Source organism: Streptomyces sp. NPDC001549 (assembly GCF_042894025.1).
GTDB classification, from domain to species: domain Bacteria; phylum Actinomycetota; class Actinomycetes; order Streptomycetales; family Streptomycetaceae; genus Streptomyces; species Streptomyces kutzneri.
Genome location: NZ_JBIAVJ010000015.1, coordinates 56,741 through 170,009, shown reverse-complemented (window position 1 = coordinate 170,009; position 113,269 = coordinate 56,741). Strand labels below are relative to the sequence as shown.

The window sequence follows — 113,269 nt, the reverse complement described above, 5'->3', positions numbered from 1 at the left end:
GGCAGTCCGCCTTTGATGCGGCGGCCTGAGAACCACGTGATCAGGAAACTGACCCATCTCTGCAGGAGGCAGATTTTGACGCTGGTCCAGATGCAGCCCCGCTCCGCGCATGCCGACCTCGTGCCCCGGACGGTGGACGACGCCATGGAGGCGGCCGGTCCGCAGGTCTGTGACGACATGACCGTCGAGGTGGCCCTGGCCGTCACGGCCAGTTCCCGCACGGACCATCTGCTCGTCTGCGACGAGGACGGCCTCTGCACCGGGCTGATCACGCGGGAGCGGCTCAGCGCCATCCGCGACAGCGCCGCGTACACCGACCGGCTCCGTCTGCGCGATGTCCTCGGCGACCGTGGGCCGTTCACCTCGCCCATGACCACGATGGCCGAAGCCGAGCACGCGATGCACTACCGCAGGCTCGCCGCCCTGCCCGTCGTCGATGAACAAGGCAGCGCTCTGGGCGTCCTCGCCCTCGCCCGCTGAACCACCTCACCGTGGCCGGACCCTTCCCCTCTTCACCCTGTGAGGCATCATGCGCTGTGTCATCGCCCGCTTCCCGTTCGACCTGACCAAGACGGGCGTCCTGGAGTCCATGAAGGGCATCAAGCCCGAGCAGGTCATCGGCGAGTCAGTGATCATCGGCCGCCGCACCTACCCCGTCAAGCAGGTCGGCCAGGTCCTCACCCGCCAAGACCGCCGCGACTTCAGCGCCGGCGAAGTCCTCCGCGCCATGACCCAGCTCGGCTTCACCTGCCGCGGAAGCCTCCCCCGAACCGCCGTGGCCACACGCGTACTCAGCCCCCTCCAGCGGGCCTCCGCGATGCTCGGCACCCCCGTCACCGCCTGACCGGTGGGCCCGGCGCATGCCGCCACCCGAACAGCGAAGAGGGCCCGACCGGCACGCGCCGGTCGGGCCCTTCGCATACCCACAGGGAAGCGCATTTGGGTGGGCCGCACTCCGGGCGGCCTGGCATCAGCGCCCTGATCGCCGCCCGCAACCGCGTACAGGCCGCCCAAGCCGACATCGCACTCGCCGCCGTCCCCGCCCACACGCTGCACGTCCTGCGGATCATCGGCCTGGACCAGACCCTCCGCCTCCTGCCCGGCACCGAGTCCTGACCGCCATGACTCCGCGCGGAGAGGCCCTGGATCGGCTACCCGACCGCAGGCTCGCGCCTATCCGCCGGTCCGACGGGGCAGGAGGGCGCGTACGGTCTTCCCGCCTTCAGGCGTGGGCGTGACGACGGTGGCGTGGGCCAGGTCGTTGACCATGTGCCAGCCGAACCCCCCGGTGCCGTCCACGAGGTCGGGGGTACGCATGCGCGGCGGGAGGGGACTGGAGTCCTCGACGGCGACCTCGATGGTGTCGGGGTGCACGGCCAGCCGGAGCGTGTAGGAGCCGCCGCCGTGACGCAGGGCGTTGGTGACGAGCTCGGAGACGACCAGGATCACGGTGTCGGCGTGCTCCGGCTCGATGGCCTGCTGCCCGAGGGTTTCGAGGAAGGACCGGGCGGCCTGGCGCGCCTCGGCGACGGCGGACAGAGAAGCAAGGGCTGTGCACTCGGCGCTCATCGTGGTCATCGCGCGCTCCGGGTCTGTTGTCGGTGTCCGGCCTTGCTTGCCCGGTCGTTGTTCCCTGACCCACGACTGTTCAACCTGACGGGACCCAATTACCTCAGCGACATGCACTCAAAAATCTATCTCGGCTGGAGTAGACATTGGGCTGTGGCGTAGTTATGGTTTCTCTCGTAACCCAGAGAGACAGTAGGGCCGGGCAGAGACGAACTGCCGGCAGTAGTACACGCAGAACCCGTAGTTGCAGTACGCAGGACGGTGCGGTGATGGAGTTCCGAAGCCAGGGCTGGTGCAGGACGGCGACGGGACTGAAGACCGGACCGGGTGGCCTGCAGTGATCAGGGGCCACCACAGGCAGTACCCAGCAGTGAAGTGAGTGAGCGGTACCTCGGTGAAGGCGTCGGCTGCGGGCGCGCGCACCGGGAAGTTCGGCAGTGGGGTTCTAAGCCAGAGCAGACGCAGGATGGGCGACGGGGCTGGCTGCCGAAACGTGGCGCTAGGTCAGGCCACGAGCAGTACCAGCGGTTCGCAGTACCAGCAGTAAGAGAAAGACCAGCAGTACGCAGTCCCCCGCTTTGCAAGTAGTTGACACCGAGGGATGAACGGAGGAGTTGAAGCGCCATCAGGATCGCCCGGACGTAAGTCTGAGTCCGGGTACCGCAGGACATCGATAGTGAGGTGGTCTCCGGTCAAGCAACCGCGATCCCCGTACTCCCGGCAGCATCTCGGCCGGGTCGGCGGAAACAGAAGGCCGGCGCAGTAACAGGGCCGGCAGATGGTGTGGCAGTTCCTTCGGGGCCCTGGTGTCGTACGCGCCAGGGCCCCTCCCCTCGTTCCGCCCCCTTCCTCCACCTGTTTCGCAGTGAGGTGCGATGACAGCAGACGACTCGTTCAGCCGTCTCGACGACGACGGCTACCCCGCCTACACGATGGGCCGGGCCGCAGAGATGCTCGGTACCACCCAGGCCTTCCTCCGCGCCATTGGAGAGGCCCACCTGATCACCCCGCTGCGTTCCGAGGGCGGCCACCGCCGCTACTCCCGCTCCCAGCTGCGTATTGCCGCCCGCGCCCGGGAACTCGTCGACCAGGGCACTCCGATTGAGGCGGCCTGTCGGATCGTGATGCTCGAGATCCGACTTGAGGAAGCTCAGCGCGTCAACGCCGAGCACCACTCCCCAGCGTCCGAAGGACGCCCGCGCACGGCGGCCTGAGGTGGACGTGCCCGCCGGTCGCGGTGGGCACTCCCGCCCGCGTGTGTCGGAGGTAGGACGCACCGTGCTCCCTATGGTGACGGGCCGTTGGGGGCGTGTAGCGTCTGCGTCAGCTGTCGTGGTTCGGAAGTCCCCTTTGCCCACGCCTTGGTGTGGGCGTTTTGCTGTGCAGTGCCGCAGGAACCAGGACGATCACCTCCGCCTTCCGCATGGAGCGGGAGGCGTTCATCGACTGGAAGGCATGAGACATGGCTACGGGAACTGTGAAGTGGTTCAACGCTGAAAAGGGCTTCGGCTTCATCGCCCAGGAGGGTGGCGGCCCGGACGTCTTCGCCCACTACTCCGCGATCAACTCCTCGGGCTTCCGCGAGCTCCAGGAGGGCCAGGTCGTCACGTTCGACATCACCCAGGGCCAGAAGGGCCCCCAGGCCGAGAACATCAACCCGGCCTAACCCTCCCCACCCCGCCCGCGCGGCCACCGCGATCGGCGCTCACCGCTGTCCATACAGCTCGCAGGCGCCCGAACAGCGGACGTCTGCGATGTCGGCGGGATCCGAGGAGTACTGGATCAGGGCCGCGCAGCGTTTGCTGCGCGGCCCTGATCCGCGTCTGGAGCGGGACCGACTCACGGGGAGGCAGACCGGCGACTGTCATCTCGGTGGAGGGCGGCGTGCGCTGTGTCCAAGGCCGCGCCCGGATGGTCCGCGCCTTGTACGCACGACTGGACCGGCTGGTCGGGCCCGTGGCCGGCAGGCCGTAGGGCCCGGGTCAGGGCCATGACGGTGAGCCCCGTGATTGCGTCAGGACGGTTCGGTCAGGACGTGATCGGCGTGGGCAAGCTCGGAGACGTGAGCGGCCGCCCCTTCCAGGGGCAGGAGAGGCCGCAAGGGGCAGGAGGCCGGGGTGCGGTCGTGATCGACTTCCCAGGTGGGGAAGGGTGCCGAGTGAGCACAGGTGGTGGACACGGCGTAGAGGGTGCCGGAACAGCCCTGGCACACCAGCGAGCCGTGGATCACGCGAGTACCTCCGTTCGAACCGACGCAGCTGCGCCGTCAGCAGGGTGGGGGTCCCCTGCCAGGTGCAGCTGCCGCAACGTGCTTTCCGTCTGGCGCCAGAAGTGCTCGGCAGAGACCAGACGCTGCCACAGCGGGTCAGGACAGCAGGGGACGGTGGCGCCTCGGGCCGCCCACTCCTCGGCCAGCCGCGCGTACAGGGGTGTGCTCTCGTCCGGGACCTCTCCACCGGCCTGCCCACCGGCGTGCGCCGGACTACGGGAAGGCCACCGGCGCAGCTGTTCCGGAAGACGGGCAGCGGCTCTGCGCTTACCGCTGCCGGCCTGAGCACTGCGGTCGAGGTATACCCAATGATCATCCGTCACGTTCGTCAAAACGATTCTTCCACCCCGTTGGACACCGTTTCCGGTTGGCGGCAACGGGCCCTCCTCCGCTCCCCTGGAGCGGCCGGGATCGGCAACCGCTCGCCGCACTGGCGTGGCGAACTCGGCGGCGCGTCCGGTGTCCAGGTCCAGCTCGGCAGCCTCAGGAAGCGGCCATGTTCGAGCCCGATTACCTCCTGACCAGCCAAGAGCAAATCTATATCGACTGGAGTAGACATTGGGCGATGGCGTGGCTATGGTTTCTCTCGTAGCCCAGCGAGACAGCAGGGCCTGGCAGAGACGAACTGCCGACAGTAGTACACGCAGTACCCGTAGTTGCAGTGCGCAGGACGGTGCGGTGGTGGAGTTCCGAAGCCATAGCTGGTGCAGGACGGCGACGGGACTGACGACCGGACCGGGTGGCCCGCAGTGATCAGGGGCCACCACGAGCAGTACCGCAGTTAACGCAGTGGCAGTACCTGTAAGTGCAGTTCTCGTAGGTGCAGTACCCAGCAGGTAAGTCAGTGAGCAGCACCTCGGTGAAGGCGTCGAATGTGGGCGCGCGCACCGAGAAGTTCGGCAGTGGGGTTCCAAGCCAGAGCAGACGCAGGACGGGCGACGGGGCTGGCTGCCGAAACGTGGCGCTAGGCCAGGCCACGAGCATCACAAGCAGTTAGCAGTACCGGCAGTACAGCAGTAAGCATCACCAGCAGTACGCAGTCCCCCGCTTGGTAAGTAGTTGATCACCGAGGGAAGAACGGAGGAGCTTAGCGCCATCAGGATCGCCCGGGCCGGCAGGTTGAAGCCCGGGTACCGCAGGACATCGTTAGTGAGGTGGTCTCCGGTCAAGCAACCGCGATCCCCGCACCCCGATCACGCATGAGTCGGGTCTGCGGACACAGAAGGCCGGCGCAGTATCAGGGCCGGCAGATGGTGTAGTAGTTCCTTCGGGGCCCTGGTGCCATAGGCACCAGGGCCCCTCCACGCGTTCCAGAAAGAGGTTCAATGACAGCAGACGACTCGTTCGGCCGTCTCGACGACGACGACTACCCCGCCTACACAATGGGCCGGGCCGCAGCGATGCTCGGCACCACCCAAGGTTTCCTCCGCGCCCTGGGCGAGGCCCGCCTCATCACCCCGCTGCGCTCGGACGGCGGACACCGCCGCTACTCCCGCTACCAGCTGCGCATCGCCGCCCGCGCCCGCGAACTCGTCGACCACGGAACCCCGATCGACTCCGCCTGCCGCATCATCATCCTCGAAGACCAACTCGAAGAAGCCCAACGCATCAACGCCGAATACCGCCGCGCCAGCGAATCCTCCGCTCCGCCAGCCTCGACCTAAGGTGATCGTGCCCGTTGGCATCGGCGGGCTCACGATCTTCTCGGCCCGCGGCTTGGACTCTGGACGGAGTGCTATTCGGGCGCCGAGGCTTCTGCGAGGTCCGCCCCGGCGTCAGCGCTGCGCGTGGCCTGGTGCGTACCGTGCCAGTCCAGGCACATGACCATCGCGTCGTCTTGGAGACGTCCGTCATGAGCGCGCAGAACCTCTGCGACCAGGCCGCGGGGGGCTTCACGTGGGTGGAGATCGCCTGTGCTCACGATCAAGGAGAACAGGTCGACATCCACGGCACGGCGCTCGAGCATGCCGTCGGTGAGCATCACGAGCCGGTCACCCGGCTGCAGGTCCAGCCGCTGCACCCGATAAGCGGTACGTGGCTGGATCCCAAAGGGTAGATCCACTTGGGGAACCAATTCCTCACCCTTTCCCTGCCTTAGTCGCAGCGGCCAGGGGTGCCCCGCGTTGACGAACTCGGTGGTCCCGTCGAGCAGGCTGACCCGCAGCAGCTGCCCGGTGCCGAAGCCCCGCCTGCCGTTGTCCACGATCGCTTGATTGGCCTCGACAGCCTGTTCTTCGAGATCGGCCCCGGCACGTCGCGCCCTGCGCAGGGCGCCCACGGCCAGGGTGGCGAGAAGCGCGGCTTCCACGTCGTGGCCCATGGCATCGGTGACGGAGAGCTGCATGGTGTCGCGGTCGACGACGTAGTCGAAAGTGTCACCACCGACGTGCGTCGCCGGTTCCAGTGGGCCGGCGACCGTGAACTGGGCCGCCTCACATGCCAGTGAGGCGGGGAGGAGCCGGTGCTGGATCTCGGCCGCCAGGTTCAGGGGACGGGTACGGCGGCCCCATTGGTAGACGTCGGTGAAGGACCGATTGGCGATGACGATGTAAGCCAGGGCGTGCGCAGTCGCAGCGATCTGCCTCATCCCGCCGTCGTCGGGACGGTCCGGCAGGAACAGTTCGACCAGACCGATGGCGTCGCCGCGGTTGGTGACGGGCGCCACCACCCTGACCAGACCGTCGCCCTCCAGCTGGACGGCAGGCCGTTGTGTGCGCAATACGTCCGCGTAGAGGGTGCCCGGCAGAGCGACGCGCTCAGAGGGCTCACTGGACTCGACGTCGTCGGCTGCCCCGAGCCGCACCACAGACGACCCGGTGAAGTCCACGATCAGGAACGTGACCGCAGCAGCGTTCAGGCGGCCCCTGAGCATCCGGGCCACGACATCCAGTGACTCCACAGAGGAGGCGGCTTCCGCTGCCGCGAGCGCCGCTACCGCCCGTGCTGCCGAGCTGGTTCACCCGACAAGCGGGCAGCGGCCCGTACTCGGGAAATGTCGCCGCCATCGCTGCCTGCGCTGGGAGCCACTGTCCGGCCACCGGCGTAGCGCGCACGCCCGGAGTGCTCTGCGGACTCGGTTGCGCGGCAAGCACGGGGGCATGCGGTCGGGCAGATGCGAACCGGTGGTGCACCGAGCCACCACGTCTGGTCGCCAAGTACGAGGAGACGGCCTGTGAGCGGAGTGTGGATGTATGCGCGGGACAGCGGTTACACGTCCGGGCAGTCACTGGTGGGGTTCACCGTGGAGGCCGCTGACGGTGCCATCGGGCACGTGGACCGCCAGCAGGACCAGTCCGGCATGCAGCACCTGGTGGTCGACACCGGCGTGTGGGTGTTCGGCAAGAGCGTCCTGGTCCCGGCCGGCGCCGTCACCCGCATCGATGCCGAAGCGCAGGCGGTGAGGGTCTCGGCCACGCAGGAAGAGATCAAGGCCGCGCCCCGGTTCACCACCGACAGCGAACCAGCCGAGCACGACTACCTGTCCGCGGTCGGCGACTACTACGTCTCCCTCCGCCGCCCGCTCGCGCCCGGACCCGATGCCGGTCGGTAACCCACCGGCCCCACGCAACTGGGCGGTCATGCATCGACCCGTCTTCGTGCTCAGTAGGCGGCGAGGGAGACGGCGATGTAGTGCGCGGTGAAGGCTGCCACGGTCAGGGCGTGGAACACCTCGTGGTATCCGAACCAGCGGGGTGAGGGGTCGGGGCGCTGGAGGGCGTACACGACGGCGCCCGCGCTGTAGAGCAGCCCGCCGGTCACGACCAAGGTGAGTACGGCCGCGCCGCCGCTGTGCAGGAAGTCGGGCAGGTAGCGCACCGGTGCCCAGCCCAGGGCCAGGTAGCAGGGCGTGTACAGCCAGCGGGGCGCTCCGATCCACAGGACGCGAAAGGCGATGCCGGCCAGAGCGCCCGTCCACACGATCCACAGGAGGACGGACCGCTGGTCAGGGGCGAGAAGGAGCACGGCCAGCGGGGTGCAGGTGCCGGCGATGATCAGGAAGATGTTGGCGTGGTCGAGGCGGCGCAGGACGGCCTCGCCGAGCGGTCCCCAGGTGCCGAGGTGGTAGACGGCGCTCGTCCCGAACAGCAGCCAGGCGGTGACCGCGTACACGGCGCAGGCCACGGTGGCATGCGGTGTTCCTGCCAGGCAGATGAGGACAATGCCTGCGGCCAGGGACGCGGGGACCATGCCGGCATGGAGCCAGCCTCGTAGCTTCGGCTTGATCGGCTCCGCCAGATCGGCCGCTCGCTCGAACAGGTCGGCAACCGGCTGGGAGGCCTCGCTTCCTCCATCCGTCGGTGTGGAGAGAACACTGCCGGCTTCGGCGTCGTCCCGGGACACTGCTTCCCCTCCTGACTCGGACTGCTGGGCATCACTGGCAACCATGAGTTCATGCTAGGAGCTGACCCGGAGCAGCATCACGTGAGGTGTGCCGAAGTCCGACGGCGCGGCCGGGTCATCCGGCTCGTCGCGTCGGTCCTGGCAGTCTTCCGCCAACTGGGTCCGTGGCACTCGTGTAATTCGGCGGGCCAGGGGAACGATCTGGGCTTCCGAACGGGCCTCTCCGCTCTCCTACGTTCAAGGACCGCCGATGCTTCCCGAGTTCCGCTCCCACGCGTCCGCCCCCCTTTCCCATCAGCTGGAACAGCGGCTGGGGCTGGATCCACGTCTCGAAGCCGGCCGCATCGACGTGGAGCGCGTCGGGGACATCGCCGTCGTCGCATCGGCACACTCCGACGGATACGTGGCCACCGCTCACCTCCTCGGTCTACTGGCCGCGCTCCCCGCCCCCACCGCGTCCGGAGAGCACTTCTGGTCGGAACTGTGGAGGTCCTCGGGCTCCCTCTACCTGCTGCCCGCCAACATCAAGACATTCGTGCTGAGTTCGCTGGCCGGAGAAGGCACCGGTCTGGCCGGGCAGATCCTCTCGGCTGTCGACGAGATGACCCCGCCCCAGCGCGTCGCAGCCGGAGAGGTCATCGGCCAGGCAGTCGCCGAGTCCGACCACCTCCCCGACCTCAAAACGCAGGTCATCGGCGAGCTGTGGCTCCGCGACCTCGAACTCACCGCCTGGCGCGTCCTCCACGCGGACCACAAATCAGCCGATCCGTCCAGGCGGGAGGCGTTCTTCGACGCATGGACGAGTGTCTGATCCGCAAGGTCACCCGTGCCGTTCGACCCCGACCGCACCTGAAGGACCGGTGAGGGGAGGGATCCTGACTCCTCCCTCCCCTCACCCCTCAACCGTCAGGCGCCCCTTGTCGCCCGCCGCACCGCTCCCTTGTCGCGGGCAGCGCGCACCCGGGCGTCAATACCGCCGGCGACCTCCTGCTGACGTTCATCGTCGGAGTGCTGGTAGATCATCGCGGCCTTCTCCGAGGACTGCCCGGCACGGACCATCGTGTCCTTGAGGGTCGCGCCGGACTGGGTGGAGAGGGTGTGTCCGGTGTGGCGCAGGTCGTAGAAGCGGAAGACCGCCGAACGCGACAGCTTCCGCGCGGCGCCCAGGCATCCACGGTCGTGATCACGATCAAGAAGTCAGATATGGGAGCAACGTACCCACCTGATGGGACGTTGGTCTGGACACCCGAAGGTCCCGTTGAACGGTGGCGCCAGGCCGCGCAGTCCCGCAGATCATGGGACTGACCGCGCAGCGGTCATTCAGAGGATGTCTGGACCCGGCCCGCCCAGAGTGAGCTTGGCAGTAAGGCCCGTTGATCATTACTGCACGGCGAACGCGTTCGCCCGGGCCCGGCCATGGCGGCGTGTGTCGGCGGTCAACGGCGCGGGCCCTACCGGGTCGCTGCTGGGGTCATCAGGTGTGCAGACGGCTGTTGGGGCCGTCCTGGTCGCCGGCACTCTCGTCGTTGAACCAGTAGTCACCGGCGGCCAGGTACCGGAACGAATGCGTGCTCTTGCTCGGCAGCTGGACCGTGACCGCCCGCTTCCCGTCTTTGCGGGGCCGCAGGGTGTGGGTACCAGGCTGCCAGTCGTTGAAGTCGCCCACCACGCTGACCGGGCCGGGCGGGGTGTCGGCGGGCAGGACGAAGGTGACTTCCGTGCGGTCCTTGCGCAGCGTGTGCTCCAGTCGCGCTTCCGCTGCGGGCTGCTCAGTTCCCTCTTCCTACGCCGCGTAGCCCTCCCTGCCGCCGCAATCACGGCCCCAGCCAGCGGCGATCCACCGTCAGAAGCTGCCTCCGCTGGGGGGAATCTGGGGGGAATGAGGCCTCGTTGGGGGGCGGCTGGGGGGAATCGGCTGTATATACGGGCAGCAGGGTGAAAGACTCAGAAAGGTCGATCGCTGCAGGTCAGACCGCCTACGTAGGGAATTTCCGCAGGTCAGCGGCATGCGGGTGACAACTTCAAGAAGATTTCCTCATGGGCTGCCATTTTGTTTGCACCCACACTCGTCGGAACCATCTACGGCATGAACTTCGAGTCCATGCCCGAGTTGGGGTGGACCTTCGGATACCCCCTCGCGATCTGCCTCATGGGGATGGTTTGCATCAGTTTGTACGTGATTTTCAAGCGCCGGGACTGGCTCTAAGCCTCTCGCATCACGCTCAGCCATCCTTCGCACTTCGCTTTCGCATCACTCACAGATCGACCCAGAAGCGGCCGTGGGGGGTCTCTGGGGGGAATAGATGCGGGTGATCTCCTCACCTTGCCTGAGCGAGGCCCCTGACCAGGCCTTTTGTGGCATCGACAGGCTCTGGGGGGAATCTGGGGAGAATCGACTGACAGCCTGCGCGTCGCGTCCGCCGCAACGGGCCCGTCCGAGTTCGCATGGCTCCGGCCGGGGAACTGCTGGCGGCCGAGGACGGCCTGGACCAGACCGAGGCGACGGCAGGACTGAAAACGTTGCCGGTCGCATGCGGCGGCCGTCGATACGGGATCTCCGATGCGGCCGGGAGACGGCGACAAGGCCCTCAGGCACGTACTCGGCAGCGGGCCGCGCAGGGGCCCGCACCTCGCCGCCACGAGCGGGCTTCAGTCGCCTGACGGTTCGACGCATTCCCTCAGCGCTAAGGCCGGCGGGGCCGAGATGAGGGTGGAGGCGATGCCGGTGAAGGCGAGGAACGGCCGGCCCACGTAGGACGACCGCCGTCGGCCGGCACTGCGAGGCCGGCTACAATCTCGTCGGCCGCCCCCGGTCGTCGCGGTCCGTGAGGGCACCGCCCGGCTCCTCGTACGGCGCGAGACGCTGGAGGACTTCCGCTGCCGGGACATCGGCGACTTCGATCACCATCGCCGCGATGACCGCCCGGACTCCGACGCCAAGCAACCACAAGGTATCCAGGACCGCGCCGGAGGCCCCCGTCCATCGAGGCGATTTCGGACTGCAAGTCCCGCCGTCGCAGACGCCGTGCGGGAGTTCTTCGTGAGCTGGCAGGACCAGCTTCCCTTCGCGCGGAAGTATGCGGTGACCTGCGGCGACTGGTGCGCAGCAGTCGCCATCGCGGGCAGTGCAATGGCGCCTGTGGGGGGGATCGGCGGGAGCCAGCCCTCGTTGGCTCCCGCCGATCACCCGTCCGAATGACTGATTGTCACGCTTCGTGTCCGGACTGATACGGTGCGAATGTGTACGCGTGATCAGCAGTCGGCTTCGCGGCATCGTTTGCGGTCATGGTTTTCGACACAGCGAAGCCTGATCGGTCCCCTCAGCCGCGATGTGACCGGCAAGCGAACAGTGGTTCCGGCGTTCACGAGGACGGGCGTCTTGCCGCACGCCCGTCTCGTCCGTGTGCCCACCTGGAGGATTTGCATGTCGCTTTTAACATCCCACGGCACCGTACGAGCGGATGCACATGCGCCGTGGGACTGTTCGGCGGTTGATGGGTTGCTTGCACGGTTCCTCGCCGACAAGGAGCAGGCATCGGGCGGTCCTGAAATCGCGATGTTCGTGGAACTGCTGGAAGGGTTCCTGTCGGGCGGCAAGCGGCTGCGCCCGCTGCTGTGCTATTACGGCTGGCAAGCCGCAGGTGGGCACGGCGGCACCAACGCCGTGACTCATCTGGGCGCCGCATTGGAGCTGTTCCACGCCGGCGTTTTGATCCATGACGACGTCATGGATGACAGCGACGTCCGGCGGGGCCGCCCGACGGTGCACCGCAGGCTCGCCGGAAGCCATGCCCGGCATGCCTCGCCTGACCGTTTCGGCGTGAACGTGGCGATCCTGCTGGGTGATCTCGCGCTGTGTTGGTCCTACGACCTGCTCCAGGTCGCCGAGCTGGCCACCCCTCAGGCAGGAACGCTCAGGGCCCTGCTGGACGCCATGCGCATGCAAGCCATGACCGGCCAGTACCTCGACATCCTCGCGACGGGAAGCTCCGCCATCGCAGTCGAGGAGGCACTGGCCATCTGCCGTGCCAAGACCGCCCGTTACACCGTGGAGTATCCCTTGCTGGCCGGTGCGCAGCTGGCAGGCGCCGATCAGGGCATGCTGGCCGCGTGCAGCGCCTACGGCGTTCCGCTCGGTGAAGCCTTCCAGCTCCGCGATGACCTGCTCGGGGTCTTCGGCGAACCGGGAACCACCGGCAAATCCGATCTCGACGATCTGCGTGACGGCAAGCACACCGTGTTGCTGGCCATTGCCAGGCAACGTGCCGACTCGGTCCAGGCCGGCGCTCTGCGCGCCCTGATCGGGAACCCCGGTCTCGACCGTACCGGTGCCCAGGACGTCCGCGACATTCTCGTCGCCACGGGAGCACGCGACGCCGTCGAAGACATGATCGACCAACGCCGGCTGCGTGCCCTGGCTGTTCTCGACAGCTTTCCTTTCCCGGCTGCCGCGGCCGCATCCCTGAGGCATCTGGCCGACATGGCCACCCGCCGCGACCACTGAACAGGCCCTCACCCCGAACAAGGAACTGTCATGGCAAGTCGGCATGTCCCCTCAGTCCTCGCCCCCGCTGCTACGCCGGGTGATGACTCCCTCTTCGATGTCGGCCTGCAGCTGGTGGAGCGGCACGACGGAGGAAGGAAGCCGCAGCAATTCGAGATGCAGGGGTTGCGGTGGGATCTCATTCCCCAGGTGTTCGCTCCGATCCACACCGACTCCACCCGGCTGTTCACCCAATGGCTGCCGTTCCCCGTAGGGGGAAGCTTTCTGGAAGTAGGCTGCGGAGCCGGCGTGACCGCGGTGATGGCGGCGCTGGCGGGGTGCTCGCGGGTCACCGCGGTGGACATCAACCCCGAGGCGGTGCGCAACACCGAGCTCAACGCCGCCCGCCACGGTGTGACCGACCGGATGAACGTGCTGCACAGCGATCTGTACGACGCCCTAGCGCCCGGTGAACAGTTCGACGTGGTGTTCTGGAACTCCAACGTCATCTGCGCCCCCGAGGAGTTCGTCTACACACGCCCCATGCAGCACGCGATCTTCGATCGTGGCTACGCCACGCACCACAGGTACCTGCGCGAGGGCCTGGCACGACTGACCGATTCGGGTCGCCTGTTCCTGGGGTTCAACAGCCTCGGTGACCCCGGCCGGCTGAACTCACTGGCCGCCCGGTGCGGTGTGCGGCTCACGGAGCGGGAACGGACGACCCGCCGGGCTGGTGACGTCCCAGTGACGTTCCAACTGCTTGAGGCCGTCGGCGTCCGCGATGAGCGGAGGAGCGCGTGACCGCCACGCAAACGCCGGTCGCCGCCTCGATCAGGCCCCGGCCCAAAATGATCAGCTACCTCAGGCTCGCCAAGGCCCGGGTGTACCACTACGTCTATGGCTGGGCCCTGGGGCTGCTGCTCCTGCGATCGGACGGTTTCCTGAGCGGCGGCACGCTGCTCGCCATGGCTTTCATGCTTGTCGGCACGCTGGCCATCCAGTGGAGCGCGTCAGCCGCCGACGACGTGAGCGGGTTCTTGAACGGCAGTGACGCCCGTAACTACGCGGGACGGCCACTGGTGACGAGGGTGAGGAAACCACTGCTCACCGGTGCTCTGACCTCGCCGGAGGCGATCGGGTTCGCCGTCGTGACGTGGATTGGCGGAATGCTCACGATCTCGCTTGCCGCCGGCGTTCTGGACTGGCGGGTTCCCTTACCGGCCATGGTGGTCGCCTTCGGTGTGCCCGCCCTCGCTGTCCAGTACTCCTGCGGCATCAAGCTGAGCTACCGGCCCTTGGGCCTCGAGTCGACGATCTTCTTCACTGGTGTCTGCACCGTACTCGTGCCCTACTGGTTCGCCGCCGGAACCGTCAGCCGTGAGACGCTCCTCATGAGTGCGTTGTTCGGACTGTGGTTGCTCCTGGTGGTGTCGTACGGGAACGCCTCCGACCGGGCAGGAGACGCTGCCGTCTCCCGGAAAACCCTTGCCGTCGTCCTGCCACCCCTGGCGTTCGCCGCCGTACTTCATGTGCTGGTCGCGGTCAATGCCGTACTGCTTGTTCTGCTCTTCACCACGACACGGCTGAACGCGGGATTCATCGTGCTCAGTGCTCCAGCGGTAGCACTCCAACTCGCCCAGCTGTACTACGGGGTGTACCGCCACGAGTTGCGCAAGGCCCGGTTCCTCGTGCTGATCTCCATCGACCTCGGGTTCCTCGGCCTCGCCACCGCGCTCCTGACGGGGCGCCCCTCATGAACCAAAGCGTCGGCGACCGGGCTGTCGTGCTCGGAGGAAGCATCGCCGGAACGTTCTCGGCCAGGGTCCTCTCAGAGTTCTACCGTGAAGTCATCGTCGTTGACCGCGACCGGGTGGTCAGCGTGAACCGGCCCCGGCGCGGCGCTCCCCATGCCGGGCATGCCCACGGACTGCACGCCCGCGGCTGCCTCATCCTGGAGGAACTCTTTCCCAACCTGCTTCGGGACATGCTGCACGCAAAACTTCCAGTGGGGGATCTGGGCGAGCAGCGCTGGTACTTCAACGCCCGGCCGTTCCGGTCCACGCGGACCGGCTTGCCGTCCGTGACCGCCCAGCGGCCAGTGTTGGAGGAGTACTTCCGCGACAAAGTCGCCGCGCTGCCCAACGTCACTTTCCTGGAGCGGACTGACGTTCTCGGCTTTCTCTCCACACCGGACGGCAGACAGGTGACCGGGGTCCGGCTGCGTTCGACGGCAGCGGATGCCGGAAGCGCATTCAATCTCGACGCGGATCTGCTCGTCGATGCCACCGGCCGCGGATCGCGCACGCCGGTATGGCTGGAGGAGCTGGGGTACGAGCGACCGGTCGAGCAGCGGATGACGATCGGCCTGGCCTACACCACACGGCTCTACCGACGCCGCCCGGACATGCTCGACGGTACGCAGTTCATCAACTGCATCGCATCACGCGAGTTCCCGCGAGGGGCGTTCTTCGGTCAGGTCGACCGCAAAACCTGCATCGTGTCGCTGACCGGCATCCTCGGCGACCATCCACCGACCGATCCCGGCGGATTTCTCGCATTCGCCAGGTCCCTGCCCGTCGCTGACGTCTACGAGCAGATTCGGCACGCCGAGCCGCTGAGCGACCCGGTCTGCTTCCGCTTCCCGGCGAGCGTGCGCCGACACTACGAACGGCTGCCTCGCCTTCCCGAGCGGCTACTCGTGCTCGGCGACGCAGTGTGCAGCCTCAACCCCAACTACAGCCAGGGCATGACCGTCGCGGCCATGCAAGTGATGGCCCTGCACCGGCACCTGTCACGCGGCACGCCGAGCACCATCGCGTTCATGCGCGACGTCGGGCGGATCGTAGACCAGCCGTGGTTTATCTCGACGACCAGCGACCTCAAGTACAACGGAATGGCAGGGCGTCGTGGGCTCACCGCGCGGATGGGGAACGCGTACGTGACGCGGTTGCATCATGCGGCGGCGAAGGATCCCGCCGTCACGAATGCCTTGATGCGAGTCGCAGGGCTGATCGACCGGCCGACCGCGCTCATGCGCCCACGCGTTCTCCTCGGGGCACTGCGACCTCAGAGACCGGGGACAGGGCCCGTCGAGTGACCGGACCGCCCACCGCTGCGATGCCAACCGACCTGGCCGGACCAGCGCGCGGCCAGCACCTCCACGGTCCGGGGATGACCGGCCGCTTCCTTACGGCGTTCGCCACCTCGGCCGGCTCCCCCTTGGCCGCCCAGCCACCAGGTCACCGGCCGCGTCGCGACGGCTCATGCTCCGCGGTACCCGCCTGCCTGTGCTGCGCTGGCCCGGCCGGACCAGCCAGAGCAGAACAGGCAGAACAAGGCACGTACCGGGCCGACAACGTGATCGTTGGACAGGGCCTGCGACACACCAGGGAAGGCGCGGATGAAACCGTCGAGACGACGAGCCTGGCTGACCGTGGTCCTGGCGATGCTGGCCGCGGTGTGCGCCGGTGTCCTGGCGCCGACTGCGATGGCATCGCTGACCACCGGCGGCTCGGTGGCCACCGGGATCGAAGCAGTGCACGCCCAGCGGCGGGCCGAACGGCTGGGTGTTCCCTCTCCAGACCTGTTCCTCGCCCTGTCCCCCACCGGAGCGCACCCGGCGCAGCCGCCTTTGGCAGACGGCGTCGTGGCAGTGGCCGCAGCCCTGGCCGGCGACCGCGAAGTGGCCGGCGTATGGACCCCCACCGCGCGCGACAACACGTGGTTGCGCTCCCGGGATGGCAAGACCATGCTGGTCGCCGCCCGTTTGAAGAAGATGGACGGGCAGCCCCCGCCTGATGTCTCCCGCCTGATCAAAGCCGCCCGCACGGCGGCCGGCGGCCTGCGGGTGGAAGCCAGCGGTCCAGCTGCCGCCAACGAGGAAATCGACGAAACAAGCGCACGCGACCTCATGCGGGCAGAGCTGATCACAGCTCCCGTACTGTTCCTGCTGCTGGTCTTCGCCTACGGCTCCCTGGTAGCCGCCCTCCTGCCGGTCCTGGTGGCCGTGCTGGCAGTCGGCTGCACCATCCCTGTGCTGGGACTGCTCGCCCAGGTCACCGAAGTCTCCTGGGCAGCGGTCAACGCCGCCTCGGCAATCGGCGCGGGACTCGCAGTCGACTACAGCCTCTTCCTCCTGGCCCGGCTCCGCGAGCAGCGTGCACAAGGCGACAGTGCACAGCGAGCGCTGTCCGCCGCGCTGCACTCCACCAGGCGGTCCATCGTCTTCTCCGCCGCCGCGATCACCGCCTGCCTGGCGGCCGCACTGGTGGTGCCCGTACCGGTACTGCGCGCCCTGTCCATGGCGGGCATGATCGTCGCGATCCTGTCCGCCGCCGTTGCCCTGCTAGTGCTACCTGCTCTCCTGCGTCTGCTCGGCCCGCACACCTACGCTTTCGACCCCTTGTCCCGGTGGCGACGCACCCACCACGAGAACGGCAGCAACTTCTGGCGGTCCACCGCCCGCACGGTCACCACACGTCCCCTGCTCACCACCGCTCTCGCGGCCGTCCTGCTGGGAGTGATCACCCTGCCGCTTGGCCACGCCCGGCTCGGCCTGGCGGACGAGCGCACTTTGCCGCCCTCCGCCCCGGCGGCGGCCGCCGCCCAGCACGTGAGGGACGCCTTCGCCGCCCCACCCGAACGGCTGCTGACCTTGGTCGTCACCGGCCCCGAGACCGCCCGAGGCCTGCCCGCCTACACGCAACGGCTGGCCCGCGTCCCCCACATCATCGGCGTCCGCATCGTGCGCCCCGCCCAGCCCGCGAACGGACCCAGCCACAGCGGGCGCCCCTCTCCCGCCGCCGTGCTCCTGCTCGCCTCCGCCGCAGACCCCGGCACCGAGCAGGCGGCAGCAGTCGTACGGGCCGTACGCGCCACAACCGCACCCGGGGCCGTCCTGGTGGGCGGCCGGGCCGCAGAGGCCACCGACACCATCACGGCCATCCGCAACACCTTGCCCCTGTGCTTCCTCCTCCTGGCCTGCGCCCTCCTGACCCTCCTCGCTGCCTACACCCGCACGATCATCGCTCCGATCAAAGCCGTCCTGGTCGCCGTGGCCAGCCTGGGAGCCAGCCTCGGCATCCTGGTAGTCCTCTTCCAAGACGGCCACGGCCGCACCCTGGTCGGCAACTTCACCGTGACAGGAACCCTCGACACCCCCATGCTCCTGTTCACCCTCTTCGTCACCCTCGCCCTGTCCATCGACTACGAGATCTTCCTCCTCGGCCGCATCCGCGAGGAATACGACCGCACCGGCAGCAACCGCACCGCCATCATCGACGGCATCGCCCGCACCGGTCGCCTCGTCAGCAGTGCCGCCGCAGCCCTCGCCCTGTCCGCCGCAGCCATGGGCACCTCAGACGTCAGCCTCCTCAAATTCACCGGCCTCGGCATCGCCATCGGCGCCCTGGTCGACGCCGTTCTCGTACGCGGCATCCTCGTCCCTGCCGTCATGGCAGCACTCGGCCCCGCCAACTGGTGGACACCCGCACCATGGCGAAAACCCGTCACCGCCTCCTGAACGGCGCTGATCAGCCGGACCGGACGGGGCGAACCCAGCACGTCGGCGTTGTGGTCCCACGAGAGGTCGCGCAGCCACCGCTGGGAGATGCAGGTCAGGTCGATGTAGCTGAAGCGGTGGGGGAAGCGCACCCCAAAGTGCTCGGTCTCGATGTAGCTGGCATCCCCTGGAAGTGAGACCGGCTCATCTCGCGCGCCTCCGCCTCCTGCCACTGCTCGGTGTGCACTGAGCACATCGCGTAGCGCCCCAGCGGGGCCGCGCGCAGTCGAAGTCCGTGCAGCTCCACGGGTAGACCACACACCGTGCGCAGAGAGGCGTCGAACACCGGGTCGTGGAGGTCGACGTGGCCGTAGACCTCGTCGACCATCGCCGCCGAGCCCAGCCGCCCGCGTCCCGGGCGATCAGGTAGCCACAGCGACGCTCACAACTGAGGCACGTTGATCCGTTCTCCTGTGAATCCGGAGACAGCGGCACTATGTTCATGCTCTCGACGGTGAGGGGGAGTGCATGGGCCCTGACGACGTGATGATCGATGCCCTGGCCGACAAGATTCTTGACGGAAGGGTCGGAGGCGCCATCCGGGCACTCCCCGTCGACGGCTGAAGTGGTGGGAACTCTGGCAGCGTACGACGCCGGCCCCGAGCAACAGCAGACTCGCTGAGCTCCTCCAGGCCCGCCTTGCCACCTGCTCCCGCCCCGCCGCCACTCCCCTGAGTAGCCTGTCGTGAGCGACATTGGACAGCCCCTGACCTGCGGCGCCCCTCTTGGCGAGACGGTGTCCGCTGGGGGGAATCTGGGGGGAATGAGGCCTCATTGGGGGGCGGCTGGGGGGAATCGACTGCATATACAGGCAGCAGCATGAAAGGCTCGGAAAGGTCGATCGCTGCAGGTCAGACCGCCTACGTAGGCAATTTCCGCAGGTCAGTGGCGTGAGGGTGACTACTTCAAGAAGATCTCCTCCTGGGCCGCCATCCTGTTCGCACCCACACTCGTGGGAACCATCTACGGCATGAACTTCGAAGACATGCCGGAGCTCAAGTGGGCCGGCGGCTACCCCTTCGCGATCGTCCTGATGGCGGTGGTCTGCACGAGCCTCTACGTCATCTTCAAGAAGCGCGACTGGCTGTAGCAGGCGGTGCCGAACTTCAGATCAGCTTCGCAACAGCGAACGCTGTAGAGCCGCTACCCCAGGGCCCTAAGGGCTTGCAGAGAATTAACCTGGGTGTTTCAGCTCTTGACAGACCAGGTCATGCAGGGCGTTCGATCACAGGTTGATTCTCTGCAAGCCCTAAGGTCTGTCCCGTAACTGATCTTCGAGGGACTTCGAGTCGTTGCTGCCTGTCAGTCGCCAGCGCGATCAAAGGTGGCTCCCCCGCGCGGGGGAGCGTGATCGTTCGCCAGGACGACGCCCTGTCGTAGAGGTTCAGCAACGGTGGAGTTGTGACGATCAAGCATTCTTTGGACGATACAGTCCGTCCGCCCCTGAGCTGGGCGCTCCGCCTCCATCTGGGCAGGTGGCCCGGGTTCACCGTTGCGGCATGGGGGTTCCTGTTCGCGGTACCCAGCTTCGTCTGGGCGTTGGGAGGCACCTTCGGTGTGCAGGCGACGGTGGCTCCGCCGCTGGTGAAGCTTGCTCATGACCGGGTGACGTGGTTCCTGGCAGTCTTGTGGGTGACCGGTTTCCTGAAGCTCTTCGGAGTGCTGGTCGGTATCGGTTTGACGCGCCGTCGCGGCAAGTGGACCGGTCGATTGATGGTGCTCTGTGGCGGCGGCGCGACAGTGCTGCTCGTCTGGCATGGATGTCAGTTCGTGATCCACGGAGTGCTGGTTGAGGCTGGGGCGCGCGCTGTGGCGCCTGATCTGGTCGGGTTGACCCGCTGGTACCTCTACCTGTGGGGGCCGTGGTTCATTGCCGGTGGCCTGGCCTTTGCCGCCGCCGCCACGCGCTACGTCCGCCGCCACGATGGCCGGCGTCGGGTGAGGCTTTACGGCTCTGCGGGGGCGCTGGGCGCGTTGCTCCTGTCTTTGGCCTCGGTAGTCACCGGGATTGGTTGACGGCTACCACGCAGTTGCCGGTCACGGGTGAAATGATCATGTGATGGCTGGTGTGATCACGGCGTCGGAACCGTCCTGGATAGCCCCGTTCACCGGGCTGAACCCGCGCGCCTTCGGGAAGCTGGTGACAGTTCTGCGGCGCAAGGGTGCGGACGCGGTCCGCAAGGGCCGGCCGTGGAGCCTTCCGCTGGAGGACCGGGCCCTGCTGGTCGCGGCCTACTGGCGCACGAACCTGACGATGCGGCAGCTCGCCCCGCTGTTCGGAGTCTCCAAGTCGGCGGCGGACCGCATCATCGACCACTTGGGGCGGATGCTCGCGCTCCAGCCCCGCAAGCGGTTCGCCAAGGACACCGTGCTGATCGTGGACGGCACCCTGGTGCCTACCCGGGATCACAGCATCGCCACGCGGTCGAAGAACTACCGGTACTCCACCAACCACCAGGTCGTCATCGACGCCGACACCCGCCTGGTCGTCGTGGTCGGCCGGCCCCTCGCCGGAAACCGCAACGACTGCAAGGCGTGGGAGGAATCCGGCGCCAAAGCCGCCGTCGGCAAGACACTCACGATCGCCGACGGCGGCTACCCGGGCACCGGACTCGTCATCCCGCACCGCCGCAAGCGCGGCCAGAGCGAACTACCGACCTGGAAAGAGGAACACAACAAGTCCCACAAACAGGTACGCGCCCGCGTCGAGCACGTCTTCGCCCGCATGAAGACCTGGAAAATCCTCCGTGACTGCCGCCTGAAAGGTGACGGCGTCCACCACGCCGTGCTCGGCATCGCCCGGATGCACAACCTCGCCCTCGCCGGATAGGTCAGAGGCCGCAGGGCAGCCGCTATACCCAGGGGGATCGAAGATCATTTACGGGACAACCCTTAGGGCTTGCAGAGAATTAACCTGGGTGTTTCAGCTCTTGACAGACCAGGTCATGCAGGGTGTTCGATCACAGGTTGATTCTCTGCAAGCCCTTAGCGAGGAAGTGCTCGGCGATCGCAAGATGGGTAAACCTGAAGGAGAGTTCCTCGTCCGACCATTCTGCGCGGGATCCCTATCCCGGGCCGCAGGTCCCACTCGCAGGCAGACTGCCGCTACCCGAGGGTGCGGAGCATGGTGGTGTACACGGGGGCGTCGGGGAACGGCTGCTGGTCGCCAATGTGGTGGTATCCCCAACTCTCGTAGAGAACCTTCACCTTCGGGTGTCCGGGCTCGACGAGCAGAGTGACGCGTTCCTCCGCCCGGCCGGCCAGCAGTTCCTCGTGGATGCGGTATGCCAGGCCGGTACCCCTCCAGGGAGCACGGACCATGATCTCGAAGAGGGCGAGGGTGCGGGTGCCGTCCTCGGTGGTGTCCGCCTCGGGGAGGGGCTGGAGCATGTGGGCCCACCAGCCGGTGTTCTGGGGTAGGGCGGCCGCGTAGGCGTAGCCGGCGGCCTCGCCACCGTCGTAGGCGACCACGGCCTCCCAGGAAGGGCGGGAGGAATGCCCATTGAGACGGCCCTCGAAGCGGCCGACGGAGAAAAACGGGTCCTCGCCGATCTCCTTCTCGTACACCTCGGCGTACACACCGACCAAGGTGGGGCGGATGGTGGGCAGCTGGTCGGCGCCGTAGCGGTGGAGGGTGATCTCCGAGGCGGGCATGGTGCTCCTTGTCACGTTCGCCCCGCGCCGTCGACCACGCGGAACCCCCGGGCGCTCAACGCAGCCTTGGAGACGGCGCGCAGGGTCGGCAGGTCCTCAGCCGGCATCGAGAATCCGTGGCTGCCGGCATGCTCGACGAATTCCGCCGGAAGTTCGAGGTTGTACCGCTCAACGTAAGCGGCGAGGTCCACTCGCCAGACGAAACGGCCGTCCGACAGCAGCGACGATCCGCCGGGCACGCGGAAAGCGCCCCCGATGACATCAATCGTCAACTCCATGATGTCGAAGATCGGATGTCCGGAGTCGAGGTACCGCTTCATCTCCGCCTTCGGATAGGGCGCCTGATCACGCACCTTGTCCCCGATGGGTTCACGGAACACGGCATCGTTCTCCGGGTCCATCTCCCGGTAGAAACCGATCATTTCCATTCGGGTCATCCTCCTTCCAGCACGGGGAGGAATACCCTGCAGTAGCCGCCCTTGTCGATCTGTGGCGTTTGCCCCGGCCCCCGGTCTTTCGACGCCGGCGCGGGGGTCCGTCGGCGCGCGCGCGGTGGTTCCGATCACGTCGGCGATGCGCTGGGCGATCCAGGGATCGTCCGAACCCGAGTGGCACACCATGAGCCTGAGAGGTCCACCATTGTAGTGGGGATGTTCGTCACGGCGTCCACCAGCTGGCCCGCGTCGGTCGGGCCGTGGGTCACCGGATCGCCCGCGGGAATCCGGTTGTCCTCCATGCAGTCCATGGCGCGGTGGCAGGGCGACAGCCCCAACGGGTCGGTCAGCCGGTGCCGATTGCCGACGTACGCGACGGGGTTGGGCGCCGGGGTGACGCCCAGCGGGTCGGGGGAGGCGTAGCGTCCCGACTCCGGGTCGTAGGAGCGGAACCGGTTGTAGTGCAGCCCCATCTCGGGGTCGAAGTACTGTCCGGGGAAACGGAGCGGCGTCCATCGGCGGGCCCCTGCTGTGGCCGGCCGCCGAACCCTGGCCGATGTGCGCCGAACCGGACTGGCTGTAGCCGGCGAGCGGGAATCACTGATCAAGTTCACCACGGCAGACATCACCGAGAGTGCCGGGCAACACCGGGCGGCGGACGCGGCGATCAGCTGGATGACCCCGCCCGGCTACGTCCGCCGCACCCTGCTGCCCGCCATGGCGAAGGGCGCGGCTGGCTGAATACGATCGGGCGGGGGTGGACGAAGTTGTCGTCGACGTCGCGGGAGTGTATTCCGAGCATGGCCGACCGGACGCCGTGCGGGACCTCCAGGAGATCCTCGCGGCCTGCCGGGAGGCGACGAACTGACCCATGAACGGGTGCGAGAGGCCGGGGCACGCCCGCGCGCCGCCCTGCCGCACGCGGGGAGGAGAGGCAAGACGGTGCCCGACGACATCGCCCGATGGCTGAACGAGCACGCCAACCCCTTGAGCACCCTGACCCCCGGCGCGCCCGTGGAGGACCTGAAGGCCCTGGGCGAGGCCCTGCGGGGGACTCGGATCGTCGGTCTGGGGGAATCCACCCACGGCACGGGCGAGTTCTTCCGGCTGAAGCACCGTATCGTGGAGTTCCTGGTCCGTGAGGAGGGGTTCACCACCCTCGCCATGGAGACCAGCCAGTCCGCCGCCCGCGCGCTCGACGCGTACGTGCGGTACGGCACGGGCGCCCCCGAACGGCTCGTCGCCCGGCTGGGCTTCTGGACCTGGCGCACCCGCGAGATGGTCGACCTCGTCGAGTGGCTGCGTGCCCACAACCGCGACCTGCCCGAAGAGCGCCGGACCCGCTTCGTGGGAACGGACCCCCAGCTCTGCACGGACTCGGTCGAGGCCGTCGCCGCCTTTCTGCGCCGGACGGCGCCCGATCAGGCCGGGCGGGTGAGCGCCTTGGACGTACTGGCCCGGGCCCGCCCGGGCTCGCTTCCGGACCCGGACAAGGCCCTGATGCGGCGCGCCGAGGAGATCGCCCGCCTCGTCGCGGACCACGTCGAGCGGTCGGGTCCCGGCGACGACGCCGACGGGGCTCTGGAACACGCGCGGATCCTGGTCCGCGCCGCCGACCTGGTGACCCGGCCCTTCGGGGCCTCGGCCGGCGAGGAGGGCGTGTACGCCGCGCGTGACCGCTACATGGCCGAGGCCGTCGCACGGCTCGTGGACGACGACCCCGAGGCGCGCGTCATGGTCTGGGCGCACAACGGGCACATCGCGAAGGGCACGTACGGGGAACAGGTGCCGGCCCTCGGTAGCAGACTCCGCGAACGGTACGGCGACGCCTACTACGCGCTGGCCCTCCTCTTCGGCAGGGGCTCCTTCCTGGCCCGCCGCGGCAACGATCTTCAGAACCCGCCGGCGCGCCACCGCATCGGCACCGGCTTCCGCTCCCTGGAGGCCTGGCTCGCGGACGCCGTACCCGGCGACTACTACGCGGACCTTCGCACCGCGGTTTCGCACGCCGGCGCCGCGCCCTGGTTCCACGCCCCGCACACACAGCGCAGCTTCGGCGCCAACGTCCAGCGGTTCTTCTACCGCTTGAACACGGCCCCGCTCGTCCCGGCCGAGGATTACGACGGCATCGCGTTCGTAGCACGCTCGACCTGCTCCCACCTGCTGCCCCCGACGGAGGGCTGAGGCTCTTTCACGGCCACAGGTCGAGCGCGGCGTTCAGAGTGAGCTGCCACATCGGTTCGGCGCCTGTGCCGAATGCCGCGGCGAGCCCGTACCCCACGGACGCGTCATAAGGGTCCCGGGCACGCTCGGACCCGCTCGCCGCCCCCCATTCGGCCGACACGCGCCCGTCGCCGCTCGACGTGAAGACGCCGAGCAGCCGCTCGTCCCGCAGCAGCCGACTGGTGCCGAGAGAGTCCGGAACCAGCAGATAGCGGCATTCCCGCGCCCCGGAGACGACCTCGACCCGGTACGAGCGCCGGGTCAGGAATCCCTTGGAGGGCCGCAGGGTCTCCTCTGCGCCGTCGACGAGCAGAGTGAGGTGCTCGGGGTCGCGCGTCCCGATCGGCACATGGCTCTCCGGCAAGGTGTGCGGGGCCCGCCGGATCTCGACCGGCGGCAGACCGTCCCCGCTCACGCCCAGCGTCCCGGCCTCGTGGTCGAGTTCGATCCGGACCGCGCCGAAGAGCGGATCGTCGGCGGGCACGTACGCGTACGTATTCATCGGGACCCTTGCCTCCTGCTCACCGTGGTGATCGTCTTCCCCCAGTCTCGGCCGGACGCGGAGGGCCGGTTCCCTTTCCGGCCAGAGGCGGGGCGGTGGGCGGGGGCGGGGGCAGGGGCAGGGGCGGCGCCACGGCCGGGGCGTCCGGGGGAAACGAGCGAGTACATCCACGGCCTGCACCGTGATGCCGGATCCGGGCGCTGTTCAACCCGTTCCCGCGAGACCCGCGGCCATGTGGCATTCGGCCCGTTCCCGTTCGACCGTCACCACTACGATGACGCCTTGCGGGCCCTGAGCACGGTGATGGCTCCGACGTCGACGGGACACGCGCGCATGAGCGTTACCGCGCGCTGCCTGCTGAGCTGAAGGACGGGGAAGCGGTTCGTGGAAAGGTTCGAAACAGCGAGTCTGGCGCTCATGCCTGGCCAGAAGGTTCAGGCCCGGGTCCTCAGCCATCACCCATGGGGTGTGCTCGTCGAGATCGCCGGTTACGAGAACGCCGGCCTGTCGGCCTCTATCGACATGATCCAGCAGTTCTCCCGGACCACGAGCAGCCATGACGAACTCCTCGCGCTCTTTCCACCCATCGGTTCGCAGATCGATGCGGTGATCGAGCAGATCCACCGCTGGCATCCGCCGGTGTCAGTGCGGCTCAGCATTCGGCCTGCCGACCTGGAGTCACTGGCCTGGGGCTGCGACTTCTGTGGTGAACAGATCACGATGAGCCCAGGTGGAGACGCGCTCGTCCTGGACTCGCGGAGCAACGACGGCCCAGGAAGCCACACCGTCATCTGCCACCGGCACTGCCTGGCCGAGCGGATCCACCCGGAGAACTCCGGAGAGCGTGCGCGAGCTTTGAAGATCGGGAAGATGTGCTGAAAGTCGTACGGTCCGGGCCCATCTGCCTGCCTACTTCTGGCTACTTGAGATCCGCGATGTCCGCGACGCGCGCACACCACCATGCGAGGCCGTCGACCTCATCGGCCCGCCGACGCGAGTCCGGATGCTCCAGGGCATCGAGCGCCTTGCTCCACCCGAACCACACGAGGGTGGCGAGCAACGCGAGACGCAGTGCGACCGGATCGAACCGGCGGCCGGCGACCCTGGAGTATTCGGCGAGCAGCCAGTCCCGGTCCACCGCGGAGTCGCGCAGCCCGCTCGGCAGGAACCTCACGATGTCAAGGACCGGCGGGCCGATGAACGCCTGACCCCAGTCGATGAGAACAAGCCTGTCACCTTGCCGCGCCATATTCACCGCAGCTACGTCGCCATGGCAGAACGTCGACGGCCGGCTCTCCAGCGCACGGGCGAGCGGTCCCGGGTGTTCGACGAGTTCGGTCACCGCATCCGCGACCGCGGCAGGGCACAGTGTCCGGAAGGCCGCCCACCCGCGTTCGACATCGGTCAGGAGGACGGCGGCCGGGTCGACCGTGCGTATGCGGCTCGGCGCGAAGGTGTTGACGACGTTCTCCAGGGGCGTGACCGGCACGCTCGGCCGCAGTTGCGCCGCATGCAAGTCGTTCACCCGCTCCACGAACCATCTCGCGTCCGCAGCGGTGAACGTGTAGCCCCACCCGAGGATCGACGCGCCGAGATCGTCCATCACGATCGTCGAGCCGCCGTCATCGTCGAGCCAGCCGCCGATGACCGCTGTCGCGATGCCGGCTGGCAGACCGGACAGCACCCCCGACTCCCACAGAACGTACTCCAGGCTGGCCGGGTGTCCCAGTAAGCTCTGGAAGAGGTCGGTTCTCGGTGTGGAGTGCTTGACGACAACCGGCCGCCCGTCCGTGAGCGTGCCACGCAGGAGGGATGCGCCCGACATCCCGACGTGGCCGTCGAGAGAGCGAAGCGCGGCCAAGTCACCTGGCCTGAGGCGCGAGTTGGGCAAGGAGTCTGACTCCTGACTCGTCGGAGTGGGTCATCAACCGAACGGGAGCATGCCCATGCGAGACGACGTAGTGTTAGTGACCGGCGGAACAGGCGTCGTCGGCGTCGGCGTGGTCCGCCGACTCGTCAGGTCGGGGCACCGGGTCATGCTCGGGTACTGGTCCAACGGCGCATTCGTGCAACGGCTGTGCGACGAACTCGGCCCGGACCTGTCCACGGTCCGCGTGGATCTCGGCCGGCCGGACGCGGCAGACCGGCTCTTCGCCGAATTGGACTCCCGTGGGGTCGGCGTCCGCTCACTGGTCCATTCCGCCGCACTCGTCGACCACACCCTGCCCGAGGATCTGACAGCGGAGCGCTTCGCTCGGGTGATGGCCGTGAACGTGACCTCGGGCTTCCTGCTCGTCCGTGGGCTCGCCGCACGTGAGGAGTTTCGCTCTGCCGTGCTCCTGTCCTCGGTCGCTGCCGAGTTCACCGGGATGGGGTCCGCGGCGTACGAGGCGTCCAAAGGCGCTGTCGACAGCCTCACCCGGGCACTCGCCGCGCAGTACGCACCGCGGGTACGGGTCAACGCGGTGGCTCCGGGTGTGGTGCGCAGCCACCGCACCGAGTCCGATCCGGAGTTCTCCTCGACAGCGCTCTCGGCGCGCGTGCCGGGCGGCAGGCTCGCCGAACCCGACGACGTCGCGGCGGCGGCCGAGTTCCTGATCGGCGACCAGGCCGGGTACATGACCGGCCAGGTGCTCCGCGTCGACGGCGGCCTGTCGCTCAAGCTGCTGTAGCAGGTCACCGCCGGACCATCCGAATCCGGACGGGTCCGGCCGGCCGGAGATTCAGGGTCGCCTCCAGTGCGGGGCGCGGCCCGACCGGCTCCAGCCGGAATCGCGTCACCACCCGCGCGATCACCAGCGCCATCTGCAGTATGGAGTACTCCTGCGCGACACAGGTGCGGCGCCCGAGACCGAACGGGAGCCACGACGTCGCGCTGCGGGGCGTCGCCGTTCGCAGGAAGCGCTCCGGGGAGAAGGTGTCGGCCTCGGCCCAGGCATCGGGATTCCGATGGATCTGATGAATCTGCAGCAGGACGAGACCGCCCGCCGGAATCCCGACCTCGCCGATCATGTCCGGCTGTGATGCCCGGCGCTGGACCCAGTAGGTCGGCGGGCACAGCCGTAAGGACTCCTTGACGACCGCCCGTAGATAACTCTGCCCGGCCAGCCGTCGGGCGGATCCGCCGTCCAGGTGGCTCAACTCGGCGACCAGCCGCCGCTGGACGTCCGACCGCTCGGACAGCAACCGCAGTGCCCAGGCCAGCGACATCGCAAGTGGCTGGGACCCGAGCAGCATCGCGGCGGCCTCGTCGCGGACGAGTTCGGCACAGTCTCCGCCGTAGTGCGAGCGCAACAGGTCCACGACGTCGCCGCGGGCGGTGGGCACGTTCCGTGAGGCCAGTGCCGTGATCACGTCGTCGATCGCGGCGACGGCTGTGCGCTGGCCGCGCCGTCCTGGGAACGGCACCGCGCGCGGCCACCTCGCGGCGACGACTCCGGGCCACATGTAAGAGGTGATCCGGTCCAGGGCGACGATCAGCGTCTCGGCAGAGCCGGGTTCCGTGCCGAACAGCTGGTGGGTCAGTGAGCGCAGTACCACCTCTTTGACCAACGGCAGCACGTCGGCCTCGCCAACAGGGTCGAGCGGGGCCAAGAGCGTGGCGTCGGTGATCCGGTCCAGCTCCGTCACCGCAGCGTCGAGGTCGCTGTGTGCGAACAGCGGACGCAGAACACGCCGCCTGCAATTCCACGCCTCGTCCTGGACGTCCATCGTCGACAGCGCGCTGCCGGTGAGGGTGAGAACGGACCGGCGGAATCCGGTTGCGCCGCCCTTGTCCGGGTACCGTTCCGCCGCGTCGACAAGGACGTGGCGGGCTCCGTCCGGATGGCACACCACAGTGATCGGTTCGCCGTGCAGGATGATGCGGAAGACGTTCCCGTGGCGGAGCCGCAGGTCGGTCCAGACCTCGGGATCGCGGCGGGCCAAGGCGGCAAGCGCGCCGAGCACGGGGACGCCGCGGAACGTTGCCGTGTCAGTCACGGGTCCAGCTCACGGAGCCGAAGTAGTCCTCCTGGCCGCCGGCCCGGACGGTGTCCAGCGTGAAGCAGTGAAATCCGCCGCCGAACAGTCGCCGGTGGCGGTGCCGGACCGGGATCACGGTGAACCCGGCCCGCTCCAGAACGGTGATGAGCTCAGGGAACAGCGAATTGGCCACGACCGTGTTCTCGTCGAGGGAGAGCACGTTCATGTCGATGTAGGGGCTGGCCACCAGCAGGTCGTCGTCGGCGTAACTTGAATCGACGCGGTCCGAGGGCTCCGGCGCGTACAGGTGATCCCAGTCGCGCAACGGCTTGGGCAATGACTTGGCCACCCCGGGGTTGCGCAGCAGCAGCAAGCCGGGGCGTAGCGGTAACACCAGGCTGTCGATGTGGTTGTCCGCGAACCGGTGCAGCGTATGTATCCGGAACCGGTCGCCGAGATGGCGGCCCAGCCAGGTCGCTGCAAGCCGGTGATTGGCGTTCGCGACATTGACGATGATGTCGCGCCCCAGCCGCACGCACTGCGCGGCGTCGATCATCATCTCGAAGCCGCAATCGAACTCGGAGTCGGTGATGTGGGAAACGTCCTGCATCGCCGGGGTGTTCTTGCCGGACACGTACGACGTGTCGAACGACCGGTCGGTCATGATCGGCCGCGGCATCGTCGCCCACCGCGAGCCTGCGGCGAAATAGTCGTAGAACAGCCGCTTCAGCAGGTCGTTCTCACACAGGCGGGCCCGTACCTGTGGCGCCGTCTCGAGGATCTCGTCGCCGAGGACGATCGCCTGGTCGCGGACGTTGAGCGCGGGAATCATCGACGCCTGCCAGGCGGGGGTGCGGAATTCGACGGGCTCGCGTAGTGCGACCGGACGGTGGACCACCACCCCGGCCGCCGTGAGTGCTGCCGCGAATCCTTCGAGGTCCTCGTTCAGTTCCTCGACGTAGCGCCGGTTCAGGGCGCGCCGGGAGGGCGCCGCGTCGGCTGTGGCGGTGCCGTACGCGGGGTAGTAGAACGACGAGTGCACGACGTCGTGGAAGAAGAGCTTGAACGACAGATCGACATCGTGCGCTTCGTAGGCCAGACCTGACCCCACGATGACTTCACGCAACGGCGACCACTCGTCGAAGCTGTTGGCGCGCTGCACTGGCTGATTCACGCTTGGTTCCTCTGCGGGCTCAGATACTGCTGCGACGAGTTCGATGAACAATCACTGCAACATGCGCGCGCGGCTGCCCAGCGGATCCGGGCCGAGATGAGCCCGGCGGCAGCACCGACCGGGCCACGGACGGCCCGCTCAGCGCGTCTCGACCTGCCCGTCGGCGTGGCGGCGGACGAACTTCTCCTCTTGGATGCGGAATTGCCCGCGGCCATCGCGATACTCCCGCCCCTCACCGGGAAGCGCAACCACGCCGTCGATCGCGCGTCGTTGTCGCAGTCGATCTCGGCCTCGGTCCTCGCGTCACGGGCAGCGACCGCCCAGTGGCAGCAATGCGTGACGTTCCAGGCCCGCGAGCCTGGCTGGCCGAGGGCGGATCCGCCGAGGAAGCACGGGTCCCCGGTGGTGCGCCAGAAGTGCAGCTGGGTCAGGCCGGCGCCGGCAGCACCGTGGCAGACATCGGGGTTGGGCCACTCCACGGATCTCCTCGTGGGCCGATCCCTGATGCGGGGTCAGGGTCCGACCAGGGCCCGGCCAGGGGGATCCCCGACGAGCCGGGCCGGCCTGGCCGGACAGACTCACCTGGACTTGATCATCACGTTCCCAGTGGAGTTTCCCCTATGCGCCGTTCCTCGGCCCTGTCACTGACCGCCGCCCTCGCGTTCGGAATCATCGCCCCCGCGCAGGCCGCCACCGCTGCCTCCGCGCACGCCGGCACCGCCACGGACCTCGACCGTGCCGCCCTGCGCAAGGCGATTTCCGTGGACCCGGCCGACGGTGCCGCCGGTGTCGTGGCCGACGTGCACAAGAACGGACAGAGGTGGCGCGGTACGTCCGGGGACATCAACACCGGCAAGCCCATCAGCCCCGATGCGCACTTCCGCATCGGCAGCATCAGCAAACCGATGGAGGCGGTGATTCTCCTCCAGCTGTCCGCCGAGGGCCGCGTAGACCTGGACCAGAGCATCCAGCACTACCTGCCCGGGCTGCTGCCGGAGAACCGGTTCGCGGAGCCGGTCAGCGTCCGGCAGCTGCTCAACCACACCAGTGGGCTGCCCCAGGACTTCGAGGGCGCCCCGGCCACCTCCGCGGACGAGGCGATCGAGCGCCGCCTCGAGTACCTCACCTTCGACGAGGTCATCGAGCAGACGCTCCGCCCCGCGGGCAGGCCGGCCCCAGGTCCGCGCTTTCACCCGGGTACCCGGCAGGAGTACAACTCCTTCGGCTACCGCGTCGCAGGCAAGCTCATCGAAGAGATCACCAAGCACCCGTATCAGTACGAGGTGACCGCCCGCATCCTGAAGCCGCTGAAGATGCGGGAGACCAGGGCCGCCGTGCCGGGCCGCAGTACCTCCGTGCCTGCGCCCTACCTGCCGGGCTACATGTCCAGGAGCACCGGCGAGCCGGTCGATGTCAACGTGCAGGGCGGGCTGCCCGCCAGCATGACCTCGACCACGGGTGACCTGGACCGCTTCATCTCCGGCCTCTTCGACGGTCGGCTGCTGCGCCCGGAGCAGGCCGCGGAGCTGTTCGCCGTACCGAAGGGCACCGACGGCAAGCCGCTGCCGTACGCCAACGGCTCCAACTGCAACACCGGTCCCGCCAGGGGCACGGCCTGCTTCAGCGTCGGCCTGATGTCCGTGCCGCTGCCCGACGGCTCGGTCCTGTGGGGCAAGACGGGCTCCGATCCGGGATACCGGAGCGGCGTCTTCGCCTCCCCGGACCTCAACCGGCGCGCGGTGTACGCGATCGGCATGTCGTCGTCCCCCGGCAATGGTGCCGAGGCCGTCGCCCAGCGCCTGGCCCTCGCGGCCTTCGGCAAGTAGAGGCACTGCATCGACCGCGTGAACACCGGCACTACCAGATGTGTCCCGCCACCCCATCGTGCCCAGGGTCGGTGCCGATGGCACCGGCCGAGCGAAGCGAACGCCCGAGGTCTCCCGTGAGGATGCGGGGGTGGCGCCGCCACCACCGCAGGTCGGGGCCGGGCAGCCTGTGGAGCCGGCCGAGTGCCTGGCCTTCGTCGTCGATGGTCGCGGCCTTGTACCGCTCGTCCAGGGCTTCGATCCGAGGGGTCCAGAGCTGGATGAGGTGTTCGTCCAGCAGGAGCCACGCCTCGTGCAGCCAGTTCCGGCAGGAGAGGTCGTTGGTGTACGCGTAGATGTCGTCGCCGTAGCCGCGCTCGATGGCGCTCACCAGGGCGGCCCACGCATGCACCGTGTCGGCAAGCGTGAACGCGGTCCGCCAGCCGCGCTGGTGCAACAGTTCTCCCACCTCGGTTTCAGTAGCCACGGGCGTGAGGCTCTCATGCCGAAACCGTCCGGGCGACCGAGATATGTCCCAGCCAGGAGGAGATCGCCGAACTCCCCGCAAGCCGCCCGTATCACTGCGTAACCTCGATGCCATGGGGGCACCTGCACAGAAGTCATTACCGGAGACCGACCGCGACGATACGTGGCAACGGCTGAACGCGTACGCGTACCTCAGTGCGCCGGAGCGGCTGGAGTACGTGGCCGTCATGCGGGTCTTCTGCGGCACCCTCCTTGCCGACCTCGCGGTGCCGGACGTACTGACGAAACTCGCCGAGTCCGCCGGGCCGGCGGTCACCCTCGACGCGGAGACGCTCACCGCCCGGCTGGAGCGACTGGTGCACTGGGGCGCCCTGCTGCGGAGCAGTCACTCGGTGAAGGCGTCGAGCATCACCGAGTACCAGCGGTCCCGGTCCCGCTACCAGTTGTCGAAGCTCGGCGAGCGGATCCAGCGGGACGCCGACGAGGTCCTGGCCGGGGCGGACGCGGCCCGCGAGGTGAGCAGCGAGCTGCTGGCGCTGGTCGAGCGCGGACTGCGCGAACTGAACGAGCTGGTGCAAAGGCCCGAGGGGATAGAGCCGCAGGACGCGCTGGAACGGGTCAGCACCCTGTTCGTCCAGTTCACCGAGTTCGCGGACTCCGTGCGGGACTTCTACGCCTACCTCGGCCAGGTACTGGCGCGCTACGACCTGGACAGCGCCGAGTACCAGGGCTTCAAGGAACTGCTGCTCGACTACGTCGAGGCGATCAGGGAGGACGTGGCCTTCCGCGCTCCTCGCATCGCGTCGGTCCTCGACCTTCTGTGGCCGCACCTCCCCGGCCTCCTGGAGCGCCTCGACGCCCACGCCCGCGGTCTGTCGGGGGTTCCGGGGGCCGGCGGCCGGCCCGAGGGCCGGGTGCAGCGCAGCCGGGGCCGGGAGCAGGCCGACTGGGAGGGGCTGCGCGGCTGGTTCACCGACGTCGACGGGCAGGGAAGCCAGGTCGATCAGCTGCGTGACGCCACCATGCGCGCGCTGCAGTCCTTGCTGACCAACGCCAAGCGGATGCTGCGCTCGGCCTCGGGGGAGATGTCGAGGCGCAAGGACCTCCTCCGGCTCGCCCGGTGGTTCGACGAAGCGTCTCCGGAGGACGCGCACGACATCGCGGCCGCTGCCTTCGGCCTCTACGGCGCCCGCCACCTGGGTGTCCCGCCGGCCTCCGACGAGGCGGTTCCCGCGTACACCAGTTGGTGGAACGGCCCGGTGGTCGAGGTGCCGGTCGCGCTGCGCGAGCGGGGCAGCCGCGCGCAGCGGGGCCGGGCGTCGGCCATGGAGAACCACTCGGCGCAGAAGCGGCACCTTCAGGAGGCCGCCCGTGCACAGGCCGAGGCCAGAAGGGCGGCCGCGGACGAACTGCGCAGCGCTGCGGGTCGCTTCGCGGATGTACGGCTCACCTCGGCGGCCCTCGGACTGCTGCTGGAACTGCTGGCGACGGCGCTGGGGAACGCCCGGCTGCGGCGCACGGAAGCCGGAGAGGTCGGAGGCCTGGACGAGGCACCTGAGTTCGGCCTGGAGTCCGCGCAGAGCGAGGATGCCGAGCTCGGCATCCGGCTCACCGTACGCCGTTCCTCCGGTGCGAAGACGGTGCTGCACTCCGCCGACGGCGACCTCGTACTGGACGACCTGGAGCTGGAGATCGGACGTGCCGCCGGCTCGGACGGACGTGAGGTCGAGGTGAGTGTGTCGTGACGCTTCCCTCGGCACACGACGTGGCCCTGGCCACCGAACGCCGTGCCGCTGGGCGGCTGCTGCTCGCCCGTCCTCTGGTGACGTCGGCCGGCCCGTACGCAGATCTGTTCCCCCTGATACGACGGCACGCCGACTGGCTGGGCAAGCGGTTCCAGCAGGTACTCGGCTACCGGCTCCTGGTCGACACCTCCTACGCCAGGCTGTTCAAGGCCGGATTGGGCGCCGGCGCAGGGCACCGGCTGGAGCGATCCACCGGTGCCGCCTTCACCCCGCGCACCTACTCCTGTCTCGCGCTCGCGCTTTCCGTGCTGGTGACCGCCCCGGAGCAGATGCTGCTGTCCCAGCTGGTCGCCGACATCAGGGCCGCGGCGGCCGACGCAGGAGTGAAGCTGGAGGAAACGGGCCGGGCCGTGGAGAAGCGGACTCTGGTCGCCGCCCTTCGCCAGTTGATCGACTGGGGTGTCCTGACGGAGACCGAAGGCAGTGTGGGCTCGCTCGTGCAGGAGGAAGGCGGCGAGGCTCTGATCACGGTGGACCGGGAGATCGCCCGGATCATCGTTTCGGGCCCGCTCGCACAGAGCCTGGACGGGGCGGACCTGGTGAGGCGGGCTGCCGACCCCGGGTTCGGCGGTCCCCGCACCTATGTGCGCCGGATGCTCGTGGAAACGCCCGTCGTGTACCTGGACGAGCTGACCGATGCCGAGAGGGACTGGCTGAGGACCCGGCAACGCCGCGAGGCCCAGGCCTTCTCCGAGCTCCTGGGTCTGGAGGCCGAGATCCGCGGCGAGGGCGTGGCGCTGGTGGACCCTGAAGACGAGCTGACGGACCTGCAGCTGCCCGGCACCGGAACCGTCGCCCAGGCTTCGCTCCTCCTGGTGGAGCGCCTCGTGGAGCGGCTGCGGCCCGCCGAGCCGGGACACCCGGCGACGGGAGGGCGGCTCGTCATCGGCGTCGCCGTTCCGGACGGCCTGGTGGACGAGCTGCTGGCCGAGCTCATCGCCGAGTACGGGCAGCGCGGCAACTGGCAGCGCGAGCACCTGGAGGATCCCGCCTCGTTGCGGAGGGCGGCTCTGGACCTGCTGAGCCGGATGCGGCTGGTGGCCCCCGCCGGCCCGCTCCGTTCCACCGGCCAGGGGTTGCCCGAGGGGTACGACGACGCGGTTCCGGAGGGCCGCTCCGTGACCGACGTGCTGGGCGCCCGCGCCACAGCCACCGGCACCGGCACCGGCACCGGCACCGGCTGGACACTCCTCGCCGCGGCCGCGCGCTACGCCACCCACGTCACCGAACGCCGGCCCGCCGGAGCGACACCCGGCATCGACATCCAGCAGGAGCTGCCGCTATGACCCCGGGAGCGAACGGCCCCATCCCCCTTCAGCGATCCGTCACCTCGGCCGCCACGCGCTTCCGCCTGCACCGCGCAGGCATCCTCAACGTCTGGCAGTACGACGAACAGGAATTCGACCTCGGCGACGGGCGGCTGCTGCTGCGCGGCAAGAACGGGGCAGGCAAATCCAAGGCCCTGGAGATGCTGCTCCCGTACCTGCTGGACGGTGACTCCCGCGCGCTGGACGCCACGGGTACGGGTCGCACGAGCCTCGTCTGGCTGATGCTGGACGGCTTCGAGCAGACGAACCGCCTCGGATACCTGTGGGTCGAGTTCCGGATGACGACGGAAGACGGGGGTGACCGCTACCTCACCCTCGGGGCGGCCATCCGGGCATCGAAGTCGACGAAGAAGGCCGTGCCGGTCTTCTTCGTCACCCCGCTGCGGGTCGGCGAGGACTTCCGCCTGGTCGAGGCGGGCAGGCCCTTGCCGGTCGATCGCCTCAAGGAGGCCGTCGGCGCGGAGAACGTCACGGACCGTTCCGTCCAGCACCGCTCGCGGGTCGCCCGTGAACTGTTCGGCATCACCGACGCAACGCGGTACCGCAACCTCACTCAGCTCCTCCACCGGCTGCGACGTCCCACCGTCGGGGACCGGATCGAGTCCGGCGGGGTCGCCTCCCTGCTGAGCGAGACGCTGCCGGGGCTCGACGACGACGTGGTGGAGAAGGTGGCGCGCAACCTCCACGACCTCGACGCCGTCCGGGAGGAGCTCGGCCGTTTGGAGCGTACCGACCGGGCCCTTCGCACCTTCCTGGGCGGCTACCGCGGCTATCTGTCCGGAGTGCTGCTCAGGACCGCCGGGAAGGTGGACGAGGAACTGGACGACCTGGCTCAGCGACGCCTGCGGGCCGGGGACGCCGCGAAGCGGACGGGCGCCCTGAAGGGTCGGGAAGCCGAGGCCGAGGCACGTCTGGGCGCGCTGCGCGAGGAGGAGCAGGCCGCCCGGACCGAACTCGACGCCCTGCGCGCGAGCAGCGCGTACCGCAGTCTGGAAGAGCTGTCCGAGCGCCGGACCACGGTCGCCGCGCTGGACACGGCGGCCGGAACGTCCTTCGCCGCGCTCACCAGGGCGCACGACACGGAAGAGGGCGCGGCAGACCGCCTGGCCGAGGGCATCGAGCAGCTGGGCGAACGCCTTGGCGAACTGGGTACGGATCACCGCGAGCTCGTCGTGCAGGCCGAGAAGGCGGGACTCCCCACAGGCCACCTCGGCGAGACGGTCGGCCTGCCCCGGACGGACGTGGCCGGAGCCTCGGCGGCGGAACTCACGGGACCTGACGCAGCGGTCCGTATCGTGCGGCACCAGCGGGTGAGCGCCGTGGACGCCACGGCAGCGGAATCCGCCCTGCGGTCCTGGCAAGGACAGCTGGAGGACGCCGGCACGGTGGTGAAGCACCGGACCCGCAGGGTGCAGGAGGTGGTCGGCCTGGTCGCCCGGGCGGTGGAGACACGGGGGCGGGCTGCTGCTGCGGATGCCGAGCACGAACGGCTCGAAGGGGAGGCGGAGGATGCTGCGGGCCGCCTCGAAGGCCAGCGGGAGAGGGCGGCCGAGGAGAGCGTGGGTTACCTGCGCCAGGTGGAGGCTTGGCTGGAGCGCCTCCGGGCCGTGGCCGGCCCGGACTGCCCTCCGTTGGACGCGGTCCGTGCCACGGTCGCCTGTGAGACCTCGCCGGAGGCCCCGTTCGCCGAGCGGGTGCTGCCGCCCGACGTCGACGGGCAGGCGAAGCGGACCGCCCTGGCGGTGCTGGAGCCGTACGGTGTGCAACTGACCGCACGGCGCGACACCCTCGCGCTGCGCGTCGCCCGGCTCACCGAGGAGCGCGACCTCGTGAGCGGGGAGAAGGAGGAGTGGGAGCGGCGAACCGATCCGGAGCCGCCCGTCCCGTACCACCGCACCGCCGAGCGCGATCCGAGCACGGGGTCGCCCTTCTACCGGCTGGTGGACTTCCATGACGACGTGTCCCCCGCCGACCGGGCGGGGCTGGAGGCGGCGCTCGAAGCGAGCGGGGTCCTGGACGCCTGGGTGACCTCGGACGGAACGCTCCTGGATCCCCTGACGCGAGACGTCCTGCTCGGGCCAGGGGCCGTACCGGCGGACGGACCGACTCTGGCCGCCGCGCTGCGCCCCGCAGCGCAACCGGACACCGGGATCCCGCCCGAACGGGTCCGGCACCTCCTGTCCGCCGTCGCCCTCGCCCCGGCCCGGGAAGTCACGGCCGCCGGCGCGGTGTTCTACGACGGCAGCTGGCGCCTCGGTCCCCTGAGCGGCCGCCATGCCAAGGACGGTGCCGAGTACGTGGGCGCCGCCGTACGAGCAGAGACCCGGCGCCGGAAGATCGCCGAACTGGAACTCCGGTGGGCGCAAGCGGAGGAGCTGCTGTCCGACCACCGGGGACAACTCGACGGGCTCGACACCGTCCGCCGGGACCTGGCATCGGCGGAACGCGACTTCCCCCGGCCGCAGTCCCTCACCCGCGCCTGGCACGAGCTGGACTCCGGGGAGAAGGACCTGCGGAACGTGTCGGCCAGGGCGGCGAAGGCAGCACGCCTGGCGGAAGAGGCACGCGCCCGGGCCGTGGCCGCTCGAAGTGACGCAGAGGCAACCGCGACGGCCCACGACCTCCCCACCGACGCCGACGCCCTGGACCGCGTACGAACCGCCCTCGCCACCCTGCTCGACGGGATCGGACGCATGTGCCGGGCCATCCGCGGCGTGGCCGACGGGCTGGACCGGCACCGGGCCGATCACACCAGATACGCACGTGCCCACGGCGACCGCCTGGAGGCAGCGGAAGGCTACGGCCTGCGACTCGGTGAACTGCGCAGGGCCCAGCAGGACCTCCGCACCCGCGAGGAAGCCATCGGCTCCTCCGAGGAGGAGATCCTCGCCCGCGAAGAGGAGACCAGGCAGCGCGTCGCGGCCGCCGCCCAGGCGCTGCCGGGGGCCCGGCGGGGACACGACGACCTCCGCGACCAGAGGATCCGCGCGGAGGAGGACGAGAAGCGAAGTCGCGAACTGCTGCTGGAACAGCAGACGGCCGTCATCACCGCCGGAAGCACCCTGCGCGGTGCGGTCGGTCGTCCGGAGGTGATCCGTGGCGCCGGACTGGACCGTTCCGCTCTGCCCGCACTGCTGTTGGACGACCCCGGCACGGACGTCCGTGACCGCATCCGGTCCCTGCGCGAGCTGGCCGACGCGGTGCGGGGCGGTCTCGGCCGGTCGGGGAAGGAGGTCTCGGACAGCACACTCCTCAACGGGCACACGGCTCTGCGCGACCAGTTGGCCGGCGGGTACGACGCGCAGCTCGAGGAACTCGCCGGGATCAAGATCTGCCGTCTGGTCGATGACCACGGCCCGCACGACGTCGCCGTCGTAGGAGAACGCATCGCCGACCGGGCCGCCGAAGCCCGCGGTCGGCTCACCGAGCGTGAGAGCGAGGTCTTCCAGCGCTTCCTCGCCGGCGAACTCGGTGACCACCTGTCCACGCAGGTCGTCACCGCTGCCAACCTCGTCTCCGCCCTGAACGACACGCTCAGGACCGTACGGACCTCGCACGGGCTCGGCGTGGAACTGCAGTGGAAGCTGGACGACGACGTCGACGCGGACGTGCGGGCGGCCGTCGATCTGCTGCGCAGTCCTTCGATCCTGCGCACCCGTGAGCAGGGCGAGCAGCTGCGCGAGGTGCTGCAGCGCCGGATCGAGGAGGCCCGCCGGACCGATCCGTCAGCGGGGTACGCCGCCCACCTGCGCACCGCGCTGGACTACCGCGACTGGTTCCGCTTCCATACCTTCGTGGTCGAGGACGCGGCCCCCGGCCGCAGGCGCAGGCTCACCGGACGCACCGGACTCAGCCAGGGCGAACAGCGCGTGCTTTCCTACCTCGTGCTCTTCGCCGCGGCCGCCGCCCACTTCACGACCCTCGGCGAGTCCGCACCGCACGCTCCCCGGCTGATCCTCCTGGACGACGCCTTCGCCAAGGTCGACGAACCCACCCACGGCCGGCTCGGCCGCATCCTCGTCGACCTCGACCTCGACTTCGTCCTCACCAGCGAGAGGCTCATGGGCAATTGGCCCGAGGTGCCCTCCCTGCACATCTACGAGTGCCTCCGCGACCCGCACGCCCGCGGGGTGGCCACCTTGCACTACACCTGGAACGGCCGGCACCGGCGCCTGATGTCCGTATGAGCCGGCTCCCCGCCGCCACCCGTGACTGGCTGGCCGGTCCGGGGCTCGTTCGGCTCTGGGAATCGGCGCGCAAGCGCCTGGAGGGCAACGGCCTCCGGGCCACCGGCTCGGTGCGGCTGTCCGGACTGGCAGTACAGGAGAGGAACGACCTGTCGCTCCTGCTCGGCAAGCCGGTCACGGGGGCCACCGCCACGGTGCAGCTCGACTCGCTCGACACCCGGCTGCGGTCCTCGGCCGCCGGCCTCGGTCTCGGGGACGTACTCCAGGAACTCGGACCGGCGCTCACCGACCGCCGCGCCGCCCGGACGGAGGCCCGGGCGCGGCGTGATCAGGTGTGGTCCTCGCTCGCCGCGTCCCTGGAGGGCAGCCGGCTCACCGACGAGGACTGGGCCCGGCGCTGGTACGACGGGCTGCGCCGCACGGGCGTACCGACCGGTGTGACACCCGCAGCAGCCGTCCGTACCCTCCAGCAGGCGGTCCACGTCCTCACCCTGCTCTTCGGTCCCGGGCGGGCCGGCGCGTGGGGGCGGGGCGATCTCGCCGCCGAAGCAACCGGATCGGCCCACGGCCTGGACGACGGGACCTGGCTCGCGCGCCTCGTCCAACGGGGCATCGCCCTCGCCCACGACACCGAGCTCCCCGACGACGCGGCCGGACGCCGCGCCGTGTGGCGGCTCGCATCCGTCACGCCGGACGAGGTCTCCAGCACCGTGCTCGCCTACGGCCTGCGCCCCGACGGCGGAAGCTGGCGGGAACGCTCCCTGCACGAACGAGCGGTCCACCACGTGGAAACCCACCTCACCCTGCGCGACCTGCGCGCCCTGCGGCTCTCGCTGCAGGCCGGCACCCTCATCCGCATCTGCGAGAACCCGCGCGTGGTGGAGGCCGCGGCCGACACTGCCTGCTCACAGCCTCTGGTGTGCACCTCGGGGAGCGCCGCGACCGTGGTCCTCACCCTCCTCGACGCCCTCGCCGCCACCGGCTGCCGCTTCGCCTACCACGGCGACTTCGACTGGCCGGGCATAGCCCTGGCCAACCGCGTGGTCCACCGCTACGGGGCCGAGCCATGGCGGATGGGCGCCGAAGACTACGAACAGCTCGCCGCACGCACCCAAGCCCGGAACATCCCACAGCACCCGCTCACCGGCCCGCCGACCACCGCGGACTGGGATCCGGGCCTCGCCCCGGCCATGGCCGCGCTCGGCATGGCCCTCCACGAGGAAGCCACACTCGACCTGCTCGTGGCGGACCTGGCGTGAACACCGTGCCTGCCGCGCCGCGGCGGCACCAAAGTCCCGGGGGCGGACGCACGGCCGGGTGAGGTGTGCGTGCTGCTCGCGCGGCGGCTGCGCGGCCGGATCAGATCCAGCTTGTCCTTGACGTACCAGTAGAGCGAAGCCGCCTGGATGCCCGGCTCGTCCGCGAGCTTGCGCAGGGTGAGCGAGTCGAGGCCCTCCCGCTCGATGACCTGGAAGGCGGCCTCGGCCACGCTCTCAAGCGTCAGCGGGGCGCGGGACGTTCGCGTCGCCGGCGCTTCTCGGGATCCGAACACTACCGGACCGTCAGGAAGCCAAGAAGGAGCTCTCTTTTCCCGTGGTCGAGGGTGATGACCCGATTGGCTCGAATTGCTCGGTCGGTCAGCGGGGAGGCGGGGCGGGAGCCGTCAGCAGTTCGGTACCCAGGCGTGGGAGCGTGGCCGGACCGCGCCGCTCAAGTTGGTTCTCGTACGCACCTTGACGCAGCCCAGCGGCTCCTGCTGGGCGGCCTGGCCGTAGTAGAGGACGTCGACCTTGGTCGCCCCCTGGGTGAGGTCGAAGCCGTTGTTGAAGACCGAGCGGGGCGCGCTGCGGGCCGTCCAGGGGCAGGGGGCCGGGCCGTCGATCCAGTCGGAGCCGCCGTCGACCCAGGAGCACATCTCGCCCTGGCCGTCCTCCTCCGAGAAGAAGCAAACCGCCCCGCGCCAGCACCGGTCGTACCCCGGCGCCCCGGCGGAGTCCCCGAGGTGGAACAGGCCCGAGCCCCATACGGCGCCCAGGCCGGCGGCGAGCGCCGCCGTAGCGGCCGCGATCAGCGCGCGGCGCCGCCTGCGTGGTCCGGACACGCGCGGGGCGGCGGCCGGCGGGGCGACGGGCGACGGGCCGGCGGCCGCCGCCTCCACCCGGCGCAGCAGCGACGCCGCGGTGTGCGCGGCCCGGTCCTCGTGTCTTCGGGCCAGGCAGTCGCGGACGACGTCCCGCCAGTGCTCCGGAAGTTCCGGCGACAGCCGCAGCTCCTCCTCTCCCCTGGCGTAGCGGAGAGCGGCGTCCCGGCGGGCGGCGGGGGTGCCGCCGGGCAGCGGCAGTGCGCCGGTCAGGACGACGTGGGCCAGTACGCCGAAGGCCCAGATGTCGGCCGTCGGGCGGATCTTCGTACCGCGTTCGCCGACCTCGGACCAGAGCAGGTCCGGCGGGGTGTAGTCGGGCGTGGCGAAGGCCGGGGAGTAGGCGTGGGTGCCCTCCAGCTCCGCGGCCATGTTGAAGTCGCCCAGCCGCGCCGTGCCGTCGGCCATCAGCAGGACGTTGCCCGGCTTGAGGTCGCCGTGCACCCAGCCCGCCCGGTGCAGTTGGTCGAGCCCCTCGCAGACCTGGGCGAGCAGGGCGGGCCCGGTCCGTGGCACTCCGTCGGCCAGCAGGGCGTCCAGGGAGCCCTGCGCCTCCTCCAGGACGAGGACGGTGGCGCCGTCGAGTTCGGGCCGGCCGGGGTCGTCGACCGTGAGCACCTCGTACAGCCGGATCAGCCGGGGGGTGCGCACCCGGCGCAATACCTCGGTCTCGCGCTCGGCGAGCTCGACCAGGTGCCGTAACTGGCGCGGGGTGCGGGTACCGGTCGGCAGGACCTTGAGCGCGGCCCGGCCGGGCAGGCCCGGCTCGGGTACGGCGCGCAGGGCCGCGTACACGCTGCCGAAGGCGCCGGCCCCCAGCAGGTGCCCCACGACCCAGGGGCCGACGCGGTAGCCGGTCGGGACCTCGAGGGCGCCGGAGTGCCCGGCTCGCCCGGTCAGCGGGCGGTACCGGTCGGGGCGGCCGGCAGGGCCGCCAGGTCCGTCTCGCGCACCAGGTCGAAGCGCAGGGCCAGCGAGACCAGGGTCTCTTTCTTGCCGACCAGCCGCGGCCCCGGATCCACCGTGTCGGGGCCGGGCTTGAGGCGCAGTTTGACCGCGAGGTAGTCGATGTTCCACTGCACGGCGGCACGGTTGGCCGCGGGCCAGGACGGCTTCAGCCGTTCGACCACCTGCTCGACGGTGGGCAGGGGCGCGTGCGGTTCGCCGCGCAGCCTCGGCTCGCAGAGCGCGGTGAGGACCAGGAAGTACCGGCTGGAGCGGTCGAGCGGGAAGGGCAGTGCGGTCGGCTCCCCGTCGGGCTCGCCGGGAGCGTCCCGGTCGGCGTAGTCGTGGCGCGGCGCCCAGACGTCCAGGGTGAGCAGTTCGGAGCCGGCGGGCAGGACGAGCCGGGCGAATTCGAACGGGACCGGTGCGTCCAGCCGGCCGGGGGCGATCTTGATGTGCTCGCCGGCGCCCTCGGGGTTCTCGACCACGTACGTCGCCGAGCGGGAGAAGTTGCTGAGCGACCAGTACGTGGCCGTGGCGGTGATCTCCCCCGCCGAACGCGAGACGCCGGCGTGCGGGACGTGCAGGGTGTGCGGGCCGCTGCCGCCACCGCCGGTGGCGAAGACGCCCGTGCCGGTGCCGGTGCGGATTCCGGTGCCGGTGCCGGTGCGACGAAGGGGTTCACGGCCGAACCGGAGGGTCTGCCCCGGTGCCAGGCGGATCTGTGCGGCCGGGGACATGGTGGGTCCCGGAACCACGATGATGCTGTTCACGCTGCTTCCTTCCCCGAAGGTGCAGGGGAAGGTTAGCCAGCGGAATCAATCGTTCCCGCAACAATGGCTTGTCTTCAGCACTCCCCGCGCCACTGGAAGCGCTCGATGGTCCGGCCCCCGGCGGGAAGGTTTCCGCGCCCCTCGTCCCAGCCTCGGTGCAGGCAGGCGCTGCCTCCCTCCCGGAAGTACACCTGCACGTGGTCGTAACCCGGCTGCGGCGTCCCGTTGTTGAAGAAGGACCTGCGCAGCCCGCACGTGCTCCGGGGCTCGTCGGCGGCGGAGCGGCAGACGGTGCCCGTGCCGTCCGCCCCCGAGTAGAAGCAGACGTAGCCGGGCGGGCAGTCCTGCCAGGCGGGGGGCGGTGTGCCGGCGCAGTTGCGGCTGGTGACGCTCGGCCACTCCTTGGCGGCTCCCGAGTACTCGGCCCCGTCGAAGTGGACCGGGACGCGGTGGCTCTCGTCGGTGAAGTCGCCCGAGGCCAGGTAGCGCTGCTCGTAGTGCAGGTGGGACCACTCCGAGGCGCCCGAGGTGCCGATCCGGCCGATCCGCGTGGACGGCTGGACGGCGTCGCCCTTCTTGACGTAGGTCGCCGGGTCGTCCTTCAGGTGGTAGTACGCCGTGAACCAGCCGTTGCCGTGGCTGATCTGGATGGTGTTGCCCGAGCCGTTGGTCCAGTACGTGGCGGACACCGTGCCGGCGGCGGACGGCTGGACGGGCAGTCCGTCGGATCCGGTGTTGCCCTCCACCACGATGTCCAGCGCCGGATCGTGGCCCCAGGTGTTCAGCTGCCAAGTGGTCCCGCACGGGAACGGCAGCTGGAACAGCGGCTTCGCCGCAGCCGGGGCGGAGGCGGGCGCGGGCGCGGAGGCGGAGGCGGAGGCAGGCGCGGGCGTACCCGCCAGCACCAGTCCCGCCAGGCACATCAGCACCACCGCCCGCAACCTGCTCAGATACCGCAGCACGTCTTCCCCTCCCGGCCCCTGTGGACGGCGCCCGGACGGGCGGTCTCCCGCGCCATGCTGGGGGCCGGGGCCGGGTGACACCACCTCGTAGCTACGAGGGTGGGGTGCGGGCGGCGGCCTGCAAGACACCCCCTACGGCTCGATGAGCCCGACCCGGATCGCGTACCGGGTCAGCTCCAGCCGGTCGCGCATCCCCAGCTTCTGGAGCAGGTTGGCCCGGTGGCGCTCCACGGTCTTGGCGCTGATGACCAGGAGGTCGCCGATCTCCTTCGAGGAGTGGCCTTCCGCGACGAGCTTGAGGATCTCCTCCTCGCGCTCGGTGATCGCCCGGGCGGGCAGCGGATCGCCCTGGCGGGCCCGGTCCAGGTAGTTGCGGATGAGGGTGGTCTCGGCCCCGGGATAGATGAACGGCTCGTCCCGGATCGCCGCCCGGCACGCCTCGACCAGATCGCGGTCGGCGACCGACTTGGGGACGTAGCCGGCGGCCCCGGCCTTGAGCGCCTCGAAGAAGTACTGCTCGTTGTCGTACATGGTCAGGATGAGGATGCGCAGCTCCGGCCGCAGCCGCGAGAGTTCCCGAGCGGCCTGCAGTCCGGTCATCCGGGGCATGGCGAGGTCGAGGACGGCGAGGTCCACCTCCCCGGTACGGGCCAGGGCGACGGCCTCCGCCCCGTCCCCGGCCTCGGCGACCACCGTCAGGTCCGGCTCGGCGTCGAGGATGAGCCGGACCCCGCGCCGTACGAGGGCGTGGTCGTCGGCGAGCAGGACGCGGGTCGGCGGCCGCCCGGGTGTGTTCAACTCGTGCCCTCCGTGGTCGCGGCGGTGGCCGTGGTGACGGCGGGTACGTCCAGCCGTACGTCGGTGCCGCCCTGCGGGCCGCTCCCGATGGTGAGGTCCGCGCCGATCAGCAGGGCCCGTTCCCGCATGCCCTGGATCCCCGCGCCCTCACCGGCGGGGCCGATGCCCTGGCCGTTGTCCCGTACCAGCAGCCGGACCGCCCCGCCGGTCCGGCCCGACAGGCGCACCTCGACCTCGCTCGCCCCCGCGTGGCGGGCGGCGTTGGTCAGGGCCTCCTGGGCGACCCGGTAGACGACGAGTTCGGCCGCTTCGTCCAGCGGGGGCACCTGGGGGCCGATGACATGCCGCACGGTCAGCGACCCGCTGGTGAACTCGGCCGTCAGCGCGCGCACGGCACTGTGCAGCCCGAGCTCCTCCAGGACCCCCGGGCGCAGTCTGCGGGCGATGCGGCGGATCTCGTCCAGGCTGGTGCGGGTCGTCTCCTGCACCTGGCGGAGCTCCTCCCGCAAGGGGGCGGGGCGCGGTCGGCGGCGTGCTTGAGCTGGAGCAGGACCGCGGTGAGGGTCTGGCCGACCTCGTCGTGGAGTTCCTGGGCGATGCGCCGTCGTTCGGCTTCCTGCGCGGAGAGGGCGCGGGCGCTGCTGCCGGCCCGCTCGGCCTCCAGCCGGCCCAGCATGGCGTTGAAGGAGGTGGTCAGCTCGGCCACTTCGGCGGGGCCCTCCACCCGTGCCCGGCCGCCGGGGCGCAGCAGGTCGACCGCGCTCATCGCGCGGGTCAGCCGGCCGAGCGGGGCCAGACCGATCCGGAGCAGGGCGGCGTTGGCGATCAGCATGGCGGCCAGCCCGGCGAGCAGCACCACGGCTTCGCCGAAGAGGACCGGGGTGGAGACGGTGACCGGGCCGAGCAGCAGCAGGACGGCGGTGACGAGGACGGCCGCGTTGAGCAGGAAGATCCGCCAGTACAGCGACACGGGCGTCCCTCCCCTCGTTCCGGGATCCGCCGCTCCGGCGGACCGCTCACTTCCACTATCCCCGCCGATACGCCCTCGCACCTGCGGTGACCTGCGGTGGGACCGGTGTCCCCGCTTCAGCCTGTCGTCCGCCGAGGGTCTTGTCCATCCGTGCCGACACCCATATCCCGCCCCCTGGACGAGATGGCACCATAAGCCCGCGCGGCAGCCGGAAGCTGCCTTCCGCCGACGCTGCGCCGCACCACCGCCGAACACGAAGCAAGGGGGGACAGAGCTGTGCCTGCTCCACGGATGAGCACCACGCCACTGCCCGGCATCGGGGTCCAGTACGACCTCACCACCCGCGAGAGGCGCCACCTGTCGGTGATCGCCCACCGCGACGGCACCCGTACGGTGAACGTCTACCGCGCGGACGATCCTGACGCGTGCGCCCAGTCGCTGCACCTGTCCGGGGCGGAGACCACCTCGCTGATCGACGCCCTGATGCCCGCGCACCACAGCCCCAGCCTCCTGCACACCACCGGCCTCGGGCTGGTCGCCGAGCGCATCGAGCTGTCCGCGCACTCGTACTGGAACGGACGGCTGCTGGGCGAGACCCGGATGCGTACGGAGACCGGGGTCTCGATCGTGGCGGTACTGCGGCGGGCCGAGGCCCGCCCCTCCCCCGCGCCCGACTTCCGCCTGGCCGGCGGGGACACGCTCATCGTGATCGGCACCCGCGAGGGCGTCGACGCGGCCGCCTCCATACTCGGACGGGAGTGATCGCCTGTGCACTCCGCCGTCTTCCTGATCGAGTTCGGTGCGATCATCCTGGGCCTGGGTCTGCTGGGCAGACTCGCCGGGCGCTTCCGCTTCTCCCCGATACCCCTGTACCTGCTGGCGGGTCTCGCCTTCGGCACGGGCGGACTGCTGCCCATGGGCGCGAGCGAGGAGTTCGTGGCGATCGGCGCCGAGATCGGCGTCATCCTGCTGCTGCTGATGCTGGGGCTGGAGTACACGGCCACCGATCTGGTCTCCAATCTCAGGACCCAGTACCCGGCCGGGCTGGTCGACTTCACCCTCAACGCCGTACCCGGCGCGGTCGCCGCGCTGCTGATGGGCTGGGGGCCGGTGGCCGCCGTGGTCCTGGCGGGGGTCACCTGGATCTCCTCCTCCGGCGTCATCGCCAAGGTGATGGGTGACCTCGGGCGGCTCGGCAACCGCGAGACCCCGGTCGTCCTCAGCGTCCTGGTCCTGGAAGACCTGGCCATGGCCGTCTACCTGCCCATCATCACCGCGCTGCTGGCCGGGGTCGGCCTCGCGGCCGGCAGTCTGACCCTGGCGATCGCCCTCGGCGTGGCGGGCGCGGTGCTGTTCGTGGCCGTCCGCTACGGCCGGCTCATCTCCCGGTTCGTCTCCAGCGACGACCCGGAGAAGCTGCTCCTGGTCGTCCTCGGCCTGACCCTGCTGGTCGCGGGCATCGCCCAGCAGTTGCAGGTCTCCGCCGCGGTCGGCGCGTTCCTGGTCGGCATCGCCCTGTCCGGTGAGGTGGCCGAGGGTACGCACACCCTGCTCAGCCCACTCCGGGACCTGTTCGCGGCAGTGTTCTTCGTCTTCTTCGGCCTGCACACCGACCCGGCCAGCATCCCGCCCGTGCTGCTGCCGGCGCTCGCGCTGGCCCTGGTCACCGCCGGCACGAAGATCGCCACCGGGTACTGGGCCGCGAAGCGCGCCGGGGTCGGGGTCAAGGGCCGCTGGCGGGCCGGCGGCACCCTCGTCGCCCGCGGGGAGTTCTCGATCGTCATCGCAGGCCTCGCCGTCACCGCAGGCATCGAACCGGCCCTCGGGCCGCTGGCCACCGCCTACGTGCTGATCCTCGTGGTGATCGGGCCGCTCACCGCCCGGTACACCGAGCCGCTGGCCGCCTGGGTCCGGGGGCGGCGCGCCGGAAACACCCCGCTGCTCGCGGCCGTACCCTCCCCCGCGAGGTCCCCGGAGGCCGCCGCCGAGCCGGCTCCCGACCAGGATCCCGCCGGGCGGCCGTAGCGGTCAGGGAGGTGCCGCCGGCTTCGCCCGACGGGGCGTACGGGGCTCCGCGCCCAGGCGGTTCACCGCCAGCGCGGCCACGACCAGGCCGGCCGCGAGTACGAGCCCGTTGGGCAGGGTGGCCCCGGCCACCGCCGCCCAGACCCCCAGGGCCATGGCCAGCCAGGCGCCCGCGCGGCGGTACGCACGGGGCCGGGGCCCGGGCCGGGGCCGGGGCCCCTGCGCGGGCCGGGGTCGGGGCCTGGCTTCGGGGCCGGTGGTCCTCACATCCTCGGATCGCGGTATGACACCGCTCCTTTCCGTCGGCCGGGCCAGGGCGAAGGAGCGGGTGCACCGCCGAGGGCACGGGCCGCTCCACGTCGACGCCACCGGGACGTGCGGGTGTTCGGCGTCCGGGGCGGGTGCTCGAAGCAGTGGCGGCGCCTCCCGGCGGTGGCCGGGAGGGGACTCTGCGGACACCCCCAGCATCGCCCGGCCCACCGCCACCGCACATCGGGGCCGGCACCCATCTCGGGTGCCGGTCGCGCCGGTCAGCAGATGCGCGGCAGCTGCTCCCCGATCGGCAGGTCGACCACGCGGGTGCCGCCGAGGGCGGTGCGGGCCACGACCAGGCCCGGGTGGGCGTCGACGGCCTCACCGATCACCGCCGCGTGGCGGCCCAGCGGATGGGCGCGCATGGCGTCGAGGACGGCGTCGGCGTGCTCGCGGGGCACGAAGGCGACCAGCTTGCCCTCGTTGGCCACGTAGAGCGGGTCGAGCCCGAGGATCGCGCAGGCGTTCGCGACGGCGGCGGGGACCGGGACGCGGCCCTCGTGGATCACGACACCGGTACCCGAGGCGGCCGCGATCTCGTTCAGGGAGGCCGCCAGGCCGCCCCGGGTGGGGTCGCGCAGGACGTGGAGGTCCGGGGTGACCGCGAGCATGCTCCGTACGAGGCCGCCCAGGGCCGCGCAGTCGCTCTGGATGTCCACGCCGAATTCGAGCCCCTCGCGGACACTCATGATCGCCACGCCGTGGAGCCCGATCTCACCGCTGACGATGACGACGTCACCGGGTACGACGCGCTGCGGGCGCAGGTCCACCCCGTCGGGGATGATCCCGATGCCCGCGGTGTTGATGTAGATGCCGTCCCCGTGGCCCGCTTCCACGACCTTGGTGTCGCCGGTCGCGACCTCCACGCCCGCGGCCCGCGCGGCCGTGCCCATGGCCTCGGCCACACGCGCCACCACCGGCATCTCGACGCCCTCCTCCAGGATGAACCCGCAGGAGAGGTACGCCGCTTCGGCTCCGCTCATGGCCAGGTCGTTGACCGTGCCGTTGACCGCGAGGTCGCCGATGGAGCCGCCGGGGAAGAACAGCGGCCGCACCACGTAGGAGTCGGTGGAGAAGGCCAGCCGGACCCCGCCGAGGGAGACGGCTGCGGAGTCCCCGAGCTGGGCGAGGACGTCACCGCCGAAGGCGGGGGCGAAGAGGTGCTGGACCAGCTCGGCGGAGAGCGCGCCCCCGCCGCCGTGGCCCATGACCACACGGGGGCGGTCGCGCAGCGGGGCCGGGCAGGTCCAGCCCGTGATGTCGAGTGCGGTGTCAGACAACGGGGCTCGCCTCCAGCGGGGCGGTCGCGGCGGTCGGTGCGGTCGTCGCGGCGGTCTTGGCCGCGGGCACGGTCCCCAGCTCCAGCCGCCGGTAGAGGTAGTACGCGGCGCAGGCACCCTCGCTGGAGACCATGGTGGCGCCGAGCGGGCTGCGCGGGGTGCACAGCGTGCCGAAGGCCTCGCACTCGTGCGGTTTCAGCAGCCCCTGGAGCACCTCGCCGCTGCGGCACTCGTCCGGTTCACGGGTGTTGATGCCGGTGACCGAGAAGCGGTGTTCGGCGTCGAAGTCCCGGTAGCGCTCCGACAGCCGCCAGCCGCTGTCGGGGATGACGCCGATGCCCCGCCAGGCCCGGTCGGTGACCTCGAAGACGTCCTCCAGCATGGCGAGGGCGGCCGGGTTGCCCTCGGGGCGCACGGCGCGCGCGTAGGCGTTGTCGACGGTGTGCTCGCCGCGCTCCAGCTGTCGTACGGCCCGGCGTACGCCCTCCAGGATGTCCAGCGGTTCGAAGCCCGTCACCACGATCGGCACCCGGTGGCGCGCGGCCAGTTCGGGGTACTCGCGCACGCCCATCACGCTGCACACGTGCCCGGCGGCGAGGAACGCCTGGACCCGGCAGCTCGGCGACTGCATGATCGCCTCGATCGCCGGGGGCACCCGGACGTGGGAGACCAGCAGGCTGAAGTTGGGGATGCCCAGCTTCTTCGCCTGGTGGACCGTCATGGCGTTGGGCGGCGCCGTGGTCTCGAAGCCGATGCCGAAGAAGACCACCTGGCGCTTCGGATTCTCCTGGGCGATCCGCAGGGCGTCGAGCGGGGAGTAGACGACGCGTACGTCGCCGCCCTCGCTGCGCACCTGGAACAGGTCGCGGCCGGTCCCGGGCACCCGGAGCATGTCCCCGAAGGAACAGAAGATCACATCGGGGCGGGAGGCGATCTCCAGCGCCTTGTCGATGACCTCCAGCGGGGTGACGCACACCGGACAGCCCGGGCCGTGGATCAACTCCACCTGTTCCGGCAGCAGTTGGTCGATCCCGTGCCGGATGATGGTGTGGGTCTGGCCGCCGCACACCTCCATCAGGGCCCACGGGCGGGTCACGGTGGCGTGGATGTCGTCGAGCAGCCGGCGGGCGAGGTCCGGGTCCTGGAACTCCTCGATGTACTTCACGGCTGGACTTCCTCCTGCGGTGCGGCGAGGGCGTGCGCGGGCCCGGGTTCGGGACCGGGATCGTCGGTGAAGGGCCAGGGCTCACCGCCGGCCGCGGCGGCCTGCTCCCACGGGTCGCCGAACTCCTCCTGGAGCATGCCGAGTTGGGCGAAGAGTTCGAGGGTCTGCTTGGCCGACTCCTCGTCGAGGCGCTGGAGGGCGAAGCCCACGTGGACGATGGCGTACTCGCCCACCTGGAGGTCCGGCAGATACTCCAGGCACACCTCCTTCTGCACACCGCCGAAGTCGACGGTGGCCATGCGGGTGCCGTCCTTCTCCCCGATGTCGAGCACTCTGCCGGGCACCGCCAGGCACATGGGTTTCTCCTTGCTGTGGGTGTGTCAGGGGTGTGTCAGGGGGTGTGGTGCGCGGCGGCCACCATGAGCTGGCCGAGGGCCAGCCCGCCGTCGTTCGGGGGGACCCGGCCGTGCCGCAGGACGGTGAACCCGGCCGCGCGCAGGCGCCGGGCGCACGCCGAGGAGAGCAGGGTGTTGGCGAAGACCCCGCCGGTCAGGGCGACGGTGTCCAGGCCGTGCCGCTCGCGCGCGAGCGCGCAGAGCGTGGCGACGAGGGCGGCGACGGAGGTGTGGAAGCGGGCGGCGATCAGCGACGGGTCCGTGCCGGCGCGGACGTCGGCCACCACGGCGGCCAGTACGGGCGCCGGATCGGCGGTGACCGGCCCGCCGTCGGGGCCGGGCGGCGCGTGCAGGCCGAAGGCGTAGCCCGGTCCGGTATCGGCTCCGTTCGCGCCCAGGGCCGCGCCCTCCAGTTCGATGGCGGCCTGCGCCTCGTAGCCGGCCAGGTGGCAGATGCCGGCCAGGGAGGAGACGGCGTCGAAGAGGCGGCCCATGCTGGAGGTCGGGACACAGTTCAGTCCCCGTTCCAGCTGGCGCTCCAGCAGCGCGAGTTCTCCCGGGGGACAGGCCGCCGTGCAGGGCAGCTCGGGGGTCCGGTCGATGCCCGCGGCCCGCAGGTGGGACAGCGCCATGCGGTACGGGCGGTGCACGGCCGCGTCGCCGCCCGGCAGCGGGACGTAGGCGAGGTGGGCGAACCGGGTGAACCCGGCGTAGTCGGCGAGGAGGACCTCGCCGCCCCACACGGCGCCGTCGTCGCCGTAGCCGGTGCCGTCGAAGGCGACCCCGATCACCGGGTGGCCGGCGCCCCGGCCGTGCTCCGCCAGGGTGGAGGCGATGTGCGCGTGGTGGTGCTGGACGCGGACGAGGGGCCGGGCGCCCGCGGCGCGCTCCGCCCACCGGGTGGAGCGGTAGCCGGGGTGCCGGTCGGCGGCGAGGAGCACGGGGGCGACGCCGGTGATGGACTCCAGCTGCCGCTCGGCGCCTTCGAGGGCGTACTGGGTGGCGAGGTCGTCCATGTCGCCGATGTGGGCGGAGAGCCAGGCCTGGCGCCCTTCGCCGAGGCAGAAGGTGTTCTTCAGGTCCCCGCCCGCGGCGAGGCTCGCGGGGACGGGGACCGGCAGGGTCAGCGGGAGCGGGGCGTACCCGCGCGAGCGGCGTACGGTCAGCGTCTCGCCGTCGCACACCCGCACCACGGAGTCGTCGCACGGCACGTGGATGGGGCGGTCGTGCGTGAGCCAGGCGTCGGCGAGGGCGGCGAGCCGGTCCAGGGCCTCGGCGTCGTCGGTGACGATGGGCTCCCCCGCGAGGTTCCCGCTGGTCATGACGAGCAGCCGGGGCCCCGGGGGGTCCCCGGGCAGGCCGAGCAGCAGGTGGTGGACGGGGGTGTACGGGAGCATCACGCCGAGGTCCGGACAGCCGGAGGCGACCCCGTCCGGGCCGCCGGCACCGGCGCGGCGGCGGAGCAGCACGATGGGCCGTACGCCGCCCGTGAGCAGCTCCCGTTCCTCGGGGCCGATGTGTGCGAACCGCTCGGCGTCGGCGAGGTCCCGGGCCATCAGGGCGAAGGGCTTGTCCCCGCGGGCCTTGCGCCGGCGCAGCTCGGCGACGGCGTCCGGGTGGGTGGCGTCGCAGGCCAGGTGGTAGCCGCCCAGGCCCTTGACGGCGAGGATCGCGCCGGCCGCCAGGAGCCGCCGGGCCTCGGCGACCGGGTCCGGGCCGGTGCTCTCGCGGGGCGGTCGCCCGGTGAGCAGCCTGAGGCGGGGGCCGCAGGCCGGGCAGGCGACCGGCTGGGCGTGGAAGCGGCGGTCGGCCGGGTCCCCGTACTCCCGGGCGCAGTCGGGGCACATGGGGAAGGGGGCCATGGTGGTGTGGGCGCGATCGTACGGCAGCCCGGTGACGATGGTGAAGCGCGGCCCGCAGTGGGTGCAGGTGATGAAGGGGTGCCGGTGGCGCCGGTCGGCCGGGTCGGCCAGTTCGGTGCGGCAGTCGGCGCAGGTGGCCACGTCCGGGGAGACCAGCGTGCGGGCGGGGCCGCCGGTCCGCGAGGCGATGATGGTGAACCCGGTGCCGCCCGCGACGGGGACCTCCCAGTGGTCGACGGCGTCGACGACGGCCAGCGGGGGTGCGTCCGCCGCGAGCCGTTCGCAGAACCGCGACACGGCCGCCGGGGCGCCCTCGACCTCCGCGACGACGCCCTCGGGGGTGTTGGTGACGTGCCCGGCCAGGCCCAGCCCGGTCGCACGGGTGTAGACGTAGGGCCGGAAGCCGACGCCCTGGACCACGCCCCGGACGGTGACCCGGCGCCGCTGCACCGCTTCCATCAGCGGGTCTGCGCGGCCGTGTGGACGTGCGGGTGCTCGTGGTCGTGGCCGTGGCCGCGCTCGTGGTCCTCGTCGTGATCGTGGTCGTGGTCACGCTCGTGGTCGTGGTCGTGGTCGTGGTCGTGGTCGTGGTCGTGTCCGGCGCCGTGCGCGTGCTGCTGACGGGCCATCACCGGCGTGTGCGTGCCCGTCCCCGCCCCGGCCGCCAGCGCCCGGTCGAGCAGGACGCCCAGGCCCTCACCCGCGCGCGCCGAGGTGAGCACCACCTCCACACCGGGATTGACCTGCTCGACGTTGGCGCGGAAGGCGGCCTCGTCGAACTCGACGGCTCGCGCGATGTCGGTCTTGGTGACCACCACCAGCTGGGCCAGTCCGAAGGCGGTCGGATACTTCAGCGGCTTGTCCTCGCCCTCGGTCACCGAGGCGAGCACCACGCGCAGCGATTCCCCCAGGTCGTAGCCGGCCGGGCAGACCAGGTTGCCCACGTTCTCCACGAAGAGCAGCCGGGTGTCCTCGGGCAGCCAGCCGTCCAGGTGCCGGCCGAGCATCGCGGCCTCCAGGTGGCACAGCCCGTCGGTGAGGACCTGCTTGACCGGTACGCCCGAACGGGCCAGCCGTACCGCGTCGTTCTCGGTGGCCAGGTCGGCCGTCAGGGCGGCCACGGCCACGCCCCGCTCCCGCGCGAGGAGCAGTTCGCGCTCCAGCAGCGCCGTCTTGCCGCTGCCGGGGCTGGAGAGCAGATTGACCACCGTCGTACCGCGGGCGGTCAGTTCGGTGCGCAGGACCTGGGCGGCGACGTCGTTCTTGGCGAGCACCGCCTGCCGCAGATCGACCACTCGGCACATGGTTCAGGCCTCCTCGGGAATCGGTTCGCGGGTACGGGCACCGGCGGGGCCGTCTTCCCAGCGCACGCTGAGGATCTCCAGCTCACGGCCCGACAGCAGTTCCACGTCGGTGGCCCTGCCGCATCCGGGGCAGCACAGTTCGGGGGGCATGCCCACCGCCCAGGTGCCGGGGCAGGAGCCGCAGCGGGCGCGGGCCGCCACGGACTCCGTGAGGAGTTCGGCCCCTTCGAGGACCGTTCCGGCGCAGGCCAGTTCGAAACAGAAGGCCAGCGCGTCGGGGACCACGCCCGCCAGCTCACCGACCCGCAGCCGTACGGAGGTGACGGCCTGTGCGCCGCCCGCCCGGGCCGCCTCTTCCACCTGGCCCACGACGGCCATGGCGATCGACATCTCGTGCATCGGACTCCGTCCTGCCGGGGCTCATTGAACCGGCGGGACGGGGTCCGTGCGGTCGGGCACGCCGGTGCGCGGCGCGCACCGTACGCCATTCGGGCGCCCCGGTACGCACGGGCGCCCGTGGCCGCTCGCGCGGCGGTGTCACATCCGGCGCATGCGCAGGTAGCGCCGGAGGTCGGGGAGGATCTGCAGCAGGACGGCGGTGAGGGCGGCGGCCGCGGCCCCGCCGATGAAGGCCTTCTTCATGGGGTTCTCCTCAGTTCGCGGCGGGGCCGGTCGGTGTCGTCGTGGGTCCGGCCGTGGATCAGGTCCAGGGCCGTGCGTACGGCCTCCGGTACGGCGGCGGCCACGGGTGCGCTCAGTCCGATGCCCTCCTCGACACCGGCCGGTTCGCAGCCGAGCACCAGCGTGCGCCGCGGCGGGGTGGCTCCGGTCCCGGCGCACAGGGTGTCCAGCAGCGCGAGGACGGCGTCGGGGGACATGTGGTGGCCGTCGAGGACGGGCGGCGGCGCCCCGTCACCGGCCGGCTGCAGGCCCGCGCCGCCGTCGGCCTCGATCAGGTAGAGCGTGCCCGGCTCGCCGCCGCGTGCGGTGGCGTCGACCAGCAGGAGCGTGTCGTAGCCGTCGAGGAGCTGGTAGGCGAGGTGGACGCCGCGCACTCCGAAGTCCACCACCTCGACCCCGTCGGGCAGGGGGTGCTCGGCCAGCGCCCGCACGGTCTCGACGCCGAAGCCGTCGTCGCCGAGGAAGACGTTGCCGATGCCCGCGATCAGGACCCGGTCGTTCACGCGTCCTCCAGGGGAGTGACCTCGTCGGGCTGGAAGTAGAGGAACCTGCCCTGCTCGCGGCGGATGTCCGCGCCCGGGTCGTCCTCCACGGTGACGGCGAGGTGCACTCCCCCGTCGACGTCGTGCAGCACGGCCTCGACCAGGGCGGTACGGCCCTGGAGGAACAGGTCCTGGGCATCGGTGCGCCGCAGTCCGGGACGCAGCCGGACGCGGCTGCCCGGGCCCACCGGGACGCCGTCGACCGTGATCCGGTCGCGGGCCGGGTCCGCGGTGTCCGCCCGGGCCGGGTCCCACCAGGGGGTGTCGGGCCGGAACACCACGTCCTCGGAAGGGAGTTCCGCGATGAGTGGCGGCTGCTCCGGGCCGGTGACCTCCCGCAGGGCGCGTACGGCGCCGTGCAGCCGCTCCAGCACCTCGGGGGGCATCGAGTCGGCGAGGTCGATCACGGCGGCCGCCCGGGGGTCGGTGCCGCGGGCCTCGCGCTTCTCCTGCTCGGTCAGGGCGGCCGTGCGCAGGGCGAGGATCTCGTCGATCTCGGTGGCGTCGTACATGGCGCCCGCGCTCTCGGGGGCGATGGCCGGATGGTCCTCCAGGATGATCGGGGAGGACAGGACCACGTCGGCGCGGCCGGGTTCGCCCGCGAGCACCGGCCAGGTGTGGCGGTTCTCGCAGGCGGCCACCGCCTGCCTGGCCCATTCGGGCGGGTCGGTCATGGACAGGAACGATCCGGAGTCCAGGCCGAGCAGGAGGTGGGCGGCGACCAGCGAGTGGGGCAGGGCGGCCTCGCGGTCGGCGGGTCCGGACCCGGGCGCCGGGGTCCACGGGCTGGTGTTCTCCACCACCGCCCGGAGCCGGAACACGCGGTAGGCGCCGGGGAGTTCGGTGGCGTGCAGCCGCAGCACCCCTTCGATCTCCTCGGTACGGCGCACCAGGCGGCCCACCGTGCGCCCGTCCGCGTCGAGGACGGGCTCGGGGTCGACGCGGGCGGGGCGGCGGAAGGGGAAGGTGACGCCGTCGTCGCCCAGCAGCTCGGCGACGGGGACGGTCACCTCGACCCGTTCCTCGGCGCCCTCGTCCCAGGGCACGAGGACCCGGTCGGCCAGGTGCAGTTCGGCGACCTCCGTGAAGCCGCCGCCGTCCGCGGCCTGTTGGACCGTACGACGCTGCGCGTGCAGGAAGCGCAGCTCCAGGGCGAGGGTCGCCGCGCCCCGCGGCTCCATGAGGATCTCGGTCTGCTGGAAGACGTGCTCCTCGTGCGCGCGGCCCCAGGCCGGGGGCACGAGGACACCGAACTGCCAGCGCAGCCGGTTCTTCGCGGCCGAGGCCCGGTAGGGGTAGAGCACGTACCCCTCCAGCAGGACCGCGTCGGCCACCTGCCGGGCGGTCGCGAAGCGGGAGTGGGGTGTGGTCGTCGTGGTCACGGGGCCGCCCTCTCGGTGAGGCGCGGCAGGATGGCGCCCAGCCGGACGGGCCCGGACCCGGCCCCGGACCCGTTCCCGGGCGGCGGCTGCGGCGGGGCGGCCGCGTCGAGCAGGGCCCGTACGGTCGCCTCCCACGAGGCGAGGGCGTGGCGGGAGCGGAAGGCGAGCAGCTCGTCCATGGTGTCGCGGGGCAGCCGGAGCCAGCCGCAGCCGGGGAAGTGCTGTTCGACCATCTCGCGCCACACGGCCACGGGCATCCGGTACGCGGCTTCGCGGTCCCAGGGCACCGGCTCGACGCGGAAGCCGGCGTCACCGGTGAAGGCCGTGCCGGAGAACAGCATCAGCAGCGGTACCTCGCCCTCCGCCAGGGCTTCGAAGTACCGGGTGGCGGCGATGTCCATGTCGTAGGTGCAGGGCACGACCAGGTCGGTCTCGGTCTCCCCGGTGAAGCTCGGGACCATGACGGAGACCTGGGCGAACTGCACGGGCTGGAGGGTGTTGCCCCAGCGGGAGCGCTCGCCGAACAGGTCCGCGAGCCCCTCCGCCTCGGCGGGGCCGTAGCCGCGCCGGGCCGGTTCGATGCGGATCTGGCAGCGCAGGGCGATGGCGTGCACCCGGGCGCCCCCGGCCGCGGTGATCCGCAGCCGGAAGACGAGGGTGGGGCCGGCGGCGTACGGGTCGGCGCGCACCCCGGTGCAGGTGAAGGCGAATTCCGTCATCGGATCCCGCCCTCGTCCTCGGCCGCCGTCGGGGGCAGGGCCCTGGCCCGCCGTTCCACCTGCTCGAAGAAGGTCTTCAGCGCGGCCCGGGCCTCCGCCCCGCCGTCGAAGCCCTGCCACAGCAGCCGCATCCGCCCCACCAGCTCGTAGCAGATGTCGATCGGCACCAGGTAGCAGTCGGTGCGGCCCTCCGAGCGGCGCAGCAGCAGCGCCTCGACGTCGGGTTCGAGGAGCGTGGACAGCCGGCCGCTGCCGAGTACGGTCTGCCAGGTCTCGGGGTCGAGTTCGCTCTCGGTGGCTCCGGCCGGGCTCGGGTAGAGGGCGACCAGCCGGTCGAGGGCGGCGTTGCGGAAGAAGAACGCGACGCCGACCGGGATCTGGAGGAGTTCCCACGCGCCGTCGTCGAGCCGGTGGGCGGGGTCGGTGAGGTAGCGGTCCGGTACGGCCCGCAGGCGTCCGGTGCCCGCGCCGGGCCGGTCGAACAGCAGGGCGCAGGCCGTGCAGGCGCAGATCAGCGCGCGCTGTTCGGTCTGCACCAGGTGGCGGTGGCCGTCCTGGCGCACGGCGACCCCGCACAGTTCGCAGGTCTCGGGCCGGGGCGGGCGCGGGCCCGCGAACCGGCGCAGCCCGCGCGGGGCGCGCGGGCCGTCGTGGAGGAGACCGGGCCCGCTCACGGCACCCGCGCCGGGCTCGGGGGCCGGGTGCCGATCTGCAGCAGGGCGGGGGCGGGGGCCGCGGCCGGCTCCCGCTCCACGCTCGTCACCTCGGGGGCGAAGCAGGCCAGGGTGTCCTCCAGCGTCCGTCCCGCATCGCTGCCGCCGCCGGAGCCCGAACCGCAGCCGCAGCCCGTGGAGGCGGCGGCGGGGCGCAGCCGCAGGACGCCGGTGTCCGTGTCGAAGCCGAGCAGTTCCACCGCTTCGCCGTGGGCGGCCAGGGCGCGGTCGATACGGGTGTGCACGTCCTCGGGGTGCAGGCCGTGCAGGGAGAGCAGGCTCGCCACGAGTTCGTCGTCGTAGACCGGCTTCAGCGGCCCGTCCCCGACCTTCTCGACGATCCGGGCGAGCCCGGCGCCGTAGAAGTCCATGAGGACGCGCACCAGTTCCTCCGCCGCCGCGCACGCCGCCCGGTCGCCGGTGGCGGCGAGCCGGTCGAGCACCTCCTCGACCCGGCGCCCGGCCTGGGGGCCGTCGATCGCGGCCCTCATCCGCCCAGTCCGCTCAGACCGGTGGGCACGTGCATCGTCTTGACCGTCTTGCCGCCGCCGACGTACATGTGGACTCCGCAGGGCAGACAGGGGTCGAAGCTGCGGACGGCGCGCATGATGTCGATGCCCTTGAAGTTCTCCGGGGTGTTCTCCTCGAAGATCGGGGTGTTCTGCACGGCGTCCTCGTAGGGGCCGGGCGTGCCGAAGGTGTCGCGGGTGCTGGCGTTCCACGGGGTCGGCGGGTACGGGTGGTAGTTGGCGATCTTCCCGTCGCGGATCACCATGTGGTGCGAGAGGACGCCGCGTACGGCCTCGGTGAAGCCGACGCCGAGCCCCTCGTCCGGGACCTCGAACTTCTCCCAGGTCTGGGTGCGCCCGGCGCGGACCTCGGCGAGGCCCTTCTCGGCGCAGTGCAGGGCGATGGCGGCCGCGTAGGCCTGGAAGTAGGTGCGCGCGCGGTTGCGTTCCAGCGCGTTGCTCCACTTCGGGATCTTCCACTCGAAGCGGGTCTCGGGCTTCGTCATCGTGCGCGGCAGGGTGATCACGACGCTGTGACCGGTGGCCTGCACGTAGTCGGTGTGGACCAGGCCCGACAGGGCGGTGGACCACAGGCGGGCGAGGGGGCCGCCGCCGGTGTCCAGGGCCAGGTGGTCCTTGCCGTCGAACCAGCGGGGGGACATGACCCAGCTGTACTTGTCGTCGAAGTTCCGCTTCTGCGGGGCCGGGATGGTGTGCTGGTTCCACGGGTGGCGCGGGTCGACCGGGTTGCCGAGCGGGTCGTGGGTGACGAACTGCTCCTGGCCCTGCCAGTCGTCGTAGTACGAGCTGCCGAGCAGGATGCGGATGCCGAGGTTGATCTCGGTGAGGTCGTTGGTGACCAGCTTGCCGTCCACGATCACGCCGGGGGTGACGAACATCTTCCGTCCCCAGTCGGTCATGTTGGCGTACGTGAAGTCGCAGTACTCGGGGTCGTTGAGGGCACCCCAGCAGCCGAGCAGGACGCGGCGGCGGCCGACCTCCTCGTACCCGGGCAGGGCCTCGTAGAAGAAGTCGAACAGGTCGTCGTGGAGGGGGACGACCTTCTTCATGAACTCGCAGTACCGCATGAGGCGGCTCATGTAGTCCGTGAAGAGCTGGACGGAGGCGATGGTGCCGACGCCGCCCGGGTAGAGGGTGGAGGGGTGCACGTGGCGGCCCTCCATCAGGCAGAACATCTCGCGCGTGTAGCGGGAGACCTGGAGCGCCTCGCGGTAGAACTCGCCCTCGATGGGGTTGAGGGAGCGCATGATGTCGGCGATGGTCTTGTAGCCGTGCTCGCCGGCGTGCGGGGCGGGAGTGCGCTCGGCGAGCTCCAGGACGCCCGGGTTGGTCTCGCGGACCATCTTCTCGCAGTAGTCGACCCCGACCAGGTTCTCCTGGAAGATGTTGTGGTCGAACATGTACTCCGCGGACTCGCCCAGGTTGATGATCCACTCGGCGAGGTGGGGCGGCTTCACCCCGTAGGCCATGTTCTGCGCGTACACCGAGCAGGTGGCGTGGTTGTCACCGCAGATGCCGCAGATGCGGCTGGTGATGAAGTGCGCGTCGCGGGGGTCCTTGCCGCGCATGAAGACGCTGTAGCCGCGGAAGACCGACGAGGTGCTGTAGCACTCCGCGACCCGCTTCTGCTTGAAGTCGATCTTCGTGTGGATGCCGAGACTGCCCACGATCCGGGTGATCGGATCCCAGGCCATCTCCACCAGGCCGCTGCCGTCTGCGGCCGCCTTCGTCTTCGGTGTCATCGTTTCTGCCGTGACCCTTCTTCGGTGCGGAGAGCGGGAGTTGGGGGGGTGCTTCCGGGGGCCGTCACCAGGGCGGGCGGTAGCCCGTGGTCAGGGCCCGGCCGGTCTGCCGCCACTTCGGTTCCTCGTCGACCGTGTGGGCGGTGACGGACCTCAGCCGGCGGATCAGGGCGCCGTACGCGCCGCTCGCCTTCACGGAGAGCTTGGCGCCGGGAGGTTCGTCCATGAACGGCATGAACTTGTCGGGGAAGCCGGGCATCGTGCAGGCGATGCAGATGCCGCCGACGTTGGGGCAGCCGCCGATGCCGTTCATCCAGCCGCGCTTGGGGACGTTGCACTTGACGACGGGGCCCCAGCAGCCGAGCTTGACCAGGCATTGCGGGGAGTCGTAGGTCTCGGCGAACTGGCCCTGCTCGTAGTAGCCGGCCCGGTCGCAGCCCTCGTGGACCGTGGCCCCGAAGAGCCAGGTCGGGCGCAGCTTGTCGTCGAGGGGGATCATCGGGGCGGAGCCGGCCGCCTGGTAGAGCAGGTAGGTCAGGGTCTCCGAGAAGTTGTCCGGCTGGATCGGACAGCCCGGTACGCACACGATCGGGATGCCGGCCTTTGAGGTCCAGTCCCAGCCCAGGTAGTCGGGCACGCCCATGGCGCCCGTCGGGTTGCCCTCCATCGCGTGGATACCGCCGTACGTGGCGCAGGTACCGATGGCCACGACGGCGAGGGCCTTGGGGGCGAGGCGGTCGATCCACTCGCTGGTGGTGATGGGCTGACCGGTCTCCGGGTCGTCGCCGAAGCCGCACCAGTAGCCCTCGGGCTTGATCTTCTCGTTCGGGATCGACCCCTCGACCACCAGGACGAAGGGATCGATCTCGCCCCGCTCGCCCTTGAAGAACCACTCGATGAACGTGTCGGCGCCGCCGACCGGGCCGCATTCGAAGTCGATCAGCGGCCAGTGCACCGCGATCTTCGGCAGACCGGGCAGCACACCGGTCACGATCTCCTCGATGCTCGGCTGCATCGCCGCCGTCAGGGACACGGAGTCGCCGTCGCAGCTCAGCCCCGCGTTGATCCAGAGGATGTGGATCACCGGATCCTCAACCTTTTCCTGCGTCGCTGTGGCCATGGGACGGCTCCTCGGGGAGGTGATCGGGAAGGGGTGGGGGGAGGCGGCCTGCCTCACCCACACCTTTCTTGCTAACAGCAGTCCGGCCCGGGCGCCGCGTCAGGTGCGGCCAGTCCAGTGACGGCGCGCGGCCTGACGGCCGACCCGCTCAGGTGGAGCGGGGTGGCGGCCGGGCGCTCCTTGCGGACGAAGGCGCGGCGCAGGGCGTGGTAGGGGGCGTCGGGGTCGAAGAAGGTCCGCCGCATCAGGGCCAGCTCGGCCTCGCGGTGGGCGGCGAGCGGCCGGACGGCCTCGTCGCGCTCGCGTACGGCCTTCTTCGCGGCGATCCGGGAGGCGGTGGCGGGCAGGGCGGCGAGCCGGACCGCGAGGCGCTGCGTCTCGCGGGTGAAGTCCCCGGGCGGGCAGGAGACCGTACGGTCGACCAGCCCGAGGCCGTGGGCGGCGGCGGCGCTCAGCGGGAGGGCCTCGCTGGTGAGGCGGTCGGCGAGTGCGGGGCCGACGCGGCGGGGCAGGGTGTACGTCCAGTACTCGGATCCGTGCAGGCCCATCAGGCGGTAGTGCGGGTTCAGGACGACGCCCGAACGGCACCAGAGCTCGTCGGCGGCGAGGGCGAGCATGGCCCCTCCGGCGGCGGCGTTGCCGCCCAGCGCGCTGACCACGAGCCGGTCGGTGGTGGTCAGCACCGCCTCGACCAGGTCGTTCATGGCGTTGATGTTGGCCCAGGACTCCTCGGCGGGGTCGGCCGCGGCGTCGATGACGCCGAGGTGGATGCCGTTGGAGAAGAAGTCGCGGCCGCCGCCCAGGACCAGGACGGTGGTGGGGCGGGTGCGGGCGGTCCGGTAGGCGTCCAGCAGGCGGCGGCAGTGCGCGGTGCTCATCGCGCCGCCGGGGAAGGAGAACGACAGGAATCCGGCCTGTCCCTCCTCGTGGTAGCCGATGTCGGACCAGGTGGGGCGGTGGGGGCCGCTGTGCGGCGGCGCGGGGACCTCGGGAAGCGGGGGCAGCCGGTCCGCGAGCGCGAGCGCGGCGGGCAGCTTGGGGGCGGCCGGGCCTCCCGGCAGGCGGCGGGCGCGCAGTTCCGGGATCCAGACGGCCCCGTCGGCCGTGGCCCGGCAGAGCGCCCCGTTCCGGGTGGCCAGCAGTTCGCCGGGGCGGCCGCGCAGATGTTCCTCACGGTGCCCGCCGTGCAGGTACCACTCGCCGCCGAGCAGGTCGTCGCGTACGCCGGGCTGCGAGTCGGCGGCGCGCAGCGCGCGCAGGACGTCCTCGGTGGTGTCGCTCCCCCAGTCGATCCGGCGGTCCTCCTGGCGCAGGAGCGGCCGGGCGTGGCCGCCCGCCTGGGGCTGCGGGGTGTACGTACCGGAGGCGAACCGTTCCACCGCGAGCAGGACGGCCTCCAGCGCGGCGTCGGCGATCTCGCCGCGGTAGAAGTCGCTCTTGCCGACCGGCGGCAGCGGGCACTCGACGCTCGCCCAGACGTCGCCGGCGTCCATCTCCGCATTGGCCTGCAGGACCGTCACGCCCCACCGGGGCTCGCCGTCCTGGACGGCCCGGTCGAGCGAGGAGGGGCCGCGGTCACCGACCGGCCCCGGGTGGACGACCAGGCAGGTGTGGGCGGACCAGACCTCCTCGGGGATGGCGGTGCGCAGCATCGGGGCGAGCACGAGGTCGGGGCGGTGGCCGCGTACGGCGTCGGCCAGGCAGGCGCCGGGCAGGGCGAGTTCGACCGCGACGTGGTGGCCGTGGTCGCGCAGCTCGGCGTGGACTCGCTGCGTGAGGCTGTTGAACGCGCTCGCCACGAGCAGGACGTACAAGTGATCTCCCAGCGGCGGCCGGGAGCCGCGCGTGCGCGGTACCCGGCCTGGTCGGCGGCCCGTGGCCGGAAGATGACCGGCCGCCTGAGATGGTCGGGGAGATCCGGGCGCCCGTGGCCGAGGCCGCGCGGCGGCGTCACTCGAAAGCGCCCGTTCGGACGTCCGCTCGGCCCAGGCCCTGTCGCCGAAGTGGCGTCGCGGGCCCGACGCCGTTTCGACGACAGGGCTGAGGGCTGCTACTCGCCGTCCTCGATACCGATGGCATCGGCCAGCTCCCGCTGCGCGGGGCCCGGCTCGCCCTCGTACTGCTCCAGGAGGGCGGCGGCGATGGCGTCGAGTTTGCGCTGGATCGCGTGCTCGGCCCGGCGTTCGGAGTTCTTCAGCAGGGCCAGGAGCAGCAGGGCGACCGCGCCCATGGCGTCGCCGAGCAGGTGCTGCCAGCTCGTGTCCAGGTGGAGCACGTGGACCACGACGAAGCCGGCCACCAGCAGGACGCAGAACACGGAGAAGGCGGGCGAGCTGGTGAAGTTCGAGGCCAGCTCCGCCAGCTTCTCGAATCGTCCGAGCCGCCCCTGGCCGCCTTTCTTTGCGGGATGTTCGAAAGCCATGGTCTGCACGTGCCCGCTCGGGCCGCACCCCATCCCCTCCGGGCCGGTCGAGCACCCGACCGGCCCAGACCGGGGAGGGGCCGTCCGGGGCCGCTACCGGCCCGTGGCGCTCACCTCGCCCGTACGGGCGCCCACAGGCTGACGCTCCACACGTCCCCGTGCCCCGCGTGGTAGCCCCGCTCCTCCTCCTCGTCGTCCACGACGATCACCGAGACGTTGGACGCCGCCGCCCGGTACTCCAGGAAGCCGCCCTGGTCGCCGGCCTTCAGTTCCGGGGCTCCGGGGACGCGCGCGAGCTCGTCGCGCACATCCTCCCAGGCGACGTAGCGGGGGAACTCGACCCCCGTGGTCCGGGCCCATTCCTTCGCCATGTCCGGGCCGGACGCGAGCCGGTGCAGCTCGATGGAGCCGCCGGACATCACCCACTCGTCACCGGGGTTGAAGTAGAACTCGACGAATCCGTAGTCGCGGCGCAGCGACTGACCCTCCTCGTCGACCACGTCGACGAAGCGGTGGCGGACGGCCCGGTCGACCTCGCCGAGGGTGGAGCCGATGCCGATCCCGTGCAGACGTCCGGTCCTGAGGAACGAGGCGAGGAATTCGATGCCGGTCACGGCCAGTTCTCCCATGTGTCGATCAGTGCGTGCATTTCGGCGGAGCGGTTCTTCGTGTCGCCCCGGTTGTGGGTGTCCATATGGTCCTGGGCCGACCCGCCTTGGCCAAGGGGGGTCGGCCGCCCGTGGTAGCGTCGCGGCGGAGGCTCACAGGTGCCCGCCCCGGACGAGATGTGCGCCGTACCCGGCCCGCCAAGACGACGCACGCAGGAGGCGTCATGGCTGCAGGCACATCCTTCATCGATTTCGACATCCCGGCTCCCCGGCCTCGCGCGTTGGACGTCCGCTGGATCCACGGCTCACCCTCGTCCAAGCACAACACCGACCCGGACATCCAGGTCTACGAGTACGACGAGCACACGGTCATCCTGCGGCAGAACATGGCGATCAACTACGAAGCGCCGTTCCTGTTCCTGCTGTTCGGCAACGACCGGGCCGTGCTGATCGACACCGGGGCCACCGCGTCAAGTGAGTTCTTCCCCTTGCGTCCGGTGGTGGACCAGCTCGTCGACGGCTGGCTCGCCCGCCACCCCCGCCAGGAGTACCACCTGCTGGTGCTGCACACGCACGCCCACGGCGACCACGTCGCGGGCGACGGCCAGTTCGCCGACCGTCCCGACACCACGGTGGTCGCAGCAGACCTCCCCACGGCCTGGAAGTATTTCGGATTCGACGAGAACCCCACCGCCGCGGCGAGGGTCGATCTGGGAGGCCGCACGCTCGAGTGCCTGGCCACCCCCGGGCACCATGAGGCGGCCGTCACGTTCTACGACCCGTGGACGGGGTTCCTGCTCACCGGCGACACGGTCTATCCGGGCCGTCTCTACGTCCAGGACCGGTACGCCTTCGTCCGGACCATCGACCGCCTGATCGAGTTCTGCGAACGCAGACCGGTCACCCACGTCATGGGCTGTCACATCGAGATGACCACCGAACCGGGCGTGGACTACCCGGTCCGCACCACCTACCAGCCCCACGAACCCCCACTGCAGATGACCACCGGCCACCTGCACGAGATCCGCGCCGCCCTCGACCAGATCGGCAACCGGCCCCGCCGGCTCGCCTTCCCTCTCTTCGTCATCTGCCCGGACGGCTGAGCCACGCTCCGGCGGCCGACAGGCCGGGGCCGGAAACCGTTGAACCTGGTCCGCGAGATGCGCAGGATGGCCCCGAGCGAGGGAGGTCCGTCATGCCGTCCACCGAAGTGACCACCGAGACCGTGCGTGCCGAGGACGGTGCCACGGTCCGGGTCCGGTTCCACCGAAGGCCCGAGGATCCGTCGGCGCCGGTGCTGGTGTGCATGCCCGCCATGGGGACCAGGGCCGTCTCCTACACGCCCCTGGCGGAGTCCCTCGTAGAGGCGGGGTTCCAGGTGGTCCTCGGGGAGTTGCGGGGGCAGGGCACGAGTTCGGTCCAGGTGCGGCGCGGAGTGCGTTACGGCTACCACGAGATGGTGGCCTACGACTACCCCGCGCTGTTCCGGGCGGTTGCGGCCGCCTTCCCCGGGGCGCCGCGCCTCCTGCTCGGGCACAGCCTCGGTGGGCAGCTCGGCACGCTCTACCTCAGCCAGGAGGCGCACATGGCCGCGGGTGCGATCCTGGTCGGCGTCCCGTCCTGCCACTACCGCGGCTGGCCCTTCCCGCGGAGCCTGGGAATGCTCGCGGGGTTCCAGCTCGCCGCCGCCTTCGCCGCCGTGTACGGGTACTTCCCCGGCCGCCGCCTCAAGGTGCTGGGGAACGACTCCGCGCAGGTCCTGCGGGACATGGCCACCCAGGTCCGGACGGGCCGCTACGACGTGCCGTCCTCACCGGTGGACTTCGAGCCCTGGCTGGCCAGGATGGACCTGCCGGTGCTGGCGGTGGCCATCGCGGGCGACCCCATGGCACCGCCCGGCGGGGTGCGGGGGCTCTGCGACAAGCTGACGAGCGCGCGGGTGACGTACGAGGAGCTCGCACTCGGCGAAGGCGCGCCGGGCGGCCGCCACTACGGCTGGATCCGCGACAACGCCGCACTCGTCGAACGGGTACGGGCCTTCGTGGACCGGGCCTGACACCCCCTCGGCGGTGTCAGCCGAGGCGGGCCGGTGAGGAGGCTCCGGGGGCCAGCAGCCGCGGGGTGCCACTGCCGTCCGCGGGCACGGTCCACAGGTCCGTGCTGTCGGCGGCGCCGTCGGTGGGCAGGCCGTAGGCGAGCGTACGGTCGTCGAGCCAGGCGGCCTGGTCGTCCACGCTGCGCTTCTCGGCGAGCGCGTGGTCGCGCAGTGTCCCGAGGTCCATCACGTGCTCGCGCCAGAGCGAGGCCCCGGCCCGGACCCGCTTCTTGTACGCGATGCGCGTCTCGTCCGGGGACAGGGACGGGCATTCGACGTTCTTGGCGAGGGTCTTGACGCTGCGCCCCGAGATCGAGCCCTTGACCAGGTGGGTCTCGCCGCCGGTGGAGACGGTGGCGTAGAAGGTGTCGTCGTCCTTGGAGAAGGTGACCCCCCAGAAGTTGACGTCCTGGGCGCGGTGCTCCCGGCCGTCCATGTCGATGGCGAACTCCTCCAGGTTCGCCTCCAGCTTCCAGGTGCGGGTGTCCACGATCGCGGTACGGGTGGATAAGAAGGCGGCGCCGTACGACTCGCCGGAGACGAAGACGGTCCAGGCGACGAACCGGCCGCTGGGTGAGACCCGGGCCCGGCTCGGGGTGCCCGCGAGGGGGAAGCTGCGCAGCGTGCGCAGTTCGGAGTCGACGATCAGGGCCTTGTTGTCCTGGGCGAGCGCGCCGGGCGTGGAGCGCAGGCATACGCCGGTGCCCGCGGCGGCGTAGAAGCGCTGGCAGTTGAGTTCGGAGGTGGTGCGCGCGGACTCGGGTGCGTCGGCCGGGACCGCGGCGAGGGCCCCGCGGTGCGGGCCCTGCCCGCCGTTGAGGAAGGCCAGGGAGCCGGGCCGGTCGAGCGTGACGGTCCCGGCGGCGACCGTCGGGCCGCCCGCCGACGGCTTGTCGTCGCGGGTGGCGGCGCGCAGCACCAGCGCGGCGGCGAGGCCCCCGAGCAGCAGGACCGCCACCGCGAGGACGAGCAGGCGGCGTGACTTCGACAGCGTCATCTGGGGGGCCTCACGGGCTTCGGGTTCGGTTCGGTTCGATTCGCGTCGGGCCGGGTGTCCTGGGGCGCCGACGGGCGCAGGACGAAGCCGGCGACGGCGGCGCAGCACAGCAGGCCGGCCGCGGCGGCGGCCAGTGCCGGGCCGGTGCCCCAGAGCGTCCAGGCCCCGCCGAAGGCCAGCGAGCAGCCGAAGCGGGCCAGCGCCTGGCCGGTGCCGACCAGGGCCATGCCGGTGGCGCGCAGCGCGTCGGGGACGGTGGCGGCGACGGCGGCGGGCAGCACGCCGTCGGTCGCGGCGTAGAACATGCCGTGCAGGGCGAGGACGAGGTAGGGCAGGGCGGGCCAGGCGGGGGCCCACAGCAGCAGCCCGTAGCCGGCCAGCAGGAGGGCGTGGCCGGTGAGGAAGACGGTGCGCCGGCCGATCCGGTCGGCGAGGGCTCCGGCGGGCACGGCGAGCAGCAGGAACACGGCGGCGGTGCCGAGCGGCATGAGCGGGAACCACTGGTCGCCGATGCCGGTGCGGCGTTGCAGGAGCAGGTAGACGAAGGCGTCGCTGACGGTGGTCAGGCCCAGCAGGACGGCGCAGACGGCCAGGTTGCGCAGCCGGGGCAGGCGCAGCAGGCCGAGCGCGTCGCGCAGCCGTACGGGGGCGGGCCGGTCCGCGTCACGAGCCGGGGCGGCGGTGGTGGCCGTGGAGGCCGGGGCGGCGGTGGTCGCCGTGGACGCCGGGGCGGCGGTGGCCGGGGTTGCGGCTCCGGCGGACGGTGTGGGCCTCGGGTCGCCGCCGGACGGGACGAAGAGCATGAGCACCACGACACCGAGTACGGCGACGCAGGCGCTGACGCCGAAGACGGCGTCGTAGCCGTCGACCGTCAGGCTCAGGATGAGGAAGGCGGCGAGCGGGCCGAGCAGCGCCCCGGTGGTGTCCATGGCCCGGTGCACGCCGAAGGCGCGCCCTTGTAACTCGGGTGGTGTGGACAGGGAGATCAGCGCGTCGCGCGGGGCGGTGCGCAGTCCCTTGCCGGTGCGTTCCAGGGTGAGGATCACGCTGATCGGGCCCAGGCTGTGGGCGAACAGGAGCAGCGGTTTGCACAGGGCCGACAGGCCGTAGCCGATGCCGGCGATCAGCTTGTGGTTGCGGACCCGGTCGGCGAGGTGGCCGCCGGTCAGCTGCACGAGGGCGCTGACCCCGTTGTAGACGCCGTCGAGCGCCCCGAAGCCGAGGGGGCTCAGGCCCAGCCCGGCGATCAGGTACAGGGGCAGCACGGCGGTGACCATCTCGGAGGAGATGTCGGTGATCATGCTGACCGTGCCCAGGGCGAGGACGGTCGAGGCGACCGCGGGGCCCCGGACGGGTCCCCGGTCAGGAGCGGTCTTCGCGCCCTCGGGCGCGGGCGCGGAGCGGTCCGCGAGGTACATGCTCTGGAGCTCCCGATGCCGACGGACTTGAGCGCACTCGAACGTGCGAGTGGAACCCTAATGGTTGTACGGGCCAACGGTGGGGCGTTCGACCGGATTTGGCCGTCCCCCCGCTGCCGACCCGACCCGGGCCGAGGCGGGGCGGGGTGGGGTGGGTGCAGGGGGTCAGCCCTGCCGGCTGCTCTCGTCCCGCAGCCAGGTGGAGAAGTCCTGGTCCCGGATGGCCTTCCGGGAGCCCCGACGGGCGACGAGCGCGGCCACCACGAACACCACCACCCCCGGCAGCAGCGCCGGTCGGGCCCACAGCAGGGCGCGCAGATCCGCCGTGCCCGTCCGCGCGGTCTGCTCGGACACCGGCTCCGGCGCCCGCTCCGACACCGGCTCCGGCGCCCGCTCCGGCGCCCGCTCCCGCGCCTCTTCCGGCGCCTCGGTCTGCCGCGCCGCCTGGAAGCGCTCGAACTCGGCGGAGGAGGTCGCCGCGCGGACCCGCCGCCTGATCAGATCGGACCAGGTGCGCGGCGGACGGACGACCACCCGGGCCTCCTCGACCACGCGCCGCTCACCGGGCCCGAAGGCGAGCGACGCGGCCAGGTCGTCGGCCATCAGCGGGGGCAGCGCGGCGATCCGCGCGTGCCCCGCCTCGGTCACGGCGATGACCCCCCGGCCGAACAGCCCCTCGCGGACGGCGGGCAGTTGCTGCCACACCCGGTAGTACGCCCGCACCGGCCAGGCGCAGCCGGCCAGCGGGATGTCCCGGCCGGGGGCGGCGGCCAGCAGCTCCGGGTTCCGGTCGAGGGCGCCCACCAAGGCCCGTACGTCGGCGTCCCCGACGACGACGTCGGCGTCCACGTACAGCCGGGGGAAGCCCCGCGCGTGCTCGTCGCCGACCCGAAGTGCCTCATGTTTGGAGGGAGTCGGGATCTCGACCACGCGCACGCGGTCGCCGCGCCCGGCCGCCACGCGGGCGGTGTCGTCCGTACAGCCGTTGCACACCACGACGATATCGGGCCCGGACACCGAGGTGTCGGCCAGGAGCGCGTCGAGGAGCCGGCCGATGACCCGCCCTTCGTTGTGGGCCGGTATCACGATGCTGGTCACCCGGGCAGTATGCATGGTCGAACACCCGCTCCAGGCGATTACGTCAACTCTGCCCGGGGGTACGCCCGGTGGGCTAGATTGAGCGGCGCCGACCGGATTCGGCACGCTTCGGCGACGCCGGTGTCCGGCAGCGGCAAAGGCGGTAGGCGGTACGGGTTCGGCCTGCTTGTGGGGAACAGGCGGCCGGGCCGGGGGGCGAAGCACGCGGATCACGTAGGGCATCGGTTGTGGGGGGCCATCACCGTTGAGCAGGTCACGCACCGGACGCGCAGGCGTCCGGGCTGCCGTCGACGGCATTTCCCTCCCTCACACGCGTCCCGGCCATGGGTTGGCGACACGCCGTCCGGCGTGCGCGAAAGGAAGGGAAACGCCGTGAAGGACACCGCGAAGGACGCGGGGCAGGCCGCGGGCGCCACCGGCAAGGGGTCCGCCCCCTTAGGTGTCGCCGTGGTCGGTGCGGGCTACTGGGGCCCCAATCTCGTCCGCAACTTCCAGTCCAGTGATCAGTTCCGGCTGCGCTGGCTCTGCGACCTGAACGTGGACCGGGCCCGGCAGGTGCTCGGCGCGTACTCCACGGTCCAGGCGACCGGCGACTACGAGGCGGTCCTCGCCGACCCGGAGGTTCACGCGGTCGCGGTGGCCACCCCGGCGGGAACGCATCTCGACGTCGCGCTGGCCGCGCTGCGCGCCGGCAAGCACGTCCTCGTGGAGAAGCCCCTCGCCGCCACGTACGAGGACGGCCTGCGGCTGGTGAACGAGGCCGAGGAACGCGGTCTCACGCTGATGTGCGACCACACCTACTGCTACACCCCGGCGGTGGGCCGGATCCGCGAGATGGTCCGCTCCGGCGAACTCGGCGAGATCCACTACGTGGACTCGGTACGGATCAACCTGGGGCTCGTCCAGAAGGACATCGACGTCCTGTGGGACCTGGCCCCCCACGACCTGTCCGTCCTGGACTTCATCCTCCCGGACCACGTCCAGCCCGTCGCCGTCGCCGCGCACGGAGCCGATCCCATCGGAGCCGGCCAGTCCTGCGTGGCCTATCTGACGCTCCAGCTGAGCACCGGCGCCATCGCGCACGTGCATGTCAACTGGCTCTCCCCGACCAAGGTGCGCACCACCATGGTCGGCGGGTCCAAGCGCACCCTGGTGTGGGACGACCTCAACCCCACCCAGCGCGTCGCGGTGTTCGACCGCGGGGTGGACCTGAGCGCCCCGCAGGAGATCGGCGCGGACGAGCGCCGGGACATGCTCGTCTCCTACCGGACCGGCGACATGGTGGCGCCCGCGATCGGTGAGAAGGAGGCCCTGCGCAGCATGGTCGAGGAGTTCGCCGCGTCCATCAGGACGGGACGGCCGCCGCTGACGGACGGCCGGGCGGGACTGAAGGTGCTGGACATCCTGGAAGCCGCCTCCCGGAGCCTGGAGTTCCGCGGAGCGGTCGTCGGACTGCGCACCGGGCGTTGACCCTCCGCAGTCCGATCACACGCAAGACCACGACCGAAGATCCAGTGGGGGCAGGGCGTTGAGCAGCGTACGAGGCAAGAGGATTCTGGTCACCGGAGGGGCGGGCACGATCGGCTCGCACCTGGTGGACCTGCTGGTGGACAACGGGGCACGCGAGGTCGTGGTGCTCGACAACTTCGTGCGGGGGCGGACCGCCAACCTGGCCCGCGCCCTGCCGAGCGGGGTGGTGGACCTCGTCGAGGGCGACATCCGCGACGTGGCCGCGGTGCGCAAGGCGACCGAGGGCGCCGAGCTGGTGTTCCATCTCGCCGCCATCCGGATCACCCAGTGCGCGGAGGAGCCGCGGCTGGCGAACGAGGTCATGGTGGACGGCACCTTCAACGTGCTGGAGGCGGCCGCGGCCGCCGGGGTGGGCAAGGTGATCGCCTCGTCCTCAGCCTCGGTCTACGGCCTGGCCGAGCAGTTCCCGACCGCCGAGCGCCACCACCCGTACAACAACGACACCTTCTACGGTGCGGCGAAGGCCTTCAACGAGGGGGTGCTGCGCAGCTTCCACTCCATGTACGGGCTGGACTACGTGGCCCTGCGCTACTTCAACGTGTACGGGCCCCGGATGGACATCCACGGCCTCTACACCGAGGTGCTGATCCGCTGGATGGAGCGGATCGCCTCGGGCGAGCCTCCGCTGATCCTCGGCGACGGCCTGCAGACCATGGACTTCGTCGACGTCCGGGACATCGCGCGCGCCAACCTGCTGGCCGCCGAATCGGACCTGACCGACGAGGTGTTCAACGTCGCGAGCGGCACCGAGACCAGCCTGCTCCAGCTCGCGCACGGCCTGCTGGAGGCGATGGGCGCCGAGGGCCTGGTGCCCGAGCACGGCCCGGCCCGCGCCGTGAACGGCGTCACCCGCCGGCTCGCGGACACCTCGCAGGCCTCGGAGCGGCTCGGCTTCACCGCAGAGATCGACCTGCGCACCGGCCTGCGGGACCTGGTGCAGTGGTGGCGGGCCGAGCGCGCCGCCGACGCGGCGGCCGCGGAGGCGGGACGATGAGCGCCCCGGACGCCGCCCCCGCCCGGATCCCGGTGATGGTGCCCTGGCTGGGTGAGGAGGAGGCGAAGGCCGCCGCCGACGCGGTGCTCTCGGGCTGGGTGGCCCAGGGTCCCCGGGTCGCCGAGTTCGAGCGGGCCTTCGCCGAGCGGGTGGGCGCCGAGCACGGCATCGCGGTGAGCTCGTGCACCACCGCCCTGCACCTGGCCCTGATCGCCCTGGACCTCGGTCCCGGCGACGAGGTGATCGTCCCCTCGCTGTCGTTCATCGCCACGGCCAACGCGGTGCGCTACGTGGGCGCCCGGCCGGTGTTCGCGGACGTCGAGGAGGCCACCGGCAACCTCACCCCGGCCACCGTGGACGCGGTCCGCACCCCGAGGACCAAGGCGGTGATCGCCGTCCACCAGGGCGGGGTGCCCGCGGACGTGCACGCGCTGCGCGCGGTGTGCGCCGACTGGGACGTGGCCCTGGTGGAGGACGCCGCCTGCGGCATCGGCGCGACGGTGGGCGGCAAGTCGGTGGGCCACGGCGCACTGCTCGCCGCCTGGTCCTTCCACCCCCGCAAGGTGATCACCACCGGCGAGGGCGGCATGCTGACCACGGACGACGCGCAGTGGGCGGAGCGGCTGCGCCGGCTGCGCGAGCACGGCATGAACGTGTCCGCCGCGCAGCGCCACGCGAGCAGCAAGCCGGTCGTCGAGAGCTACCTGGAGGTCGGCTACAACTACCGGATGACCGACATCCAGGCCGCGGTCGGTCTGGTGCAGCTCGGCAAGCTGGACGAGATCGTGGCCCGGCGGCGCTCGCTGGCGGCCCGGTACACGGAGCTGCTGAGCGGGATCCCGGGACTGCGGCCGGTCCAGGACCCCGGTCACGGCCAGGGCAACTTCCAGTCGTACTGGGTGCTGCCGGCCGAGGACTTCCCCGTGGGCCGGGACGAACTGCTCGCGGCGCTCTCCGAGGCCGGGATCTCGGCCCGGCGCGGGATCATGGCCTCGCACCTGGAGCCCGCGTACGCGGATCACGGCGCGGCGCCGCTGCCGGTGACCGAGCGGATCAGCCGCGACTCCCTGATCCTGCCGCTGTTCCACACGATGACGCCGGAGCAGCAGGACCGGGTGGTGGCGGTGCTGCGCGAGCAGGCGGGCGGATGAGCGGCCCGCCGCCGCGGACCGAGGATCTGCTGATCGTCGGCGCGGGCGGGTTCGCCCGCGAGACCGCCCAGGCGGTACGGGACGCGGCCGCCGCGGCGGCCGCGTACGGCCGGGCTCCGCGGTGGCGGCTGCTCGGGCACCTCGACGACGATCCGGGCCTGCACGGCCGGGAGGTCGACGGGGTGCCGGTGCTGGGCGGCGGCCACCTCGTGCACGAGCTGCCGGCGGCCCGGGTGGTGGTCTGCGTGGGCAGTCCGCGCGACTACGCCGTACGGGCCCGCCTGGTGCGGCGCCTGGGGCTGCCCGGGAGCCGCTACGCCACGGTGGTCCATCCCACGGCGGTGGTCTCGGGGTCCTCGCTGCTCGGCGCGGGTTCGGTCCTGCTCGCGCACTGCGTGCTGACGGCCGCCGTCCGGCTCGGGTCCCACGTGGCGGTGATGCCGCACGTGGTCCTCACCCACGACGACCGGGTCGGGGACTTCGCCACGCTCGCCTCGGGCGTCCGCCTCGGCGGCGGGGTACGGCTGGGGCGCGGGGCGTACGTGGGCGCGGGAGCGCTGGTGCGCGAGGGCACGTCGGTCGGCGCCTGGTCGCTGACCGGTATGGGAAGCACGGTCCTGGCCGATGTGCCGCCCGGTGAGGTGTGGGCCGGAAGCCCCGCCCGCCGGCTGCGCGAGGCGGGTGGCCCGGCGCTCGACGAGCTGCGGGCCGATGGCGAGGAGACGGCCGGCCGTTGGCCGGAGACACGGATGGGGAGCACAGTCGCATGAATCAGATACCGCTGGTCGACCTGAAGGCGGCGCACGCCGAGGTCGCCGAGGAATTACGGGCAGGATTCGACCGTGTGCTCGCCGACACCGCTTTCATCGGCGGTGCGGAGGTCCGCGCGTTCGAGCGTGAGTACGCCGACTTCGCGGGGGTGGGGCACTGCGTGGGTGTCGCCAACGGCACCGACGCCCTCGAACTCGCCCTGCGTGCGAGCGGGGTGGGCGTCGGCGACGAGGTGGTGCTGCCCGCGAACACCTTCATCGCCACCGCGGGCGCCGTCGCCCGGATCGGTGCCCGCCCGGTGCTGGTCGACTGCCTCCCCGACACCCTGCTGATGGACCCGCGGGCCGCCCTGGAGGCCGTGGGCGGGGCCACCCGCGCGGTGGTCCCCGTCCACCTCTACGGGCAGTGCGCGGACACCGCGGCGCTGGCGGCCGGGCTTCCGGCGCACGTGAAGATCGTCGAGGACGCGGCGCAGAGCCAGGGCGCGACCCGCGGGGGCCGCTCCCCCGGCAGCGGGGGCATCGCCGCGACCAGCTTCTACCCGGGCAAGAACCTGGGGGCGTACGGCGACGCGGGCGCGGTGGTGACCGACGACGAGGAGAGCGCGGACCTGATCCGGGCCCTGGCCAACCACGGCGGCATCGCCAAGTACCGCCACGACGTGGCCGGGTTCAACAGCCGGCTGGACGGCCTGCAGGCCGTGGTGCTGCGGGCGAAGCTGGCCCGGCTGGCCGAGGGGAACGCGGCCCGCCGGGCCGCCGCCGCCCGCTACGACGAGCTGCTGGGCGGCCTCGCCGCCGCCGGGCAGGTCACCCTGCCGGTCACGGCCGAGGGAAATGTCCACGTGTGGCACCTGTACGTCGTACGGGTCACCGGAGCGGACCGCGACACCGTCGTCGGCAAGCTCAACGCGGAGGGCGTCGGCGCGGGCGTGCACTACCCGGCGCCGGTCCACCTGACCCCGGCCTTCGGTCACCTCGGCCACGAGCGGGGCGACTTCCTGCACGCCGAGCAGGCGGCGGACCGGATGCTCTCGCTCCCCCTCTTCCCGCAGATCACCGCCGACCAGCAGCAGCGGGTCGTGGAAACGCTCCGCAACGCCCTGCGCTGACCCCGCGCTCACGCAAACAATGAGGTCCAGATGAACAGACGGACAAGGTTGCTCCGTTACGGTCTCTTCACCGTGATCGCGGCCTTGACGGCCACGGTCCTGCCACCGGCGACGGTGGCCGGTGCGGCCGATCCCTGCGGTCCCACCACGAACGCGATCGTGTGCGAGAACTCCAAGCCCGGCACGCCGATGGAGGACTGGTTCGCACCCAGCGCGTACGGCGACATCAAGGGCTTCCCGGCCCAGACGAGCGTCCAGGCCGGCGAAACCGTGCAGTTCAAGATCCAGTCGCCGACCGCCTACAAGGTCTCGGTCTACCGCCTCGGCCACTACGGCGGCACCGGGGCCCGCCTGCTGTCGACCGCCGCCCAGGCGGCCCAGACGTACCCGGCGAACTTCGCGCCGGGCGGCAACCCGGCGGCCTGCACCAAGAAGGCCGCCACCGGCCTGGTCGACTGCGGGAACTGGCCCGTCACCGCGACGTGGACCGTACCGGCCGACGCCGTGTCCGGGCTCTACGTCGTCAACTTCGACCAGGCGGACGGCAACGGTGTGATGCCGTACCCGTTCGTCGTCCGCAACGACTCCAGCCACTCCGACATCGTCGTGCAGACCAGCGACCAGACCTGGCAGGCGTACAACAACTACGGCGGCCAGGACCTGTACGACGGCGGCGGCCCCGCCCCGGACGGGCGGGCGTACGAGGTCAGCTACAACCGGCCCATGGACATCGGCGGGGACAACGGGATCTACGGGTCCGAGTTCCAGATGGTCTCCTGGCTGGAGCGCAACGGCTACGACGTGAGCTACATGTCCGGCATCGACATGTCGGTCCGCGGCGGGACGCTGCTGCAGAACCACAAGGTCTTCCTGTCCTCCGGGCACGACGAGTACTGGACCCAGGAACAGTTCACGAACGCGCTGAACGCGCGCCGGGCCGGGGTACACCAGACGTACTTCAGCGGCAACGAGGTCTTCTGGAAGACCCGCCTGGCGCCGAGCATCGACGGCGCCAACACCGCCAACCGGACCCTGGTCTCGTACAAGGAGACCAAGCTGTCCTTCCCCCAGCCGAACGGCATCCCCGACCCGAGCGGGATCTGGACGGGCACCTTCATGGACCCGGCCAGCGCCACGGGCGGCCGGCCCTTCCAGCCGCAGAACCAGCTGACGGGCTCGATGTTCAGCGTCAACGGCTACCGCAGTGACGCGATCACGGTGCCCGGCACCTTCGCCAAGCAGCGGCTGTGGCGCAACACCACGGTCGCGAACCTCACCCCCTCGCAGACCGCCACCTTCCCCACCGGCACGCTCGGCTACGAGTGGGACAGCGACGTGGAGAACGCCAGCCGGCCGGCCGGGCAGATCACGATGTCCTCCACCACGGTGGACATCGAGGACGGCAAGCTCCTCAAGGACTACGGCAACACCTACGGGAACGGCACCGCGACGCACAGCCTGGTGGCCTTCCGCGACCAGACCTCGCACGCGCTGGTGTTCGGCGCCGGCACGGTGCAGTGGTCCTGGGGCCTGACCAACATGCCCACGGGCAACCCGGACGACGCCGTGATCACCGCCGACAAGCGGATGCAGCAGGCCACGGTGAACGTCTTCGCCGACATGGGCGTCCAGCCCAGGTCCCTGCAGAGCGACCTGGTCGCCTCCACCGCCTCCACGGACACCGTGGGCCCGGCCGTGACGGTGACCAGCCCGGCGGCGAACGCCACCGTACCGGCGCTGCGGCCCGTGACCATCACGGGCACGGCCGCCGACACCGGCGGCGGCGTGGTCGCCCGGGTGGAGGTCTCCACCGACGGCGGCACGACCTGGAAGGCGACCACGGGCCTCGGCTCCTGGAGCTACAAGTGGACCCCGACCGTTCCGGGCACCGCGCAGATCAAGGTCCGCGCGGTGGACGACAGCGTCAACATCGGTGCCACCACCACGGTGCCGCTGACCGTGGGACCCCAGCAGTGCCCCTGCACCGTATGGCCCGCCGCGGCCGTGCCGGGCACCGTCAACGCCGGTGACGGCAGCGCCGTCGAGCTCGGCGTGAAGATCCGTTCCTCGGTGGCCGGTTCGATCACCGGCGTCCGCTTCTACAAGTCCCCCGCCAACACCGGCACCCACACCGGCAGCCTCTGGAGCAGCACCGGCCAGCGCCTGGCCACCGGCACCTTCACCAACGAGACGGCCTCCGGCTGGCAGCAGCTGAACTTCGCCACGCCGGTCCCGGTCAAGGCGAACACCACCTACGTCGCCTCCTACTTCGCCCCGCACGGCGGCTACTCCTTCGACACCACCTTCGCCGGCTCCGACGCGGGCCTGGCCCCGCTCACCGCGCTCAAGAGCGGCACCGACGGCGGCAACGGCGTCTACCGCTACAGCGCCGCGGGCGGGTTCCCGTCCACCGCCTCGTCCGGCAGCAACTACTGGGTGGACGCGGTCCTGGACACCTCCACCGCGAGCACGACCCCGCCCACCGTCACCACCACCTCGCCGCAGTCCGCGGCGACCGGCACCCAGATCACGGCGGCCGTGTCGGCCACCTTCGGCAACGCCGTCGACGCGGACACCCTGGTGTTCACCGTCAAGGACTCCGGCGGCGCCACCGTCCCCGGTACCAAGGTGCTGGGCGCGTCCAACAGCGCGACCTTCACCCCGTCCTCCGAACTGGCCCTGAACTCCACCTACACGGCGTCCGTCCAGGCCTCCGACCTGTGGGGCAACGCCATGGCCGCGCCGGTCACGTGGAACTTCACCACGAGCGCGAGCCCGCCGACCGTGAACTGCCCCTGCACCCTGTGGAACGGCGCCGCGACACCGAGCACCGCCAACGTGGGTGACGACGCCAACTCCGTGGAACTGGGCACCCGTTTCCAGTCCGCGGTGAACGGCTACGTCACCGGTGTCACCTTCTACAAGGGCCCCGGCAACACCGGTACGCACACCGGGAGCCTGTGGTCCGCCTCCGGCACCCTGCTCGCCACCGGCACCTACGGCAGCGAGACCACCTCCGGCTGGCAGCAGCTGCAGTTCGCCACGCCGGTCCAGATCACCGCGGGCGCCACGTACGTGGCCTCCTACCACGCACCGAACGGCAACTACTCCGTGGACGGCGGCTACTTCACCGGCGCGCACCGCTCCTATCCCCTGGTGGCCCCGGCCGACACGGCCGGCAGCGCCAACGGGCTCTACAAGTACGGGGCGGCCACCGCCTTCCCGACGAACACCTTCGGCTCGGTGAACTACTGGGTCGGCCCGATCTTCACCACCACCGCACCGGCCGCCGCGCAGTCCGGGCTGTCCACGGAGGTGAGCGGGCAGTGAGCACGGTCAGCGTGGTGATCCCCTGCTACAAGTACGGCCACTTCCTGGCGGACTGCGTCAAGAGCGTGCTGGACGAGCAGGAGGGCGTCGACGTGCGCGTGCTGATCATCGACGACGCCTCGCCCGACGACTCCGCGGAGGTCGCCCGCGCGCTGGCGGCCGCCGACCCGCGGATCGAGGTACGGGTCCACGAGAGCAACAAGGGCCACATCGCCACCTACAACGAGGGCCTGCTGGAGTGGGCCGACGGGGACTACGTCGCGCTGCTGTCGGCGGACGACCGGCTGGTCCCCGGCGCCCTGGTACGCGCCGCCGCACTGCTCGACGCGCATCCGGAGGCGGGCTTCTGCTACGGCAGGCCGCTGCGCTTCCAGCACGGCGGACCGCTGCCCGCGGCCCGCACCCGCAGCACCGGATCGGTCGTCTACCCCGGACGGTGGTGGCTGGACCGGCGGTTCCGGGAGGGCACCGGGTGCATCACCTCACCCGAGGTGGTGGTCCGCACCAGTCTCCAGCGCAAGGTCGGGGGCTACGATCCGGAGCTGCCGCACGCCGGCGACATCGAGATGTGGATGCGGCTCGCGGCGCACGCCGACGTGGGCTACATCCGCGGGGCCGACCAGGCCTTCTACCGGGTCCACGGCAACAACATGTCCACCACGGACTTCGGCGGCCAGCTCGACGACCTGCGCCAGCGCCTCGTCGCCTTCGACTCGGTGCTCGACAAGTGCTCCGGGCTGCTGCCGGGGGCCGACCGGCTGGCGCTGTCGGCGCGCACCCGGCTCGCCCGGTACGCGCTGCGGCGCGCCTACCGGGCGTACGACCGGGGACGCACCGCGGTGGTACCGGTCGACGAGCTCGTGGAGTTCGCGGCGGAGTGCCTGCCCGGGGACTACACGAAGCTGGCCGAGTACCGGGCGCTGCTCCGGCGCCGGCGCATCGGGGCGCGCACCATGCCGTACCTCCAGCCGCTCGTGCTCTCGGCCGTGGCCGACCGGGGGCGCGAGTGGCTGTGGTGGCGGTCCTGGAAGCGTCGAGGGATTTGATGACTCGAACGCCGTGTTCAGCGGGCCGCCCCGGCAAGGGCGGTCCGCTCGGGCTCCTCGGCCCGGACCACCGGACCGGCGTCGGCGGCGGCCTCGTGCCGCCGCCGGCGCCGGCTCCGGCGTGTCAGGAGCCGGTCGGTCCACAGGGCCACCACCACACCGCCGACCCCGCCCAGCAGGGCGGCTCCGGCGAGGCCCCGGCTCTTGTTGCCGGTCTGCACCACCGCGGTGGGCGGCACCAGGAGCGTCACGCTCATCCGCGCGGAGTCCGGGACCCCCTGCTGCGTCTGCATGTCCGTCAGGTGCTTCGTGTAGATCTCGATGATCTTCCGGACCGCCGTGTCGGCGGCGACCGGGTCGGCCTGCTCCGCCTGGACCTGGAGCGAGGGGATCAGATAGCGCGGGGTGACGCTGGTCCCGCTGTTCCGCGGAATCATCCGGTAGGTGCCGCGCACCCCCGCGGCGCGCAGCTCGTCGGCCCCCTCGGGCGAGTCCAGCTGCTGCACGGCGGCGTAGGAGACGGCGGCGAGCGGCGGTTGCAGATTGGCCAGCTGGTTGGGCTGGTTGTCCGTCACCGGCGGCTTGAGCACGACGATCGCCGTGCTCAGGTACGTCTGGGTGGGGTGCAGCACTTGCACGGCTCCGGCGGCCGCGAGCACCGCCGCCACGATCAGCACGTACCAGCGCCGACGCAGCGCACGGATCAACTCACCAGGCGACACAGGGATTCCTTCCGTTGTGACCGATCTTTCCAGGACACGGGTAGGTCCGCCATCAATTGCGGCTTGCCCGGGGGGTGTTCATGAGCATCGGTGAGATCCTCGCGGTGCTCCGGCGCCGCTGGTACGTGATGGTGCCGATCACGCTGATCAGTCTGCTCGCGGGGGCGCACCTGTACCGGTCGGTGCCGGTGGCCTACCAGTCGCAGAGCTCGGTGGCGCTGCTCGACTCGACGGCGGTGGCCGAACTGGCCCCCGCCTTCGGCAATCCCATCTCGAACGCCGGCGGTTCGCTGGTGGTCACCGCGGACGTGCTGATCAGGACGCTGTCGGGGACGGACGCGGCGCGGGACCTGCAGGGCATCGGGGTGACCGATCCCTACACGGTCGGGTTCGCCGCGAACACCTCGGGGCCGATGCTCACGCTGACCGTCACGGGGACCGACCGGGCGAATGTGCTGGAGGAGACCAACAAGCTGACCGCGTTCGCCGGGGAGACGCTCAACGCGCTCCAGGCGGCGGCCAAGGTCAAGCCCGCGTACATGGTGCAGACGGCCCCCGTGGTGCTGCCGCAGACCCCGGTGCCGCAGATGAAGAGCCGCTACCAGCAGGTGCTGGGCGTCGTCATCGTGGGCACCACCGCCGCCTTCGTGCTCTCCTTCCTGACGGACAGCCTGCTGGCGGCGATCCGCCGCAGGCGCGCGGCCGCGGCCGCCCCGGCCCGGGGGCGCGGGCGCCGCAAGCCGTGGGGCCGGCAGCTGGACGCGACCGCCCTGCTGAGCTGCTATCTGGCGCTGGCCTTCTTCGTCCCGTCGAACCTGACCCTGCCCGGCATGGGCGGGGTGGGCACCCCGGCCAACGTGTTCGCGCTGCTGTGCCTGTTCTGGTACCTGGCGGCGTGGATCACGGGCCGGATCCGGCCCGCCCCCGGCACCCGGCTGCCGCGGGTGGTGATGTGCCTGCTGGCCTTCTCAGTGCTGGCCTCGTACCTCGCGAACGCGATGCGCGGCAGCTCGCACAAGGAGGTCCTCGCGGCGGACCGCGGGCTGATCGGGCTGCTCGTCTGGGTGTCCCTGGTGGTACTGGTGTCCGCGGGGATCCAGGACCGCGAGCGCCTGGACGTGCTGCTGCGCCGGGCCGTGGTGATGGGGTCGGTGGTGGCCGCCATAGGCTTCTACGACTTCTTCACCGCGACGAACATCGCCGACAGCATCAGCATCCCGGGCCTGCAGTCCAGCGTCGCCCAGATCACCACGCTGGACCGGGGTTCCTTCACCCGGCCGCGGTCCACCACGGCGCAGCCCCTGGAGTTCGGCGGGATGCTCGCCGTCATGCTGCCCTTCGCCGTGCAGCAGGCCTTCGATCCGGTACGGCGCCACCTGCGCGCGTGGCGTCGCTGGGGGCCGGTGGTGCTGATGGGCGGCGCGCTGCCGCTGACGGTGTCGCGGACCTCCATCATCGGGGCGCTCATCGTGATCCTGGTGATGGTGCTGCGCTGGAAGCCGGAGCGGAGGTGGGCCGCGATCGGTCTGCTGATGGGCTCGGTGGCCTGCTTCAAGGTGATCATCCCCGGGCTGATCGGCACCATCACCGCGCTCTTCGCCTCGTTCCTGACGAACTCCGACAGCAGCACCCAGGCCCGTACCGTCAAGTACAGCGCGATCGTCCCCTATCTCACCGAACGGCCGCTTTTCGGGCGGGGCTTCGGAACCTTCCTGCCCGAACTGTTCTTCTTCACCGACAACCAGTACATGCTCACCCTGGCGGAGATGGGCCTCGTGGGGGTGCTCGCGCTCCTGGTCCTGCTGTTCACCGGAATCCACCAGGGCGGTGCCATCCGCAGGCTGGCCCGCACGGAGTCGGACCGGGAGCTGGGGCAGGCGTTCTTCGCATCCGCCCTGGTCTCCCTCGTCATCGCCGCCACCTTCGACGCCCTCAGCTTCCCGATGTTCGCCGGGGTGTTCTTCCTGACGATCGCCGCCGGAGGCAGCTACCTCGGGTTCATCCGGCGCGCGGCGCCGGAGCCCGCAACCGTGGAGTCCCCATGCAGTTCAGCCAGCCAGCCGCCCGCCGACCGGAGCCGGGTGCCGGCCCTGTAGCGGTCCTCGTCGTCACCTGGAACAGCGCCGGGGTACTCCCGGAGTTCCTCGCCTCGCTGCCCGGGGGCATGGCCGGGCTCGACTGGCGCCTGGTCGTCGCCGACAACGACTCGGCCGACGGCACCGTGGAGCTGATCCGTTCCCTGGCGCCGGACGCGACGGTCGTCCAGACCGGCCGCAACGCCGGCTACGCGGCCGGGGTGAACGCCGCCCTGGGGGCCGCGGCCGCGTGGGAGGGCGGCTTCCGGGCGGCCCTGGTCTGCAATCCGGACGTCCGAATGAGGCAGGGCTGCGCCAAGGTGCTCGTGGACGCGCTGGGCACGGGCGCGCCCGGCGGCGGCCGGGTCGGGATCAGCGTCCCGCTGCTGTACGAGGAGGACGGCCGTACGCTGCTGCTCTCGCTGCGCCGCGAGTCGCGGGTGACCCGGGCGCTCGGCGAGGCGGTGCTCGGCAATCGCCGGGCCGGGCGGTTCCCGCGCTGGAGCGAGATGGTCACCGATCCGTCCGCGTACGAGCGGGCCACGGTCGCGGACTGGGCGACGGGCGCGCTGATGGCCCTGTCCGGGGAGTGCCTGGAGGCGTGCGGGGACTGGGACGAGTCCTTCTTCCTGTACTCGGAGGAGACCGAGTACTGCCTGCGGGCCCGGGACCTCGGCTTCGTCACCCGGCTGGAGCCCGCGGCCACGGCCACCCATCTGGGCGGGGACTCGCGGGTGTCGCCCCGGCTGTGGACCCTGCTGACGCTCAACCGGGTCCGGCTGTACGGGCGCCGGAACGGTGCGGCGGCGACCGCCGCGTTCCGGGCGGCCGTACTGCTGCGGGAGACCTCCCGTGCGGTGCTCGGCCGGCCCGCGAGCCTGGCGGCCGCGAAGGCCCTGGCCAGCCCGTCCGCGCTGAGGGCCACGCCCGGACCGAGTGCTTCGTCGAGGACGTGATCGAGGCCGGGCCGCGGATCACTGTCGACGGCCGGATGGATCCGGCGCGGCTGAACCGGATCGCCGGGTGGCACGGCATCACGTACGAGGAAGGCTAAGGGCTTGCAGAGAATTAACCTGGGTGTTTCAGCTCTTGACAGACCAGGTCATGCAGGGTGTTCGATCACAGGTTGATTCTCTGCAAGCCCTAAGGGCTGTCCCAACTGGTCCAGAAGCTGTCCGGGTTGACCAGGTAGCGGACGGTCGCCCGGGGCAGGTGGCGCACCTCGTGGCGGCGGCCGTAGCGCCGGACCAGCTCCCAGTCCTCGCGGGGCAGCACCTCGGGGGGGCGGCGCAGCCGGCTGAAGTACAGGGACCGGTTGCGCCGCGCCACGAAGGCGTTGGTGTCCAGGAAGGCCTCGTGGGCGGCGCGGCGGCGGTCGAAGGGCACCGAGAGGACGTCCCGGTCGGTGCCGTCGGGCAGCACCCTGCGCAGTGCGGTGTAGACGGCGTCGGGCCCGTCGGGAGCCTCCAGCGTGGCCAGGGCCTGCTCCAGGTGGTCGGGCTCCCAGAGGTTGTCGTCGTCGAGGAAGGCCACGTAGCGCGACCTGGTCAGCCGGATCCCCACGTTGCGCACGACTCCGGCGGTCGCCGTGTTGCGGGCCAGGGAGACCGCGAACAGGCGTGGGTCGTCAGGGAGTTCGGGCAGGCCCGCGCCGTCGTCGACGACGATGACCACCTGGTCGGTGACCGTCTGGCCGAGCGCGGAGCGGACCGCCGCGCGCAGTGCCTCCGGGCGCCGGTGGGTGGGGATGACGGTGGCGACCAGGGCGGCCGGGGGCTCGCCCAGGCCGGTGGCGAGCCGGTGGGTCTCGGCGTCCTCGAAGCGGCGCAGCCGCAGGGCGGAAGGGGCGAGCAGGACCTTGTTCCTGGCTTCGAAGAGCACCAGCCAGCCGAAGGTCCGTTTGAGCAGTTCCCAGGGGGCGCGCGCGATCCGGCGCATCATGTCCGGTCGGTCCTCTCGGTGGTCAGGAGGCGGGTGGGGGTTCGACGGGCCTGCCGTCGGACATGCGGTTGCCCTTCCACACGTTCCCCGCGCCGCCCGCGTTCCAGGCGGTGGCGGCGCCGTAGGCCCCGGCGGCCGGGTGGTACTGGGTGGAGAAGACGTTGTTCGTGACCTGGATGCCGGTGGCGCCCGGGCCGCCGCCGTAGAGGGCGTAGGCCCCCCCGGCCAGCCAGTTGCCGTCGACGACGACGGAGGAGACCACTCCGGTGTCGGCGAACAGACCCACGGCCGCGGTGGCGCCCCGGTCCACCGCGGTGGAGTTGAGCAGCGTGTTGCGGCGGATGGTCAGCCGGCCCTTGTTGCCGCCGCCGCTGATGACGGCGTCGGTGTGCTGCCATTCGCCGCCCTGGTTGCGGAACGCGACGATGTCGTGGACGTAGTTGTCGTGCAGATCGCCCTGCCCCATGGACAGGGCGTTGCCGAACACCGAGATGTCGCACCAGCCGACCTCGATCGAGCTGCCGCCCATGTTGGAGACCGCGTAGTTGACCCCTCCGTTGTCGGGGCCCTTGCCGGGCACGGCGGTGATCGTGGTGTGCAGGACCTTCAGTCCGCTGAACCCGGGTCGCAGGTTGATCCCCCACCAGTTGGTCGAGGTGATCCTGCTGTCGATGACGGTGACGTCGTTGGCGTAGATGTCGAGGGACCCGCGGATGTCCCAGCCCTTGATGACCGTGCCGTCCGTCTTGACGGACATGTTCCCGGTGTCGTGCCGCTCCAGCTCGATCCGCGGGCCGGTGGTGCTCGCGTCGGGGAATCCGCAGGTGCCGGGCGAGGTGCAGGCGGGGGTGGTGGGCGGCGGTTCGCTCGCCGGCGGAGAGGCGGTCGGGGAGGGCGGGCCGGAGGTGGCCGGCGCGGCCGAGGGCGAGGGCGGGGGCGGGTCCGTGGCGGAGGGGGTGACGGGCCCGGTGGCGCCGGGCGCGGCCGCGTGCTCGTTCACGCCGGTGCGGTCGGCCTGGTAAAGGGTGAGGACGACGGCGAGCACCACTCCGGCGAGCAGCCACGCCGTCAGGCGCCTTCGGTGCTGTGTCACAGCTGTCTACCCTTTGAGTAAGGCGCGGCCGGGCAGGACGCACAGGACGTAGCACAGGGTGCCGGCGGCTCCGGTCGCCAGGAGCGCGAGCACGCTGTCGCCCAGGTACCGCTCCAGGACGAGGAGTACGGCGGCCATCACCGCGCCGCCGAGCAGCGGCCAGGCGCAGGCCCGGGCGACGGTGCCCAGCCGGATGCCCCCGCGGTGCAGGGCGAGGAGGAACACCGGGACCACGACGGCCCCGGCGACCAGGACGTGGCCCTGGGCCACTCCGACGATCCCGCCGGAGTGGGCGCCGATCACGAGGACCGGGATCAGGATGATCAGCCAGAGTCCCTGGACGCCGATGAGCGAGCGGCGCCGGCCGATGGCCACCAGGCAGTCGTAGGCGAGTTCGCAGCCGATGCGGACCAGGCCGAGCGCCATCAGCCAGGGCAGGGCCCGGGCGGCGGGCAGCCAGCGCTCACCGTAGACGAGCTCGACGACGGGGGCGGCGAGTGCGGCGAGCAGGACGCAGATCGGGACGGTGCCGGCCATCACGACGCCGAGGGCGCGGGCGAATCCGGCGGCCAGTGCCTGCGGCGAGTCGGCCAGCCGGGAGAAGCCCGCGAAGGAGACGCGGCGGGCCGCTTCGGAGATGATGCGCACGGGCCAGCCGGAGATGTTGAAGGCGAGCACGTAGAAGCCCAGGGCCAGCGGGTCCAGGGCCGAGCCCACCACCATGGTGTCCACGTTGACCACGCCGAGGGCGAGCATGCTGGCACCGGCGAGCGGCAGTCCGAACTTCAGAAGCGCGCGGGCCTGTTCCCGGTCCCAGCCGAACTTCAGGGTGCCGGGGGCGGCGAGGCAGCAGCCGATGAGCGCGGCCACGTTGCCCACCACGGATCCCCAGGCGAAGCTCATGGCGCCCCAGCCTTCGACCGCGAGCAGCAGGGTCACCGCGGTGCTGAGGACGAAGTTGAGCCCGTCGACGGCCATCCGCCTGCCCTGCGCGAACTCCCGGGTGAGGAAGCCGGCGGGGACCTGGGAGAGCCCGTCGAGGACCACGCACAGGCACATCACCCGCAGGACGCCGGAGGCTTCGGGCGAGCCGAGCACCCCGGCCACCGCGGGGGCGACCGCGAAGAGCACGGCGTACAGCAGGCAGCTGGAGGCGGCGCTGAGGGTGAGGACGGTCGGGGCGAAGCGGCGGGGGTCGCCCTCCCAGCGCACGATCGCCAGCGAGACGCCGAGTTCGTTGGCGGAGAGGAGGACCAGCAGGACCGTCTGGGCGATCCCGTACACGCCCCAGGCCTCGGGTCCGAGGAAGAAGCGGGCCAGGACGATGCCGGTGGCGAAGTTGCCGAGGCGCATGACCACGGTGTTGATCAGGCTCCACTTGGCGGCGGAGCCGACCTTGCGCCCCAGCGAGGGCGCGGCCGCCGGGGTGGTGCTCGCGGTGTCCGCGGCGGGGCCGGTCACGGCGATCCGGCCGTACGGGAGGCGGCGGCGGAGCCGGCCGGGTGGGCGACGGTCATGCGCAGGGTGGCCGTCGGGTCACCGGCATCGGCGTCGGTGCCCTCGCCGCTCTCGCCGCCCTCGCCGGGGGCGGGCCGGTGCTTGCCGGGCGACGCCCCCCGGCGCCCCCGGGCCTCCACGAAGAAGGTGGCCACCAGGCTGAGTACGAAGCCCAGCGCACCCGCCATGATCAGGAACTGGAGCCTGGCCTTGGTCTGTGCCTCCGGCTTCTGGGGAGGCACGATCGTGGCCATCCGGATCATGGCGTCGGGGGTCACCGACTGCTGGGTCTGGAACTCCAGCAGCCGCTTCTCGGCGTACGTGGTGAGGATCTCGTCCGACTTCAGCACGGCGGCCTGGTCGGTCCCGACGACGCTCAGCCACATGTAGGGGCCGAGCGCGTTGTCGGCGATCTTCGCCTCGTGCACTCCGGTGACGCCCAGGGACTTGAGGTCGGCCTTGGCGTCGTCGGAGTTGAGGTTGCGGGCCAGGCCGTCGGCCATGCCGGTGAGCGAGGCCTGGGTGCTCAGGAAGGGGTTGCCGTCGAAGGCCACTGTGGCCTTCTTCGAGTTCAGCAGGGTCACCGTGCTCTGCGACCGGTACTCCACCGGGACCAGCAGGTACACGGCGGCGGTGAGCGCCGCCGTGATCAGCAGTCCGGGCAGCAGGACGTACCAGCGCCTGCGCATGACCCGCCAGATCTCCGCGAGATCCATGGTCTTCCCCTTCGAATTGCGTTTACAGCACGTGCTGTCGATCGGTGGCCGCCCCGTGCGACACGAGGTCGGTGGGGCGCGGCCGGGTGTGCGCGGGCGGTCCGTCGAGCAGGACCGCGGCGATCCGCTCGCTCGCCCGGCCGTCCCAGAGTCCGGGGCAGCGCGGCGCGGGCGGATCGTCGAGGACCCGGTTCACGGTGGCGGTGATGCGCTCCGGGTCCGTGCCCGCCAGCACGTTCGTGCCCTCCTCCACGGTGATGGGGCGCTCGGTGTTCTCCCGCAGGGTCACGCAGGGCACCCCCAGGGCGGTGGTCTCCTCCTGGATGCCCCCGGAGTCGGTGAGCACGACGCGGGCGGAGTCCTGCAGGGCGATGAAGTCGAGGTATCCGGCGGCCGGGACCAGCCGGATGCCGCCCGGCACGCCCAGCTCGGCCAGCCGCTCGGCGGCCCGCGGGTGCACGGGCAGCAGCAGCGGACAGCGGTCGGCGATCTCGCCCAGGGCCTTGAGCAGGCCGCGCAGCGCCCCGGGGTCGTCCACGTTGGCCGGCCGGTGCAGGGTGACCAGGCCGTAGCCGCCGCGGGTCAGCCCGTACCGGTCCAGGATGTCCGAGCGCCTGGCCCGGTCCAGGTTGGCGAGCAGGGTGTCGATCATGACGTTGCCGACGACGTGGATCTGGTCCTCCCGGTAGCCCTCCGCCCGCAGGTTCACGGCGGCGTCGGGCGAGGGTGCCAGCAGGTAGTCGCTGAGCCGGTCGGTGGCGACCCGGTTGACCTCCTCGGGCATGCTCCAGTCACGGCTGCGCAGCCCGGCCTCCACATGGGCCAGCAGCGGGCCGGCCTTCGCGGTGACGAGGGCGCAGGCGAGGGTGGAGTTGATGTCCCCGACCACCACGACCGCGTCCGGGGCGAGTTCGCCGATCAGCGGCTCGAAGGCGGCCATGACCCGCCCGGTCTGCTGGGCGTGGCTGCCGGATCCGGCGCCCAGGTAGCGGTCGGGCGGGCGGATGCCGAGGTCGCGGAAGAACACGTCGTTCATCGACTCGTCGTAGTGCTGTCCGGTGTGGACGAGGATCACCTCGGCGCCGCGGCGCTCCAGTGCGTCCATCACCGGTTTGATCTTCATGTAGTTGGGCCGGGCCCCGGCCACGCAGACGATCCTGGTCACGGGGTCAGAGCACCTCCACGGTGGGTCCGGAGACCCGGTTGCGGCAGTCGAGGACGAAGGAGGCGTGCTCGGTGACCATCTGGTAGTCGAAGGAGTCGTGGTCGGTGAGCAGGACCACCACGTCGGCGGCCGCCAGCTCCTTGCGGGTCGGCTCGACCCGCACGAGGCGGGCGTCGACCTTGATGCTCTCCACCACGTGGGGGTCGGCCGCGCGGACCTTGGCCCCCATGTCGAGGAGCAGCTGTGCGATGCGGACGGCGGGCGACTCCCGGGCGTCGCCGGTGTTCTTCTTGTACGCGAGCCCCAGCAGCAGGACCTTGGAGCCGTTGACCGAGCGGCGCTTGGCGTTGAGCGCGTCGATCACGCGGCGCGTCACGTACTCGGGCATGTGGTTGTTGATGTCGTTGGCGAGTTCGACGAAGCGGAAGTTCTGGCCGAGTTCGCGCTGCACCCGCCAGTTGAGGTACGAGGGGTCGATCGGCAGGCAGTGTCCGCCGACGCCCGGGCCGGGGGTGAACTTCATGAATCCGAAGGGCTTGCTGGACGCCGCCTCGATGGCCTGCCAGACGTCGATGTCCAGGTGGCGGGCGAACATCGCGATCTCGTTGACGAGGGCGATGTTGACGTGGCGGAAGGTGTTCTCCAGCAGTTTGGCCAGCTCGGCCTCCTTGGGGGAGCGCACCGGCACGGTGGTGTCGACGAGGTCCCCGTAGAAGGACTCGACGGCCTTCAGCGACCGGGCGTCGACGCCGGAGACCACCTTGGGGGTCTGCTGGAAGCCCCAGACCGTGTTGCCGGGGTCGATGCGCTCGGGGCTGTAGCCCAGGTGGAAGTCCTCGCCCGCGGTGAGCCCGGAGCCGTCCTCCAGGATGGGCGCGAACAGCTCCTCGGTGGTGCCCGGGTAGGTGGTGGACTCCAGGATGACGGTGGCACCCGGGCGCAGGAAGCGGGCCAGGGTGTGCGCCGACTCCTCGATGTAGCGCAGGTCGGGGGCTCCGTCCTGTAAGGGGGTCGGGACGGTGACGACGGCGACGTCGAAGCCGCCGCAGTCCCGGGCCAGTTCGCTGGGGCGGTAGGTGCCGCGCGCCAGCGCGCGGGCCAGCCGTTCGGAGGAGACGTCCTCCACGTACGACTCACCGGCGGCGAGGCTCTTGACCCGCCGGGTGTCCACGTCGTACCCGATCACCTGGTGTCCGACCTCGGCGGCCCGGATGGCCAGCGGCAGTCCGACGTATCCCTGTCCCACGACGACGACGCGCATCAGTAACTCCCCTTCGTGGAAGCGGAACCGGCAGACGGTGTGCGGTGGATGAGTTCTTGGACCGTCATGAGGAGGAAGGCAGCGTTGGTCGTGAGGTAGCGCTTGCCCAGACGGCGCGGCTCCTGGAGGGTGCGGTAGAACCATTCGAGTCCCATCCGCTGCCAGACCAGGGGGGCCCGCCTGGTGATGCCGGCGAGGATGTCGAAGGAGCCTCCGACGCCGTGGACGACATGCGCGCCGGTGCGCTTGCCGTAGCCGGCGGTGAAGATCTCCTTCTTGGGCGAGGTCATGCCGAGGAACAGCAGCCGGGCGCGGCTGTCGGCGATGGCGTCGGCGATCTCCTCCTGGTCGCCGTCGCCGAAGTAGCCGTTGCGGCTGCCTGCCACCCGCAGCTTCGGGAAGCGCTCGGAGATCTGCCCGAGCATCATCTCCAGGACTTCCTCCTGGGCCCCGAGCAGGTAGACGGGGATGTCCGCCACCTCGGCGGCGGCCAGCAGGCGCATGAACAGGTCGATTCCCGCGACCCGTTCGGGCAGCCGGACGCCCAGCACCCGGCCGGCCCAGACCACGGCCTGGCCGTCGGCGAGGACCAGGTCGCAGCCGGCGACCGCCTCGGCCAGGAGGGGGTCGCGCCGCATGTTGACCAGCTTGGCCGCGTTGACCATGCCGATCTCGATCTGTTCCCCGCGCCGCACCGCGTCGAGGCAGCGCTGCACGGTCTCGTCCATGGTCAGCGGGTCGAGCGGGACCCCGAAGAGGGACTGTCGTCGTGTCATCTCTGGATCCCCCCGAGCCAGGCGAAGAGCATCCAGCCGAACTCGTACGGGCGGCACTCGCGGTCCACCGCACCGGGGCGGAAGATCCGGTCGAGCGGGGCGAGCCGGGCGTGCGGAGCCACCCGGGTGGTGAGTCCGCGGGCGGCCCGGACGGCCTTCTTCGGGTCGCCGCGGTAGACCTTGCGCCAGGTGACGCCGAAGTCCTCGCGGATCATCGACTCCCGCGGGTTCCCGGTGGGATCCGCGAGTTCGGGCACGTCGGTCATCCAGCGCAGCCCGCGGCGGATCGCCGGGCCGAAGTCCGTGCCGCCCGCCTCGGCCAGGTCGAACAGGGCGGTCGGGGCCATCGCGTGCTGGTGCACGCTGTAGACCGGGTAGCCCTCCACCACGCCGCCCTCGCGGGCGTCGTAGTGCCACCACCACTGTCCGCCGTCACCCTGCAGTTCGCAGATACGGGCGGCGCAGGCGTCGGCCGCCGCGAGGGCCTCCGGGTCGTCGCCGCTCGCGTGCAGCCGGGCCAGCGCCTGCAGCGGATAGGTCTGGTCGGCGAAACAGGCCACGTGGGACCGGTAGCCGGGGACCAGCCCGGGCTCGGTGGCGTGCGGGAAGAGCGGGCTGTCGCCGACCCTGGCCGCCAGCAGCCGTCCGCGGGCCGCCGCGAGGCGCTCCTCCACGTCCACCACGGCGCGCGCGGCCGCGAGTGCGGAGAGCACCCAGGCCGCCTCGACCGTGTACTGCGGCCGCCCGGGTACGTCCAGTACGGCCACCCGGCCGAGGGCGTCGGACAGTTTGGGATGGCCGGTCTCCGCGGCGGCCCAGGCGATGAGCGCCGCGTCGCCGAGGTTCACCACTCCGGGCAGCCGTTCCACGAGCACGCCCGTGAACTCCTCGGCGGTGCGCCCGCCGAAGAGCGCGCGCTGCCGCTCCTCGGGCAGGAAGCGGGCTCCCAGCGCGGTGATCGCCGCGTACCGGGTGCTCGTTCCCCGCTGCTCCAGGACGGGAGTTCCCTCGGGTGAGGCGACCCCCGCCCGGGTGAACACGAAGGTCTCGGCGTCCGGCAGGTACATCGCCGGAAGCCCCGCCTCGGCCAGCGCGAGCAGCCGCTCGGCGAGGGCGTGCAGCGACTGGTCCTCGTGGGCCAGTGCTCCTAATCGTGTGGTGTTCATCGGGTCCCCACCCCGATTCCCCTGGTGCTCCCCGCACCCCGTATGTCCGAGCTGTACGGCTCCAACACACCTACCCCCCTCTGATCGTTCTCCTCGGACGGACCTGGCGGTCGTCACTCCGCGGAGGGGGACTGCGCATGACGGCGTCCGTGCCCGCGGCGATGTCACGCCGATGGCACGAACCGTCCGAAGGCCGGCGTCTGGATCCCCCCAGCGATGCCTCGGACCGGGACACGCGTGAACGGCAGTGTCAGCGGGCGCGGGTGTGCCCGCGCCGGCCATGGCACTGCCCCGGTGTCCTCGTCGTACACAACCCCCCACTGAACATGGCCTGTTGCCTGCTCAGATCCCGTGTGCAGGGACACGTTATGCCCACGGATGTTCATTGATTGTGGTTTTGAGGAAATGCCGGTTCCCTAAATTGCCGACATTCCGTCAGGTTCGCTCGATGAGCGTGCCGTCCTTCTCGTCGTGCAGCGCTCCGGTGCGCGGACACTCCCAGATGCCCGGCTCCCCCTCGCGCTCCACCAGGCGGACCCCGGCCCGGCCCACCCAGCCGATCCGCCGGGCCGGTACGCCCGCGACGAGCGCGAAGTCCGGCACGTCCTTGGACACGACGGCGCCGGCCGCGACGAGCGCCCAGCGCCCGACGCGCACCCCGGCCACGCACACCGAGCGGGCCCCGAGCGAGGCCCCCTCGGCGACGACGACCCCGGCCGCCTCCCAGTCGCCGTCGCGCTTGATCCGGCCCTCGGGGTCGACCGCGCGCGGGTAGAAGTCGTTGGTGAGCACCGCCGCGGGGCCGATGAAGACCCCGTCGCCGAGGACCGCGGGCTCGTAGACGAGTGCGTAGTTCTGCAGCTTCACGTGGTCGCCGATCCGTACGCCGGGCCCTACGTACGCCCCGCGCCCCACGATGCACCCGCGCCCGAGCCGGGCCTCCTCGCGGATCTGCGCCAGATCCCAGATCGTGGTTCCCTCACCGAGTTCGGCGCTCTCGTCGACCTGGGAGGAGGGTTGGATACGGACACTCACGGCGCGGTCCCCTAACGGCTGCGAGGCATGCGGAAGCACAGGTGCACGGATGCACGATGTACGGATGTACGGAGTGCTGGTGTACGAAGCGAGCATATGCGCCGAAGGGTCGCCCCACCCGCGGATCAACCGACTGTTCACGCAACGCACTTGGCCCCGGCCCGGGACGACGGGTCACAGGGGGCGCGCGGGTGCGGAACCGGGCTCCGGCTCACGTTCGGCGCATCGGGGGGCGGACCGAGGTGAAACCCGATCGGCCTTGGGGCGTTAGAGGGGTGGCCCGCCGTTTCGCCCGCGGCGCAGACGAGAGCACGAGGAGCACGATGACAGACCCGAGGCCGGCCGGACGCGGCCGGATGAAGCTGGCAGCCCGATGCCGGGTGGCCACGGAGGCCCCCGCCTTCGGGATGGTCGTCTTCTGCGCCATCCTCTTCAACGCCGCGTTGATGGGGGTGGAGACGTACAGCGGGCTCGCCGCGGAGTACCGGCTCGTGCTGCAGGGCGCGGAGAACTGCTGCCTGGCCCTGTTCACCCTGGAAATGCTGCTGCGCGTGGGCGCCTGCGCCGACCGGCCGAAAGCATTCTTCCGTGACCCGTGGAACCTCTTCGACCTCGCGGTCGTGGCCTCCGCCTTCGTCCCCCTCGTCCGCGAGAACACCACCCTGCTGCGGCTGCTGCGCCTGGCGCGGGTCCTGCGCACCGCCCGCTTCCTGCCCCACCTGCGCATCCTGCTGATCGCCGTCGGCCGCAGCCTGCCGGGCACCGCCAGCTTCCTGTTCGTCGGCGCGCTGGTCCTGTACGTGTACGCCATGGTCGGCTGGGTGTGCTTCGCGCGGTCGGACCCCGGGCACTACGGCTCGGTGGGCCGCGCGATGCTCACGCTCTTCCTGCTGACCACGCTCGACGGTCTGACCGACGCCGTCCGCGCGGGACTGCAGATCTCCCGGCTGAGCATCATCTACTACGCCTCCTACGCGCTGCTCGCCTCCTTCGTGCTGGTGAATGTACTCATCGGCGTCGTCCTCAACTCCCTGGACGAGGCACGCGAGATGGAGGACGAGGCGAACCGCGCCCCGGCGCCGGGCACGGATCCCGACGTCCGGGCACGGATCGCCACCGCCCGCCGGGCCCTGGACGAGATCGAGGCGAGCCTCCCGGTGGCGGCCGACGGCGGGCGGCCGGAACGGCAGCTGGAGGCCTCGCACAGCGGGCCCTGAGGGCCGGGGCCCCGGTCATTCGTTCCCGGGGTCGAGCAGACGGATGTCCCACGTACCGTCCGAGCGCCGGGTGGAGGCCCAGCGGTCCGGCGGCGCCACGACCGGAAACTGGCCGACGAGCGAGTCCGCCTCGAAGAGCACGCCGTCGAAGCGGACCCGGCCCCGGAAGCGTGCCTGCGCGAAGTCCACCGGCGCTTCGAAGACCGCTCTGTTGGACAGGAGCCCGCCCTCCCACGCCGCGGACGCGAAGGAGACGGCCCCGGCGAAGACCGCCTCGTTCAGCATGGCCAGGCCGTCGAAGACGGTGCGGGAGAAGTCCGCCGTACCGGCCACCTGTACCCCGTTCAGGTCCGCGGATGCCTCCATCACCGCCCGGGCGAAGGAGACGTCACGCAGGAAGACCGCGTTCTTGAACCCCGCCGAACCGTGAAAGAGCGTCCGGCGGAACGTGGCCGTGCGGTGGAAGCGGCACCGGTCGAAGTCACCGACGTGCTCGAAGACCGCACCGTCGAGGGAGACCGGCCCGTCGAAGGTGGCTCCGGCGAAACCGGCCCGGCCCGCGAAGGTGGCCCGGACGAAGGACGCGCGATCCGAGAACTCGATGTCCGCCCGGTTCCAGCCGTCCACGAACCGTGCCCGGTCGAATTCCGCCGGCCCCAGTCTGGCGGGTCCCGGAACGCTCGGCTGCAGCGCCATGAGGAGGCGCGGCAGCAGGCCGTGATCGAAGGTGGTGCCCCGGAGGTCCACCGGCGCTCCCGGCGACAGTGTCCCGAGGTAGGTTTCCTGGTCCTCGACCTCCAGATGGGCAAGGCACCGCTCGTAGCCCGGCAGCCGGATGCCGGTGCAGACCCGCGGGTCGCCCGGTGAGGCTTCGAGTCCGCACACCGGCCAGCCGATGCCCTCGTCCAGGAGCCCGCCCGCCTCGGTCAATGCCTGCCCGAGCACCCCGGCGGGCGCGTGGTCCTCGGTACACACCCATCCTTCGTCGGCGCCGCCCACCCGGCGCAGCGCGAGCCGGGCGGGCCCGAACATGTCACCCAGTTCCTCGTGCAGGCGGTCGGAGACCGCGAGGACGAGCGCCCCCGGGCGCACCGGCCGTCCCAGCAGATCCGCGATCGCGGGGTGCCGCACCAGCCGGGCGCTCTCGTCCGTGCCGCCTCCCACGGCCACGCCGAGAGAGGGGTGCATACCGTCCATGCGCCGGAATCCGTACCGGGTCATGACCCCGGGCAGTTCGATCAGGAGCCGGCCCGCCTTGGCGTGGGCGCCCGGCGCGGCGAGCGTGACGAGCAGCGGAGCGTCCCCCTCGCCGCCGGTAAGCCGCCCGGTGACGCCCGTGTACGTCATGAGCTCGGCCAGCATGGCGTGCGTCTCGGATTTCGCCGAGCTCCCGGTCGGGTGCACGCCGTCGGCGCCGGGCAGCACCGCCAGGCACACCGCGGTCTCCGCGTCCTGCGCCCGCCCGGAACCCTCCAGCACCGCGCGGAAGCCCGGTTGTTCCAGCAGGGCGTCGGCCAGCAGGAACACCATGCGGTGGGGCCAGACGGTGTGGACGACGCCGACCAGCGCGCCGTCCACGGAGACGGGGCCGCCGCGGAAGTGCGTCCAGCCCTCCGGTTCCGCGGAGAGCCTGACGAGTTCGCCGTTGCGCGCGCCGTCGTGCGGGGCCACCTCACCCGTGAGCGCGAGCGGGTCCCCCTGGTCGGTGCGGCCGTCGATCCGCAGCCGGTCCAGGCGGTGGTGGTCCCCCGCCGTCAGCCAGGGCAGCGGCTCCACGCCGACCGCCGGATCCATCAGGTCCTCCTCGGCCTGGAGCAGCAGCATCCGGGGCGCCGCCTCGTCCCACCACACCGCACGGCAGGGGATCTCCCGGTCGCCGGGCCGTACCCAGGCCACCGCGCCCGCGGGGGGCACCGCGTCCCCCACCGTGAGGACGAGGCGCGGGGTCAGCAGGGTGCCGACCTCCTGCGGCTCGGCCATCCCGTCGTGGCGGACCCGGACGACCCGGTCGGCCAGGCCCGGATCCCGTGGTGGCCGCGCCGCGAACGGCAGGGCCCCCTCGGCCACCCGGCGCACGCCCTCCCGGCCCGTGGTGACCCGGGTCGCGGAGAAGTCCGGGCCGGTGCGCCGGTTGCGGGACATGAACTCCCAGACGCGGCGCCGGACCAGCTCGCGTACGGCGGCCACGTCCCCGCGCAGCTGCGAGCCGAGCAGCGCCTCCCGTACGCCGGGCAGGAACTCGAACTCCACCTCCCCGGCGTCCTGTTCGTCCTCCCAGGCCTCGAAGAGCCCGCCGAGGGCGACCTCGGCGAGGTGGCCGTGCTCCGAGTCGCGCAGCAGGGAGCGCCGGACCAGGGTCATCACCGGCAGGGTGAGCGGTACGGCGGCCAGGTGGGCGGCGAGCTGCTGGGCCGTCGGGGAGGCGTTCGCGCGGAAGTCTTCCACCACCTCCAGGGCGCTGCGGCCGCCGCCGGGGGCCGGATCGTCCGGGGCGCTCGCGGCTGCGGGTTCCGGGTCCAGGCGCAGGCAGGCGAGGCGCCGCCACCGGCCGTCCCCGGAGACCACCCGCACCAGCCGGGCCAGGCTGCCGGAGGCGGCACCGACCACGGGGACGACGGCCGGCGGGGCGGCGCGGCGGCGGCCGGCGCGGGCGCGGCGGGCGGCCGGGATCCGCTGCCAGGAGCGGGTGGCGGCGGCCGGCCGGTCGGCGCGGACGGCGAAGGGGACGGGCCGGACGGCGCCGCGCGTCCAGAGCCGTTCGGGCAGGACGTTCAGTACGGCGACGGCGTTGTGCGCGCACCAGTGCCGGAGCATGCCCTGCACCGGGGCCTCGCGCCAGCCGCCCGCCACTGTGTCGGAGAGTACGAGGATCAGGCGGCGGCCCGCCGGGTCGGCCAGTTCCAGGGGGTTGCGGGGCGGGCCGCCGTGGCCGCGGGTGACCATCGGGGTGGCGCCGGGGCCGGTGCCGGTCAGCTGCCAGGTGCGCACGTCGCGGAAGACGCCGCTGCGGGTCAGGACGCGGCGGAGCTCGTCCACGTGGTCCGACCAGAGCAGCATGGAGTGGTGGGTGTCGACGACCAGTGCCAGGTCCAGCCAGCGGCTCTCGGCGGGGCGCAGGACCGGGGTCGTCACCATCCGTTCGATGCTGCGTTCCACGGTGAGCTGCTCGTCCAGTTCCTCCCCCGGGCCGCCGATGGAGCGTCTGCCGACGGGCCGCAGGGAGCGCATCAGGGCGAGCGGGTCGTCGAGGGAGGCGGCCCGCGGCAGCCGCAGCGGGGAGCCGCGGCGTTCCGCGCCGCCGTCGTCCGGTTTCCCGGCGGGGTCGCGCCGGGCGGCCGGGAAGAGCTGCACGGCCGGTTCGCCGCCGGCCGGGGCGTCCGTGCCGGGTGCGGGGCCGGGCTCGGGTGAAGGGGTGCCGGGGGGCGGCGGCCGCTCGCCCGGCGGGCCGGCGCCGGGCGCCCCGGGCGGGCGGGCCTCGCGGCCCGGGTCCACCCGGGCCGCGAGCCACAGGATGTCGGCGATCTCCTCCGCGCCGATGCCGGTGTTCGGGACGCTGCCGTCGGCGCCGTCGGCGAGGGCCGCGAGCAGCTTCTCGATCACGCCGTGGGCCCGGTCAGGTGCTGCATGACGGTGGCGAGGAAGCGTTCTCGGTCGGCGGGCGCGGACCAGGCACCGGCGAGGCGGAGCTGGATGGCGTTGAGGAGCTGGTCGGTGGCGAGGTCGCCGTCCTCGCCACGGTCGAGGAAGGCCTGGACGAGGTCCTGGTACTCCTCGCCGGATTCGATGTCGACGCCGAGCCGGCGGCGCACGATGCGGGCGAGCTTGTCCGGTCCGGGCGGCTCCAGGTGGAGGCGGACGCAGCGGCGCAGGAAGGCGGGCGGGAAGTCGCGTTCGCCGTTGCTGGTGAGGACCACGATGGGGAAGTAACGGCACTGGACGCGGCCCTGGGTGATCCGTACGGCCGCGTCGGGGTCGTCGTCGGTGCCGATGGCGACGGTGGGGTCCTCCTGGGCGAGGCGGGCGAGTTCGGGGATCAGGAAGCCGCCGTCCTCGAAGACGGTGAGGAGGTCGCCGGGGAGGTCGATGTCGCTCTTGTCGATCTCGTCGACGAGCAGCACGCGGGGGCGGTCCTGCGGGAGCAGGGCGGTACCGAGGGGGCCGAGGCGCAGATAGCGGGAGATGGAGGGGGCGGACGGGACGGCGGCGGTGTCCGGCGCGGGCGCTGGCACGGGTACGGGCACGGATACGGGTACGGCTGCGGCGGGGTGCGCGCCCGGTGTGCGCAGCTGCTCCAGGCCGGCCTCCTGGAGGCGGCCGATGGCGTCGTACAGGTACAGCCCGTCCCGCAGTACGGTCCGGCTGGTGATCGGCCAGTGCAGTACGGGGCCCAGGTTCAGGTCGGAGGCGATGCTGTACGCGAGCGTGGACTTGCCGACGCCCGGCTTCCCGGTGACGAGCAGCGGCCTGCGCAGGTGGAGGGCCGTGTTGACGACGTCCTTCTCCGGCTCGTCGGGTACGTAGCCCTCGCCGCGGCGCCAGGTGCGCTCCCAGGCCGCTCCGGCGCACCCGGGCGGCGCGTATCCGGGGTCGGGGGCGCCGGTGAAGTCCCGCCAGGGTGGCGGGAATCCGGCCTCCAGGCGGGCGCGCCGGTCCGCGCCCTCGCCGGTCCCGTGGTACAGCCACCAGTCCTTCGCCACTGCCTCTGCCTCCATCTTCGGTTCCGCCGTCTGTCGGTGGTCGGGGTCAGGCCAGGGACCGGAGGCCCGGCATGTCGTCGGGATCGTCCCACAGGAGCACCAACTGGTCTCCCCCTGTGGGCGGTTGCTGGACGCGTGCGGCTCCCCCGGCGGCGCCGGCGGCCGCCCGGCGCACCTCCCGCACGCGTGCGGGCAGGGCCAGTACGTCCAGTGCGCCGGGGTCGGGGCGGCCGTCCGGCCCAGCCGGGGCCAGCAGGTCGAGGAGTGCGGGCGCGGGCAGGCCGCCGCCGCGCCGCCATACGGCCACCGGGAGCCCGCCTTCGAGTACGGCCTCCAGCAGCCCGGCGTGCGGGGCGGCCGTGGTGTGCGCGAGGACGCAGGCGGGCGGTGGCTGCGCGGCCAGCTCCATTCCGAGCGCGTCGGTGACCTCCTCGTCCGTGACGACGCGTACGGCGTCGGGGTGCCGGCCGCCCTGGGCGTGCAGCCAGCGCCAGGCGCCGTGCCACTCGGCCCGGGTGTCCGCCCGCTCCTGCGGGCAGCGCACCACCACCTGGTGGAGCAGGCCGAGGGCGCGGCGCCGGCCGGCCGGTCCGCGGGGCACCGGCCACTGGTCGAAGTCGGCGTCGAGCAGTTCGTACGGCACGTGGAACTCGATGCGGTCCACCGCGGCGTACGCCTGCCGCCCGGCCTCGCCGTCCGGCCCGCCACCGGTGTCCGACGCGCCGCCGATCAGGGCGAGTTGCCGTACGAGCTCCTCCCGCACCCCGTCCAGCGTGACCGGCTGCCCCTCCGACTCCCAGATGTGCCGGGCCCGTTCGCCCCGCAGCCACATCCGGGCCAGGTATCCGGGCTCCCCTCCCGGCGGTGTCTCCAGCCGGACGTGCACGACCATCCTGCGGGCCGGGGGCGGGGGCGGGGGCAGCACCGGCAGGGCGAGGCGCTCGCGGGTGGCCCGTACCCAGTCCCCGAGCCGGGCCGCCCACCGCGCGTCGCCCGCGGCGGCGGCCCGGTCCGCGAGGAACCGTACGAAGGGCACCGCCAGTGGCATCCCGCCGCGCCCGCCCTGCCGCTCGTCCAGGTCCTGGACCACCTCCAGCAGGCCGTCCCCCGGCAGGCCGCCGCGCGCCGGGGTGGTGCAGCCGGCCGCCTTGAACGCCCAGGCGTAGGCCTCGTAGGCGCAGCGCGGCAGCTCGCGGCCCTCGAAGAGCTCGCCGAGCCCGTCCCAGGCCGTCTGGTCGAGCCTGGCGGCCCGGGGCAGTGCGGCCCGGGGCAGGTCGTCGTCGAGGAAGGAGCAGGCGTCCCAGTCCCGGTCGACGATGAACTGCGGCAGCTGCCAGCCCTCGCCGCGCTCGCGCAGCTCCTGGAAGGTGCGGTGGATGCTGAGGGCGGCGCCGGGCAGCCCGCTGACGCTCTCCCGTACGGACCGTCCGCCCAGTTCGCCGAGCAGGGCCTCGGTGAACCGGCCGGCGCCGCGCTCGGGGTCGTTCTGCGCAACCTCGCCCTCGCGGGAGGCGTAGAGCCGGAACTGGCGCCGGCCCGGCACCGAACTCCCGCCGCCGTAGTCGGTGTTGCCGAAGTTCCAGCGGGTGTCGCGGGGCGCGTCGACCCGGCAGGAGTCCACGAGTGCGGCCTGGAGCGGGAAGCGGCGCTGTTTGACGAGGTCGGTCCGCCACCAGCGCAGCGCCGAGTCGAGGTTGAGGTGCCTGATCTGGCTGGGGCGGGCGTCGGCGCAGGGCAGCATCAGCTCCTGGCGCGGCCCGAGGTAGCCGTGTCCGGCCCAGAAGATCCAGAGCAGGTCGCCGTCGCACTGCGGGAGTTCGTCGAGCAGTGCCGACTTCACGTTCTCCTCGGTCGCCGGCCGGCAGGCCGTGCGCAGGGCGGTCATCGCCGGGGAGTCCGTCCAGTCGAGGTCGCCCGGATCGTCGAGTGGGGAGAGCAGCAGCCGGACGTTGCCGGGCGGTACCTCGGCGGGGCCGGTCAGCCACCGGGCGAAGCGCAGGGCGTCGCGGGCCGGGCCGCGCAGGTTCCAGCGGTGGCTGATGTCGTAGCGCTCGACCCCGGCGACGAGCGCGAAGGTGCGCTGCGGTCCGAGGGCCGGGGGCAGGAAGTCGGCGGGAGTCACCCGATCTCCGCCTCGGTCACCGCCTGTTCGATGCGCTCGTAGAGGGAGTCCTGTTTCCAGTAGGCGCTGTGGCAGGCCGGGAAGGGCTGGCCGCTGCGGACCTCGTGGTCGCTGACGCGCGCGTCGCCGGGGAAGACGGGTGCGGCGAGGTAGGAGAGCACGTCGTGCCGGTCGTAGACGTTGAGCCAGCGCGGGAAGCCGTACGGGAGTTTCGCGCCGGGTTCGAGCGCGGTGAGGGCGCCCAGTTCGTGGAGGAACGGGGCCTGGGAGCCGACGGTGACCAGCAGCTCGGCCCCGGGGACGGCCTCACCGCGGGCGGCGGCGAGGGTGAGGAGGTCCACCAGGGCGATCCCGCCGAGGCTGTGGCCGATGAGTACGGTCGGCCCCGGATCGGCGGTGATCCGGGCGTGCAGGAACTCCCGCAGCTCGTGGCCGCGGGACTGGTAGCGCAGGATGTCGCCGAGCACGGGGGTGGCGCCGACGGTGAGGGAGCCGCGCCGGGCGTCGAGGAGGGGCTGGGTGGTGACCCGCAGGGCGAGCCGGCCGAGGACGGCGGCCACGCGCGCGCCGGGAACCCGGCCGTCACCGCCGAGGCGGGTGGTGAGCAGCTCGACGAGGCGGTCGCGTTCGGCGCCGGTGCAGTCGGCCTCGTCGGTGGCGGCGGCGAGGGCGGCGGCGGTCACGGCCCGGGCGAGGGCGGTGGCCAGCTCGCGGGCCTGCGGCTCGTCGGCGGCGCGGGCCGCTGCCCGGGCCGCTTCGGCGGAGCCGGCGGCAGCGTCCAGGGCGGCGGCGAAGCCCGCGGCGAGGCCGGTGCCGTGCAGCAGGGCGCCGAGCTCGTCCCCGGTCGGTGGCGGCGCGGGCGGTAAGCCTTCGAGCAGCGCGAGCACCCGGGCTCCGGCGGCCTGTACGCCGGGCATCGCGAAGGCGTCGCCGTACCCGGCGTCCTCGTCGTACGCGTCGCCGGCGTCACCCCGGTCACCCCGGTCACCGGGGCCCGCCCAGCCCGCCTCGGCCAGGACCCGCAGCTCGCACAGCGGGTCGGCCAGCAGCAGCGCCCACTCGGCCGTCTCCGCGTCCACGGGGTCGGGCGCACCCTGCGGCCCGGGGCGCAGTCCCGGCACCGAACGGCCGCCCGCGCCGAGGGTCGCGCCGAACCGGTCGCCCCAGTAGCAGGAGTCGACGGCCGCTCCGGGGAATCTGGCCGTCAGCCGCTCACGGACCTGGGCGAACAGCCGATCGTGCCGCTCGCGCCGTACCCCCGTACCGTGGACAAAGAGAAAACGCATCGCAGCCCGGCCCCCCTCGCGCAGTCGTCCCCCGCCCGGCACCATAGCCCGCTGGGGGTAACAGGGGCCATGGAACGCCGAGTTCGGCGTGCGCGGGCGGATCGGGGGCCGCCGGCGGGGGTACCGGGGGCGGGGGCTGTGAGCACGGACACGCCCGGCCGCCGGAACCCGGACCGCCGCTCCCCCATCGAACGAAGAGTCTGAATGCGTCTGGGGCGGGAGTACCACATGGTTGGCAGGGTTGACGAGCGGGAACGGCAGCGGGGCCGGGCCGCCCCGCGGGGCTCCATGGTCGTCGGCCTCCTGTGCACCGTGGTCCTCGCGGGCGTCGGCTACGTCGCCTGGGAGCTGCGCGGCATCGCCGCGAACCGCGCGGACGGCGATCCGGCGCAAGGCGTCTACCGGCAGGACCCCGAGCGCGCCGACAAGACGGCGGCCTCGGTGCTGGACGGGATCGCGCGGGAGGACCCGGAGCCGCCGACGGACGGCAAGGCCTTCGGGGACGGCGGCAACCCGGTGGACTGGCGGTACGCCGGGTGGCAGCCCTCCGATCCCCTGGAGGCCCGGCCCACCCCGGCCGAGCCCGCCGTCGGCGCGCTCTTCTCCCCCGGCGGCGACGGCGACCCCGACCACCACTGCTCGGCCGTCGTGGTCCACTCCCCGCGGGGCGACCTGATCGCCACCGCCGCGCACTGTGTGTACGCCGGCGGCTTCCGCACCAACCTCGCCTTCGCGCCCGGCTACCGGGACGGCGTGGCCCCGTACGGCATCTGGGTGCCGACCCGGATCGACGTGGACCCGCGCTGGACGCAGGACCAGGACCCCGACCACGACATCGCCTTGGTCCGGCTGCGCCGGCCGGGCTATCCGGGGCAGCGGCTGGAGGACGTCACGGGGGCCCTGACCATGGACTTCGGGACCGAACTGCCGGCTCCCGCCCGGCTCATGGGCTACCCGAACCACGCCGAGCAGCCGCTGGAGTGCCGGAACACCGCCGTCCCGGCCGGGCCGGCGCAGGTGCGCCTGGACTGCGCGGACGTACCCAACGGCACCAGTGGCGGCCCCATGACGACCGGCCGCAGCGCCCTGATCGGGGTGATCGGCGGCCGCGACGGGGGCGGGGACGAGGAGACCACGTACAGCGTCCGCTTCGGCGACGCGGCCCGCGCCCTGTACGAGCGCTCCGCCACCTCCTGAGCGTCCGGTCGCCCTGGAGGCTTCCGGGGCTTCTGGAAGACCGTTCCGGAACGGTTCTCCCGTTTCCGGGAGTTGCTAGGCTCGCCGGCACGGATTTCGGACACCAGGACGCACACCGACGGGACGGCACCGTGTCTCCTAAGCAACAGCGTGGCGAGGCCACCGTCGACCTGCTCCTGACCACCGCCCTGCGGGTGTTCGCCGAGTCCGGCCAGCAGGGCTTCACCGTGAACGCGGTCGTCTCGGCCGGCGGGGTCAGCCTCGGCAGCCTCTACCACCATTTCGGCAGCTTCGACGGTCTCGCCGCCGCCCTCTACATCCGGTGCATGGACGAGCTGTGCGACGCCGTGATCGCCGCCCTCACCCGGTGCCGCACGGCCCGCACCGGGGTGCGCGCGTGGGTGACGGCCTACCTGACGTTCACCCAGGAACACCGGGACGTGGCGCTGTTCCTGCACGCCTCCGCCTATTCCGGTTATCTGGTGGCCCACGCCGAGGAGATCGGCGCGGCCAAGGCGGAGAAGTTCGCGGCCATCATGCGGTGGCTGGGGGTGCGCATGGAGCGCGGCGAGATCGCCCCGCTCCCGGCGCCCGTGGTCGAGGTGCTGGTCATGGGCCCGCTCGCGGAGGCCGCCCGGCGCTGGCTGTCCAGCACCTACGAGATCGACCTCACCGAGGCCGCCCGCTACCTCCCCGACCACATCTGGCGCTCCCTGCGCCCCGAGCCCGCCTGAGATCCCGCCCGGCCCGGCCCGGACCCCGGCCGTGACGGTCGATGCGGTCGTGACGGCCGCGGGTTTCTGGGTGGTTGTCCGGCTCGTCATCGTTCATGCCGCAGATTCTGCTGTGCAGGGGGCGCTCGGGGCAGGTCCGCGCCGGGGCGCCCGGAGGCAACCCGGGGGCGGACGGACTCACTTCGGGACGCCCGCGCGATCCGCTCAGCGCGGCAGGGCGGCGTACGAGACTCCCGTGAGCTTCTCGGAGGCCGCCCACAGCAGCTCGCCGGTGCTGTCGTCGAGGGTCCACCCGGCTCGCCAGGACCGTGCGGGCGCCCCGCGCCAGCCGAACCGCGGGCCGATGAACGTGTCCGGCCGGACCCCGGGCGCGGTGGCCGCGTAGAGGGTGGGCAGCGCGCCGGAGGCGGTGGGCTGGGCGAGGACCGCGTTGCCGATCGCGGCCACGCGCGAGTTGAGGGTGGGGCCCTCCAGCTTCGACGCTCCGGAGTGGAGGTTGCTGGAGGCGTAGCCGGGGTGGGCGGCGACGGCGGTGACCGGGGAGCCGGCGGCCGTGAAGCGCCGGGACAGCTCGTGGGTGAAGAGCAGGTTGGCGGTCTTGGAGCGGCCGTAGGCGATCCAGCGCCGGTAGCCGTGCTCGCCGCCCGGGTCGGCGAGGTCCGCGTCGTCGGGGCCGATCCTCCCCAGGACGTGGAAGCCGCTGGAGACGTTGACGATCCGGGCCCCGGGGGCGGCGGCGCGCAGTCGCGGCAGCAGCAGTCCGGTCAGGGCGAAGTGCCCGAGGTGGTTGACCCCGATCTGCGTCTCGAACCCGTCGGCGGTCCTCCCGTAGGGCAGGGCCATCACCCCCGCGTTGTTGATCAGCAGGTCCAGCGAGGCGTGCCGCTGCCCGTACCCGGCGGCGAACTCCCGTACGGAGGACAGGTCGGCGAGGTCCAGCGGCATGAATTCCGCCTGCGCCCCCGGCACTTCCGCACGCAGCCGGATGAGGGCCGCCCGGCCGCGGGCCGCGCTGCGGCAGGCCAGCACCACCGAGGCGCCGCGCCGGGCGAGCTCGCGGGCCGTGACGTAACCGATCCCGCTGTTGGCCCCGGTCACGACGGCGCTGCGGCCGCTCTGGTCGGGGATGTGCGTGGCGTTCCAGCCCGGCATGGCGGCTCCCTCGTGAGGCAGTGGGTTACCGAGGGTAGCCCGAGGAGGTTCCGCCGGTGCCGCCGGGCCGGGGCCAGGACGGGGCCAGGGCTGGGCCAGGGCGGGGGCCAGGGCGGAGCCAGGGCTGGGGCCAGGGCGGGGCGGGGCGCGGATCCGCAGGCCAGTAGGCTGCGCGGGTCCGCCCTGTTTCCCCCTCCCGTCCCCGAGGAACCGCGCAGTGAGCTCCCCGCCGCCCCCCATGCCCGTGACGGTCGTCGGCCTCGGCGCGGACGGCTGGGCCGGGCTCTCCCCCGCCGGCCGCTCCGCACTGTCCTCGGCCGAGGTGCTGATCGGCGGGCCGCGCCAGCTGGACCTGCTGCCGGCCGCCGAGTGCGCCGGTGAGCGGGTGGCCTGGCCGAGCCCGCTGCGGCCCGCCGTGCCGAAGCTGATGGCCGAGCACGCCGGCCGCCGGATCGCGGTGCTGGCCAGCGGTGACCCGATGTTCTACGGGATCGGCCGGGCCCTCGCCGAGGAGCTCGGGCCGCGGTCCCTGCGGGTCCACCCGCACCCCTCGTCGGTGTCCTACGCCTGCGCCCGCCTGGGCTGGCCGGTGGAGGACACCGAGGTGGTCACGATGGTCGGCCGCCCGCTGGCCCGGCTGGCGGCCGCGCTCCACGAAGGGCGCCGGGTGCTGGTGCTCAGCGCCGGAGCGGCGTCCCCCGGTGAGATCGCCGCCCTGCTGCGGGAGCGGGGCTTCGGCCCGAGCCGGATGCGGGTGCTGGAACAGCTCGGGTCCGAGCGCGAGGACACGTACGAGGGCCACGCCGACGGCTGGGACCACGCGCCCGGCGATCCCCTGAACGTGGTCGCGCTCGACTGCCGCCGGGACCCGGCCCACGACGCACCGCGCCTCGGCGCGACCCCCGGCCTGCCGGACACCGCGTACGAACACGACGGGCAGCTCACCAAGCGCCACGTCCGGGCCGCGACCCTGTGCGCGCTGGCCCCGGCCCCCGGCGAGCTGCTGTGGGACATCGGCGGCGGCTCCGGCTCCATCGGCATCGAGTGGATGCGTACGCACCCCTCGTGCCGGGCGGTGGCCGTGGAGCGCGTCCCGGAGCGGGCCGCACGCATCACCCGCAACGCGGCGGCGCTCGGCGTACCCGGCCTGCGCGTGGTCATCGGCGCCGCACCGCAGGCACTGGCCGGGCTGCCGGCCCCCGACGCCGTGTTCATCGGCGGCGGGCTGACCGCGCCCGGCCTGCTGGACGCGGTCTGGGACGCGCTGGCCCCCGGCGGCCGGCTGGTGGTCAACACCGTCACCCTGGAGTCGGAGGCGGTGCTCGCCGAGCGCTACCGGCGCCACGGCGGCGAACTGGTGAAGCTCGCCGTCGCGCACGCCGTGCCGGTCGGCGGTTTCACGGGCTGGCGGCAGGCGATGCCGGTCACCCAGTGGTCAGTGACGAAGCCGGACGGGACGGCCGCCGGGCCGACCGGGCCGACCGAGCAGAAGGATCGAACATGACCGTGTACTTCATCGGTGCGGGCCCCGGCGCCGCCGACCTGATCACGGTGCGCGGCGCCCGGACCCTGGCCGCCGCCCCCGTCTGCCTGTACGCGGGCAGCCTCGTGCCGCGCGAACTGCTGGCCGAGTGCCCGGCGGACGCCCGCCTGGTCGACACCTCGCAGCTCAACCTGGACGAGATCATCGCCGAGTGCGTACGGGCCCACGCGGCGGGCCAGGACGTGGCACGGCTGCACTCCGGCGACCCGTCGATCTTCAGCGCGGTCGCGGAGCAGATGCGGCGGCTCGACGCGGCCGGCATCTCCTACGAGGTCGTCCCGGGTGTCCCGGCCTTCGCCGCGGCCGCCGCCGCCCTCAAGCGGGAACTGACCGTCCCCACCGTCGGGCAGACCGTGATCCTGACCCGGATCGCCCAGCAGGCCACCCCGATGCCGCCCGGCGAGGACCTGGCCACGCTGGGCCGCAGCGGCGCGCTGCTGGTGCTGCACCTGGCCACCCGCTACGTGGACCGGGTCGTCGACGAGCTGCTGCCGCACTACGGGGCCGAGTGCCCGGTGGCGGTCGTGGCGATGGCCAGCCGCCCCGACGAGCTGATCCTGCGCGGCACCCTGGCCGACATCGCCGCGCAGGTGAAGGAGCACGGGCTGGTGCGCACCGCCGTCATCGTGGTGGGCCGCACGCTCGGCGCGGAGCAGTTCCGCGACAGCCACCTGTACTCGCCCGAGCGCGACCGGCATGTCTGCTGACGTGGCTCCGGTCCACGTCCTGATCCTGGGCGGCACGACGGAGGCCCGGCGCCTCGCGGAGGCGCTGGCCGGGGCGGGAGTGGGCTCGGCACCGGACGCCCGGCCGGCGGACAGCCCGGTCCCCGCCCCGTCGGCCGTCCCGTCGGCCGCCCCGTCGGCCGCGCCGGAGGCGATCCGGTACCGGGTGACCACCTCACTCGCAGGGCGGGTTGCCGCCCCCGTGCTGCCGCCCGGCGAGACGCGCATCGGCGGCTTCGGCGGTCCCTCCGGGCTGGCGGCGTGGATCACCACCCACCGGGTCACCCACCTGGTGGACGCCACTCACCCGTTCGCGGAGCGGATGAGCTTCAACGCGTCAGAGGCGGCGGCCCTTTCGGGGATACCGCTGCTGGCGCTGCGCCGCCCCGGCTGGACGCCGGAGCCGGGTGACGACTGGACCTTCGTGGACTCCCTGGAAGAGGCGGCCGGCCGACTGCCCGGCCTCGGCACCCGCGCCTTCCTCACCACCGGCCGGATGGGCCTGCACACCTTCGCCGGGCTCACCGACACCTGGTTCCTGGTGCGTTCGGTGGACCCGCCGGCGCCGCCGGTGCCCCCGCGCCTGGAAGTCCTGCTGGCCCGGGGCCCGTTCACCCTGGACGACGAGCGGGAGCTGCTCGCACGGCACCGGATCGACGTCCTGGTGACGAAGGACAGCGGCGGCTCGGCCACCGCCCCCAAGCTGACGGCGGCCCGCGAAGCGGGCATCCCGGTGGTGGTCGTGCGCCGGCCCCCGGTTCCGGCGGGAGTCGCGGAGACCGGCTCGGTCGAGGCCGTCCGCACCTGGCTGCGCACGAGCCGCTAGGAAAAGGGATTGCCCCGGTGGCGGGACTCACGTTGGGTGGGCGGCATGACCGAACTGCACACCGACCGCCTCGTCCTGCGCCCGTGGCGGGACTCCGACCTCGAACCCTGGGCGGCGATGAACGCCGATCCCGAGGTGCGCCGGCACCTGGGCGACCTGCTCACCCGTGAGCAGAGCGAGGCCTCCATCGTGCGGTTCCGGGCCGCGTTCGACCGGCGGGGCTACGGCTGGTGGGCCGTCGAGGTCCGCGCCACGGGTGAGTTCATCGGCTTCGCGGGCATGGACCACGTGGACGACGGCATGCCGTTCACCGGAGTGGAGATCGGCTGGAGGCTCGCCCGGGCGGCCTGGGGACAGGGCTACGCCACCGAGGCGGCGCGGGCGGTCCTGGCCCACGGCTTCGACACGCTCGGGCTGCCCGAGATCCTCGCGGTGACGACGGCCGGCAACCTCCGCTCCCAGGCGGTGATGCAGCGGATCGGGATGACCCGGGACCCGGCCGGCGACTTCGACGACCCCGACGCGCCCGAAGGAGCGCTGCGTCCGAACGTGCTGTTCCGCCTGGCGTGCGGCGCGGCCGCGGGAGCCGACACGCCCACGGCCGGCTGAAGCGCCGCGGGACGTCCGGCTCCGGTACGCGGGGAAGGCCCGGCGCGGTCCTCGCGCCGGGCCTTCCCCGCGTACCTCGCGTACCGCTCCGCCTCACCCGGTCACGGGTAGCGGCGCGGCGTCCACGTGATCCTCGACCCGTCGGCCCGCTCGGTGACCTGTGTCTGCGAGGAGCCGATCAGCAGGATCGTGCGCATGTCCACCTCGGACGGCTCCAGTTCGGCGAGCGTGACGATCCGCACCGACTGCTCCGGCCCGCCCACGTCGCGCGCGACGACCACCGGGGTCTCGGGCGAGCGCAGTTCCAGCAGCAGCTCGCGGGCCTGGGCCACCTGCCAGGTCCGGCTGCGCGAGCCGGGGTTGTAGAGGGCGAGCACCAGGTCGGCCGCGGCGGCCGCGCGCAGCCGCTCCGCGATGACCTCCCAGGGCTTGAGCCGGTCCGAGAGCGAGATGGTGGCGTAGTCGTGGCCGAGCGGGGCGCCGGCCGCGGCGGCCGCCGCGTTGGCCGCGGTCACCCCCGGCAGGACCCGTACCGGCACGTCCTTGTACTCCGCCTGCCCGGCCACCTCCAGGACCGCCGTGGCCATGGCGAAGACACCGGGGTCGCCGCCGGAGACCACGGCCACCCGCTTGCCGCGCCGGGCGAGGTCGAGGGCGAACTCGGCGCGCTCCGACTCCACCTTGTTGTCGGAGCCGTGCCGGACCTGGCCCGGCTTGACGGGCACCCGGTCCAGGTAGGTGGTGTAGCCGACCAGCACCTCGGCGTCGGCCAGCGCGCGCCGGGTCTGCGGGGTGAGCCACAGCGGGCCGGCCGGGCCGGTGCCCACGACGACGACCTCGCCGGGGCCGGACGGCACGCTGCCCGGGTTGCCGATGCGGCTGGGGACCACGGCGACGGCGAAGTACGGCACGCTGTCGGCGTCGGTGTCGGCGAGGAGGCCGGTGCGCTCGCCCTCCATGGTGGCGCGCTCGACGTAGCGGGCCTCGGCGAGCCGGCCGCTGTTCTCCATCGCGCCGCGCACGGCCGGGAAGGTCCGGCCGAGCTTCATCACGACCGCCGAGTCGGTGGCGGCGAGGCGGGCGGTGAGCTCCTCCTCGGACAGGGTGCCGGGGAGGATGGTCAGCACCTCCTCACCCTCCACGAGCGGGGTGCCGAGCCGGGCGGCGGCGGCGCTCACGGAGGTGACGCCGGGGATGACCTCGGTCTCGTACCGGTCCGCGAGCCGCTTGTGCATGTGCATGTACGAGCTGTAGAAGAGCGGGTCGCCCTCCGCGAGCACGGCGACGGTCCGGCCGGCGTCCAGGTGCGCGGCCAGGCGGGCCGCGGCGGCCTCGTAGAACTCCTCCATCGCCCCCTGGTACCCGCCGGGGTGGTCGGTGGTCTCGGTGGTGACCGGGTAGACCAGCGGTTCCTCGACGTGGTCGGCACGCAGGTGCTTCGCCGCGATCGAACGGGCGATGGAACGGCCGTGGCGGGCGCTGTGGTAGGCCACGACGTCGGCCTCGGCGATCACCTCGACGGCACGCAGCGTCATCAGCGACGGGTCGCCGGGGCCGAGTCCGACCCCGTACAGCCGCCCCTTGGCGATGTCGCTCATTCGGCCACGCTCGCAATGGCGTTGACGGCGGCGGCGGCCATCGCGCTGCCACCGCGCCGGCCGCGCACGATCAGGTGGTCGAGTCCCGAGGCGTGGGCGGCGAGGGCGTCCTTGGACTCGGCGGCGCCGATGAAGCCGACGGGGACCCCGATGACGGCGGCGGGGCGCGGGGCGCCCTCCTCGATCATCTCCAGCAGCCGGAACAGCGCGGTCGGCGCGTTGCCGACGGCGATGACCGAGCCCTCCAGCAGGCCGCGGTCGCGCCAGACCTCCAGGGCGGCGGCGCTGCGCGTGGTGCCCATCTTCGCGGCGAGCTCCGGTACGGCCGGGTCGGAGAGCGTGCAGATCACGTCGTTGTCGGCGGGCAGCCGCTTACGGGTGACACCGCTGGCGACCATCTGGACGTCGCACAGGATCGGCGCGCCCGCCTCCAGCGCCGCGCGGGCGCGCAGCACGACCTCGGGGGTGTACCCGAGGTCCTGCGGGAGGTCGGTCATTCCGCAGGCATGGATCATGCGCACCGCGACCTGGGCGACCGTGTCGGGCAGCCCGGAGAGGTCCGCCTCGGCGCGGATCGTGGCAAAGGACTGGCGGTAGATGGCCGCGCCGTCCTTCTCGTACTCAAACACGGTGTACTCGCTCATTTCTTCACTACGTCGGGGTCGGTGCGGGCGTCCGCGAGTGCCGCGGCAAGTTCGGAGGGCCGTACGCCGTCGCGTACGGGGCGGCCGGGCGCGGCGAGCCGGTATCCGGAGCCGGTGGCGACCAGGTCCACCCAGGCGGTGCCGCGCGGATGCCCGCAGCGGCGTTCGCAGCCGGACCAGTGCACGGGCAGCGGACCCCGCGCGCGGTCGGCGACGGCCCGCGCGTCGGCGCGTACGTCCGCGCGGGATTTCGCACAACCGGGCCGCCCGGTGCAGGCGGTGACGGACTCCCAGGGGCTGCCGGGGGCGAGGACCAGCCCGGCGTCCTCGATGCGGGCGGCTCCGTGGGCGCTCGCCGCGGGCAGGATGACGCTGCGCCACGGGGTGACGCGCAGCTCGCCGCTCCCCTCGTCCGCGACCTGCGCCAGGACCCGCCATTGCGCGGAGCCGAGGCGGCCGAGCGGGGGCAGCACGCACAGGGTGGCGCGGTCGGGCCCGCGCGCGCCCGACGGCTCGGGCGGCGCCGCGTACGGCCAGTCCACGGGGCCGGCGGGCGTCGCGGCGATCCCCGCGGCGTCGAGGCGCCGGCCGAACTCGGCGGTTCCCAAGGTGTGTTCGGCGGGCAGTTCGGAGACCCGCCAGGCCTGGGTGCCCGCTTCGGCGGCGGCGTCGAGGAAGTACCGGGCGGCCGTCAGCGCCGCCCGGGGGGCGTCCTGCCCGGCCAGCTCCACTGCGTCGGCGGCCCGGCCGAGCCG

At 71.8% G+C, this 113,269-nt stretch carries 99 protein-coding genes, 7 pseudogenes and 1 riboswitch (2 of these 107 cut by a window edge); of the genes and pseudogenes, 48 read left to right on the top strand and 58 right to left on the bottom strand.

Translation table 11 applies throughout. From position 1 onward, the window contains the following. The 4 genes from ACFY04_RS24295 to ACFY04_RS24280 form a co-directional block, all read left to right on the top strand. A protein-coding gene (locus tag ACFY04_RS24295) for a DEAD/DEAH box helicase (RefSeq protein ID WP_389119528.1) crosses the window boundary here: on the top strand, positions 1 to 29 show its final stretch. It extends 1,480 nt beyond the left edge of the window; the window shows 29 of its 1,509 coding nt (coding positions 1,481–1,509); its start codon lies beyond the left edge, outside the window; the stop codon is at positions 27 to 29. Positions 30 to 75: 46 nt separating this feature from the next. Beyond that, positions 76 to 480 carry a CBS domain-containing protein gene (locus ACFY04_RS24290; RefSeq protein WP_389119526.1) on the top strand — a complete coding sequence of 135 codons (405 nt, stop codon included), beginning with the start codon at positions 76 to 78 and terminating at the stop codon, positions 478 to 480. Positions 481 to 529: 49 nt separating this feature from the next. Beyond that, the gene (locus ACFY04_RS24285) at positions 530 to 844 is read left to right on the top strand and encodes an SCO5918 family protein (protein ID WP_389119525.1); all 315 of its coding nucleotides are present in this window, start codon (positions 530 to 532) and stop codon (positions 842 to 844) included. A 95-nt stretch (positions 845 to 939) separates the two neighbouring features. Further along, positions 940 to 1,116: a hypothetical protein gene (locus ACFY04_RS24280; RefSeq protein WP_372499587.1), complete on the top strand. Its 177-nt coding sequence runs from the start codon at positions 940 to 942 to the stop codon at positions 1,114 to 1,116. Between the two features lie 57 nt (positions 1,117 to 1,173). Here the strand turns inward: ACFY04_RS24280 and ACFY04_RS24275 are convergent, their stop codons facing one another. Beyond that, positions 1,174 to 1,578 (bottom strand): ATP-binding protein, encoded by a 405-nt coding sequence (locus ACFY04_RS24275; RefSeq protein WP_389119523.1) that lies wholly within the window; start codon positions 1,576 to 1,578, stop codon positions 1,174 to 1,176. Positions 1,579 to 2,444: 866 nt separating this feature from the next. On the opposite strand from ACFY04_RS24275, the gene ACFY04_RS24270 reads away from it, so the two are divergent. The 3 genes from ACFY04_RS24270 to ACFY04_RS24260 all read left to right on the top strand — a co-directional run bounded on the left by ACFY04_RS24270 (position 2,445) and on the right by ACFY04_RS24260 (position 5,502). After that, on the top strand, positions 2,445 to 2,783 hold the full coding sequence (locus ACFY04_RS24270; RefSeq protein ID WP_112452790.1) for a helix-turn-helix domain-containing protein: 339 nt from the start codon (positions 2,445 to 2,447) through the stop codon (positions 2,781 to 2,783). A 248-nt stretch (positions 2,784 to 3,031) separates the two neighbouring features. Then, on the top strand, positions 3,032 to 3,235 hold the full coding sequence (locus tag ACFY04_RS24265) for a cold-shock protein (protein WP_202202768.1): 204 nt from the start codon (positions 3,032 to 3,034) through the stop codon (positions 3,233 to 3,235). A gap of 1,928 nt (positions 3,236 to 5,163) precedes the next feature. After that, positions 5,164 to 5,502, top strand: coding sequence for a MerR family transcriptional regulator (locus tag ACFY04_RS24260; protein ID WP_389119522.1), 339 nt, complete (start codon positions 5,164 to 5,166; stop codon positions 5,500 to 5,502). 71 nt (positions 5,503 to 5,573) lie between these two features. On the opposite strand, the gene ACFY04_RS24255 is transcribed toward ACFY04_RS24260, so the two are convergent. Beyond that, entirely contained in the window at positions 5,574 to 6,710 is a 1,137-nt protein-coding gene (locus tag ACFY04_RS24255) for a PP2C family protein-serine/threonine phosphatase (protein ID WP_389119598.1), read from the bottom strand. 300 nt (positions 6,711 to 7,010) lie between these two features. Between ACFY04_RS24255 and ACFY04_RS24250 the strand changes: the two genes are divergently transcribed. After that, a complete protein-coding gene (locus ACFY04_RS24250) occupies positions 7,011 to 7,388 on the top strand; it encodes a PRC-barrel domain containing protein (RefSeq protein WP_389119520.1) in 378 nt (125 codons plus the stop codon). A 50-nt stretch (positions 7,389 to 7,438) separates the two neighbouring features. Here ACFY04_RS24250 and ACFY04_RS24245 read toward each other — a convergent pair whose 3' ends face one another. Beyond that, positions 7,439 to 8,224: a hemolysin III family protein gene (locus tag ACFY04_RS24245; protein WP_389119519.1), complete on the bottom strand. Its 786-nt coding sequence runs from the start codon at positions 8,222 to 8,224 to the stop codon at positions 7,439 to 7,441. 205 nt (positions 8,225 to 8,429) lie between these two features. Here ACFY04_RS24245 and ACFY04_RS24240 point away from each other — a divergent pair, with 205 nt between their 5' ends. Continuing rightward, a complete protein-coding gene (locus tag ACFY04_RS24240) occupies positions 8,430 to 8,990 on the top strand; it encodes a hypothetical protein (RefSeq protein WP_389119517.1) in 561 nt (186 codons plus the stop codon). 95 nt (positions 8,991 to 9,085) lie between these two features. Here ACFY04_RS24240 and ACFY04_RS24235 read toward each other — a convergent pair. Then, positions 9,086 to 9,310, bottom strand: a pseudogene (locus tag ACFY04_RS24235) (site-specific integrase); the annotation flags it as partial. Positions 9,311 to 9,653: 343 nt separating this feature from the next. Continuing rightward, on the bottom strand, positions 9,654 to 9,926 hold the full coding sequence (locus ACFY04_RS24230) for an isoamylase early set domain-containing protein (RefSeq protein ID WP_257559284.1): 273 nt from the start codon (positions 9,924 to 9,926) through the stop codon (positions 9,654 to 9,656). A gap of 267 nt (positions 9,927 to 10,193) precedes the next feature. On the opposite strand from ACFY04_RS24230, the pseudogene ACFY04_RS24225 reads away from it, so the two are divergent. From ACFY04_RS24225 to ACFY04_RS24180, 10 genes and pseudogenes are all read left to right on the top strand, one after another. Then, positions 10,194 to 10,385 (top strand): annotated as a pseudogene (locus ACFY04_RS24225) (CorA family divalent cation transporter); the annotation flags it as partial. Positions 10,386 to 10,908: 523 nt separating this feature from the next. Continuing rightward, positions 10,909 to 11,072, top strand: a pseudogene (locus ACFY04_RS24220) (diaminopimelate decarboxylase); the annotation flags it as partial. 531 nt (positions 11,073 to 11,603) lie between these two features. Beyond that, positions 11,604 to 12,683 (top strand): polyprenyl synthetase family protein, encoded by a 1,080-nt coding sequence (locus ACFY04_RS24215; protein WP_389119515.1) that lies wholly within the window; start codon positions 11,604 to 11,606, stop codon positions 12,681 to 12,683. Positions 12,684 to 12,797: 114 nt separating this feature from the next. Next, positions 12,798 to 13,466 (top strand): methyltransferase, encoded by a 669-nt coding sequence (locus tag ACFY04_RS24210; protein ID WP_389119513.1) that lies wholly within the window; start codon positions 12,798 to 12,800, stop codon positions 13,464 to 13,466. A gap of 47 nt (positions 13,467 to 13,513) precedes the next feature. Then, complete coding sequence (locus tag ACFY04_RS24205) at positions 13,514 to 14,422, top strand: UbiA family prenyltransferase (protein ID WP_389119512.1); 909 nt, start codon at positions 13,514 to 13,516, stop codon at positions 14,420 to 14,422. After that, on the top strand, positions 14,419 to 15,762 hold the full coding sequence (locus tag ACFY04_RS24200; RefSeq protein WP_389119510.1) for an FAD-dependent oxidoreductase: 1,344 nt from the start codon (positions 14,419 to 14,421) through the stop codon (positions 15,760 to 15,762). Before ACFY04_RS24205 ends, ACFY04_RS24200 begins: the two co-directional genes overlap by 4 nt. A 303-nt stretch (positions 15,763 to 16,065) precedes the next feature. Further along, on the top strand, positions 16,066 to 18,186 hold the full coding sequence (locus ACFY04_RS24195; RefSeq protein WP_389119508.1) for an MMPL family transporter: 2,121 nt from the start codon (positions 16,066 to 16,068) through the stop codon (positions 18,184 to 18,186). 943 nt (positions 18,187 to 19,129) lie between these two features. Continuing rightward, a pseudogene (locus ACFY04_RS24190) lies at positions 19,130 to 19,315 on the top strand (CorA family divalent cation transporter); the annotation flags it as partial. Between the two features lie 311 nt (positions 19,316 to 19,626). Next, positions 19,627 to 20,241 (top strand): DUF3995 domain-containing protein, encoded by a 615-nt coding sequence (locus ACFY04_RS24185; RefSeq protein WP_389119506.1) that lies wholly within the window; start codon positions 19,627 to 19,629, stop codon positions 20,239 to 20,241. Between the two features lie 43 nt (positions 20,242 to 20,284). Beyond that, the gene (locus ACFY04_RS24180; RefSeq protein WP_389119505.1) at positions 20,285 to 21,055 is read left to right on the top strand and encodes a transposase; all 771 of its coding nucleotides are present in this window, start codon (positions 20,285 to 20,287) and stop codon (positions 21,053 to 21,055) included. 275 nt (positions 21,056 to 21,330) lie between these two features. On the opposite strand, the gene ACFY04_RS24175 is transcribed toward ACFY04_RS24180, so the two are convergent. The 3 genes and pseudogenes from ACFY04_RS24175 to ACFY04_RS24165 form a co-directional block, all read right to left on the bottom strand. Then, positions 21,331 to 21,879, bottom strand: coding sequence for a GNAT family N-acetyltransferase (locus ACFY04_RS24175; RefSeq protein WP_389119503.1), 549 nt, complete (start codon positions 21,877 to 21,879; stop codon positions 21,331 to 21,333). An 11-nt stretch (positions 21,880 to 21,890) separates the two neighbouring features. Then, positions 21,891 to 22,307: a hypothetical protein gene (locus ACFY04_RS24170; protein WP_389119501.1), complete on the bottom strand. Its 417-nt coding sequence runs from the start codon at positions 22,305 to 22,307 to the stop codon at positions 21,891 to 21,893. 326 nt (positions 22,308 to 22,633) lie between these two features. After that, a pseudogene (locus tag ACFY04_RS24165) lies at positions 22,634 to 22,837 on the bottom strand (RHS repeat-associated core domain-containing protein); the annotation flags it as partial. A 34-nt stretch (positions 22,838 to 22,871) separates the two neighbouring features. On the opposite strand from ACFY04_RS24165, the gene ACFY04_RS24160 reads away from it, so the two are divergent. Together ACFY04_RS24160 and ACFY04_RS24155 are read left to right on the top strand one after the other, a co-directional pair. Beyond that, positions 22,872 to 23,054 (top strand): hypothetical protein, encoded by a 183-nt coding sequence (locus ACFY04_RS24160; protein WP_389119601.1) that lies wholly within the window; start codon positions 22,872 to 22,874, stop codon positions 23,052 to 23,054. Positions 23,055 to 23,255: 201 nt separating this feature from the next. Next, positions 23,256 to 24,497, top strand: a complete 1,242-nt coding sequence (locus ACFY04_RS24155; RefSeq protein WP_389119500.1) for an erythromycin esterase family protein — start codon at positions 23,256 to 23,258, stop codon at positions 24,495 to 24,497. 7 nt (positions 24,498 to 24,504) lie between these two features. Here the strand turns inward: ACFY04_RS24155 and ACFY04_RS24150 are convergent, their stop codons facing one another. Next, on the bottom strand, positions 24,505 to 25,038 hold the full coding sequence (locus ACFY04_RS24150) for a hypothetical protein (RefSeq protein ID WP_389119499.1): 534 nt from the start codon (positions 25,036 to 25,038) through the stop codon (positions 24,505 to 24,507). Positions 25,039 to 25,455: 417 nt separating this feature from the next. Here ACFY04_RS24150 and ACFY04_RS24145 point away from each other — a divergent pair, with 417 nt between their 5' ends. Then, positions 25,456 to 25,917 (top strand): hypothetical protein, encoded by a 462-nt coding sequence (locus tag ACFY04_RS24145; RefSeq protein WP_389119497.1) that lies wholly within the window; start codon positions 25,456 to 25,458, stop codon positions 25,915 to 25,917. Positions 25,918 to 25,957: 40 nt separating this feature from the next. Here the strand turns inward: ACFY04_RS24145 and ACFY04_RS24140 are convergent, their stop codons facing one another. Next, positions 25,958 to 26,899, bottom strand: a complete 942-nt coding sequence (locus ACFY04_RS24140; RefSeq protein ID WP_389119495.1) for a phosphotransferase — start codon at positions 26,897 to 26,899, stop codon at positions 25,958 to 25,960. An 85-nt stretch (positions 26,900 to 26,984) separates the two neighbouring features. On the opposite strand from ACFY04_RS24140, the gene ACFY04_RS24135 reads away from it, so the two are divergent. After that, positions 26,985 to 27,710 carry an SDR family NAD(P)-dependent oxidoreductase gene (locus tag ACFY04_RS24135; RefSeq protein WP_389119493.1) on the top strand — a complete coding sequence of 242 codons (726 nt, stop codon included), beginning with the start codon at positions 26,985 to 26,987 and terminating at the stop codon, positions 27,708 to 27,710. 4 nt (positions 27,711 to 27,714) lie between these two features. Here ACFY04_RS24135 and ACFY04_RS24130 read toward each other — a convergent pair whose 3' ends face one another. Continuing rightward, entirely contained in the window at positions 27,715 to 29,019 is a 1,305-nt protein-coding gene (locus tag ACFY04_RS24130; protein WP_389119491.1) for a cytochrome P450, read from the bottom strand. Next, on the bottom strand, positions 29,012 to 30,175 hold the full coding sequence (locus tag ACFY04_RS24125) for a glycine amidinotransferase (RefSeq protein ID WP_389119490.1): 1,164 nt from the start codon (positions 30,173 to 30,175) through the stop codon (positions 29,012 to 29,014). Before ACFY04_RS24125 ends, ACFY04_RS24130 begins: the two co-directional genes overlap by 8 nt. A gap of 620 nt (positions 30,176 to 30,795) precedes the next feature. Between ACFY04_RS24125 and ACFY04_RS24120 the strand changes: the two genes are divergently transcribed. Continuing rightward, positions 30,796 to 32,001: a serine hydrolase domain-containing protein gene (locus ACFY04_RS24120; protein ID WP_389119489.1), complete on the top strand. Its 1,206-nt coding sequence runs from the start codon at positions 30,796 to 30,798 to the stop codon at positions 31,999 to 32,001. Between the two features lie 31 nt (positions 32,002 to 32,032). On the opposite strand, the gene ACFY04_RS24115 is transcribed toward ACFY04_RS24120, so the two are convergent. Continuing rightward, positions 32,033 to 32,467, bottom strand: coding sequence for a hypothetical protein (locus tag ACFY04_RS24115; RefSeq protein WP_389119487.1), 435 nt, complete (start codon positions 32,465 to 32,467; stop codon positions 32,033 to 32,035). A 112-nt stretch (positions 32,468 to 32,579) separates the two neighbouring features. Between ACFY04_RS24115 and ACFY04_RS24110 the strand changes: the two genes are divergently transcribed. Genes ACFY04_RS24110 through ACFY04_RS24095 form a run of 4 tightly spaced genes read left to right on the top strand, consistent with a single transcriptional unit; the run spans position 32,580 to position 41,045 of the window. Then, a complete protein-coding gene (locus ACFY04_RS24110) occupies positions 32,580 to 34,211 on the top strand; it encodes a TIGR02677 family protein (protein WP_389119486.1) in 1,632 nt (543 codons plus the stop codon). Then, on the top strand, positions 34,208 to 35,557 hold the full coding sequence (locus ACFY04_RS24105) for a TIGR02678 family protein (RefSeq protein ID WP_389119484.1): 1,350 nt from the start codon (positions 34,208 to 34,210) through the stop codon (positions 35,555 to 35,557). Before ACFY04_RS24110 ends, ACFY04_RS24105 begins: the two co-directional genes overlap by 4 nt. Next, on the top strand, positions 35,554 to 39,786 hold the full coding sequence (locus tag ACFY04_RS24100) for a TIGR02680 family protein (protein WP_389119483.1): 4,233 nt from the start codon (positions 35,554 to 35,556) through the stop codon (positions 39,784 to 39,786). Before ACFY04_RS24105 ends, ACFY04_RS24100 begins: the two co-directional genes overlap by 4 nt. After that, complete coding sequence (locus ACFY04_RS24095) at positions 39,783 to 41,045, top strand: TIGR02679 family protein (RefSeq protein WP_389119481.1); 1,263 nt, start codon at positions 39,783 to 39,785, stop codon at positions 41,043 to 41,045. Before ACFY04_RS24100 ends, ACFY04_RS24095 begins: the two co-directional genes overlap by 4 nt. 110 nt (positions 41,046 to 41,155) lie before the next feature. On the opposite strand, the pseudogene ACFY04_RS24090 reads toward ACFY04_RS24095, so the two are convergent. The 6 genes and pseudogenes from ACFY04_RS24090 to ACFY04_RS24065 form a co-directional block, all read right to left on the bottom strand. Further along, positions 41,156 to 41,275, bottom strand: a pseudogene (locus ACFY04_RS24090) (TetR family transcriptional regulator); the annotation flags it as partial. 174 nt (positions 41,276 to 41,449) lie between these two features. Then, positions 41,450 to 42,826 (bottom strand): serine/threonine-protein kinase, encoded by a 1,377-nt coding sequence (locus tag ACFY04_RS24085; protein WP_389119597.1) that lies wholly within the window; start codon positions 42,824 to 42,826, stop codon positions 41,450 to 41,452. After that, complete coding sequence (locus ACFY04_RS24080; protein ID WP_389119479.1) at positions 42,823 to 43,644, bottom strand: FHA domain-containing protein; 822 nt, start codon at positions 43,642 to 43,644, stop codon at positions 42,823 to 42,825. Before ACFY04_RS24080 ends, ACFY04_RS24085 begins: the two co-directional genes overlap by 4 nt. Before the next feature lie 74 nt (positions 43,645 to 43,718). Then, positions 43,719 to 44,606 carry a peptidoglycan DD-metalloendopeptidase family protein gene (locus tag ACFY04_RS24075; RefSeq protein ID WP_389119478.1) on the bottom strand — a complete coding sequence of 296 codons (888 nt, stop codon included), beginning with the start codon at positions 44,604 to 44,606 and terminating at the stop codon, positions 43,719 to 43,721. A 132-nt stretch (positions 44,607 to 44,738) separates the two neighbouring features. Beyond that, positions 44,739 to 45,404 (bottom strand): response regulator, encoded by a 666-nt coding sequence (locus tag ACFY04_RS24070; protein ID WP_389119477.1) that lies wholly within the window; start codon positions 45,402 to 45,404, stop codon positions 44,739 to 44,741. Then, positions 45,401 to 46,374, bottom strand: a pseudogene (locus ACFY04_RS24065) (histidine kinase). The gene ACFY04_RS24070 and the pseudogene ACFY04_RS24065 overlap by 4 nt, the downstream one beginning before the upstream one ends. A 291-nt stretch (positions 46,375 to 46,665) precedes the next feature. On the opposite strand from ACFY04_RS24065, the gene ACFY04_RS24060 reads away from it, so the two are divergent. Together ACFY04_RS24060 and ACFY04_RS24055 are read left to right on the top strand one after the other, a co-directional pair. After that, positions 46,666 to 47,136 carry a cation:proton antiporter regulatory subunit gene (locus ACFY04_RS24060; protein WP_389119476.1) on the top strand — a complete coding sequence of 157 codons (471 nt, stop codon included), beginning with the start codon at positions 46,666 to 46,668 and terminating at the stop codon, positions 47,134 to 47,136. Between the two features lie 6 nt (positions 47,137 to 47,142). Beyond that, on the top strand, positions 47,143 to 48,399 hold the full coding sequence (locus tag ACFY04_RS24055) for a cation:proton antiporter (RefSeq protein WP_389119474.1): 1,257 nt from the start codon (positions 47,143 to 47,145) through the stop codon (positions 48,397 to 48,399). A 3-nt stretch (positions 48,400 to 48,402) separates the two neighbouring features. Here ACFY04_RS24055 and ACFY04_RS24050 read toward each other — a convergent pair whose 3' ends face one another. The 18 genes from ACFY04_RS24050 to ACFY04_RS23965 form a co-directional block, all read right to left on the bottom strand. Further along, positions 48,403 to 48,555: a hypothetical protein gene (locus ACFY04_RS24050; protein ID WP_389119472.1), complete on the bottom strand. Its 153-nt coding sequence runs from the start codon at positions 48,553 to 48,555 to the stop codon at positions 48,403 to 48,405. Between the two features lie 374 nt (positions 48,556 to 48,929). Next, positions 48,930 to 49,991, bottom strand: a complete 1,062-nt coding sequence (gene hypE / locus ACFY04_RS24045) for a hydrogenase expression/formation protein HypE (protein ID WP_389119470.1) — start codon at positions 49,989 to 49,991, stop codon at positions 48,930 to 48,932. Then, the gene (gene hypD / locus ACFY04_RS24040) at positions 49,984 to 51,156 is read right to left on the bottom strand and encodes a hydrogenase formation protein HypD (protein ID WP_389119468.1); all 1,173 of its coding nucleotides are present in this window, start codon (positions 51,154 to 51,156) and stop codon (positions 49,984 to 49,986) included. Before hypD ends, hypE begins: the two co-directional genes overlap by 8 nt. Continuing rightward, on the bottom strand, positions 51,153 to 51,512 hold the full coding sequence (locus tag ACFY04_RS24035; RefSeq protein ID WP_389119467.1) for a HypC/HybG/HupF family hydrogenase formation chaperone: 360 nt from the start codon (positions 51,510 to 51,512) through the stop codon (positions 51,153 to 51,155). The genes hypD and ACFY04_RS24035 overlap by 4 nt, the downstream gene beginning before the upstream one ends. Before the next feature lie 35 nt (positions 51,513 to 51,547). Next, entirely contained in the window at positions 51,548 to 53,872 is a 2,325-nt protein-coding gene (gene hypF / locus ACFY04_RS24030; protein WP_389119466.1) for a carbamoyltransferase HypF, read from the bottom strand. Continuing rightward, entirely contained in the window at positions 53,872 to 54,717 is an 846-nt protein-coding gene (gene hypB / locus ACFY04_RS24025; protein ID WP_389119465.1) for a hydrogenase nickel incorporation protein HypB, read from the bottom strand. The genes hypF and hypB overlap by 1 nt, the downstream gene beginning before the upstream one ends. A gap of 3 nt (positions 54,718 to 54,720) precedes the next feature. Then, positions 54,721 to 55,116: a hydrogenase maturation nickel metallochaperone HypA gene (locus tag ACFY04_RS24020; RefSeq protein WP_389119464.1), complete on the bottom strand. Its 396-nt coding sequence runs from the start codon at positions 55,114 to 55,116 to the stop codon at positions 54,721 to 54,723. A 138-nt stretch (positions 55,117 to 55,254) separates the two neighbouring features. Next, positions 55,255 to 55,359, bottom strand: coding sequence for a DUF6893 family small protein (locus ACFY04_RS24015; protein ID WP_389119462.1), 105 nt, complete (start codon positions 55,357 to 55,359; stop codon positions 55,255 to 55,257). Further along, on the bottom strand, positions 55,356 to 55,901 hold the full coding sequence (locus ACFY04_RS24010; protein ID WP_389119461.1) for a hydrogenase maturation protease: 546 nt from the start codon (positions 55,899 to 55,901) through the stop codon (positions 55,356 to 55,358). Before ACFY04_RS24010 ends, ACFY04_RS24015 begins: the two co-directional genes overlap by 4 nt. Beyond that, the gene (locus tag ACFY04_RS24005) at positions 55,898 to 57,322 is read right to left on the bottom strand and encodes a hypothetical protein (RefSeq protein ID WP_389119459.1); all 1,425 of its coding nucleotides are present in this window, start codon (positions 57,320 to 57,322) and stop codon (positions 55,898 to 55,900) included. The genes ACFY04_RS24010 and ACFY04_RS24005 overlap by 4 nt, the downstream gene beginning before the upstream one ends. Continuing rightward, entirely contained in the window at positions 57,319 to 58,041 is a 723-nt protein-coding gene (locus ACFY04_RS24000; protein ID WP_389119457.1) for a DUF6084 family protein, read from the bottom strand. The genes ACFY04_RS24005 and ACFY04_RS24000 overlap by 4 nt, the downstream gene beginning before the upstream one ends. Then, positions 58,038 to 58,715 (bottom strand): DUF5947 family protein, encoded by a 678-nt coding sequence (locus tag ACFY04_RS23995; RefSeq protein ID WP_389119456.1) that lies wholly within the window; start codon positions 58,713 to 58,715, stop codon positions 58,038 to 58,040. The genes ACFY04_RS24000 and ACFY04_RS23995 overlap by 4 nt, the downstream gene beginning before the upstream one ends. After that, complete coding sequence (locus ACFY04_RS23990; RefSeq protein ID WP_389119454.1) at positions 58,712 to 59,245, bottom strand: hypothetical protein; 534 nt, start codon at positions 59,243 to 59,245, stop codon at positions 58,712 to 58,714. Before ACFY04_RS23990 ends, ACFY04_RS23995 begins: the two co-directional genes overlap by 4 nt. Then, positions 59,242 to 61,026: a nickel-dependent hydrogenase large subunit gene (locus tag ACFY04_RS23985; protein ID WP_389119453.1), complete on the bottom strand. Its 1,785-nt coding sequence runs from the start codon at positions 61,024 to 61,026 to the stop codon at positions 59,242 to 59,244. The genes ACFY04_RS23990 and ACFY04_RS23985 overlap by 4 nt, the downstream gene beginning before the upstream one ends. A 64-nt stretch (positions 61,027 to 61,090) precedes the next feature. After that, positions 61,091 to 62,146, bottom strand: coding sequence for a hydrogenase expression protein HypE (locus ACFY04_RS23980; RefSeq protein ID WP_389119451.1), 1,056 nt, complete (start codon positions 62,144 to 62,146; stop codon positions 61,091 to 61,093). A gap of 71 nt (positions 62,147 to 62,217) precedes the next feature. After that, the gene (locus ACFY04_RS23975; protein WP_389119450.1) at positions 62,218 to 63,960 is read right to left on the bottom strand and encodes an enoyl-CoA hydratase-related protein; all 1,743 of its coding nucleotides are present in this window, start codon (positions 63,958 to 63,960) and stop codon (positions 62,218 to 62,220) included. Positions 63,961 to 64,196: 236 nt separating this feature from the next. Continuing rightward, positions 64,197 to 64,568, bottom strand: coding sequence for a hypothetical protein (locus ACFY04_RS23970; RefSeq protein ID WP_389119448.1), 372 nt, complete (start codon positions 64,566 to 64,568; stop codon positions 64,197 to 64,199). A 110-nt stretch (positions 64,569 to 64,678) separates the two neighbouring features. Continuing rightward, positions 64,679 to 65,182, bottom strand: coding sequence for a hypothetical protein (locus ACFY04_RS23965; RefSeq protein WP_389119446.1), 504 nt, complete (start codon positions 65,180 to 65,182; stop codon positions 64,679 to 64,681). 139 nt (positions 65,183 to 65,321) lie between these two features. Further along, positions 65,322 to 65,389: riboswitch (guanidine-III (ykkC-III) riboswitch) on the top strand. Positions 65,390 to 65,400: 11 nt separating this feature from the next. On the opposite strand from ACFY04_RS23965, the gene ACFY04_RS23960 reads away from it, so the two are divergent. Then, complete coding sequence (locus ACFY04_RS23960; protein ID WP_389119445.1) at positions 65,401 to 66,279, top strand: MBL fold metallo-hydrolase; 879 nt, start codon at positions 65,401 to 65,403, stop codon at positions 66,277 to 66,279. A 92-nt stretch (positions 66,280 to 66,371) separates the two neighbouring features. Beyond that, entirely contained in the window at positions 66,372 to 67,232 is an 861-nt protein-coding gene (locus ACFY04_RS23955) for an alpha/beta fold hydrolase (RefSeq protein WP_389119444.1), read from the top strand. Between the two features lie 16 nt (positions 67,233 to 67,248). On the opposite strand, the gene ACFY04_RS23950 is transcribed toward ACFY04_RS23955, so the two are convergent. The 3 genes from ACFY04_RS23950 to ACFY04_RS23940 all read right to left on the bottom strand — a co-directional run bounded on the left by ACFY04_RS23950 (position 67,249) and on the right by ACFY04_RS23940 (position 70,784). After that, positions 67,249 to 68,262, bottom strand: coding sequence for a TolB family protein (locus ACFY04_RS23950; RefSeq protein WP_389119595.1), 1,014 nt, complete (start codon positions 68,260 to 68,262; stop codon positions 67,249 to 67,251). A gap of 2 nt (positions 68,263 to 68,264) precedes the next feature. Then, positions 68,265 to 69,686 carry an MFS transporter gene (locus tag ACFY04_RS23945; RefSeq protein ID WP_389119442.1) on the bottom strand — a complete coding sequence of 474 codons (1,422 nt, stop codon included), beginning with the start codon at positions 69,684 to 69,686 and terminating at the stop codon, positions 68,265 to 68,267. 165 nt (positions 69,687 to 69,851) lie between these two features. Beyond that, positions 69,852 to 70,784, bottom strand: coding sequence for a glycosyltransferase (locus ACFY04_RS23940; protein WP_389119441.1), 933 nt, complete (start codon positions 70,782 to 70,784; stop codon positions 69,852 to 69,854). Between the two features lie 372 nt (positions 70,785 to 71,156). Here ACFY04_RS23940 and ACFY04_RS23935 point away from each other — a divergent pair, with 372 nt between their 5' ends. From ACFY04_RS23935 to ACFY04_RS23905, 7 genes are read left to right on the top strand one after another with little or no spacing between them, the layout of a single operon-like run. Further along, positions 71,157 to 72,254 (top strand): Gfo/Idh/MocA family protein, encoded by a 1,098-nt coding sequence (locus tag ACFY04_RS23935; RefSeq protein ID WP_051880537.1) that lies wholly within the window; start codon positions 71,157 to 71,159, stop codon positions 72,252 to 72,254. Between the two features lie 58 nt (positions 72,255 to 72,312). Continuing rightward, entirely contained in the window at positions 72,313 to 73,308 is a 996-nt protein-coding gene (locus ACFY04_RS23930) for an NAD-dependent epimerase/dehydratase family protein (protein WP_389119440.1), read from the top strand. After that, positions 73,305 to 74,459: a DegT/DnrJ/EryC1/StrS family aminotransferase gene (locus tag ACFY04_RS23925; RefSeq protein ID WP_389119439.1), complete on the top strand. Its 1,155-nt coding sequence runs from the start codon at positions 73,305 to 73,307 to the stop codon at positions 74,457 to 74,459. Before ACFY04_RS23930 ends, ACFY04_RS23925 begins: the two co-directional genes overlap by 4 nt. Then, on the top strand, positions 74,456 to 75,229 hold the full coding sequence (locus ACFY04_RS23920) for a NeuD/PglB/VioB family sugar acetyltransferase (protein WP_314250254.1): 774 nt from the start codon (positions 74,456 to 74,458) through the stop codon (positions 75,227 to 75,229). The genes ACFY04_RS23925 and ACFY04_RS23920 overlap by 4 nt, the downstream gene beginning before the upstream one ends. Further along, positions 75,226 to 76,341, top strand: a complete 1,116-nt coding sequence (locus ACFY04_RS23915; protein WP_389119438.1) for a DegT/DnrJ/EryC1/StrS family aminotransferase — start codon at positions 75,226 to 75,228, stop codon at positions 76,339 to 76,341. The genes ACFY04_RS23920 and ACFY04_RS23915 overlap by 4 nt, the downstream gene beginning before the upstream one ends. Before the next feature lie 30 nt (positions 76,342 to 76,371). Further along, a complete protein-coding gene (locus ACFY04_RS23910) occupies positions 76,372 to 79,671 on the top strand; it encodes a DUF4082 domain-containing protein (RefSeq protein ID WP_389119437.1) in 3,300 nt (1,099 codons plus the stop codon). Beyond that, complete coding sequence (locus tag ACFY04_RS23905) at positions 79,668 to 80,717, top strand: glycosyltransferase (RefSeq protein ID WP_373041443.1); 1,050 nt, start codon at positions 79,668 to 79,670, stop codon at positions 80,715 to 80,717. The genes ACFY04_RS23910 and ACFY04_RS23905 overlap by 4 nt, the downstream gene beginning before the upstream one ends. Before the next feature lie 17 nt (positions 80,718 to 80,734). Here the strand turns inward: ACFY04_RS23905 and ACFY04_RS23900 are convergent, their stop codons facing one another. Then, entirely contained in the window at positions 80,735 to 81,439 is a 705-nt protein-coding gene (locus ACFY04_RS23900) for a Wzz/FepE/Etk N-terminal domain-containing protein (RefSeq protein WP_389119436.1), read from the bottom strand. Between the two features lie 80 nt (positions 81,440 to 81,519). Between ACFY04_RS23900 and ACFY04_RS23895 the strand changes: the two genes are divergently transcribed. Beyond that, positions 81,520 to 83,535, top strand: coding sequence for an O-antigen ligase family protein (locus ACFY04_RS23895; protein ID WP_389119435.1), 2,016 nt, complete (start codon positions 81,520 to 81,522; stop codon positions 83,533 to 83,535). Next, positions 83,481 to 84,470 carry a glycosyltransferase gene (locus ACFY04_RS23890; protein ID WP_389119433.1) on the top strand — a complete coding sequence of 330 codons (990 nt, stop codon included), beginning with the start codon at positions 83,481 to 83,483 and terminating at the stop codon, positions 84,468 to 84,470. Before ACFY04_RS23895 ends, ACFY04_RS23890 begins: the two co-directional genes overlap by 55 nt. Positions 84,471 to 84,657: 187 nt before the next feature. On the opposite strand, the gene ACFY04_RS23885 is transcribed toward ACFY04_RS23890, so the two are convergent. The 9 genes from ACFY04_RS23885 to ACFY04_RS23845 all read right to left on the bottom strand — a co-directional run bounded on the left by ACFY04_RS23885 (position 84,658) and on the right by ACFY04_RS23845 (position 94,164). Then, on the bottom strand, positions 84,658 to 85,455 hold the full coding sequence (locus tag ACFY04_RS23885; RefSeq protein WP_389119431.1) for a glycosyltransferase family 2 protein: 798 nt from the start codon (positions 85,453 to 85,455) through the stop codon (positions 84,658 to 84,660). Between the two features lie 22 nt (positions 85,456 to 85,477). Beyond that, positions 85,478 to 86,548, bottom strand: a complete 1,071-nt coding sequence (locus tag ACFY04_RS23880; RefSeq protein ID WP_389119430.1) for a hypothetical protein — start codon at positions 86,546 to 86,548, stop codon at positions 85,478 to 85,480. 6 nt (positions 86,549 to 86,554) lie between these two features. Beyond that, on the bottom strand, positions 86,555 to 88,009 hold the full coding sequence (locus ACFY04_RS23875; RefSeq protein ID WP_389119428.1) for an oligosaccharide flippase family protein: 1,455 nt from the start codon (positions 88,007 to 88,009) through the stop codon (positions 86,555 to 86,557). Further along, the gene (locus ACFY04_RS23870; protein ID WP_389119427.1) at positions 88,006 to 88,761 is read right to left on the bottom strand and encodes a chain length determinant protein; all 756 of its coding nucleotides are present in this window, start codon (positions 88,759 to 88,761) and stop codon (positions 88,006 to 88,008) included. The genes ACFY04_RS23875 and ACFY04_RS23870 overlap by 4 nt, the downstream gene beginning before the upstream one ends. 22 nt (positions 88,762 to 88,783) lie before the next feature. After that, a complete protein-coding gene (gene wecB / locus ACFY04_RS23865) occupies positions 88,784 to 89,926 on the bottom strand; it encodes a non-hydrolyzing UDP-N-acetylglucosamine 2-epimerase (protein ID WP_389119426.1) in 1,143 nt (380 codons plus the stop codon). A gap of 4 nt (positions 89,927 to 89,930) precedes the next feature. After that, positions 89,931 to 91,187, bottom strand: a complete 1,257-nt coding sequence (locus ACFY04_RS23860; protein ID WP_030009430.1) for a nucleotide sugar dehydrogenase — start codon at positions 91,185 to 91,187, stop codon at positions 89,931 to 89,933. Further along, positions 91,187 to 91,963 carry a WecB/TagA/CpsF family glycosyltransferase gene (locus tag ACFY04_RS23855; RefSeq protein WP_389119424.1) on the bottom strand — a complete coding sequence of 259 codons (777 nt, stop codon included), beginning with the start codon at positions 91,961 to 91,963 and terminating at the stop codon, positions 91,187 to 91,189. Before ACFY04_RS23855 ends, ACFY04_RS23860 begins: the two co-directional genes overlap by 1 nt. Next, positions 91,960 to 93,129, bottom strand: coding sequence for a hypothetical protein (locus ACFY04_RS23850; RefSeq protein WP_389119423.1), 1,170 nt, complete (start codon positions 93,127 to 93,129; stop codon positions 91,960 to 91,962). Before ACFY04_RS23850 ends, ACFY04_RS23855 begins: the two co-directional genes overlap by 4 nt. A gap of 435 nt (positions 93,130 to 93,564) precedes the next feature. Beyond that, positions 93,565 to 94,164 (bottom strand): acyltransferase, encoded by a 600-nt coding sequence (locus tag ACFY04_RS23845; RefSeq protein ID WP_351154366.1) that lies wholly within the window; start codon positions 94,162 to 94,164, stop codon positions 93,565 to 93,567. Between the two features lie 323 nt (positions 94,165 to 94,487). Here ACFY04_RS23845 and ACFY04_RS23840 point away from each other — a divergent pair, with 323 nt between their 5' ends. Next, entirely contained in the window at positions 94,488 to 95,381 is an 894-nt protein-coding gene (locus ACFY04_RS23840; RefSeq protein WP_389119421.1) for an ion transporter, read from the top strand. A gap of 15 nt (positions 95,382 to 95,396) precedes the next feature. Here ACFY04_RS23840 and ACFY04_RS23835 read toward each other — a convergent pair whose 3' ends face one another. Genes ACFY04_RS23835 through ACFY04_RS23820 form a run of 4 tightly spaced genes read right to left on the bottom strand, consistent with a single transcriptional unit; the run spans position 95,397 to position 103,486 of the window. Next, the gene (locus ACFY04_RS23835; RefSeq protein WP_389119420.1) at positions 95,397 to 98,981 is read right to left on the bottom strand and encodes an SAV_2336 N-terminal domain-related protein; all 3,585 of its coding nucleotides are present in this window, start codon (positions 98,979 to 98,981) and stop codon (positions 95,397 to 95,399) included. Beyond that, positions 98,978 to 100,093: an AAA family ATPase gene (locus tag ACFY04_RS23830; protein ID WP_389119418.1), complete on the bottom strand. Its 1,116-nt coding sequence runs from the start codon at positions 100,091 to 100,093 to the stop codon at positions 98,978 to 98,980. The genes ACFY04_RS23835 and ACFY04_RS23830 overlap by 4 nt, the downstream gene beginning before the upstream one ends. Before the next feature lie 31 nt (positions 100,094 to 100,124). Further along, the gene (locus ACFY04_RS23825) at positions 100,125 to 102,200 is read right to left on the bottom strand and encodes a hypothetical protein (protein WP_389119417.1); all 2,076 of its coding nucleotides are present in this window, start codon (positions 102,198 to 102,200) and stop codon (positions 100,125 to 100,127) included. Beyond that, positions 102,197 to 103,486: a hypothetical protein gene (locus ACFY04_RS23820; RefSeq protein ID WP_389119415.1), complete on the bottom strand. Its 1,290-nt coding sequence runs from the start codon at positions 103,484 to 103,486 to the stop codon at positions 102,197 to 102,199. Before ACFY04_RS23820 ends, ACFY04_RS23825 begins: the two co-directional genes overlap by 4 nt. A 228-nt stretch (positions 103,487 to 103,714) precedes the next feature. Between ACFY04_RS23820 and ACFY04_RS23815 the strand changes: the two genes are divergently transcribed. Then, complete coding sequence (locus tag ACFY04_RS23815; protein WP_389119413.1) at positions 103,715 to 104,683, top strand: trypsin-like serine peptidase; 969 nt, start codon at positions 103,715 to 103,717, stop codon at positions 104,681 to 104,683. A 131-nt stretch (positions 104,684 to 104,814) separates the two neighbouring features. Further along, on the top strand, positions 104,815 to 105,417 hold the full coding sequence (locus tag ACFY04_RS23810; RefSeq protein WP_389119412.1) for a TetR/AcrR family transcriptional regulator: 603 nt from the start codon (positions 104,815 to 104,817) through the stop codon (positions 105,415 to 105,417). A 204-nt stretch (positions 105,418 to 105,621) separates the two neighbouring features. On the opposite strand, the gene ACFY04_RS23805 is transcribed toward ACFY04_RS23810, so the two are convergent. Continuing rightward, positions 105,622 to 106,569 carry an oxidoreductase gene (locus tag ACFY04_RS23805; RefSeq protein ID WP_389119411.1) on the bottom strand — a complete coding sequence of 316 codons (948 nt, stop codon included), beginning with the start codon at positions 106,567 to 106,569 and terminating at the stop codon, positions 105,622 to 105,624. A 238-nt stretch (positions 106,570 to 106,807) separates the two neighbouring features. Between ACFY04_RS23805 and cbiE the strand changes: the two genes are divergently transcribed. From cbiE to ACFY04_RS23785, 4 genes are read left to right on the top strand one after another with little or no spacing between them, the layout of a single operon-like run. After that, the gene (cbiE, locus tag ACFY04_RS23800; protein ID WP_389119594.1) at positions 106,808 to 108,073 is read left to right on the top strand and encodes a precorrin-6y C5,15-methyltransferase (decarboxylating) subunit CbiE; all 1,266 of its coding nucleotides are present in this window, start codon (positions 106,808 to 106,810) and stop codon (positions 108,071 to 108,073) included. Further along, positions 108,070 to 108,819 (top strand): precorrin-4 C(11)-methyltransferase, encoded by a 750-nt coding sequence (cobM, locus tag ACFY04_RS23795; RefSeq protein WP_389119409.1) that lies wholly within the window; start codon positions 108,070 to 108,072, stop codon positions 108,817 to 108,819. The genes cbiE and cobM overlap by 4 nt, the downstream gene beginning before the upstream one ends. Beyond that, positions 108,809 to 109,663, top strand: a complete 855-nt coding sequence (locus ACFY04_RS23790; RefSeq protein ID WP_389119408.1) for a cobalt-precorrin-6A reductase — start codon at positions 108,809 to 108,811, stop codon at positions 109,661 to 109,663. The genes cobM and ACFY04_RS23790 overlap by 11 nt, the downstream gene beginning before the upstream one ends. Before the next feature lie 45 nt (positions 109,664 to 109,708). Beyond that, entirely contained in the window at positions 109,709 to 110,272 is a 564-nt protein-coding gene (locus ACFY04_RS23785; protein WP_389119407.1) for a GNAT family N-acetyltransferase, read from the top strand. A gap of 101 nt (positions 110,273 to 110,373) precedes the next feature. Here the strand turns inward: ACFY04_RS23785 and ACFY04_RS23780 are convergent, their stop codons facing one another. The 3 genes in view from ACFY04_RS23780 to ACFY04_RS23770 are tightly spaced (each overlapping or abutting the next) and all read right to left on the bottom strand, a layout consistent with a single transcriptional unit that may run on beyond the window. Further along, complete coding sequence (locus ACFY04_RS23780) at positions 110,374 to 111,870, bottom strand: precorrin-2 C(20)-methyltransferase (RefSeq protein ID WP_389119405.1); 1,497 nt, start codon at positions 111,868 to 111,870, stop codon at positions 110,374 to 110,376. Then, on the bottom strand, positions 111,867 to 112,514 hold the full coding sequence (locus tag ACFY04_RS23775) for a precorrin-8X methylmutase (RefSeq protein WP_389119403.1): 648 nt from the start codon (positions 112,512 to 112,514) through the stop codon (positions 111,867 to 111,869). Before ACFY04_RS23775 ends, ACFY04_RS23780 begins: the two co-directional genes overlap by 4 nt. Then, on the bottom strand, positions 112,511 to 113,269 hold the 3' portion of the coding sequence (locus ACFY04_RS23770; RefSeq protein ID WP_389119592.1) for a cobalamin biosynthesis protein CobG. It continues 573 nt past the right edge of the window; the window shows 759 of its 1,332 coding nt (coding positions 574–1,332); its start codon lies off the right edge, out of view; its stop codon occupies positions 112,511 to 112,513. Before ACFY04_RS23770 ends, ACFY04_RS23775 begins: the two co-directional genes overlap by 4 nt.

What these genes read in the sequence shown, in the direction of transcription:
- hypF (WP_389119466.1), bottom strand. Translation starts at nt 53,872, where the DNA reads ATGGAAGCGGTGCAGCGGCGCCGGGTCACCGTCCGGGGCGTGGTCCAG.
- ACFY04_RS23870 (WP_389119427.1), bottom strand. Translation starts at nt 88,761, where the DNA reads ATGGATCTCGCGGAGATCTGGCGGGTCATGCGCAGGCGCTGGTACGTC.
- ACFY04_RS24020 (WP_389119464.1), bottom strand. Translation starts at nt 55,116, where the DNA reads ATGCACGAGATGTCGATCGCCATGGCCGTCGTGGGCCAGGTGGAAGAG.
- ACFY04_RS23910 (WP_389119437.1), top strand. Translation starts at nt 76,372, where the DNA reads ATGAACAGACGGACAAGGTTGCTCCGTTACGGTCTCTTCACCGTGATC.
- ACFY04_RS23960 (WP_389119445.1), top strand. Translation starts at nt 65,401, where the DNA reads ATGGCTGCAGGCACATCCTTCATCGATTTCGACATCCCGGCTCCCCGG.
- ACFY04_RS23945 (WP_389119442.1), bottom strand. Translation starts at nt 69,686, where the DNA reads ATGTACCTCGCGGACCGCTCCGCGCCCGCGCCCGAGGGCGCGAAGACC.
- ACFY04_RS24060 (WP_389119476.1), top strand. Translation starts at nt 46,666, where the DNA reads ATGAGCACCACGCCACTGCCCGGCATCGGGGTCCAGTACGACCTCACC.
- ACFY04_RS24200 (WP_389119510.1), top strand. Translation starts at nt 14,419, where the DNA reads ATGAACCAAAGCGTCGGCGACCGGGCTGTCGTGCTCGGAGGAAGCATC.
- ACFY04_RS24095 (WP_389119481.1), top strand. Translation starts at nt 39,783, where the DNA reads ATGAGCCGGCTCCCCGCCGCCACCCGTGACTGGCTGGCCGGTCCGGGG.
- ACFY04_RS23885 (WP_389119431.1), bottom strand. Translation starts at nt 85,455, where the DNA reads ATGATGCGCCGGATCGCGCGCGCCCCCTGGGAACTGCTCAAACGGACC.
- ACFY04_RS24000 (WP_389119457.1), bottom strand. Translation starts at nt 58,041, where the DNA reads ATGACGGAATTCGCCTTCACCTGCACCGGGGTGCGCGCCGACCCGTAC.
- ACFY04_RS23895 (WP_389119435.1), top strand. Translation starts at nt 81,520, where the DNA reads ATGAGCATCGGTGAGATCCTCGCGGTGCTCCGGCGCCGCTGGTACGTG.
- ACFY04_RS24150 (WP_389119499.1), bottom strand. Translation starts at nt 25,038, where the DNA reads ATGAATACGTACGCGTACGTGCCCGCCGACGATCCGCTCTTCGGCGCG.
- ACFY04_RS24110 (WP_389119486.1), top strand. Translation starts at nt 32,580, where the DNA reads ATGGGGGCACCTGCACAGAAGTCATTACCGGAGACCGACCGCGACGAT.
- ACFY04_RS23920 (WP_314250254.1), top strand. Translation starts at nt 74,456, where the DNA reads ATGAGCGGCCCGCCGCCGCGGACCGAGGATCTGCTGATCGTCGGCGCG.
- ACFY04_RS23970 (WP_389119448.1), bottom strand. Translation starts at nt 64,568, where the DNA reads ATGGCTTTCGAACATCCCGCAAAGAAAGGCGGCCAGGGGCGGCTCGGA.
- ACFY04_RS24180 (WP_389119505.1), top strand. Translation starts at nt 20,285, where the DNA reads ATGGCTGGTGTGATCACGGCGTCGGAACCGTCCTGGATAGCCCCGTTC.
- ACFY04_RS24100 (WP_389119483.1), top strand. Translation starts at nt 35,554, where the DNA reads ATGACCCCGGGAGCGAACGGCCCCATCCCCCTTCAGCGATCCGTCACC.
- ACFY04_RS24275 (WP_389119523.1), bottom strand. Translation starts at nt 1,578, where the DNA reads ATGACCACGATGAGCGCCGAGTGCACAGCCCTTGCTTCTCTGTCCGCC.
- ACFY04_RS23855 (WP_389119424.1), bottom strand. Translation starts at nt 91,963, where the DNA reads ATGACACGACGACAGTCCCTCTTCGGGGTCCCGCTCGACCCGCTGACC.
- hypB (WP_389119465.1), bottom strand. Translation starts at nt 54,717, where the DNA reads ATGTGCCGAGTGGTCGATCTGCGGCAGGCGGTGCTCGCCAAGAACGAC.
- ACFY04_RS24215 (WP_389119515.1), top strand. Translation starts at nt 11,604, where the DNA reads ATGTCGCTTTTAACATCCCACGGCACCGTACGAGCGGATGCACATGCG.
- ACFY04_RS23830 (WP_389119418.1), bottom strand. Translation starts at nt 100,093, where the DNA reads ATGGAGGCAGAGGCAGTGGCGAAGGACTGGTGGCTGTACCACGGGACC.
- ACFY04_RS24260 (WP_389119522.1), top strand. Translation starts at nt 5,164, where the DNA reads ATGACAGCAGACGACTCGTTCGGCCGTCTCGACGACGACGACTACCCC.
- ACFY04_RS24050 (WP_389119472.1), bottom strand. Translation starts at nt 48,555, where the DNA reads ATGGCCCTGGGGGTCTGGGCGGCGGTGGCCGGGGCCACCCTGCCCAAC.
- ACFY04_RS24135 (WP_389119493.1), top strand. Translation starts at nt 26,985, where the DNA reads ATGCGAGACGACGTAGTGTTAGTGACCGGCGGAACAGGCGTCGTCGGC.
- ACFY04_RS23860 (WP_030009430.1), bottom strand. Translation starts at nt 91,187, where the DNA reads ATGCGCGTCGTCGTCGTGGGACAGGGATACGTCGGACTGCCGCTGGCC.
- cbiE (WP_389119594.1), top strand. Translation starts at nt 106,808, where the DNA reads ATGCCCGTGACGGTCGTCGGCCTCGGCGCGGACGGCTGGGCCGGGCTC.
- ACFY04_RS24240 (WP_389119517.1), top strand. Translation starts at nt 8,430, where the DNA reads ATGCTTCCCGAGTTCCGCTCCCACGCGTCCGCCCCCCTTTCCCATCAG.
- ACFY04_RS23815 (WP_389119413.1), top strand. Translation starts at nt 103,715, where the DNA reads ATGGTTGGCAGGGTTGACGAGCGGGAACGGCAGCGGGGCCGGGCCGCC.
- ACFY04_RS23820 (WP_389119415.1), bottom strand. Translation starts at nt 103,486, where the DNA reads ATGCGTTTTCTCTTTGTCCACGGTACGGGGGTACGGCGCGAGCGGCAC.
- ACFY04_RS23785 (WP_389119407.1), top strand. Translation starts at nt 109,709, where the DNA reads ATGACCGAACTGCACACCGACCGCCTCGTCCTGCGCCCGTGGCGGGAC.
- ACFY04_RS23775 (WP_389119403.1), bottom strand. Translation starts at nt 112,514, where the DNA reads ATGAGCGAGTACACCGTGTTTGAGTACGAGAAGGACGGCGCGGCCATC.
- ACFY04_RS24170 (WP_389119501.1), bottom strand. Translation starts at nt 22,307, where the DNA reads ATGGAAATGATCGGTTTCTACCGGGAGATGGACCCGGAGAACGATGCC.
- ACFY04_RS24270 (WP_112452790.1), top strand. Translation starts at nt 2,445, where the DNA reads ATGACAGCAGACGACTCGTTCAGCCGTCTCGACGACGACGGCTACCCC.
- ACFY04_RS23890 (WP_389119433.1), top strand. Translation starts at nt 83,481, where the DNA reads ATGCAGTTCAGCCAGCCAGCCGCCCGCCGACCGGAGCCGGGTGCCGGC.
- ACFY04_RS24175 (WP_389119503.1), bottom strand. Translation starts at nt 21,879, where the DNA reads ATGCCCGCCTCGGAGATCACCCTCCACCGCTACGGCGCCGACCAGCTG.
- ACFY04_RS23980 (WP_389119451.1), bottom strand. Translation starts at nt 62,146, where the DNA reads ATGGCCACAGCGACGCAGGAAAAGGTTGAGGATCCGGTGATCCACATC.
- ACFY04_RS23805 (WP_389119411.1), bottom strand. Translation starts at nt 106,569, where the DNA reads ATGCCGGGCTGGAACGCCACGCACATCCCCGACCAGAGCGGCCGCAGC.
- ACFY04_RS24145 (WP_389119497.1), top strand. Translation starts at nt 25,456, where the DNA reads ATGCCTGGCCAGAAGGTTCAGGCCCGGGTCCTCAGCCATCACCCATGG.
- ACFY04_RS24245 (WP_389119519.1), bottom strand. Translation starts at nt 8,224, where the DNA reads ATGGTTGCCAGTGATGCCCAGCAGTCCGAGTCAGGAGGGGAAGCAGTG.
- ACFY04_RS23915 (WP_389119438.1), top strand. Translation starts at nt 75,226, where the DNA reads ATGAATCAGATACCGCTGGTCGACCTGAAGGCGGCGCACGCCGAGGTC.
- ACFY04_RS24255 (WP_389119598.1), bottom strand. Translation starts at nt 6,710, where the DNA reads ATGCTCAGGGGCCGCCTGAACGCTGCTGCGGTCACGTTCCTGATCGTG.
- cobM (WP_389119409.1), top strand. Translation starts at nt 108,070, where the DNA reads ATGACCGTGTACTTCATCGGTGCGGGCCCCGGCGCCGCCGACCTGATC.
- ACFY04_RS24265 (WP_202202768.1), top strand. Translation starts at nt 3,032, where the DNA reads ATGGCTACGGGAACTGTGAAGTGGTTCAACGCTGAAAAGGGCTTCGGC.
- ACFY04_RS23955 (WP_389119444.1), top strand. Translation starts at nt 66,372, where the DNA reads ATGCCGTCCACCGAAGTGACCACCGAGACCGTGCGTGCCGAGGACGGT.
- ACFY04_RS24195 (WP_389119508.1), top strand. Translation starts at nt 16,066, where the DNA reads ATGAAACCGTCGAGACGACGAGCCTGGCTGACCGTGGTCCTGGCGATG.
- ACFY04_RS24120 (WP_389119489.1), top strand. Translation starts at nt 30,796, where the DNA reads ATGCGCCGTTCCTCGGCCCTGTCACTGACCGCCGCCCTCGCGTTCGGA.
- ACFY04_RS24015 (WP_389119462.1), bottom strand. Translation starts at nt 55,359, where the DNA reads ATGAAGAAGGCCTTCATCGGCGGGGCCGCGGCCGCCGCCCTCACCGCC.
- ACFY04_RS23925 (WP_389119439.1), top strand. Translation starts at nt 73,305, where the DNA reads ATGAGCGCCCCGGACGCCGCCCCCGCCCGGATCCCGGTGATGGTGCCC.
- ACFY04_RS23790 (WP_389119408.1), top strand. Translation starts at nt 108,809, where the DNA reads ATGTCTGCTGACGTGGCTCCGGTCCACGTCCTGATCCTGGGCGGCACG.
- ACFY04_RS23850 (WP_389119423.1), bottom strand. Translation starts at nt 93,129, where the DNA reads ATGAACACCACACGATTAGGAGCACTGGCCCACGAGGACCAGTCGCTG.
- ACFY04_RS24205 (WP_389119512.1), top strand. Translation starts at nt 13,514, where the DNA reads ATGATCAGCTACCTCAGGCTCGCCAAGGCCCGGGTGTACCACTACGTC.
- ACFY04_RS24285 (WP_389119525.1), top strand. Translation starts at nt 530, where the DNA reads ATGCGCTGTGTCATCGCCCGCTTCCCGTTCGACCTGACCAAGACGGGC.
- ACFY04_RS23990 (WP_389119454.1), bottom strand. Translation starts at nt 59,245, where the DNA reads ATGAGGGCCGCGATCGACGGCCCCCAGGCCGGGCGCCGGGTCGAGGAG.
- ACFY04_RS23840 (WP_389119421.1), top strand. Translation starts at nt 94,488, where the DNA reads ATGACAGACCCGAGGCCGGCCGGACGCGGCCGGATGAAGCTGGCAGCC.
- ACFY04_RS23985 (WP_389119453.1), bottom strand. Translation starts at nt 61,026, where the DNA reads ATGACACCGAAGACGAAGGCGGCCGCAGACGGCAGCGGCCTGGTGGAG.
- ACFY04_RS23780 (WP_389119405.1), bottom strand. Translation starts at nt 111,870, where the DNA reads ATGAGCGACATCGCCAAGGGGCGGCTGTACGGGGTCGGACTCGGCCCC.
- ACFY04_RS24035 (WP_389119467.1), bottom strand. Translation starts at nt 51,512, where the DNA reads ATGTGCCTGGCGGTGCCCGGCAGAGTGCTCGACATCGGGGAGAAGGAC.